Source organism: Bacteroidota bacterium (assembly GCA_016715425.1).
GTDB lineage: Bacteria > Bacteroidota > Bacteroidia > Chitinophagales > BACL12 > JADKAC01.
Genome location: JADKAC010000003.1, coordinates 57,672 through 173,014 on the forward strand (window position 1 = coordinate 57,672; position 115,343 = coordinate 173,014).

94 protein-coding genes and 3 pseudogenes (2 of these 97 cut by a window edge) are annotated in these 115,343 nt (G+C 34.9%); 40 read left to right on the top strand and 57 right to left on the bottom strand.

The window, feature by feature from the left end:
• The 8 genes from IPN31_04840 to IPN31_04875 all read left to right on the top strand — a co-directional run.
• Positions 1-197: the 3' end of a tetratricopeptide repeat protein gene (locus tag IPN31_04840; GenBank protein ID MBK8681229.1), read on the top strand. It extends 601 nt beyond the left edge of the window; 197 of the gene's 798 nt are visible here — the last part of the coding sequence; the start codon falls outside the window, past its left edge; its stop codon occupies positions 195-197.
• A 194-nt stretch (positions 198-391) separates the two neighbouring features.
• A complete protein-coding gene (locus IPN31_04845; protein MBK8681230.1) occupies positions 392-1,945 on the top strand; it encodes an Rne/Rng family ribonuclease in 1,554 nt (517 codons plus the stop codon).
• 92 nt (positions 1,946-2,037) lie between these two features.
• A complete protein-coding gene (locus tag IPN31_04850) occupies positions 2,038-2,583 on the top strand; it encodes a Crp/Fnr family transcriptional regulator (GenBank protein MBK8681231.1) in 546 nt (181 codons plus the stop codon).
• 63 nt (positions 2,584-2,646) lie between these two features.
• Positions 2,647-2,934 carry a rhodanese-like domain-containing protein gene (locus IPN31_04855; GenBank protein MBK8681232.1) on the top strand — a complete coding sequence of 96 codons (288 nt, stop codon included), beginning with the start codon at positions 2,647-2,649 and terminating at the stop codon, positions 2,932-2,934.
• The gene (locus tag IPN31_04860) at positions 2,934-3,245 is read left to right on the top strand and encodes a rhodanese-like domain-containing protein (GenBank protein ID MBK8681233.1); all 312 of its coding nucleotides are present in this window, start codon (positions 2,934-2,936) and stop codon (positions 3,243-3,245) included. The genes IPN31_04855 and IPN31_04860 overlap by 1 nt, the downstream gene beginning before the upstream one ends.
• Before the next feature lie 17 nt (positions 3,246-3,262).
• The gene (locus tag IPN31_04865; GenBank protein ID MBK8681234.1) at positions 3,263-3,718 is read left to right on the top strand and encodes a rhodanese-like domain-containing protein; all 456 of its coding nucleotides are present in this window, start codon (positions 3,263-3,265) and stop codon (positions 3,716-3,718) included.
• A 2-nt stretch (positions 3,719-3,720) separates the two neighbouring features.
• Positions 3,721-4,587 (top strand): sterol desaturase family protein, encoded by an 867-nt coding sequence (locus IPN31_04870; protein ID MBK8681235.1) that lies wholly within the window; start codon positions 3,721-3,723, stop codon positions 4,585-4,587.
• Positions 4,588-4,589: 2 nt separating this feature from the next.
• Positions 4,590-4,814 (top strand): hypothetical protein, encoded by a 225-nt coding sequence (locus IPN31_04875; protein MBK8681236.1) that lies wholly within the window; start codon positions 4,590-4,592, stop codon positions 4,812-4,814.
• Here the strand turns inward: IPN31_04875 and IPN31_04880 are convergent.
• From IPN31_04880 to IPN31_04890, 3 genes are all read right to left on the bottom strand, one after another.
• Positions 4,803-5,519: a VIT1/CCC1 transporter family protein gene (locus tag IPN31_04880; protein ID MBK8681237.1), complete on the bottom strand. Its 717-nt coding sequence runs from the start codon at positions 5,517-5,519 to the stop codon at positions 4,803-4,805. The genes IPN31_04875 and IPN31_04880 overlap by 12 nt on opposite strands.
• Before the next feature lie 115 nt (positions 5,520-5,634).
• A complete protein-coding gene (locus IPN31_04885) occupies positions 5,635-6,552 on the bottom strand; it encodes an outer membrane beta-barrel protein (protein ID MBK8681238.1) in 918 nt (305 codons plus the stop codon).
• An 88-nt stretch (positions 6,553-6,640) separates the two neighbouring features.
• Positions 6,641-7,540 carry an outer membrane beta-barrel protein gene (locus IPN31_04890; protein ID MBK8681239.1) on the bottom strand — a complete coding sequence of 300 codons (900 nt, stop codon included), beginning with the start codon at positions 7,538-7,540 and terminating at the stop codon, positions 6,641-6,643.
• 212 nt (positions 7,541-7,752) lie between these two features.
• Here IPN31_04890 and IPN31_04895 point away from each other — a divergent pair, with 212 nt between their 5' ends.
• From IPN31_04895 to IPN31_04920, 6 genes are all read left to right on the top strand, one after another.
• Positions 7,753-8,454 carry an NINE protein gene (locus IPN31_04895; GenBank protein MBK8681240.1) on the top strand — a complete coding sequence of 234 codons (702 nt, stop codon included), beginning with the start codon at positions 7,753-7,755 and terminating at the stop codon, positions 8,452-8,454.
• 46 nt (positions 8,455-8,500) lie between these two features.
• Positions 8,501-9,130: a recombination protein RecR gene (gene recR / locus IPN31_04900; protein MBK8681241.1), complete on the top strand. Its 630-nt coding sequence runs from the start codon at positions 8,501-8,503 to the stop codon at positions 9,128-9,130.
• On the top strand, positions 9,130-11,094 hold the full coding sequence (locus tag IPN31_04905; GenBank protein ID MBK8681242.1) for a glycosyltransferase: 1,965 nt from the start codon (positions 9,130-9,132) through the stop codon (positions 11,092-11,094). Before recR ends, IPN31_04905 begins: the two co-directional genes overlap by 1 nt.
• Positions 11,095-11,163: 69 nt before the next feature.
• Positions 11,164-12,948 carry an aspartate--tRNA ligase gene (aspS, locus tag IPN31_04910; GenBank protein MBK8681243.1) on the top strand — a complete coding sequence of 595 codons (1,785 nt, stop codon included), beginning with the start codon at positions 11,164-11,166 and terminating at the stop codon, positions 12,946-12,948.
• A gap of 206 nt (positions 12,949-13,154) precedes the next feature.
• Positions 13,155-16,610 (top strand): PKD domain-containing protein, encoded by a 3,456-nt coding sequence (locus tag IPN31_04915; GenBank protein MBK8681244.1) that lies wholly within the window; start codon positions 13,155-13,157, stop codon positions 16,608-16,610.
• Positions 16,607-17,614, top strand: coding sequence for a PorP/SprF family type IX secretion system membrane protein (locus IPN31_04920; GenBank protein MBK8681245.1), 1,008 nt, complete (start codon positions 16,607-16,609; stop codon positions 17,612-17,614). The genes IPN31_04915 and IPN31_04920 overlap by 4 nt, the downstream gene beginning before the upstream one ends.
• A 1-nt stretch (position 17,615) precedes the next feature.
• Here the strand turns inward: IPN31_04920 and IPN31_04925 are convergent, their stop codons facing one another.
• Both IPN31_04925 and IPN31_04930 read right to left on the bottom strand, forming a co-directional pair.
• A complete protein-coding gene (locus IPN31_04925; GenBank protein ID MBK8681246.1) occupies positions 17,616-19,385 on the bottom strand; it encodes a PAS domain S-box protein in 1,770 nt (589 codons plus the stop codon).
• Between the two features lie 207 nt (positions 19,386-19,592).
• The gene (locus IPN31_04930) at positions 19,593-20,492 is read right to left on the bottom strand and encodes a DMT family transporter (GenBank protein ID MBK8681247.1); all 900 of its coding nucleotides are present in this window, start codon (positions 20,490-20,492) and stop codon (positions 19,593-19,595) included.
• A gap of 178 nt (positions 20,493-20,670) precedes the next feature.
• Between IPN31_04930 and IPN31_04935 the strand changes: the two genes are divergently transcribed.
• Positions 20,671-22,605: a T9SS type A sorting domain-containing protein gene (locus IPN31_04935; protein MBK8681248.1), complete on the top strand. Its 1,935-nt coding sequence runs from the start codon at positions 20,671-20,673 to the stop codon at positions 22,603-22,605.
• 52 nt (positions 22,606-22,657) lie between these two features.
• On the opposite strand, the gene radC is transcribed toward IPN31_04935, so the two are convergent.
• The 3 genes from radC to hutH all read right to left on the bottom strand — a co-directional run bounded on the left by radC (position 22,658) and on the right by hutH (position 25,246).
• Positions 22,658-23,362, bottom strand: a complete 705-nt coding sequence (gene radC, locus IPN31_04940) for a DNA repair protein RadC (protein ID MBK8681249.1) — start codon at positions 23,360-23,362, stop codon at positions 22,658-22,660.
• 66 nt (positions 23,363-23,428) lie between these two features.
• Complete coding sequence (locus IPN31_04945; protein MBK8681250.1) at positions 23,429-23,680, bottom strand: 30S ribosomal protein S20; 252 nt, start codon at positions 23,678-23,680, stop codon at positions 23,429-23,431.
• An 81-nt stretch (positions 23,681-23,761) separates the two neighbouring features.
• Positions 23,762-25,246 (bottom strand): histidine ammonia-lyase, encoded by a 1,485-nt coding sequence (hutH, locus tag IPN31_04950; protein MBK8681251.1) that lies wholly within the window; start codon positions 25,244-25,246, stop codon positions 23,762-23,764.
• Between the two features lie 89 nt (positions 25,247-25,335).
• On the opposite strand from hutH, the gene IPN31_04955 reads away from it, so the two are divergent.
• Together IPN31_04955 and IPN31_04960 are read left to right on the top strand one after the other, a co-directional pair.
• Complete coding sequence (locus IPN31_04955) at positions 25,336-26,232, top strand: ATP-binding cassette domain-containing protein (protein ID MBK8681252.1); 897 nt, start codon at positions 25,336-25,338, stop codon at positions 26,230-26,232.
• Complete coding sequence (locus tag IPN31_04960; GenBank protein MBK8681253.1) at positions 26,225-27,535, top strand: ABC transporter permease; 1,311 nt, start codon at positions 26,225-26,227, stop codon at positions 27,533-27,535. The genes IPN31_04955 and IPN31_04960 overlap by 8 nt, the downstream gene beginning before the upstream one ends.
• A gap of 213 nt (positions 27,536-27,748) precedes the next feature.
• Here IPN31_04960 and IPN31_04965 read toward each other — a convergent pair whose 3' ends face one another.
• The 8 genes from IPN31_04965 to purH form a co-directional block, all read right to left on the bottom strand.
• Positions 27,749-28,738: a PD40 domain-containing protein gene (locus IPN31_04965; GenBank protein MBK8681254.1), complete on the bottom strand. Its 990-nt coding sequence runs from the start codon at positions 28,736-28,738 to the stop codon at positions 27,749-27,751.
• Between the two features lie 104 nt (positions 28,739-28,842).
• The gene (locus tag IPN31_04970) at positions 28,843-29,832 is read right to left on the bottom strand and encodes a PD40 domain-containing protein (protein ID MBK8681255.1); all 990 of its coding nucleotides are present in this window, start codon (positions 29,830-29,832) and stop codon (positions 28,843-28,845) included.
• A 372-nt stretch (positions 29,833-30,204) separates the two neighbouring features.
• A complete protein-coding gene (gene rodA, locus IPN31_04975) occupies positions 30,205-31,632 on the bottom strand; it encodes a rod shape-determining protein RodA (GenBank protein MBK8681256.1) in 1,428 nt (475 codons plus the stop codon).
• Positions 31,629-33,515, bottom strand: coding sequence for a penicillin-binding protein 2 (gene mrdA, locus IPN31_04980; GenBank protein ID MBK8681257.1), 1,887 nt, complete (start codon positions 33,513-33,515; stop codon positions 31,629-31,631). Before mrdA ends, rodA begins: the two co-directional genes overlap by 4 nt.
• Complete coding sequence (locus tag IPN31_04985) at positions 33,512-34,039, bottom strand: rod shape-determining protein MreD (GenBank protein MBK8681258.1); 528 nt, start codon at positions 34,037-34,039, stop codon at positions 33,512-33,514. Before IPN31_04985 ends, mrdA begins: the two co-directional genes overlap by 4 nt.
• A complete protein-coding gene (mreC, locus tag IPN31_04990; GenBank protein ID MBK8681259.1) occupies positions 34,026-34,862 on the bottom strand; it encodes a rod shape-determining protein MreC in 837 nt (278 codons plus the stop codon). Before mreC ends, IPN31_04985 begins: the two co-directional genes overlap by 14 nt.
• A gap of 16 nt (positions 34,863-34,878) precedes the next feature.
• Positions 34,879-35,904: a rod shape-determining protein gene (locus IPN31_04995; GenBank protein ID MBK8681260.1), complete on the bottom strand. Its 1,026-nt coding sequence runs from the start codon at positions 35,902-35,904 to the stop codon at positions 34,879-34,881.
• Positions 35,905-35,950: 46 nt separating this feature from the next.
• Positions 35,951-37,489: a bifunctional phosphoribosylaminoimidazolecarboxamide formyltransferase/IMP cyclohydrolase gene (gene purH / locus IPN31_05000; protein MBK8681261.1), complete on the bottom strand. Its 1,539-nt coding sequence runs from the start codon at positions 37,487-37,489 to the stop codon at positions 35,951-35,953.
• A 225-nt stretch (positions 37,490-37,714) separates the two neighbouring features.
• Between purH and IPN31_05005 the strand changes: the two genes are divergently transcribed.
• The 5 genes and pseudogenes from IPN31_05005 (at position 37,715) to IPN31_05025 (ending at position 40,968) form a co-directional block, all read left to right on the top strand.
• Complete coding sequence (locus IPN31_05005) at positions 37,715-38,275, top strand: molybdenum cofactor guanylyltransferase (GenBank protein MBK8681262.1); 561 nt, start codon at positions 37,715-37,717, stop codon at positions 38,273-38,275.
• Positions 38,272-38,505: a MoaD/ThiS family protein gene (locus IPN31_05010; GenBank protein ID MBK8681263.1), complete on the top strand. Its 234-nt coding sequence runs from the start codon at positions 38,272-38,274 to the stop codon at positions 38,503-38,505. Before IPN31_05005 ends, IPN31_05010 begins: the two co-directional genes overlap by 4 nt.
• A gap of 4 nt (positions 38,506-38,509) precedes the next feature.
• Positions 38,510-39,610, top strand: a complete 1,101-nt coding sequence (locus IPN31_05015) for a HesA/MoeB/ThiF family protein (protein ID MBK8681264.1) — start codon at positions 38,510-38,512, stop codon at positions 39,608-39,610.
• Complete coding sequence (locus IPN31_05020; protein MBK8681265.1) at positions 39,610-40,053, top strand: molybdenum cofactor biosynthesis protein MoaE; 444 nt, start codon at positions 39,610-39,612, stop codon at positions 40,051-40,053. The genes IPN31_05015 and IPN31_05020 overlap by 1 nt, the downstream gene beginning before the upstream one ends.
• 4 nt (positions 40,054-40,057) lie before the next feature.
• Positions 40,058-40,968, top strand: a pseudogene (locus IPN31_05025) (bifunctional molybdenum cofactor biosynthesis protein MoaC/MoaB).
• A gap of 371 nt (positions 40,969-41,339) precedes the next feature.
• On the opposite strand, the gene IPN31_05030 reads toward IPN31_05025, so the two are convergent.
• Positions 41,340-41,885 (bottom strand): hypothetical protein, encoded by a 546-nt coding sequence (locus tag IPN31_05030; GenBank protein MBK8681266.1) that lies wholly within the window; start codon positions 41,883-41,885, stop codon positions 41,340-41,342.
• 139 nt (positions 41,886-42,024) lie between these two features.
• On the opposite strand from IPN31_05030, the gene IPN31_05035 reads away from it, so the two are divergent.
• The 3 genes from IPN31_05035 (at position 42,025) to IPN31_05045 (ending at position 45,645) form a co-directional block, all read left to right on the top strand.
• Complete coding sequence (locus IPN31_05035) at positions 42,025-43,701, top strand: formate--tetrahydrofolate ligase (protein MBK8681267.1); 1,677 nt, start codon at positions 42,025-42,027, stop codon at positions 43,699-43,701.
• A 373-nt stretch (positions 43,702-44,074) separates the two neighbouring features.
• The gene (locus tag IPN31_05040) at positions 44,075-44,461 is read left to right on the top strand and encodes an SPOR domain-containing protein (GenBank protein MBK8681268.1); all 387 of its coding nucleotides are present in this window, start codon (positions 44,075-44,077) and stop codon (positions 44,459-44,461) included.
• Positions 44,458-45,645, top strand: coding sequence for an amidohydrolase (locus tag IPN31_05045; GenBank protein ID MBK8681269.1), 1,188 nt, complete (start codon positions 44,458-44,460; stop codon positions 45,643-45,645). Before IPN31_05040 ends, IPN31_05045 begins: the two co-directional genes overlap by 4 nt.
• Before the next feature lie 369 nt (positions 45,646-46,014).
• Here IPN31_05045 and IPN31_05050 read toward each other — a convergent pair whose 3' ends face one another.
• From IPN31_05050 to IPN31_05075, 6 genes are all read right to left on the bottom strand, one after another.
• On the bottom strand, positions 46,015-46,917 hold the full coding sequence (locus IPN31_05050) for an IS4 family transposase (GenBank protein ID MBK8681270.1): 903 nt from the start codon (positions 46,915-46,917) through the stop codon (positions 46,015-46,017).
• A gap of 112 nt (positions 46,918-47,029) precedes the next feature.
• Positions 47,030-47,248 carry a DUF4372 domain-containing protein gene (locus IPN31_05055; GenBank protein MBK8681271.1) on the bottom strand — a complete coding sequence of 73 codons (219 nt, stop codon included), beginning with the start codon at positions 47,246-47,248 and terminating at the stop codon, positions 47,030-47,032.
• 137 nt (positions 47,249-47,385) lie between these two features.
• Complete coding sequence (locus tag IPN31_05060; protein ID MBK8681272.1) at positions 47,386-47,610, bottom strand: T9SS type A sorting domain-containing protein; 225 nt, start codon at positions 47,608-47,610, stop codon at positions 47,386-47,388.
• The gene (locus IPN31_05065) at positions 47,556-48,380 is read right to left on the bottom strand and encodes a hypothetical protein (GenBank protein MBK8681273.1); all 825 of its coding nucleotides are present in this window, start codon (positions 48,378-48,380) and stop codon (positions 47,556-47,558) included. The genes IPN31_05060 and IPN31_05065 overlap by 55 nt, the downstream gene beginning before the upstream one ends.
• 175 nt (positions 48,381-48,555) lie before the next feature.
• Positions 48,556-48,855: a hypothetical protein gene (locus IPN31_05070; protein MBK8681274.1), complete on the bottom strand. Its 300-nt coding sequence runs from the start codon at positions 48,853-48,855 to the stop codon at positions 48,556-48,558.
• Positions 48,856-49,998: 1,143 nt separating this feature from the next.
• Entirely contained in the window at positions 49,999-50,364 is a 366-nt protein-coding gene (locus IPN31_05075; protein MBK8681275.1) for a hypothetical protein, read from the bottom strand.
• 245 nt (positions 50,365-50,609) lie between these two features.
• Between IPN31_05075 and IPN31_05080 the strand changes: the two genes are divergently transcribed.
• Positions 50,610-51,317 carry a response regulator transcription factor gene (locus IPN31_05080; protein ID MBK8681276.1) on the top strand — a complete coding sequence of 236 codons (708 nt, stop codon included), beginning with the start codon at positions 50,610-50,612 and terminating at the stop codon, positions 51,315-51,317.
• 4 nt (positions 51,318-51,321) lie between these two features.
• On the opposite strand, the gene IPN31_05085 is transcribed toward IPN31_05080, so the two are convergent.
• The 8 genes from IPN31_05085 to IPN31_05120 all read right to left on the bottom strand — a co-directional run bounded on the left by IPN31_05085 (position 51,322) and on the right by IPN31_05120 (position 57,657).
• Entirely contained in the window at positions 51,322-52,089 is a 768-nt protein-coding gene (locus IPN31_05085) for an ABC transporter permease subunit (GenBank protein MBK8681277.1), read from the bottom strand.
• Positions 52,086-52,790: an ABC transporter ATP-binding protein gene (locus IPN31_05090; GenBank protein MBK8681278.1), complete on the bottom strand. Its 705-nt coding sequence runs from the start codon at positions 52,788-52,790 to the stop codon at positions 52,086-52,088. Before IPN31_05090 ends, IPN31_05085 begins: the two co-directional genes overlap by 4 nt.
• A complete protein-coding gene (locus IPN31_05095; protein MBK8681279.1) occupies positions 52,787-53,077 on the bottom strand; it encodes a hypothetical protein in 291 nt (96 codons plus the stop codon). Before IPN31_05095 ends, IPN31_05090 begins: the two co-directional genes overlap by 4 nt.
• Positions 53,038-54,027 carry a right-handed parallel beta-helix repeat-containing protein gene (locus tag IPN31_05100; GenBank protein MBK8681280.1) on the bottom strand — a complete coding sequence of 330 codons (990 nt, stop codon included), beginning with the start codon at positions 54,025-54,027 and terminating at the stop codon, positions 53,038-53,040. Before IPN31_05100 ends, IPN31_05095 begins: the two co-directional genes overlap by 40 nt.
• A gap of 18 nt (positions 54,028-54,045) precedes the next feature.
• Complete coding sequence (locus IPN31_05105; GenBank protein ID MBK8681281.1) at positions 54,046-54,492, bottom strand: nitrous oxide reductase accessory protein NosL; 447 nt, start codon at positions 54,490-54,492, stop codon at positions 54,046-54,048.
• Positions 54,493-54,494: 2 nt separating this feature from the next.
• Complete coding sequence (locus tag IPN31_05110; protein MBK8681282.1) at positions 54,495-55,115, bottom strand: hypothetical protein; 621 nt, start codon at positions 55,113-55,115, stop codon at positions 54,495-54,497.
• 35 nt (positions 55,116-55,150) lie between these two features.
• On the bottom strand, positions 55,151-57,088 hold the full coding sequence (nosZ, locus tag IPN31_05115) for a Sec-dependent nitrous-oxide reductase (protein ID MBK8681283.1): 1,938 nt from the start codon (positions 57,086-57,088) through the stop codon (positions 55,151-55,153).
• Between the two features lie 80 nt (positions 57,089-57,168).
• Complete coding sequence (locus IPN31_05120) at positions 57,169-57,657, bottom strand: c-type cytochrome (GenBank protein MBK8681284.1); 489 nt, start codon at positions 57,655-57,657, stop codon at positions 57,169-57,171.
• Positions 57,658-57,833: 176 nt separating this feature from the next.
• Between IPN31_05120 and IPN31_05125 the strand changes: the two genes are divergently transcribed.
• Positions 57,834-58,586 carry a DUF1295 domain-containing protein gene (locus IPN31_05125; GenBank protein ID MBK8681285.1) on the top strand — a complete coding sequence of 251 codons (753 nt, stop codon included), beginning with the start codon at positions 57,834-57,836 and terminating at the stop codon, positions 58,584-58,586.
• A gap of 48 nt (positions 58,587-58,634) precedes the next feature.
• Complete coding sequence (locus tag IPN31_05130; protein MBK8681286.1) at positions 58,635-59,585, top strand: NAD-dependent epimerase/dehydratase family protein; 951 nt, start codon at positions 58,635-58,637, stop codon at positions 59,583-59,585.
• Here the strand turns inward: IPN31_05130 and IPN31_05135 are convergent.
• Positions 59,560-60,512, bottom strand: a pseudogene (locus IPN31_05135) (calcium/sodium antiporter). The gene IPN31_05130 and the pseudogene IPN31_05135 sit on opposite strands and share 26 nt — an antisense overlap.
• 792 nt (positions 60,513-61,304) lie before the next feature.
• The gene (uvrB, locus tag IPN31_05140; GenBank protein ID MBK8681287.1) at positions 61,305-63,338 is read right to left on the bottom strand and encodes an excinuclease ABC subunit UvrB; all 2,034 of its coding nucleotides are present in this window, start codon (positions 63,336-63,338) and stop codon (positions 61,305-61,307) included.
• Between the two features lie 89 nt (positions 63,339-63,427).
• Between uvrB and IPN31_05145 the strand changes: the two genes are divergently transcribed.
• Positions 63,428-63,919, top strand: a complete 492-nt coding sequence (locus tag IPN31_05145; protein MBK8681288.1) for a DUF5606 domain-containing protein — start codon at positions 63,428-63,430, stop codon at positions 63,917-63,919.
• Between the two features lie 3 nt (positions 63,920-63,922).
• Here IPN31_05145 and IPN31_05150 read toward each other — a convergent pair whose 3' ends face one another.
• From IPN31_05150 to IPN31_05175, 6 genes are all read right to left on the bottom strand, one after another.
• Complete coding sequence (locus tag IPN31_05150) at positions 63,923-64,750, bottom strand: T9SS type A sorting domain-containing protein (protein MBK8681289.1); 828 nt, start codon at positions 64,748-64,750, stop codon at positions 63,923-63,925.
• Between the two features lie 86 nt (positions 64,751-64,836).
• A complete protein-coding gene (gene bcp, locus IPN31_05155; GenBank protein ID MBK8681290.1) occupies positions 64,837-65,304 on the bottom strand; it encodes a thioredoxin-dependent thiol peroxidase in 468 nt (155 codons plus the stop codon).
• 16 nt (positions 65,305-65,320) lie between these two features.
• Complete coding sequence (locus IPN31_05160) at positions 65,321-66,028, bottom strand: TIGR00730 family Rossman fold protein (protein ID MBK8681291.1); 708 nt, start codon at positions 66,026-66,028, stop codon at positions 65,321-65,323.
• A complete protein-coding gene (locus IPN31_05165) occupies positions 66,006-67,484 on the bottom strand; it encodes a sodium:solute symporter (GenBank protein ID MBK8681292.1) in 1,479 nt (492 codons plus the stop codon). Before IPN31_05165 ends, IPN31_05160 begins: the two co-directional genes overlap by 23 nt.
• An 83-nt stretch (positions 67,485-67,567) precedes the next feature.
• The gene (locus IPN31_05170) at positions 67,568-69,214 is read right to left on the bottom strand and encodes an NAD+ synthase (protein ID MBK8681293.1); all 1,647 of its coding nucleotides are present in this window, start codon (positions 69,212-69,214) and stop codon (positions 67,568-67,570) included.
• A gap of 62 nt (positions 69,215-69,276) precedes the next feature.
• Positions 69,277-69,939, bottom strand: a complete 663-nt coding sequence (locus IPN31_05175) for a PorT family protein (protein MBK8681294.1) — start codon at positions 69,937-69,939, stop codon at positions 69,277-69,279.
• A 24-nt stretch (positions 69,940-69,963) separates the two neighbouring features.
• On the opposite strand from IPN31_05175, the gene IPN31_05180 reads away from it, so the two are divergent.
• Positions 69,964-71,019, top strand: coding sequence for a hypothetical protein (locus IPN31_05180; GenBank protein ID MBK8681295.1), 1,056 nt, complete (start codon positions 69,964-69,966; stop codon positions 71,017-71,019).
• 482 nt (positions 71,020-71,501) lie between these two features.
• Here IPN31_05180 and apaG read toward each other — a convergent pair whose 3' ends face one another.
• The 6 genes from apaG to IPN31_05210 form a co-directional block, all read right to left on the bottom strand.
• Positions 71,502-71,888: a Co2+/Mg2+ efflux protein ApaG gene (apaG, locus tag IPN31_05185; protein ID MBK8681296.1), complete on the bottom strand. Its 387-nt coding sequence runs from the start codon at positions 71,886-71,888 to the stop codon at positions 71,502-71,504.
• Positions 71,889-71,924: 36 nt separating this feature from the next.
• Positions 71,925-72,497, bottom strand: coding sequence for a guanylate kinase (gene gmk, locus IPN31_05190; protein ID MBK8681297.1), 573 nt, complete (start codon positions 72,495-72,497; stop codon positions 71,925-71,927).
• On the bottom strand, positions 72,494-73,369 hold the full coding sequence (locus tag IPN31_05195) for a YicC family protein (GenBank protein MBK8681298.1): 876 nt from the start codon (positions 73,367-73,369) through the stop codon (positions 72,494-72,496). The genes gmk and IPN31_05195 overlap by 4 nt, the downstream gene beginning before the upstream one ends.
• 2 nt (positions 73,370-73,371) lie before the next feature.
• Positions 73,372-74,313 carry a DMT family transporter gene (locus IPN31_05200; protein ID MBK8681299.1) on the bottom strand — a complete coding sequence of 314 codons (942 nt, stop codon included), beginning with the start codon at positions 74,311-74,313 and terminating at the stop codon, positions 73,372-73,374.
• Complete coding sequence (locus IPN31_05205; GenBank protein MBK8681300.1) at positions 74,294-75,733, bottom strand: hypothetical protein; 1,440 nt, start codon at positions 75,731-75,733, stop codon at positions 74,294-74,296. Before IPN31_05205 ends, IPN31_05200 begins: the two co-directional genes overlap by 20 nt.
• 278 nt (positions 75,734-76,011) lie before the next feature.
• Complete coding sequence (locus IPN31_05210; GenBank protein MBK8681301.1) at positions 76,012-79,455, bottom strand: PD40 domain-containing protein; 3,444 nt, start codon at positions 79,453-79,455, stop codon at positions 76,012-76,014.
• A 79-nt stretch (positions 79,456-79,534) separates the two neighbouring features.
• Between IPN31_05210 and IPN31_05215 the strand changes: the two genes are divergently transcribed.
• Entirely contained in the window at positions 79,535-80,188 is a 654-nt protein-coding gene (locus IPN31_05215; protein ID MBK8681302.1) for an MBL fold metallo-hydrolase, read from the top strand.
• A gap of 221 nt (positions 80,189-80,409) precedes the next feature.
• On the opposite strand, the gene alr is transcribed toward IPN31_05215, so the two are convergent.
• Positions 80,410-81,555, bottom strand: a complete 1,146-nt coding sequence (gene alr / locus IPN31_05220) for an alanine racemase (protein ID MBK8681303.1) — start codon at positions 81,553-81,555, stop codon at positions 80,410-80,412.
• Positions 81,556-81,571: 16 nt separating this feature from the next.
• Complete coding sequence (locus IPN31_05225; protein MBK8681304.1) at positions 81,572-82,888, bottom strand: hypothetical protein; 1,317 nt, start codon at positions 82,886-82,888, stop codon at positions 81,572-81,574.
• Positions 82,889-83,061: 173 nt separating this feature from the next.
• Between IPN31_05225 and secA the strand changes: the two genes are divergently transcribed.
• Both secA and deoC read left to right on the top strand, forming a co-directional pair.
• Positions 83,062-86,370 (top strand): preprotein translocase subunit SecA, encoded by a 3,309-nt coding sequence (gene secA / locus IPN31_05230; GenBank protein MBK8681305.1) that lies wholly within the window; start codon positions 83,062-83,064, stop codon positions 86,368-86,370.
• Positions 86,363-87,034, top strand: a complete 672-nt coding sequence (gene deoC / locus IPN31_05235; GenBank protein ID MBK8681306.1) for a deoxyribose-phosphate aldolase — start codon at positions 86,363-86,365, stop codon at positions 87,032-87,034. The genes secA and deoC overlap by 8 nt, the downstream gene beginning before the upstream one ends.
• Before the next feature lie 173 nt (positions 87,035-87,207).
• On the opposite strand, the gene uvrA is transcribed toward deoC, so the two are convergent.
• The 7 genes from uvrA to IPN31_05270 all read right to left on the bottom strand — a co-directional run bounded on the left by uvrA (position 87,208) and on the right by IPN31_05270 (position 98,547).
• The gene (gene uvrA / locus IPN31_05240) at positions 87,208-90,048 is read right to left on the bottom strand and encodes an excinuclease ABC subunit UvrA (GenBank protein ID MBK8681307.1); all 2,841 of its coding nucleotides are present in this window, start codon (positions 90,046-90,048) and stop codon (positions 87,208-87,210) included.
• 120 nt (positions 90,049-90,168) lie between these two features.
• Entirely contained in the window at positions 90,169-93,132 is a 2,964-nt protein-coding gene (locus IPN31_05245) for a DNA polymerase III subunit alpha (GenBank protein ID MBK8681308.1), read from the bottom strand.
• Positions 93,133-93,456: 324 nt separating this feature from the next.
• Positions 93,457-94,641 (bottom strand): DNA polymerase IV, encoded by a 1,185-nt coding sequence (gene dinB / locus IPN31_05250; GenBank protein MBK8681309.1) that lies wholly within the window; start codon positions 94,639-94,641, stop codon positions 93,457-93,459.
• Positions 94,642-95,198: 557 nt separating this feature from the next.
• Positions 95,199-95,594, bottom strand: coding sequence for an endonuclease domain-containing protein (locus IPN31_05255; GenBank protein MBK8681310.1), 396 nt, complete (start codon positions 95,592-95,594; stop codon positions 95,199-95,201).
• 290 nt (positions 95,595-95,884) lie between these two features.
• Positions 95,885-96,613 (bottom strand): phage Gp37/Gp68 family protein, encoded by a 729-nt coding sequence (locus tag IPN31_05260; GenBank protein MBK8681311.1) that lies wholly within the window; start codon positions 96,611-96,613, stop codon positions 95,885-95,887.
• A gap of 2 nt (positions 96,614-96,615) precedes the next feature.
• Positions 96,616-97,740, bottom strand: a complete 1,125-nt coding sequence (gene tcmP, locus IPN31_05265) for a three-Cys-motif partner protein TcmP (protein ID MBK8681312.1) — start codon at positions 97,738-97,740, stop codon at positions 96,616-96,618.
• Positions 97,741-97,767: 27 nt separating this feature from the next.
• Positions 97,768-98,547, bottom strand: coding sequence for a LexA family transcriptional regulator (locus tag IPN31_05270; GenBank protein MBK8681313.1), 780 nt, complete (start codon positions 98,545-98,547; stop codon positions 97,768-97,770).
• A gap of 71 nt (positions 98,548-98,618) precedes the next feature.
• Here IPN31_05270 and IPN31_05275 point away from each other — a divergent pair, with 71 nt between their 5' ends.
• Positions 98,619-99,695, top strand: a complete 1,077-nt coding sequence (locus IPN31_05275) for a PA0069 family radical SAM protein (protein MBK8681314.1) — start codon at positions 98,619-98,621, stop codon at positions 99,693-99,695.
• Here the strand turns inward: IPN31_05275 and IPN31_05280 are convergent.
• Both IPN31_05280 and metH read right to left on the bottom strand, forming a co-directional pair.
• The gene (locus tag IPN31_05280; GenBank protein MBK8681315.1) at positions 99,689-102,409 is read right to left on the bottom strand and encodes a sulfatase-like hydrolase/transferase; all 2,721 of its coding nucleotides are present in this window, start codon (positions 102,407-102,409) and stop codon (positions 99,689-99,691) included. The genes IPN31_05275 and IPN31_05280 overlap by 7 nt on opposite strands.
• 138 nt (positions 102,410-102,547) lie before the next feature.
• Positions 102,548-106,216, bottom strand: a complete 3,669-nt coding sequence (gene metH, locus IPN31_05285; protein MBK8681316.1) for a methionine synthase — start codon at positions 106,214-106,216, stop codon at positions 102,548-102,550.
• A 486-nt stretch (positions 106,217-106,702) separates the two neighbouring features.
• Between metH and IPN31_05290 the strand changes: the two genes are divergently transcribed.
• The 4 genes from IPN31_05290 to IPN31_05305 all read left to right on the top strand — a co-directional run bounded on the left by IPN31_05290 (position 106,703) and on the right by IPN31_05305 (position 113,249).
• Positions 106,703-108,631: a T9SS type A sorting domain-containing protein gene (locus IPN31_05290; GenBank protein MBK8681317.1), complete on the top strand. Its 1,929-nt coding sequence runs from the start codon at positions 106,703-106,705 to the stop codon at positions 108,629-108,631.
• Positions 108,632-109,067: 436 nt separating this feature from the next.
• Positions 109,068-110,981: a T9SS type A sorting domain-containing protein gene (locus IPN31_05295; protein MBK8681318.1), complete on the top strand. Its 1,914-nt coding sequence runs from the start codon at positions 109,068-109,070 to the stop codon at positions 110,979-110,981.
• 89 nt (positions 110,982-111,070) lie between these two features.
• Positions 111,071-112,090 carry a phenylalanine--tRNA ligase subunit alpha gene (gene pheS / locus IPN31_05300; GenBank protein MBK8681319.1) on the top strand — a complete coding sequence of 340 codons (1,020 nt, stop codon included), beginning with the start codon at positions 111,071-111,073 and terminating at the stop codon, positions 112,088-112,090.
• A 136-nt stretch (positions 112,091-112,226) separates the two neighbouring features.
• Positions 112,227-113,249, top strand: a complete 1,023-nt coding sequence (locus tag IPN31_05305; GenBank protein ID MBK8681320.1) for an SPASM domain-containing protein — start codon at positions 112,227-112,229, stop codon at positions 113,247-113,249.
• Here the strand turns inward: IPN31_05305 and IPN31_05310 are convergent, their stop codons facing one another.
• On the bottom strand, positions 113,250-113,765 hold the full coding sequence (locus tag IPN31_05310; GenBank protein MBK8681321.1) for a T9SS type A sorting domain-containing protein: 516 nt from the start codon (positions 113,763-113,765) through the stop codon (positions 113,250-113,252).
• Between the two features lie 236 nt (positions 113,766-114,001).
• Here IPN31_05310 and IPN31_05315 point away from each other — a divergent pair, with 236 nt between their 5' ends.
• Together IPN31_05315 and IPN31_05320 are read left to right on the top strand one after the other, a co-directional pair.
• A complete protein-coding gene (locus IPN31_05315; protein MBK8681322.1) occupies positions 114,002-114,325 on the top strand; it encodes a hypothetical protein in 324 nt (107 codons plus the stop codon).
• 136 nt (positions 114,326-114,461) lie between these two features.
• A pseudogene (locus tag IPN31_05320) lies at positions 114,462-115,343 on the top strand (SPASM domain-containing protein); it runs 141 nt beyond the window's last position.

Genomic DNA, 115,343 nt, shown 5'->3' on the forward strand with positions numbered 1-115,343 from the left:
CAATTGAAAGATTTAATGCTGTTTTACAGAAAGATTCTCTACATTTGCAGTCCCGTTATTTTTTGGCTGAAGGATACCTCGGATTAAGTGATACAACTGCAGCTATAGACCAACTGGAAAAGATCATTGAAATAGAAAAGGATTCTACGGTGCAGAACCGAATCCAACTCTATATAAATTACTTAAAGAAACTTTAAAAATATTATACAATGCCTTGCGGTAAAAAACGTAAAAGACACAAAATCGCTACTCATAAGCGTAAGAAAAGGCTGAGGAAAAATCGCCATAAGAAAAAGAACAGATAAGCGATTACATTTCCTCTTCTCCAACCCTTTATATTCAGCCTTCTTTTTTACTATCCGGTTAATAAACCGGTAAACATGGGTTCATTTTGGAAAGAGAATTAATTATTAATGCAACATCAGCAGGTGAAGAAATTGCCCTGCTTGAGAACAAACAACTGGTCGAGATTCATCGTGACCGGGACAATACACGTTTTAATGTCGGTGATATGTATTTGGGTAGGGTTAAAAAAATTAACCCCGGACTAAATGCAGTATTTGTGGATGTGGGTTACGAGCGTGACGCATTTTTGCATTACACAGATTTAAATCCGCATTTCCGATCTATTGTAAAATTCACACAAGCTGCAGTGAATGGTTCCAATGTCAAAATGGAAAATTTTGAAAAAGAACCACTCATCATAAAAACCGGAAAGGTGAATAATGTTCTGAGCAAGAACATGCAGATTCTGGTGCAGGTAATAAAAGAACCTATTCAAACAAAAGGTCCAAGACTCAGTTGCGAATTATCACTTCCCGGAAGATACCTGGTACTTACACCATTTAATGAAGTGGTGGGCGTATCCAGAAAAATTGAATCTATTGATGAAAGAAAACGCCTTCAAAAACTTATTGAAAGCATTCGTCCAAAAAATTTTGGAGTAATTGTTCGCACCGTTGCCGCCGGAGTAAGTGTTCAAAAATTACATGAGGATTTACTTAATCAATTAAAAAACTGGGAAAAATTAACTGAGCAACTGAGGGTGGGCAATGCTCCAAAACTTGTATTCAGCGAAACCAGCAAAACAAATACTTTATTAAGAGATATTTTGAATGAATCTTTTAATGAAGTAATAGTAAACGATGCGGAAATTGCACAGGAAATAAAAAATTATATTAAAAGAATTGCGCAAGGTCGTGAAAAGATAGTTACTGTGCATACGGGGAATAAACCTGTATTTGATGCTTATGGTGTAACACGACAAATCAAATCCTTATTTGGTCGCACCGTAAATATGGAAAGTGGCGCTTATCTAATAATAGAACATACAGAAGCATTGCATGTAATTGATGTGAACAGCGGCAATAAGACGGCAGTGAAAGGTGATCAGGAACAAAATGCATTCAGTGTAAATATGGAAGCTGCAAAAGAAATTGCAAGGCAATTGCGGCTTCGAGATATCGGTGGCATTATCGTGATTGACTTTATTGATATGCGTAATCCAGAGAACAAGAAGAATGTTTATAATGAATTAAAAACGGCAATGGAAAACGACCGGGCCAAACATACCATTTTGCCAATCAGCAAATTTGGTGTGGGACAGATTACCCGGCAGCGTGTAAGGCCTGAGTTAAGTATTGCCACTCAGGAAGTTTGCCCAACTTGTAATGGTACCGGAAAAATTGAAGCAAGTATTTTATTGTTAGATGAAATTGAAAGAAAAATAAAATATCTGATAGTTACTCAAAATCAAAAATCATTTAAGCTTGTATTACATCCCTATCTGGAAGCATATATTAAAAAAGGAAATTTATTTAATTCCATTCAATGGAAATGGTACCGTTTGTATAAGCGATGGATTAAGATAATTGCAAGTGATGATTATCAGCTTGTTGAATATCGTTTTTACGATATCAACGATGAAGAAATTGTTTCAAACTAATGGATTATCCTTTTTCAGATCTAGCGGAAAAAAGCTTGAAAGTACTTCAAGACACAAAGCTTATAGAAGAACTAAAAAGTTTTTCTCAAGTGATGCATATGCCACCCGACGCAGTTGTTTTACAGCAACAGGATTTTGTTAGATTTCTTCCTTTTCTGCTTCAGGGGTCCATTAAAGTTATGGGTAATGATGATAACGGAAACGAAATATTATTGTATTACCTACACCCCGGCGAAACCTGCATCATGTCCGTACTTGGATCATTAAATAATGAGCGGAGTAAAGTAAAAGCCTTAGTAGAAGAAGAGGCTGAAATTCTTTTTATTCCTGTAGAAAAATCTAAATACTTAGTCAGTCAATATCCTGCTTGGTCTGAATTTATTTTCAGGTTATATCACAAACGCTTTGAAGAATTATTGCGAGTAGTAAATAGCATTGCTTTCAAAAAAATTGATGAGCGATTGGAAGAATTTCTAAAAAATAAATCTGCAATCACAAGCTCCAAAGAAATCATAGTTACACATCAGCAAATCGCCGATGAATTAGGGACGGCAAGAGAAGTGGTTTCCCGCTTACTTAAACAAATGGAGAAAGAAAAAAAGCTTATGCTCGGTAGAAATAAAATTACACTTCTGTAAAAGTGTAACATTCATCACTGAACATTCTCTATCACAAGAATACTTTTGTGTCAAAATAATGATATGAGTTTAGAAGAATTACTGAAACAGGATGCAACAATAGTTGATGTGCGAACTCCTGTAGAATTTAATACAGCCCATGCGAATGGAAGTATAAATATTCCACTGGGTGAAATAATGATGCACCTGAAAGAGCTTAAAGAAATGCAAAAGCCAATTGTATTAATTTGTGCCAGTGGCAATCGCAGTGGGCAAGCAGCAATTTACCTCACACAAAATGGATTAACCGAAGTGTATAATGGAGGTTCATGGTTAGATATTAATTACATTCATTCTTTAAACGTAAAATAATGTTAGAAGGACTATTAAAATTGATTGGTTATAAACCGATGGATTATAAAAAATTAATGTCAGAAGGTGCCATCATAGTAGATGTGCGCACAAAACAAGAATTTAATTCAGGACATATTAAAGGATCCATAAATATTCCATTAGATGTTTTGGGAAATAATTTAAAGAAGTTGGATAAAAACAAATCGGTAATCACTTGTTGTGCATCTGGTATGCGCAGTGCTTCTGCAAAAGGTATATTGAATTCTAAAGGCTACACTGCATTTAATGGTGGTGGATGGAACGGTTTGGAACGTAAACTTGTAAAATAATCTAACTATATATCAATATGCATTTAACTATAATTTATTTGAAAAGAACATTTGCTATAATTCTGTTTACAGGAATCATTTCATTGCAATACGCATGTTCTCAAAGTGAGCAAACTACAAAGGAAACAACGGTAAGTGTGCAACAGGAAGAAACCATTGCAGAAAATTTAAATACAGAACAGTTTTATGAAATGATGCAATCCCAATCCGGACAAATTGTGGATGTAAGAACTCCTGAAGAATTTGCAACAGGACATGTTCCGGAGGCTGTGAATATTGACCTTCGCAATCCTGATTTCAAAAAGAATCTGGAACAATTGGATCCTGATAAAACAGTATTTGTGTATTGCGCTTCCGGCAACAGAAGTTCGCAGGCAATGAATGTGATGAAGCAAGATGGTTTTAAAATAATTTATAACCATAAAGGATATTTTAATGATTGGGTTAAAAAAGGATATCCAGTTACAAAATAATTATGAAAGAATATTACAACATATTCATACAATCTTTTACAGATTATTTTCATTATCTATCAAATGAATTATTATATCCATCATGGCATAATTATTTTTATTGGTTATTGGGTTTGTCTTTGTTTATCTGGTTATTAGAAATAACTATTCCCTGGCGCAAACATCAACATATCATCCGCAAAGATTTTTGGTTAGATGGGTTTTATATGTTCTTTAATTTCTTCCTGTTTTCACTCATCGGATTTAATGCAATCTCCAATGTGTTTGTAAATCTGTTTGATGATTTTATTGGTCTCTTCGGTTTACATAATATAGTGGCATTTGAAATTGGTCATTGGCCAAAATGGGTGCAGTTATTAACCCTCTTTATTCTAGCTGATTTTATTCAATGGAATATTCATCGCATGTTGCATTATGTGCCGTGGATGTGGGAGTTTCATAAAGTACATCACAGTGTGGAACAAATGGGTTTTGCAGCTCACTTGCGTTTTCATTGGATGGAAAATATTATTTATAAAACCATTCAATACATTCCACTTGCAATGATTGGATTTGGTTTGAAAGATTTTTTTATTGTGCATATCATTGCCCTTTCCATCGGACATATAAATCATTCGAATTTAAATATATCTTACGGGCCATTTAAGTATCTTTTAAATAATCCGAAAATGCATATCTGGCATCATGCAAAGGAACTGCCTCAGCTTCCTTACGGCGCTAATTACGGTATTAGTTTAAGTATCTGGGATTATATTTTTAAAACAGATTATATACCTAATGATGGAAGAGATATAGAACTGGGTTTTGAATCCATGGAAAATTTTCCCAAATCTTTTTTAGATCAATCCAAACACGGTTTTAAAAAATAACAATGAAATTTACTAACAATATTGTATCCATAATAATTGTGTGTTTAGTATTAGGCCTTGCACCCTTTTATCCTGAACCACATTTATGGGGTAAAATAAAATGGATAGCTGGTGGTGCCGTTGGTATGACAACAATGGATTGGATAGATGTGCTTTGGCATGGGTGGCCATTTATACTTTTATTCCGCTGGATATTTTTAAGAATTAAAAGAAAATCACTTGCCTAAGATTTGTTCTAAAAATGCCCCTACGAAGTAAGCGAGTATAGCTGCAATAATTCCTAGTAATAATGTTTGCGTCACACTTTTAATTTTACTGGTTTGTGTTACCATAGATTTTAAATATCCGATACCTATAAATGCAAAAAATGTAAGTACAGATGCGATTGTAAATAAATTGATTTCTACATCTAAAAAAAAGTCAACTACAAAAATTAACAACGGAATTATTCCTACAGAAAAGAAAGAAATAAATGTAGCCAACCCTATCTTGAATGGTGATTTGGAATCGGGAATCATTTCTAATTCTTCCTTCATCATAGTATCCACCCATCGATCTTTATCTTCTGTAATTTTTTTTACTACATCTTCTAACAATTGACCTTCAAATCCTTTGTTACGATATATTTCTCTTATCTCTTCCACTTCAGTATGTGGAATATTTTCTATCTCCCAATATTCATTGCGTTCATGTTTATGATATAATTCTTTAGAAGATTTGGCAGAAAGAAAAGCACCAACACTCATTGAAAATCCATCGGCAAATAGATTTGCAAATCCTAAAATGATAACTATATTTCCACTTAGACCGGCGCCTGCAGCACCTGCTACAACTGCAAAAGTGGTGATACTGCCATCAATACCTCCATACACAAATTCAGGAAGATATTTATTCAGATTTTTATTTTCCGGTATATCAAATTTATTTTCCAATACATAGTTGTTTTATCCTTGATGGGCTAAGATAATATAAGAAGAAATATGAAAAGATGATAAATATTTTTTCAATTATTCATCTATTTCCTAAAAGTAAAAGATGTATTAAAAACTATTTAGTAGAGTGATATCTCTTTTCACGTTTGCGGGTTTGCTTCGGTTGGAAACATCCAAGACCCGGTTTATCTAGAGAAAGGAATCCATCATCAGTTCCTGCGATAAAATTTCTGCTGAGAGTAAGACCGAAGAACATATACCAATCAGTTCGGGTAGGATCACCTCTGAAATCATTTTCATCAAAATCCATAGGTTCTGTTTTCAGAAATTCGCCGGAGCGATTAGAAAGATTATACGCAGTAATACCGTTTTCTTCAATCATAACATTTCTGCTCACATAGGTACGACTCACATCATCTAAGTAATCAGTAAATGTAAATCTTGCCCCATATTCTAAACCCAGATTCCATCTCTCAGAGAAAGCCCATTTTACACCTGCACCAAAAGGAATTGCAAAAGCATAGAGGTCATATTTTTCTCTGTAGTCAAATGAGTTGATACCCTGACCTTCTGTTCCTAAGGGTTGTAGTTCATACCATTCTCCTTTATAAAAAGCTCTTGGGTTAAAATGAAAACCACCAACACCTGCATATAAATAAGGTGAAAAAGGTCTGCGTAATTCTTTAGGATATAAACCGGGGAAATTGTATTCAAATGATAAACCCACTTCTGTTACAGAAGAAGTAAAACTTAAGTTACGCAACTTTTGATCTGAGCGGTTTGAATTTGCATCTGCACCGGAAACTTCACCGTGATATAAATTCAGCTTAATACCTGCATTCATATTCATATTCCATTTAACGAAACCACCAAAAGCCGGATGTGACTCACTCATCACCACATAGTCTCTAGTAAGATCGCCGTAATAGTTGGAAACTCCACCAAAAACTCCTACTTCAATCCATTGTATTGGAGCTTGAGCCTGCGATAAAGTGCCGATGGAAATTAAAATAGCAAGTAAACTTGTGCGCATACCGATAGTTTGTTAATTACAAATATAAGAGATTAGCTTAAAATGAAAAATCTTCCTCGAAACGTTTGGCTTTAAATTGACAAACGTATTATTTCATCATTTTCTTATCCCACAAACCGCTTTTCTGTTTTTTAGATGGTTCTCCGGGACAATCCACTTGCCTTGATGCAGAGTTTTTACCTACTCCAATAAGATTGTATGATATAGTAAAGCCAGTAAAAATATAATAATCAGTAACTGACGAGCTGCCTCTTTTTTGATCATTTCCAAAATCTGCATTAGCTGATCCCAAATATTCCCCAGTTCTATTGGACAGTGCATAAGCCAATTCGCCATTTTCATTGGTAAGAATATCGGCATCCACATAAGTCTTACTTAAATCATCGAGATAGTCAGTAAATGTTTTTCTAAAAGTAACTTCAAAAGCAAGATTCCAATTGTAGGAGAGATTATATTTTACCCCAACACCAAACGGAATGGAAATCTGATTTAATGCATAAGGTTCTCTATCAGGAAATGCGGAAGTGCCCTGCCCTTCTGTCCCTAATGGTTGCAAATCATATACGCTGCCCATATATTCTGCGGTTGGATTGAAATGAAACCAATTTATACCCAAACTAATAAATGGTGAAAAGCGCATATCGCCGGGAATGTAGCCCGGAAAATAAAATTCACCTACTACTCCTGCTTCTATAATATTCGATTCGAAACTGAGATTGCGTCTTTTAAATCCCTCTTCGTCAGAGTTTGAATCATGACCGGAAATAGTACCAAACTTTGATTGTACTGATAGACTAAAATATCGGTTAAAGTGAACTCCTGCATATATTCCTGCTGCCGGATGAAATTCATTCCAATAAATCAATTGATGACTGAGATCTCCATTATAAAAAGATGCTCCACCAAACAGACCTAATTCAACATACTGCGCATTTGCATTATAGAGAGTGGAAAATCCAAGAAAAATGATAAGGGCAATTTTGCGCATAAAAACTATTTTAGGAAATAAAACGCCTGAATAAAATAAATGGTATTTCAGGTAATTCAAAGATACAGTAACATCTTGTGCTAGAATATGTTTATTCTGATTTGAAAAAATGTAGTAAAAGTGTATTGTAGAATTATGTGTTGTTGCAGTTAATTAGTAACGATGTATTGCAAATACAGAAATGTATTTTTGCAAATACAGATTATATAGTAATGAAGTCAAAAACAATTACAGCAATCATTTCATTTTTAGCAGGTACCACCGGTGCACACAGATTTTATTTAGGGCAAAATCGTTTGGGTTGGTATTTTCTTTTATTTTTTTTCGTGCTATTTCCTGCGGCAATCTGGTATAGCAAAATGTATCATGTTGCTAATCATTACATGTTAAATACAATTTGGATTGCATTAATTTGTATCACACACATAGTTGAAGCAATTCGTTTTGGTATAATGCGTAATGAAAAATTTGATGCGCAAAATAAATCTACCGGAGCTACTTTACCACTTACAGTTTCATCAATCATTTTTGCAATAGCTGCAATTTATGGATTTAGTTATTTAACAAAAACCACAGGAACAATAAATATTGAAACTGCAAATACAGTTTACAAAATCAGCTCCGTAGAATTATCTACTGCTTATAATACAGATGAAAAATCATACATGGAAAAGTATCACGGAAGAGTGTTGGAAGTTTCGGGCAGAGTGCAATCTTTTGGTGAAGATTTCGAGAAAGGAACTTATCTTACATTACAACCTGCAGATGGAAGCCCGGCAGATGTAAATTGCTATTTAAATAATGAATACATGAAAAATCTTTCTGAAATTGCTACTGGTGATAGTATAATAATTAAAGGAGTATGCAACAGAAGATTTTTGGATAATTGCAAAATAATTACTGTTGTTAAATAACAGTTACATCAATTTATAATCAATAGAATTAACAAGAAAGAACAGAATGGAATTATCATCTAAACTCATGCAGGAAGCCGTAGATGCATTTTCTAGAATGCCGGGTATTGGAAAAAAAACTGCCTTACGTTTAGTATTATTTTTAATGCAACAGGAAGAAAGAGAAGTAAAAAAAATTACGGATGCTATTATCGCATTAAAAGAAGGTATTCGGTTTTGCGAGAGATGTAATAACATTGCCGATAATAAATTATGCAGTATATGCAGCAATCCTTCCCGTGATCATAGTGCTGTTTGTGTAGTAGGTAATTTGCGTGATTTAATTGCAATAGAAAGCACACATCAATACAAAGGTGAATATCATATTTTAGGTGGCGTAATTTCTCCTGTGGAAGGAATTGGCCCTGAAAACTTGCAGATAGAAACATTAATACAAAAATCAAATTCAGGTGATGTCAATGAAATAATTATGGCATTAAATCCAACCATAGAAGGTGATACGACTATTTATTATATTTCAAAAAAAATACGTGAGATAAATCCTGAAATGCGCATTACCACTATGGCAAGAGGAATTGCTTTTGGTGGTGAATTGGAATATACGGATGAAGTTACTATTGCACGTTCGCTTGCCACTCGTATTCCTTACGATAGTTATCAGAGTAAAAACGACTGATGGATTTAAGTATCATAATCGTCAATTACAATGTAAAATATTTCCTGGAACAGGCAATTGCATCTGCATTGCGTGCTATTCAAAATTTACAAGTGGAAATAATTGTAGTGGATAATAATTCAACAGATGGCAGTGTTGAATTTATCCATCAAAAATTCCCTGAAATACAATTGATAGCCAATAAAAATAATGTCGGTTTTTCAACTGCAAATAACCAAGGTATTCATGCTTCTAAAGGTCGCTATGTATTGTTATTAAATCCGGATACCGTTGTACCGGAAGATACTTTTCAAAAATGCATTCACTTTATGGATCAACATCCGGAGGCAGGTGCATTAGGTGTAAAAATGTTAGATGGTACAGGCACTTATTTACCTGAATCAAAACGTGGATTTCCCAATCCTGAAGTGGCATTTTACAAAGCATTCGGGCTCGCCGCACTATTTCCAAAATCCAAAGTGTTCGGAAAATATCATTTAGGTTATCTTGATAAAAACACTATTGATGAAGTGGATGTATTAGCTGGTGCATTTATGTTAATCCGCAAAGAAACTTTAGATAAAACAGGTTTGCTGGATGAAACATTTTTTATGTATGGAGAAGATATTGACCTGTCCTATAGAATTGTAAAAGCAGGATACAAAAATTATTATTTTCCAGATGCACCCATTATTCATTACAAAGGGGAAAGCACAAAAAAAGGCAGTCTGAATTATGTGCGCATGTTTTATAATGCCATGAAAATATTTGCACGTAAACATTTCTCCGGAAGCAATGCAGGCGCTTTTATTTTTCTGATTAATGTGGCTATTTATTTTCGTGCTGCAATAGCTTTGGTGGTTCGATTCACAAGAAAAATTGCAATACCATTATTAGACGTGATAATTATCTTCATCGGCATGTTGCTGATAAAAGAATATTGGGAATATTATGTGCGATATATTGATGGTGGAAAATATCCTCCCGGATATGTTTATATAAATATTCCAATTTATATTTTTTGTTGGATAATCGCCTTATACTTTAGCGGCGCTTACGACAAATCCACAAATACAATTAAAATAATCAGAGGCGTATTTTGGGGAACCATACTTATTTCTGCCATCTATGGATTCTTTCCAGAGCACTTACGTTTTTCAAGAGGAATGATATTAGCCGGCGTTGCATGGACCACATTTATATTAATCAGTGAAAGATATTTATTGCATTTTATTAAAAATAAAAATCTGCGGTTTGGTGAAGACACCGAAAAAAACATTATCATTTTTGGAGAAGTGGAAGAGGCTCACAGAATAGAGATATTATTACAGAAACTTCATTTGAAAAAACATATTATCGGAATCATTACAAAACAAAAAACCAATGGAGAAAATATTCTGGGCAGCGAATCGCAGCTTCCACAACTCGTCTCCATTTTTCAATGTAATGAATTAATATTTTGTGCAAAAGATATTTCGTACAAAGAAATTTTACATCACATGATTACGCTTGGCAATACGCTGAATTATAAAATTATTGGCAACGGTAACGAAAGTTTTGTAGGCAGCAATTCTAAAAATGCCGCTGGAGAACTCTATAGTTTGGAAGATGAATTTGCTATTGCCCGACCTGAAAATAAACGCAGCAAAAGATTATTTAATATACTTTTCTCATTCCTTCTATTAGCAACATTTCCTCTGCAATTTATATTTGTAAGAAATAAATTAGGTTTAATAAAAAATATATTCTTTGTACTTTTTAATAACAAAACATGGGTTGGTTATGCAATACAGGATGCACAAATAAAAAAATTACCGCATTTAAAAACAGCAGTGATTTCTGTGTTAGGAAAATATCAATCGGGAGCTATTGATGAAAAGACAATTCATCGCATTAATGCATTGTATGCTACCAATTACAAATTAGGTTTTGATATTGATGTAATTATTAATTCTTATAAAGATTTAGGAAACACTCTTCATTAAACCTTTCCATTTCATTTATTCGCATTGAATTCTTTTAAACCTTCTATTTTTACATTTCAATTTTAGTGCATGAAAAGCAAAACATTTTACAGAACAAATAATTGTGGTGAATTAAGATCTGAAAATATCGGATCAACAGTAACACTTGTCGGATGGGTAAATCGGGGTAGAGATTTAGGAGGATTAACCTTTATTGATTTGCGTGACCGCTATGGAATTACTCAATTGGTTTTCAATATGGATACCAATGCAGAATTATGTGCTGTTGCAAGAAAATTAGGTCGTGAATACGTTATTCAAATTACAGGTGTAGTTGCGGAGCGCAGCAATAAAAATAACAATATTCCCACAGGTAATATTGAAATTTTGGTAAATACATTAGAAGTTTTAAATGCAAGTGAACTCCCTCCATTCACTATGGAAGATGAAACAGATGGCGGCGAAGAATTGCGTATGAAATATCGTTATCTGGATTTAAGACGACCACAAATGCAACGCAGAATTATGTTGCGGGCAAAGATGGTAAAAGCAGTACGTGAATATTTGGACAACAATGATTTTATAGAAATTGAAACACCGAATTTAATTAAATCCACTCCGGAAGGCGCAAGAGATTTTATTGTGCCCAGTCGTTTGCAGCCGGGTTTATTTTATGCGTTACCACAATCACCACAAATAATAAAACAATTATTGATGGTGGCGGGAATGGATAGATATTATCAGATTGCAAGATGTTTTCGTGATGAAGATTTACGTGGCGACAGACAACCTGAATTTTCACAAATAGATTGTGAAATGAGTTTTGTTACTCAGGAAGATATTTGGGAAATGTTTGAAGGCATGACGAAACATGTATTTCAAAAAACAAAAAATATTACACTGCCGGATTTTATGCGTTTGCCATATTTAGATGCAATAAAATTTTATGGAACAGATAAACCGGATTTAAGATTTGATTGTAAAATCACCGAGCTAAATACTGTTGCAGGAAATTCTGAATTTATGGTATTTAATAAAGTACTTGATAATAAAGGTTTAATTGCATGCATCAATGCAAAAGGATGTAGTGAATATTCCCGCAAACAAATTGATGAACTCACCGAATTTGTGAAAGCACCGCATCGTGGTGCTGGAGGTTTAATTTATATCCGCTTTGGAAAAGATGGCACTATCAAATCATCCGTAGATAAATTTTTTAATCAAGAGCAATTAAAAGAAATTGGCAAAACATGTAATGCAGAAAATGGAGATTTGATTTTAATAGTTGCCGATAAAATAAAAACTACCAGAAAAGTATTGGGTGAATTGCGATTAGAAATTGCCAAACGTGAAAGCTGGATTGATAAAAATGCATGGAGTGTTTTTTGGGTAGTGGATATGCCATTGTTTGAGCCGGATGAAAATACAGGTGAACCTATTTTTGCACATCATCCATTTTGTGCAATGCATCCCGATGATGTGCAATTTCTGGATAGCGATCCATTGCGTATTCGTGCACAATCGTATGATATGGTGATGAATGGCAATGAAATATTAAGCGGCAGTATTCGTATTCACAATAAAGAATTGCAGGAAAAAATATTTACCATTTTAGGTTTTTCAGATGAAGAAAAAGAAAAGCGTTTTGGGTTTATGGTTAATGCGTTTAAATATGGTGCGCCTCCACATGGTGGTTGTGCTTTTGGTTTAGACCGTTGGGTGATGTTAATGGCAGGTGGTGAAACTATCCGTGATGTAATTCCATTTCCAAAAAATAATGCTGGCAGAGATTTGATGATGGATGCACCTGGTGAAGTAGATTCTACTCAACTGATTATGGTAGGTATTCAATTAAGTGAGAAAGAAGAAAAATAATTATCTCACAATAAATATTTCAACGCTAATTAATTTTTAAATAATGCCTGATTATCACATTCGTGTAAAAGGCATATGTTTTTTGAAAGGGTTGCCTTTAAAAACAGTAATTTTATTAGTTCGAACAATCGGCGTTACAATTGAAAGTGCTAAACAAATTATATTTTTTCTTCCTACTGATTTTTTTACAAATTAGTTATAGCGTATTGGCCGATTCCAATGACTCCACTTCCCGCATCCGATTTACTGAAAACAAAAATCAATGGCAATCACAAATTTTATTTCGTGCGGATGTGCCGATGGGATACATGTATTTAGAAAAAACAGGTTTTACTTTCGATCTTGCTAATCCGGAGGACATGGCAAATGTGTATTATCTAAAAGACAATGCAATTAAAATTGATCCAGAAGATGTGATTGTGAGCAAACATGCGTACAAAATTATTTTTCAGAATGCAAACAATCCTGAAGTTACCAGTGAAGGAAAATCGAATGATTATTCTAATTATTTTATAGGTAATGATAAATCGAAATGGTCCTCCAAAGTATTTGCTTATAACAAAGTAAAATATGGTGGATTGTATGATGGCATTGATGCAGTAATTTATCCATCAGAATATTATGTAAAATATGATTTTATAATTGCTCCCGGTGCACATGCAAATCAGATTCAATTGCAATATGAAGGTGTAAATAATCTTCGCATAGAAAATGGAAATCTTGTTTACGATATCAGTTTCACACAGCAAATAGAAACCAAACCTGTAGCATGGCAAATTATTGAAGGTGAAAAAATTTATATACCTTGTAATTATCAAATCACAAACAATATCGTTTCATTTATTTTTCCCGAAGGCTATAATTCTGAATACACACTTACTATTGATCCGGAATTAATTTTTGGTTCTTACACAAGTTCTACTACAGACAACTGGGGTTACACCGCTACTTATGATCTTGAAGGAAATTTATATGGTGGTGGAATTGCAATTGGTACAGGCTATCCAACTACAGTTGGTGCGTATGATATCACCTTTGCAGGTGGCCCGGGATTTTATGGTTGTGATGCAGGAATTACAAAATTTTCTTCTGATGGTTCTTCATTATTATGGAGTACTTATCTGGGTGGAACAGGAAATGATTTACCCCATAGTTTAATAGTAAATAGCATTGGAGAATTATTGATTTACGGCTCCACAGGGTCTTCAAATTTCCCTTCCACTACCGGTGCATTTGATGAAGATTATAACGGAGGTTCTGCAGTAACAGTAACCACTGTTTTAGAATTTACGGGTGTAGATATTTTTATTGCAAAGCTCAGTGCAGATGGATCATCTTTAAATGCATCTACATTTATTGGAGGCAGTAATAATGATGGATTTAATGTGGCAACAGCAACCTATTATAATTATGGTGATCATGCAAGAGGTGAAGTAATCGTAGATGCAGATGATAATGTATATATCGCATCGTCAACTAATTCAGATGATTTCCCTGTAACAGCCGGTTCATTCGACGATGATTACGGAGGCACTCAAGATGCAATTGTTTTGAAAATGAACAGTGATCTTTCTTCAATCATTTGGGCTACTTATTTAGGTGGCACTTCTGCAGATGGAGGTTATTCTTTAAAGTTGCAATCCGATGGTAATATAGTGGTAACCGGTGGAACAGCAAGCAGTAATTTTCCTGTTACCGATGGTGCATGGGATGAAACTTTTGGTGGTATAGTCGATGCATTTGTTGCTATCCTAAATCCTACAGGCTCCTCTTTAATTGCATCCACTTTTGCAGGAACAAGTCAATATGATCAGAGTTATTTTATTGAAACAGATATTGATGATCATATTTATATCACAGGTCAAACTCGTGGTGATTGGGAAGTTAGTGATGATGTCTATTTTAATTCAGGAGGATCTCAATTTATTACCAAACTTTCCAGCGATCTTTCTTCAGTTATTTTTTCTACAAGATTTGGCTCCGGAACTACAGCAGTAAATATTTCTCCCTCTGCTTTTTTGGTGGATGTATGTGAAAATATTTATGTTTCGGGATGGGGTGGTTCAGTAAATAATGGGTTCAATTTCGCTACTGGTACCACTACCGGAATGGCAATTACTCCCGATGCATTAGACGCCTCTACCGATGGCAGTGATTTTTATTTTATTGTGTTAGAAAAAAATGCTTTGAATTTATTGTATGCTACTTTTTTTGGTGGTCCTTTAAGTCATGAACATGTGGATGGTGGAACAAGCAGATTTGATAAATCAGGAACCATCTATCAGGCGGTTTGTGCAGGTTGTGGAGGCAATGATGATTTTCCTACTACACCCGGTGCATGGAGTGAATATAATGGCAGTTCAAATTGTAATCTCGGTGTAGGAAAACTAGAATTTAATCTTGCCGGTGTTTATGCAGATTCAGAAGCCGATCCGGATATAGTTGGCTGCGCACCTTTTACTATTCATTTTGAAAATCTGAGTTCTGATGCCGAAGAATATATCTGGAATTTTGGTGATGGTAGTGCAGAGTCAAATGCATTCGAACCTATTTATACTTTTACAGAAGCAGGAACATATACAGTTTCATTAGTTGTAATTGATAGTCAGACTTGCAATATCGCCGACACTGCGTATCTATCTGTTATAATTTATCAAGATAGTATTCATGCAAGTTTTGATACAGAGCAAATTTTTAGTTGTGATAGTTTGATTGCAAATTTTACTAATACAAGTGAAGTAATTGATGGCACTTCTTATCAATGGATTTTTGGTGATGGCAGCAGTTCTTTTGGTTTCGAATCTTCACATACTTATAATACTCCCGGAACTTATGTAGTGCAATTAATTCTTACCAATCCTGCCAGTTGTAATTATAAAGACACTGCTGTTTTTGTAATTACTTATTCATTAGAAGCGAATGAAGGTTTTGAAGTAGATGCTTCCGGATGCCTTCCTCTAGAAGCAGTTTTTACAAGTAACTTTTCAAGTGCAGATTCTTACTATTGGGATTTTGGCAATGGTGTTACTGCTACCGGCTCCACTGTAATTTATACATTCGATGATATAGGTATTTATAATGTTACACTCACCATTGTTTGGTGTGGAATTGCGGATATAGAAACTATTCCATTAGTGGTTGAAGGATTTCCGGTAGCGATGTTTAATAGCGATCCTGTTATTGGATTATTAGGTGCTAATTATACATTTATAAATCAAAGCACAGGTGCTGTAGAATACGATTGGTATTTCAGTGATGGCGGATATTCTGCAGAAGTAAATCCGATGTATAGCTTTGGTGCACTCGGCAGTTTTGAAGTGTGTTTACAAGCTACCAATGCAAGCGGATGTGAGGATTATTATTGTCGGCAAATTCAAATTGAAGCTTCAGGCGCTGCTGATTTGCCAACCGCATTTTCGCCAAATGGCGATGGTAGTAATGATATACTTTTTGTACGTGGTTTCGGTATAAAAGAAATGGTATTAAAAGTATTTAATCGCTGGGGCGAATTAGTATTTGAAACTATAGATCAAGATCAGGGATGGGATGGAACCTTCCGTGGTAAGCCACAAGAGAATGAAGTGTATGTGTATTTATTGCAAGTGAAATTTGATGATGGTAAATCATTGGAAAAACAAGGGAATATTACTTTGCTGCGATGAAGGGATTTTTATACATATCCTTGTTATTCTTGTTGCATGCAAATAGTTATGGACAAGATTTACATTTCTCTCAATTCTTTGCATCCCCATTAATTGTTAACCCGGCGAATACAGGAAATTTTTCCGGCGTTTGGCGTATCGGATTAAATTATCGGGATCAATGGGGAAGTGTTACTACTCCATATCGCACTTATGATTTATATACTGATGGAGCAATACAACCAAAGGGTGCAAAAAATAAATTAGGTATTGGATTATACGTGGCTAATGATGTAGCCGGTGATGGTGAACTTACAACCACAAAAGCAATGGGTTCTGCTGCATATCAAATGTCGTTAAGTGAAGATCATACTTATAATTTATCAGTAGGTATCAGTGGTGGAATTGTACAGAAGAGAATTGATTTTACAAAACTGCTTTTCGATAGTCAATGGAATGGATATAATTTCGACAGCAATTTATCTAACCAGGAAAATGGTGCAGTAGATAATTTAAATTATTTAGATTTTAGTATTGGAGGAATGTTTAGTGCAACACCTTTTGCAGGTGAAAAATATTATGTGGGATTAGCAGCGCATCATATTAATAAACCGGAAGAATCTTTTTATGGTGATGCAAATATTATTGGTATCAGAACAACAGCAACTGTAGGTGCATTTTTTCCAATAAATAATCGCATCAATATAAATCCGCAATTGTATTTCAGTACACAAAAAAATGCAAGAGATATAATTTTAGGAGCAAATGCATCATTTCCTCTTGGCAGTTCGGAACGTAATCAAGATAAAACTTTCTTTGCTGGAATTTGGTATCGTTATTTGGATGCAGCATGGTGTGTAATGGGATTATCCGTTTCCAATTTTACTTTTTCTGCCAGTTATGATTTTAATTTATCCGGCTTAACACCAGCTTCAAATGCATTTGGCGGATTAGAACTTGCATTGGTATATACACTTTCCAAAAGCAACAAACGGGATCCACTTAATTGCCCGGCATATGAGTAAATTATGCCGCCGGACCAATTAAATTTTTAGCAATTGTAAAAATAAATTTTGTTCCCTTATCTGCTTTTGATTCTACCCAAACATCGCCACCATGACGTTCAATTATTTTCTTACACATAGCCAATCCAATTCCGGTACCGGTGTATTCATCCATACTATGCAATCTTTGAAAAATGATAAATATGCGTTGGTGAAATTCCGGAGATATTCCAATACCATTATCCTCAATTGATATTTCCCATTTACCCGATACTTCTTTTACATTGATAATAATTTCCGGAGATTTCTTTCCTCTGAATTTAATTGCGTTATCAATAAAATTTTGAAATATTTGAATCAGTTGAATTTTATTTCCCTGAATTACTGGTAGATTTTCTGCGAGAATAATTGCATCATTTTCATTTATCTTATTATTCAATGCTTGATTCACCGCTTCGAAAACTTCATTTAAATCTACCTCTTCATAACCGGTGCTTTGTCTGTTTACTCTTGAATATGCAAGTAAGTCACGAATCAGATTTTGCATCCTGCGTGTTCCATCCGTGATGTATCCCATAAACTGACGACCATCATCATCTAAAATATTGCTGTATTTTCTTTCCAGAATTTGAATAAAGCTAGTTATCGTGCGCAGCGGTTCCTGTAAATCATGTGAAGCTACATATGCAAAATGCTCAAGCTCCTGATTAATCCGAAGAAGCTCTTCATTCTTTTCTTCCAACTTAAATTCGGCATGTTTACGTTTATCAATACTCTCCATAAATACCACTGCATTTGTTTCTTTTTTAGTAATATTAATAAGAGATATCATCAGTTTAACCCACATCGCATCTCCGCCTTTTTTTATCAAACGAGTTTCAATTTCAACAGCCTGCAATTCATTAGAAAATATTCTAAGTAATTGCTTTCTTACTTTTTTTATTTCGTCAGGATGAACAATTTCTAAAATATCCATCTTTTTCAATGACTCCAATTCATAATTCAATTTTGCAGCAATAACAGGATTAATTTCCAGCAATTCATAGTGATCATTTATAATGGATATACCAACCGGTGAACTTTTGAATAAAGAATTAAAGCGGTTCTCCGTATGTTTTATTTTTTCTGCTGCAGCTTTTTGAGAATCAATATTTGTAATTAAGGATATTCGTGCTTCCTGGTTTTTATAAATAATATCTTTTGCAATTAATTCAACTGCAACTATATCCCCATCCTTGGTAATAATTTCTGATTCGTAAGGTAAATCATATTTACACGTAATCATTTTGTCTGTATAATCCCGCCATTTTTCAGCTACCAAATCCATACAGTCTTTTCCAATCAATTCGCTTTCATTGTATCCCGATAATTCTTCAAATGCTTTATTTACAGTTTCAATTTTTCCATCAATGCAAACAGAAATCGCCTGTAAATTATGATCAGATAAAAAATGAGATTTTATTTCATTTTGTTGTATTTGTTCTCTTTGTTCCTTTTGTAAACTTACATCCCGGCCGATGCCATAAACCAATTGCTTAATTGGATCGGCAATAAAATTCCATGCATACCATTTGTAGTTTCCATCTTTACCAACTTTCCGATCTTCGTAATCAATTTCCAAATTCTTACCTTCTATAATTGTTTTATATAATTCAAATGCTTTTTCACCATCAAGAGGATGAATAGTTTGCATGGTTCTTTCTTTCATCAACTCTTCAATTGAATAACCTAATGAAACAGTCCATGCATTGTTTATCATTAAAACATTCTCTTCAAAATCAAGAAGTATCATCAGGTCAGGTGATAGGCTAAAAAAGTGCTTTGCTTCCGCCGAAAACAAGTCCACGGGCTCTATGTTTTTAGATTGTTTGAGCATGTTATTTCAATGTAGGGTTAATATTAATGACTGCTTAGATTATATTTTCCAGATAGTCACTAAGTTGTCAAATATACTTGTTTTGATTCGATTAAAATGATTTAAGTTGTCTAGAAAAATCACTTAAAAGCTTTCTTCGAGAGATTTATTTGTCAAACCATGTAACCAGGCATTCACAAAAACTATAATTAGAATAATAATAGCCCCTATATAAAATCCCATATTCAATTGTTTATGTTCTTCAAAAAATAACATTGCCAACAATATTCCATATATCGGCTCCATGTTTATTGTCATATTGGAGGTGAAAGCACTGAGATGGCGCAAACTGCGCAGCGAAAGTGTAAACGGAATAGCAGTGCATCCAATAGAGAGTATTAATAAATATACAATATCTAAATCCGATGGAATCCAATTACTACCGGGAAATAAGTGCAAATAAAAAGGCATCATAATGGTCAGAAAAATAAACCCTGTAGTCAACTCAAGAAATGTTATAGACAAGGGCTCGTGTTGTGTCACCAATTTACGGTTAATGACAGAAAATAAAGATGCAAATAAAGCGGATAATACGCCGAGTACAAGACCGGTAACATAATGACCATTAAAATAAAAAATGAGATACATAGCAGGAATAATTGCCAGCCCCATTAAAACTTCTTTTTTATTAATTCGTGTTTTAAAAAAAAGCGGTTCTATAAATGCAGTAAATAAAGAGATTGTTGCAAGACAAGTAAGCGCAACAGAAACATTTGCATACTTAATTGCACCATAAAAAGTAATCCAGTGAAATGATACTATTACACCTACACCTGCAACTTTTGTAAGGTCTTTAAATTTAAAATGTATTAAGCCTCGCCATAAATCGGGTAACACTAATAAGCTTACTGCAGTGATTCCCATTCTATACCAAACCAAAATGGTTTCCTGTAATGAAATTAGATTACCAAGTATTGCAGTAAATCCCCAAATAAAAACACATAAATGCAGAATATAATATGCTTTGCGTTGGGCAGGTGTCATGCCATGCAAATGTAAATTTTTATGTGAATGATTATTTAATAAAAAAAATAAAAGTCATAAAAATTTCACATACGCATTCAAACGGAATTTTAGAAGTTAAAATAGCAATGCCTGATAATACTTTAATAATAAAAAATATTATTTACTGTACCTTTAAGGCCTAAAATATTTTATCAAAATGAAAAAATTAATACTCTTTTGTATTGCTGCTACACTTACAATGTATGTATCAGCACAAACCGTTTTTAGCGAAGATTTCGAAGGTGGTTCTTTCCCTGCAGATTGGATGCAAATATCAAATGCTACTGATGGTGGTTGGAAAGTAGGCACTGCAGCTGCTTTGTCTAGCTCATCTTTCCCTATTGCCGAACACACTAAAATCATAGCAACAAATGATGATGCATGTAATTGCGATAAATCTGATGATTTCTTTTATTCGCCTTCTATTGATGTTTCAAGCTTAGCAAATCCATTTTTAAAATTTGCAGTGTATTATTATGAACTTGGTTATGATGGTGCAATTGAAAATTTAACTGTAGAGGTTTCTACAAATGGAGGTACAAGCTGGACTGTAATATCCGATTTAGGATATGAAGTTGATGGTTGGAGAACTGAATTTATTGACCTGTCTGCTTATGTAGGTGAAACTGATTTAATGGTGGGCTTCCGCTATAATGATGATGAAGGCTGGGTTTATGGTGCTGCAATTGATGATGTGGAAGTTTTTGAAGCAGACCTTACAACAGTTTCTGTTTCTTTATCAAGTGGATATTTGGGCTCTAATATTGAAGCCGTTCCGCAAATATTTAATGGTTATACAAAATATCTTGTTGGAAAATCAATGATTATTAATGGTCAAATTGCAAATCTTGCAATGGCTCCTATCACCTCTTTCGATTTAACTTATACCAATGGTACTGATTCATACACTCAATCGTATACAGGTGTTACAATTGGAGCAGGTTCTACCTACAATTATATTATTGACGCACCTTTAACAATCATTGAAGGATTAAATAGTGTAACGATTACTTTAGAAAATATAAATGGTGGAGGAACTGCTGATGATCCTGCGGACAATTCAAAATCAACATCTGTTACAGGTGTTACAGCAAAGCCCGGTCGTTTAGTTGTGGCTGAAGAAGCAACAGGAAGCTGGTGCGGATGGTGTGTGAGAGGTAATGTATTAATGGAATATATGACAACTAATTATGCTGACAACTTCTTTGGAATTGCGGTACATAACGGAGATCCGATGGCTGTAAACACTTATGATAGCGGTCTTGCTGCTAGTGCTTTCCCAAATGCAAAAATGGATCGTCAAGCATGGATTGATCCTTTGCAATTTGAAACTGCTTATATAGATAGAATCAGCCTTGAACCTGAAGTATTAATTAGCCAGGAAGTTTCTTATGATGAAGCCACCCGTACTGCAACAGTAACAAGTTTATTAAACTTTCAGGAACAAATGGATGGTGATTATCGCATTGCCGTAGTGTATACTGAAGATGAAGTTGTAGGAACTGGTAGTTCTTGGAATCAATCAAACTATTATTCAGGTGGTGGTTCAGGCCCAATGGGTGGATATGAATTATTAGGTGCAAGTGTACCTGCTACTTCAATTCCATATATGCATGTAGCTCGTGCAATTGTTGGTGGATTTAATGGTGAAGCAGGCAGTGTACCTGAAGTTAATGCTGCAGGTTCTTACCATTCTTATACTTCTACTTATGAAGTTCCTGCTGATTACAATTGGGATAATATGCATGTGGTAACATTGCTTGTAAAATATTCTACAAAGAAAATTGTGAATGCAGCGAATACATCAACCTTTACTGGAACAAATGATATATCAAATATCGCTTCAGTAAATCTTTATCCGAATCCTGCAGATAATTATTCTCTGATTCGTGTAAATCTTTCTCAGCCACAAGAATTAACCATCACTGTAACTGATATCAGTGGTAAAATAGTGGCAAGTAATAATTACGGAATGCAAACAGGTGATAATGTATATTCATTAAATACAGAAACATTAGGTAGCGGAATCTATTTTGTAAATATTCAAACTAATGAAGAAATGATCAGCAAAAAACTGGTTATTACAAAATAATATTCGTTTTAAAATATTATAAAAAGCAGGCTTAAAGTAAGCCTGCTTTTTTTTATAACATTCCTTCATCAGCAAAACTGAAATATCCCTTTTCTCCAATAATGATATGGTCCAACAACACAATATCCATCAACTTGGCAGCTTCTTTTAATTTGCGGGTAAGTGCGATATCATTATCGCTTGGCTTTAAATTTCCTGATGGATGATTATGACAAACTGCAATTGAAGTACATGTTTTATTTATCACCGCTTCTTTTAATACTCCTTTTATATCCACCACTGTTCCTGCAACACCACCGGAACTGATTTTATGTTTACCCACCGGTGTATTGGATTTATTTAAATAAGCAACCCAAAATTCCTCATGCGCAAGATCGCTGATAATGGGATTAAAGAAATTATATAAATCACGGCTGCTGGTAATTTTTTGCTTGATACTTACTTCGGATAATTGTCGGCGTCTGCCTAATTCTAATGCAGCAATTATGGTTATAGCTTTTGCTTCGCCAACACCCAGAAATTTTTTAAGATCCTTCACTTCCAACTTCGCAAGCGCATTTAAATCATTATCATATTCACTGAGAATTTCCTGCGCTAACTCTACCGCTGTTTTCTTTCTATTGCCACTGCTTAATAAAATAGCTAACAATTCTGCATTGGTAAGTTCTCGACGACCTTTATGCAATAATTTTTCCCGTGGCCTGTCTTCTTCGGCAAGCTGCTTTATGGTGTGTTTGTTTGGAATATAATCGCTCATAAGTATGAATAAAAAAAGCCCCACAAAAATTTGTGAGGCTTAAATTATAAATTTTCCTAAAGCTTATTACTGCTTGTTTATTCTTTTCATCAGTTTTGATTTCATATTGGCTGCTTTATTTCTGTGAATTACATTCTTTTTAGCCAATTTATCAATCATTGAAATCACTTCCGGCAATTTCTTTTCTGCTTCTGCTTTGTCTTCAACTGCTTTGATATCACGAATTGCATTACGTGTTGTTTTACCTACATAACGGTTTTCCAATCTTCTTTTTGCAGACTGACGGATAGATTTCTTCTGTGCTTTATGATGTGCCATATTATTACCTTATTTAAAAGTAGAGGGCAAAGGTAGAAAATCAGCTTAATAATAAAAAGTATTACGTAGAATTACTTTCATTTATAAGCTTTGGAAATAAGCTAATGCTTGTTTCATATCCTCATGCATGTACCTGTCGAGTTGAGCAAAAGGGACAACTTTCCGCAGGCCGTCCACTAATTCCTCTACCAAAACCCCTGATTTTGCAGGACGTCTAAACTCCAAAGCCTGCGCTGCAGTCAATAATTCAATGGCCAAAACCTTTTCTACATTGCGAACCACCCGAAAACATTTAGTCGCTGCATTTGCACCCATACTCACATGATCTTCTTGTTCATTACACGATGCTATTGAATCTACAGAAGCCGGAGTGCAGAGTTGTTTATTCTGAGATACTATACTTGCCGCTGTGTATTGAGGCATCATTAATCCTGAATTTAATCCCGGTTCGGGGGAAAGAAACTCGGGCAAGCCACGACTACCGGAAAGCAATCTGTAAGTTCTTCTTTCAGAAATATTTGCCAGTTCACTTAAAGCAATTGCCAGAAAATCCAGCGTTAATGCAAGAGGTTCTCCATGAAAATTTCCTCCACTTAAAATCAAATCTTCTTCAGGAAAAATATTTGGATTATCGGTTACACCATTAATCTCCCGACTTACTATTTCATTGCAATATGCTAAAGCATCTCGCACAGCTCCATGCACTTGCGGAATACAACGGAATGAATACGGATCCTGCACTTGGTCTTTTGGCTGCATGAAAAGACAACTGCTTTCCATTATTCCCAAAATATTTTCAGCCACTTTTATTTGTCCTGTTTGTTTCCGCAACTTATGAATTTGTGGCAAAAATGGATCGTGACGACAAGCCCATGCATCTAAAGAAACACATGCTATTAAATCCGCAAGACGTTCAATACGCTTTGCAAGAATTAAACATTGCACCGCATACGCACTCATAAATTGAGTACCGTTTAATAATGCTAAACCTTCTTTGGATTGTAATTGTAATGGTTGCCAATCTATTTGTTTTAGCATTTCAGAAGATTCCATAACTTCTCCTTTATAAATTACTTTTCCCATTCCTATTAATGGTAGGCTCATGTGTGATAATGGACATAAATCTCCGGAAGCACCGAGTGATCCTTGTTCATAAATTACCGGAAGTATATCTGCATTATACATATCCATTAATCGCTGAATAGTTTGCAAACTAATTCCTGAATACCCATAACTCAATGATTGAATTTTTAATAATAGAATTATTCTGATAATATCTTCTGGAATCATTTCACCAAAACCACATGCATGTGAAATAATAAGATTGTGTTGCAAATGCCCGATCTCATCATGCGATATTTTTACTTTACACAAAGAACCAAATCCGGTATTCACTCCATAAACTGGCGTATCCTGATTATTCATTTTATCATCAAGATATTTTCTGCATCGCTCAATTTTTTCTATTGAAATTTTGCTCAGGGTAAGCTTTTGTTTTCTCAATAATATTTTATGAATATCTGCAATTTCAATGGGTGCATCCGAGATAGTATGATAAGATTCCATAGTATTTTTTTCGGTTCAAATTTAACAGAATCAATTCAACCACCTATCCTGCATTTTGCTTTCATTATTTTTACGACGTGGAGCCAATCATGCAATTTAAAGAAGTACGCAAAGCATTTAGTGATGTACATGCATTAAAAGGTGTTTCCTTTGATGTACCTGCTGCTTCCATTTTTGGCTTGCTTGGGCCTAATGGTGCAGGCAAAACAACTTTGATTCGCATTATCACAAAAATTTTTGCTGCCGATAGCGGTACTATTTATTTTAATGGAGTTTCAATTAAGGAACAGCAATATGCTGCCATCGGATATATGCCCGAAGAAAAAGGTTTGTATAAAAAAATGCGGGTGGGCGAACATCTTATTTATCTCGCAAGACTAAAAGGTATGCGAGCCGATGATGCAAAAAAGCGAATCTATTATTGGTTTGAAAAATTAGAAGTGCCAGATTGGTGGAATAAAAAAATTGAAGACCTTTCAAAAGGTATGCAACAGAAAGTACAATTTATTGCAACGGTTTTACATGAACCGAAATTGCTGATATTGGATGAACCGTTTTCCGGATTAGATCCTGTAAATACTGAAATGATTAAAAATGAAATTTATCATTTGAATCAACAAGGTGTTACTATTTTATTTTCTACGCATCGCATGGAGCAGGTAGAAGAAATTTGCAACGACATTGTATTAATCAATAAAGGCAATGTGGTGATTGAAGGTGCAGTAAAAGATATTAAAAATACCTTCCGAAAAAATTTATTTGAAATCACTTTAAATACAGAATCTGCAATTGAGGATACTGCATTATTTCATGTTGTAAAAAATGATTTGAATACATGTCGCATTCAAGTAAATGCAGATGTAAGCAACAATATGGTTTTGCAATATTTTATAGATAATGGTTTGCAGATTTCTACTTTTAAAGAGATACTGCCTTCACTGCATGAAGTATTTATTTCACTTGTAAAATCAAATGAAGTTGCGTAAGATTTTTTTTATTATATCCAGAGAATATATCACTCGTGTGCGCAAACGTTCATTCATTTTATTTACGTTGCTCGGTCCATTATTTTTTATTGGTATTATGTTGATGCCTATTTTATTTTCATCACTGGGTGGCGACAGTAAAAAAATTTTAGTGAAAGATGACAGCGGATATTTTGATGTGTTGCCCGATTCCGCAGGTGTATATTTTAAGTTTGGTTATAATGATATTCCATTAGAAGATTTAAAACTTTCGTATCCGCATCTTGAGGGTGGCTTTGATGCATTGTTATACATTCCTCCTGTTTCCGCAGAAAAACCCATTGGTATTAAATTATACAGCAACGATCAGATGAGTATGATGACGAGGATGTATATTGAAACAGTAATTGCCAATAAATTAGAAAGTGTAAATCTGCAAACTCGCAATTTATCGAAACAAGATATTATGCAATTGCGACCAACAGTTGTGATTGATGATACGGTGTTGAATAAAGACAATGCGGAGAAACAAGGTGATGCAATTATGGCAACTGCCATTGCGTATATTTTGGGATTTCTTACCTATATAATTTTATTGGTTTACGGCAGTATGGTATTGCGTGGCGTGATGGAAGAAAAATCTAATCGTATTGTGGAAGTAATGATATCATCAGTAAAACCATTTCAGCTAATGATTGGAAAAATAATTGGAATCGGTGCAGTTGGTCTTACTCAATTTTCTATCTGGGGAATAGTGATTTTTATTTTACAATTTGTAGTTCAGATTATTTTCGCCGGGCAATTTTCTGAACTTACACAACAAAGTATAGCAACCGATCCCAATGGAGAAATTGATACTATGCAATTGATGAATGCATTGCAAAGTTTACAAAGTATGAACCTCGGATATTTGCTTGGGATTTTTGTTATTTATTTTCTTGGCGGATATTTTTTATACTCTTCATTATTTGCAGCTATAGGTTCACTCGCCAGTGATGATGATGGCGATATACAGATGTATTCATTTCCACTAACACTACTTATTATTTTTTCCATATTTATTGCAATGGCAGTAATTCAACAACCAAAATCTTCACTCGCATTTTGGGCATCCATTATTCCATTTAGTTCGCCGGTTGTGATGCCGGCATTACTTCCATTTGGCGTACCCGTTTGGCATTTATTACTTTCTATTATTTGTTTAATTGGCGGATTTATTTTCACTACATGGATAGCATCCCGCATCTATCGCACAGGTATTTTAATGTATGGCAAAAAACCGAAGTTGAAAGAAGTTTTTAGATGGATGTTTTATCGAGGATGAATTTGATGTGCAAATGTGCAAATGTGTTTGATGTTCAAATGAAATGATTAGCCGATGAGATGATTAGCAGAATGTGCAAATGTGCAAATGCGCAAATGTGATTGATGTGCAAATGAAATGATTAGCCGATGAGATGATTAGCCGATGAGCAGATGAAATGCAGATATGCGAATTAAATGATTAGCCGATTAGCGACTGAAAAATTGATTAAATTTAAAATACAATTTCTCTTATTTCATTCCCATTACCGTCAAGTAAAAACAATTTATATGAAATTAGCAAATTTTTTGAATCAAAGTAAGTATAATAAGTTTTTCGAGTTAAGATATATTGACCATCTTCTGAAATATTTGCCGCACTAAATCCCTGCGAATCGCAAGTAGATGAAATTACTTTTGTAACGCCAGTCTCAATATTTGTTTTACGCAGTTCTTTGGTGGTTGCCCACAAAATATGTTTTGAGTCTGGAAAAAAATCAATAGAATGCACTTGCTCATTTGGATTTGTATTTCCATTATATTTTATAAGATTTGTGAATAGCCATGTTTCGGTATTAATAATATCAATATCAGTATAAATCCCATTGAAATTACCACATGCAATATATTTATTATCTGGTGACCAAGCAGGTATTCGTATCTTATAACCCCCACCAATTGAAAACAAATTATTTCCGTTTTTATCAGCTATTAAGGTTTTGTAAGTTCCTGTTGGAAAATCTCGCTTATAAACAAATTTTTCACCATCAGGCGACCATGCATATTCAAAATTTAAACCTTCAGAAGTTAGTTGAGTTAAACTATCTCCATTAGTTTTAATTTTCCATAACTGGTAATCTGACCAGGTAAAAAGTAACCATTCAGTAGAGGAAATTTCTGGCAGTGAAAATATCCCCGGGTTTTCCATAATTGTAAAATATTCACCTGTAGATAAATTATATTTTACAAGATTAGAATTATAAGAAGATAAATATCCACCATAATAGCTAATAATTTCAGTATTGCTTCCTGGAATAAAGTTGGCCATCGATATTCCTGAATCTGCACCAATAAACACTTGACCATCTCCAAAACTTGTGTTATCGTAATCTAACATTTCAATTAAATTACTTAATGATGGGCATTCGCTTAACTCAGGAAGGATCTCAGGATCCGTATGGCAGCTAATAAGTGTTACAATACAAAAGAAAAATAATGTTCTCATAATTAAATAAATGTTATTCGCAATTTTATTTGCAGATTTTTCTTCGAGTAACTTTATGAGGATATGAACCTTGAATATAAAATCTAATGTACTAATTATTCACATCAATAAGGCAAACTTATAACATTGCCATCCGGGTATATTTGAATTACAGATATATCCTCAAAAGTATTATACCACAAATCGGGGTTTTGTTTTACGTCTTTTTTGACAGCAATGATGGTCGAATTATCCGCCATCAGAGTAAAGGATAAATATCTATTAGTACTACATGCTTCTTGAATAACTTCTGTTTCCATGGTGATTATATTTGTTCTATAAATACCACCATACAAACCTGCTGAAAGTAATATTATATTTGAATCATTATACCAATCAATAAAATCAGAAGGGTAACATATACCATCAAGTGCCTTTGATATTTCAACAGTTTCATTTTTATCAAAGTCATAATAAAATAATCCTTCCACTCCCTGCCCACAGCTTTCAGAGGCTCTGAAAAATATTATTTTTTTACCATCAGGCGACCAGGATATAACACGATCACCCATTATAAGAGGTGGTTTTTCAATATAGTTACCATCATCATCCATTATTATCCATTCAGTACCATCATCACTCCATCTTTCATAAAGAATTTGGGAGCCATCAGAAGACCATACCGGCCAAAAATTACGATCAGTAAATGTGAGGCGGGTTAAGCTATCACCGTTTGATTTACATTTATAAATATGATTGTATGAAGCGAATACAATCCAATCAGTTACGCCCCAGTCCATTTGATTGGATACATAGGCTTCAAGCACTAATTCACTTTGAAATGTTTCGATATTGTATTTATAAATTCCTTCAACAGGATAACCCATTTTACCATAAAAAATTAATTCCTTACTATTATTCGGATTACTCCTTATATAGCCAAAGTTTTTTTCACCTTCTGGAATTGTTATGGTCTCAATATCAAATAAATGACCATCAGGATAATAAAATGGGGCACAATCAACAAAAATTGGCTCATCTACTTTACAAGTAGATAAAGTCAAAACCATGCTTATAAGGAAAATATATTTATAGTTTAATAACTGTGGTTCCATAAGAATTGTCTTTTTGTATTCCCACAAAGCTACTCTAACACATCTCTGTGGGAACCATCAAAAAATCATTTTTTACAGCGCCCTCACATTACCAATTACAGTCTTTTCTCAGTGCAACTCCGTGTCTTTCTCCGTTAACTCTGTGTAATTTTTTAACCACACAGAGTTCCCTACGAAGATTCGAGAATATATTAAGCTTTGTTTTGCGGGTAACTCCTGTGATTACTCTTCTATCATATCATCACAGAATTCAACACAATGTCATCACAGAGTTACCCGAAGGGAATCTCTGTGAATTGAAATTCTTCATTCTTAATTTCTAATTCTTCATTCCTAATTCTTAATTCCTAATTCCTAATTTGAAAAATAATCTCACCTCAAAATTAACAACCTATCGGCATCTAATCGCAGCATGATAAATACTAAAATAGAAAATGCTAATACGGAGGAACCGCCATAAGAAATAAATGGTAATGGTATGCCGATTACGGGTACTAAACCGATCGTCATTCCGACGTTAATCATTATTTGAAAAAAGAAAATTGCTGCAACAGAATAACAATACACTCTTGAAAATGGCGAGCGTTGTCGTTCGGCAATATGAATAATCCGCAATAGAAAAAATAAATAAGCAAGCAGAAAAATACTGGTTCCCAGAAAACCAAATTCTTCTCCTATAGTGCAGAAAATAAAATCGGTACTTTGCTCGGGTACATGTTTTAATTGTGTGAGTGTTCCCTGCAAATATCCTTTGCCTGTTAAGCCTCCTGAACCGATGGTCATTTTACTTTGAATTACATTATAATTTGCATCGGGATCGTCACTTAATCCAACCAGTGTTAATACCCTTTGACTTTGATGTGGTTCCAATGCTTTGTTCATTATAAAATCAGTTCCGAAGGCAACAAAACCGGCAAGAAAAAAATAAACAAATACCGGCAACCAAATTCCGGAGTAATTTATATTGCGCAGAATTAATGCAGCAGAAATTAATAATGCACCTACTGCAATTCCCCCAAACAATAAAAATTCAGGATTAAAAAAAGTATAAAAGAATACACCAATAGCAAGTGAAATAAAAATTGAAAATAGAATTGTACGATTGGGAAATTTTCTTGCAAGTTTTGTTACTACACCAAATACATACATGATAAGTCCACCGGTTAAAATGTAAAGTATTATAGAATGATCTACCAACAGCGACATTAAAAAACATACACCAAACATAATTGCAATTACTACTTCACTCACTTTAAAACCTTCACGATATAATACCACAGCAAACGCAAGATATACCAATGCCGAACCCATATCTTGTTGCGCAATAATTAATAACATCGGCAATGCACAAATACCGGTTGCAATAATTTTTTGTTTTGAAGTACGCACCGCAGTGGATAGTGAACTGATATATTTTGCAAGCATTAAAGCAGTTGCTGTTTTTGCAAATTCCGCCGGTTGAAATTGTATGGAACCTATAGCAAGCCATGAACGTGCACCTTTAATTTCTTTAGCAACAATAAATGTTACAATCAATAGCAGTATGATAAAAATGTAAAGTGGTACAGAAAATTTTGTAAAGAAATTACTATCAAATGCAAGCAAACTAAAACCGACAAATAAGGAAATAAACATCCACACCATTTGTCTGCCATGTGTTTGTGTTAAATCAAAAAAATGACTGGTGTCTTTATCGTAATCCACTGCAAAAACAGTAAGCGAACCGATTACCAATAACCCCAAATAAATAAATAATGCAGGGCGATCTATATTTTGCAGTAATGTAGGTTTATCTCTCATGGTATGTCGGGATTTACACCTTCGGGAGTTTTAATTACAGCAGCTATCGGTGTTTTTATTTCATGAATTAAATCTGCATTTATCAATCGGTCTTCAAGATATTTTCTTTTCGGATTAATTTCTCTTTTCAGATAATATTCCATTAATAAACTTGCAATAGGTGCTGCCCATGTAGCACCGAAACCACTATTTTCTACTAACACTGCAATTGCAATTTTTGGATTATTGCGTGGAGCAAATCCTGAAAACTGCGAGTGATCTTTTCCATGTGGATTTTCTGCTGTTCCTGTTTTACCACACACTTCAATACTATCAATTTGCGCCACTCTTGCAGTACCCGCTTTCACCACCATACTTAATCCTTCCGTTACCAAATCAAAATATTGTTTGTCAACCATTGTTTGATGCACAAGATGTAATGCATTTAAAATAGAATCTTCACCATCGGCATATTTTAAAACATGCGGCGCATACCAATAACCACCATTTGCAATTGCCGCCATCATATTTGCATTTTGCAATGGCGTAACAATCATTTGATCCTGACCAATACCAAGTGTAATAAAGTTGGAAGAACGCCAGCGATTTTTACCATAAATTTTATCATAATCTTCAGGGTCAGGAATGTTTCCGGATTTTTCTCCCGGAAGATCCACACCTGTTTTTACACCAATACCAAAACTGGCGAGATACACATTCAACTTCACTAATCCTTCGGCAGTAGTTGCATTATTATCATCAATAAAATGCTTTAATACATAGCAATAATATGCATTGCAAGAATGCTGAATACTCATAATCACATTTGCGGGAAAAGGATGATTATGACAACCAACAGTATGTCCCGCCATGCGATAACCACCACCACAACCATAACCCTGATCGGGAGTTAATGTACCTTCTTGTAAAGCAACCAAAGCCATTAATGGTTTATACTGCGAACCAGGAGGATAGTATCCGGTTAATGCACGATTATTTAAAGGGCGCATCGGATCAAATACAAGTGATGCATAATTTTTTGTGCGCTTACTTCCCACCAACATATTCGGATCGTAAGAAGGGCTGCTCACCATTGCAAGAATTTCTCCGGTGGATGGTTCTATTGCGACAATAGCACCTCTTTTATTTTGCATCAGCAATTCAGCGTATTGTTGCAATTCAATATCCAAAGTAAGTGTAAGTGTTTTCCCGGCAACAACAGGTAAATCATTTTCGCCCTGACCTAAACTTCCTACTATTCTATTATATGCATCCACCACCATGTTTTTATATCCACGCTGGCCACGCAATAATTCTTCGTAATATTTTTCTACACCGCTTTTACCAATATAATCTCCCGGTTTATAATATCCGTTCGATCTTTTTATATCATTGCTATCCACTTCCGTAACATAACCCAACACATGCGCCGCTGTGGGATACGGATATTTGCGCACAGTTCTTATCTCCGGAAAAAATCCTTTAAACTCATATAAGAATTCTTCTATCTTACCAAAGTCTTCTGCGGATATTTGAGAAATAAAAACAGAAGCATGTAATGAAGAATATTTTTTCGCATCTTGAAGTTTTGTTATAAATGCTTCTTTATCAATTTGCATCAATTCGCAAAAACGCATTGTATCCATTTGCTTCACCTGATAGGGAATCACCATCAAATTATAAATGGGTTCGTTAAAAACTATCAGCTTACCAGTACGATCATACATTGGTCCACGGTCGGGATATACAGTAACTTTTCTATACGCTCTGTCTTTTGCAAGCTCTGCATAATCTTTATTTATTACCTGCAGATATAACAGTCGGATGATATAAATCATAAATACAGAAATAATAAGTATCTGTATTACAATTCTTCTATTCTTCCAACTATCTATACCTGTCATTTTTTACCAAACGCTTTTCGGGGAGTGAATAAAAATGCAAACACTAAAATTAAAACGGTGCTGAATAAAGAACTTAATCCAATATTGAATAAAGTAAATCGCAATTGACGCAATGAAAATATTTCAATAAAAAAATATGCAGTATGATGAATCAATACCATAATAATTGTATAAATAAAAAACCATGTTGCTCCCAATTTATATATGGAAGGGTTTTCAATATTTTCATATCCGGTAACCGGTGTAAGCGCTTTTAAAACTAATGGTCGCACAAAAGCAAGAAACACACAAGCTGCCATTTGCATTCCAGGTGTGTTGTTAAACATATCAATTATTAATCCTAATGCCATGGCTAAAATCATTGCCAACCATTGTGGTGTTGCAAAAGGTAATGTGAGAATAAACATGATAAACACATAAGGATGTACAAACAAACCCACATTCAGATTATTAAGTACCAATACCTGAAAGGCAATTAATAATACAAGACCTAATATGCGTGCTATCCAATTAATTACTATCATGTGTTGCCTGCGTTTCTAATTGTTGTCTTTCATTTTTTCTTAAAAAATTTACTACATACACATATTTTAATGTACTGAAATTTGTACTTAACTGCACATCCAAAGTATAAAATACACTACCCGCTTCTCTGCCAAATGTTTTTAAAATTCCCACAAGATGATCGGGTGGATACACCATTGAAAATTCTGTGGTAACAATACTATCACCTTCATATAACATTCCCGGTTCAGAAACATCCACAACACTTGCCATTTTCGGATTACCATATACCCATTGCAATCTACCTTGTGCATTATTGCGTTTCACTGCAACACGAGTACTATAATCTCCATGCAGAACAGATAATACCACACTGTAATTTTCTGAAACACTTTTTACAATGCCGACCACACCGTTGGAAGTAATTACACCCATATCTTTTTTAATACCATCTTTCGCACCTTTATTTAAGGTGATATAATTATTGGGTTCAGTAAAACTATTATTGATTACTAAAGCAGGTATATAGGAGTAAAGCAATTCTCCTGTGCTATCATTCACAGAAATTATTTGTGTGGAATCCTGTATTGTTTTTAAATCCAATTGTTCCCGCAACGAAATATTCTCCAACATCAAACTATCATTCACCTGTTTCAGATAAAAATAATTAGTAAGATTTCCATACGTATTTAACACATCTCCTGAAACAGAATTTGCAGTATTAATAAAATAAGTATTGTGGTATAAATTGTTGCTGAAAATCAGCCAGAAACTCGAGACTTCAAGAATGATAAATAATATCAGTACATGATTGCGAAAAAGAAATTGTAAAAAATTACGCATTCAATCCCCTTATATTTTAACCGATGAATAATGCCTGATAATGCTCTCTGTTTTTCAGTGCAATTCCAGTTCCTCTTACTACAGCTCTTAATGGATCGTCGGCTACATGCACTGCAAGTTTTGTGCGTTGACTAATCCGTTTATCCAAACCTCTCAGCAATGCACCGCCACCTGTAAGATGAATACCTTCTCTTTGAATATCACTCGATAATTCCGGAGGAGTTGTTTCCAAAGCTTTTAAAATTGCTTCCTCTACTTTGCTGATTGATTTATCTAATGCATGACTGATTTCAGAATAAGTAACCACCAATTGTTTTGGAATACCTGTCATTAAATCACGACCTGAAACCTGATAATCATCCGGAATTTCTTCCAGATCAATAATTGCAGAACCCACATTTATTTTAATTGCTTCAGCCGTGCGCTCTCCAATTAATAAATTATGTTGACGACGCATATAGTCCACAATGTCGGCTGTAAATTCATCACCCGCCACACGAATACTTTGATCACACACAATTCCTGAAAGAGCAACAACTGCAATCTCCGTTGTACCACCACCAATATCAATAATCATGTGGCCAACAGGTTCCTGCACATCTAAACCAATTCCCAAAGCCGCAGCCATAGGTTCCTGAATCAGATATACTTCTTTTGCTCCGGCTTGTTCGGCGGAATCTTTTACTGCACGTTTTTCTACTTCAGTAATTCCGGAGGGAATACAAATTACCATTACCAAAGAAGGTTTGAATAATCTGTTTTTGGGAAATATCATACTTATCATTCCACGCATCATCGTTTCTGCTGCCTGGAAATCTGCAATCACACCATCTTTTAGTGGACGAACCGTTTTAATATTATCATGGGTTTTCTCATGCATCTGCATAGCCCGCTTACCAACGGCAATTACTTTATCTGTTTTTCTATCAATCGCAACAATAGATGGTTCATCCACCATCACTTTTTCGTGTGCAATGATCAGTGTGTTAGCTGTTCCGAGATCTATCGCTATCTCTTGCGTAAGGAAATTAAATATACCCATGTACCTATTAGTTTTAGCCTGCTGTGTGCAGGTTGAAAGTTACGTTTTAATGTTTAAAATGTCTTATGCCTGTTAGTACCATTGTCATTTGCTGTGCATTGCAATAATCAATGGAATCTTTATCCTTCACACTTCCGCCCGGTTGAATCACTGCAGTAATACCTGCTTTAAAGGCAATGTCAACACAATCGGGGAAAGGAAAAAATGCTTCGCTCGCCATCACTGCTCCTGTTGTTTCAAAACCAAATGCATTTGCTTTTGCAATTGCCTGTTTCAATGCATCCACTCTACTGGTTTGCCCCACTCCCATTGCAATTAATTGTCTGTTCTTCACTAAAGCAATACCATTACTTTTAATATGCTTCACTGCAATTTCTGCAAACAACAAATCATTTAATTCTTCTTTGTTGGGAGTTCTATCTGTCACCACTGTTATGCCTTGAGTGTTCACCAATTTTTTATTTCTATCCTGTACCAAAACTCCATTCAACAAACTTTTAAGTTGTTGTAACGGAAATTCGAATTGTTTTTGTTTAAGGAGGATGCGATTTTTTTTTGCGGTAAGAATTTTAATTGCTTCTTGAGAAAAAGAGGGTGCAATTAATACTTCAATAAATAAATCATGAATAGCATTTGCTGTTTCAATATCAATCTCTCTGTTGGCAATTAACACACCTCCAAACGCAGACACCGGATCTGCTGCCAACGCCTTATGATATGCCTCATTCAAGGTTTCTCCTGTTGCCAGTCCACAAGCATTTGTATGTTTTAAAATTGCAAAACACGGGTTACCCTCCACCACTTTATGCATATCTTCCATCAGATAAACCGCACTTTCTACATCCACCAAATTATTAAAAGAAATTTCTTTGCCATTCAGCTTTTCAAATACTGTATTAAAATCTCCAAAAAATGTAGCAGACTGGTGTGGATTCTCACCATAGCGCAATGGCATTGCATCACCGAAGGAAGAGAAGATTCCCGCATTTCTATTTCCTGTTAGATAGGATGCAATTGCATTATCATAAGCCGTAGTAATTTGAAATGCTTTACCCGCAAAATTTTTTCTCTGTTCAATACTGCTTTCCCCTTTTTGATTTTCTAAAATTTCAACTAAAGAAGCATAATCATTTTTTGATGCGATGATTAACACATCTCTGAAATTTTTTGCTGCAGCCCGAATAAGAGAAACGCCACCAATATCTATTTTCTCAATTATCTCACTTTCGTTAGTTGATTGCTTCAGTGTTTCTTCAAACGGAGAGAGATCTACAATCACCAAATCAAAAGCAGGAATTGCATATTGTTCCATTTGCGCCACATCACTTTCTTCATTTCGCCTGCCTAAAATACCGCCAAACACTTTGGGGTGCAGGGTTTTCACTCTTCCTCCCAAAATAGAAGGATAGCCGGTAAGATCCTCTACAGCATTTACTTTAACACCCAGATTCTGAATAAATGTGGCTGTGCCGCCGGTAGAATAAATCTGTACACCCAAAGAATTTAATAACTGAATAATTACATCGAGATGATCTTTGTAATACACAGAAATTAATGCTGATTTTATTGTAACAGGAAATTGCATGTGCAGAAATAAAAATGAGTTGCAAAGTTAGTAGATACATATGGTATTAATTTATCGCATTCACTATTTCTTTTACTTTTTATGAAATGATTTTCTGAGGGAGTATTCTAATCATTCGTGATTACATTTGTAATACTCGGATTTTAAATTTCAGATATCCGGAAAGCAGATATTTTTTCCAAGTATATTATGTTTTAAAATTTTTATAATGCAACAATGAATTCGATGAATGCCATAATAATTGCCGGTGGGCACAGCAGCAGAATGGGACGTGATAAAGGTCTGTTGGATTACAATGGTAAACCCATGATTCAATATGTAATAGATGCCGTTTCACCATTGGCAGACCGGGTGCTGCTGATTACCCAAAACCCGATGTACAAACGATTTGGACTGGAAACTTTTGCGGATTTAATTCCCGATCTCGGTCCTGCCGGTGGCATTTATACCGCCTTGCATATCAGCGAAGCAGCAAGTAATATGATTCTGAGTTGCGATATTCCGCTTATAACTACAAGTACTTTGCAATATATAAAAGACAAACACAATAGTTATGATATTTCACTTGCTGCATTGCATAACAAGCCGGAACCTTTAATCGGCATTTATGAAAAGCGTTGTTTTGAAAAATGGAATTCACTTATTGCACAAAAAAATTCAGCAGTGCATGAAATGATAAAACAATTTAATACACAATTAATAGAGATGGAATTAATGGAGGGATTTAATCCAAAGGAATTTACAAATGTCAATACTCAGTTAGAGTTAGAAAATTTAAAATTATGAAAATTCACGTGCTCACATTTGGTGTGATTAACGAAATTATTTCAGATAATAATTTTGAAGTAGAATCTGCATGCACTGTTTTGCAATTGCGCAATTATTTAAATACACATCATACCGCATTAATGGAATTGCCTTATTTAATTGCAGTAAATAATGCAATTGCTCCGGAACAATTAATATTAGATGCAGAAGATGAAATTGCATTATTACCACCATTTTCAGGAGGATAATTTTATGAATAATAATAATGCAATCCGATATGCAAGGCAATTACAATTACCACAAATTGGTGAAGCCGGCCAGCAATTACTTGCTGATGCAAAAGTGTTAGTGATTGGTGCCGGCGGACTCGGCTGTCCTGCTCTTTCTTATCTTGCTGCTGCCGGTGTGGGCACTCTTGCTGTTGTTGATTTTGATACATTGGAATTATCCAATCTGCATCGTCAACCGATGTATGATACTATGGATGTGGGTAGATTAAAATCAAAAGCAATTGCAGATAAACTGATGTTATTAAATCCGGAAATTCAAATATTTCCTTACACAGATCGTATCACACAATTAAATGCATTGGATATTTTTTCATCGTATGATATCATTGTGGATTGTACAGATAATTTCAGCACTCGATATATAATTAATGATGCATGTGTATTATTGAATAAACCGTTTGTGTATGCAAGTGTATTTCAATATGAAGGACAAGTTGCAGTATTTAATTACAATGGTGGCCCAACCTATCGTTGTTTGTTTCCGCAACCCCCTGTGTATGGTTCTGTTCCGGATTGCAATACAAGTGGAATACTGGGAACAATTACCGGAGTTATCGGCACATTGCAAGCAACCGAAGTAATTAAAATGATTTGTATGCCGAAATATGTAATGCAAAATAAACTGCTTACATGGAATGCACTCACACAATCAATTTTCAATTTAAAAATTCAACGCAGTGCTGATGCATTGAAACATGTACCTATAGATAAAAATGCATTTGCACTATTTGATTATCCTGCTTTTTGTGGCGAACCGGAAATACAAAAAATTACTGCTGAAGAATTTATAACAATGACTCATCAACATTTTTCTATTGTGGATGTGCGGGATGCAAATGAATTACCACAAGCTACTTTTGAATGTGTCTGCATTCCATTTTCCACTATGGAAGCCGGCTTTGAAGAAATTAAATTACAACAACAGGCAATTGTGTTTTGCAACAGTGGATCACGCAGTATCCGAGCAATTCCATTATTACAAAAACATTTTCCAAACACAGAATTTATTAATTTACAAGGGGGAATTCAAGCCTTACAAATTTTCCTGCAAACAAATACATAATGCAAACTCATAAGAAGAAAACAGTTTTTATGGAAGGTGCAATTACTCCAACTTTTATTGCAGAGTCCATTGCAAAACACAGTACAAAAACAGATATAGGCGCACACAGTATTTTTCTTGGTCAGGTGCGCAATGATATTATAGAAGATAAGGAAGTGATGGCGATAGAATATTCTGCATACACTGCGATGGCAGAAAATGTTTTTCATACAATTCGTGAAGATGCTTTTGCAAAATACGATCTTACATGTATGCATATTTATCATAGTCTGGGAAAAGTGAATGCAGGTGAAATAAGTTTATATGTGTTTACTTCATCCGCACATCGTCGGGATGCGATTGATGCATGTAATGCAATTGTAGAACGCATTAAAAAAGAAGCACCGGTTTGGGGAAAAGAAATAATGAATGACACAACACATCAATGGAAAAAGAATACATAACAACATGAATAATATCACACAAAAAATATATACACATCGCAGTGCAATTGCATCTGCAATTGTGGAAGTAAGTATTGAAGAAACAATTCAACTTATAAATAATAACAGCGTACCCAAAGGCAATATTTTTGAAATGAGTAAAGCCGCTGCATTGCTTGCAATTAAAAACACGAGTAACGTAATTCCCGACTGTCATCCTCTGCCTGTTGAGTTTGCTTCTGTCAGTTCACAATTAATCGGACTTGAAATTCATATTCAGGTAGAAGTACAAACGATTTATAAAACAGGTGTGGAAGTAGAAGCAATGCATGGTGCTGCAATTGCTGCACTTACTATGTATGATATGTTGAAACCCGTTGACAAACAAGTATCAATAAAAAATATACACTTAGCAGAAAAATCTGGTGGCAAATCGCAATACAAGGATATACTTTCTACCGATATAAATGCAGCAGTAATTGTTTGTTCTGATTCAGTAGCTGCCGGTAAAAAAGAAGACAGAGCAGGTAAAGCAGTGATGAAGAAATTAGAATCTTTACCTGTGCAAATTTCTGTCTATGAAATTATACCGGATGAACCGGAAATAATAAAACAAAAAATAACAGATTTGCTTGCACAAAACATTCAACTCATACTTATTTCCGGGGAACAGGATTATCAAAAAGAGATATTACACCTGAAGTAATTCAACCGATGTTGGAAAGAGAAATTCCGGGCATAATGGAAGCGGCAAGAAGTTATGGACAACAACGCATGCCGTATGCAATGTTAAGTCGTGGAGTTGCAGGAATGATTGGCGATAGTGTAGTCATTACGTTACCCGGTTCCACTCGTGGTACTGAAGAAACTATGGATGCATTATTTCCTTATGTGCTACATATTTTTAAAGTAGCCAAAGGTGTGAGGCATGATTAATTCCTCCGTTAGATAAACTGCTATGTCTCTCGGATTACTGTGTTTTAATCTCGCCTTATTTTGTTTTGACCCTCACCTTACTCTCCCCTGCCTTCGGCAGGCAAGCTTAAAAAGTTTACCTGCCGAAGGCAGGGAGAGCGATAATCTGTATTTCTTTTGATGTTTGTATTTAAACTGATATTTATTTTTCTAATCATAAGAACAATGCATTTGATTGAACCACTGAATAAGCGACTTTCCTTTTCCTTTTCCCCTCCCTTAAAAGTTTACCTGCCGAAGGAAGGGGGAGGGAAATACATGTCAAATACAAGTTAAAAGATGTATCCAAAATAAAATTAATCAAATAAAAAAATCTATAAATTTTAATCCATTCAACTCCGATTATGTTTTATTCTCAACTCACTTGTTGCTTTTTTCAAATCACCTTCAGCATGAATCGCATTCCAGAATTGCGGAAATTCTTTTTCAATTTTTTCAAGATGTATTATCATCTTATGTGTTTTATTTTTTAAGAACATTTCAATATTGGTATTCACAGTATCCACATAAAAACTACAAATTTCTTTTTTGTCTTTTTTGGTTTGAAATAAAGTAGGAGAATATAAAATACTTTCACTAAATGCTTTTACAATACTTCCTTTATTTTTCCATCGGCTGTTAAAACTATTAATCGTTGCTTCCCGATTACGAATCAAATGCACATAAAAAGCACTGTTGCCATATTTATTTTCAAGAGCTCCTAAAAACCACGATAACCTGTTATCTGCTTCAATATGATTTTCAGGAAATGCAAACCGTGCATCTCCTGTTTTTTTAATTCTTGTTTCATGTCCGCTTGAAAAGTTTGTAATACACTTACATGCTTTAATGAATGTGGAAGAACCACTTCTTCCAGTACAGAGGATAAATACTTGCATCGTTCGGGTTTAGATTAATTGTTGTAAAAGAAAAAAATAAATTGTTCTTGCCAAAATTTCCATTGATATAATTATTTGACAATCATTAATTCTCACAAAAAATTTGAATCATTACATTTGTCGCCCACAAACCATTACAATGAGCTCCTTTCCATCAGACATAGAAATAGCGCAGAGTGCTGCCATTCAGCCAATCGCTACCATAGCAGCTAAACTTGGAATCAATAGTGATGACCTGGATTTTTACGGTAAATACAAAGCAAAACTTCCGCTTTCATTTATTGATGAAGAAAAAATAAAAAAATCAAAACTGATATTAGTTACTGCAATTAATCCAACTCCTGCAGGCGAAGGAAAAACTACAGTGTGTATTGGATTAAATGAAGGATTAAATAAAATTGGAAAAAAAGCAGTAGTTGTTTTGCGTGAGCCATCACTTGGTCCGGTGTTCGGAATGAAAGGTGGTGCAGCCGGTGGAGGATATACTCAGGTAATTCCAATGGAAGATATCAATCTGCATTTTACCGGAGATTTTGCAGCCATTGAAAAAGCAAATAATTTATTAAGTGCGCTTATAGATAATAATTTAAATAACAAAGTAAATCTTGGAATAGACCCACGCACTATTAAATGGAAACGAGTAATGGATATGAACGACCGTGCATTGCGACATATCGTTATTGGTTTGGGTGGCACAGCAAACGGAGTTCCGAGAGAGGATGGATTTAATATTACACCAGCTTCAGAAGTGATGGCGATTTTATGTATGTCAACCAGTTTTGCTGATTTGAAAAAACGTTTGGGTGATATTTATATCGGACAGACTTATGATAAAAAACCGGTGTTTGCCCGTGACCTGAAAGCAGGTGGTGCAATGGCGCTATTATTAAAAGATGCTATCAAACCAAATCTTGTACAAACGCTGGAAGGTAATCCTGCAATTCTGCATGGCGGTCCGTTTGCAAATATTGCACAGGGAACCAATACAATTCTCGCCACAAAAATGGGTTTGAGTCTTTGCGATTATGTAGTTACTGAAGCAGGTTTTGGTGCAGATTTAGGCGCAGAAAAATTTATGGATATCAAATGTGGTTATGGTGGATTTGGTCCGGATGCCATTGTAATTATTGCAACTATTCGTGCATTGCGTCATCATGGTGGTGCAAAAAAAGCAGAGTATAATATTGCGAGTTTAGAGCGTGTACAAAATGGATTTGAAAATCTGGAAAAGCATATTGAAAATTGTAAAAAATTTGGATTGAAACCTGTTGTTGCAATTAATAGTTTTCCTACAGATTCTGATGAAGAAGTAAAGTTTGTAATTGAACGTTGTGCGGAACTCGGTGTGAAAGCTGTCGTGAGTGATGGCTTTGCAAAAGGTGGAGAAGGCACTGTTGAATTTGCAAAAGCAGTGGTGGAATTAATTGAAGGTGGTGGAAATCATTTTAAAAAATTATACGACTGGTCATTACCTGTTGAAGAAAAAATAAACATTATTGCAAAAGAAATTTATGGTGCAGATGGAGTGGAATATTCATCCACAGCAAAATCACAATTGAAGATGATTAAAGAGTTGGGATTTGATGGCTTACCTGTATGTATGGCAAAAACACAAAAGTCATTAAGTGATAATGAAAAGCTTATCGGCCGACCAAGAAATTTTACAATAACAGTTCGTGAATTTGAATTTGCCGCAGGAGCAGGTTTTGTAATTCCAATTCTCGGCGATATGATGCGCATGCCGGGATTGCCAATTATACCCGCCTCCGAAGGAATGGATATTGATGACAATGGAAAAATTACGGGACTGCAGTAGTGAATGGTGAGTAGTGAGTGGTGAGTGGTGAGTGGTGAGTGATGAATGGTGTATGGTGAATAGTGAATGGTGAGTGGTCAGTGATGAGAAATCAGGGATGTGTGATAAGTAATGAGTTTTTTCATTATTGAATGTTTTTTCGCTAATAGCTAAAAGCAAAAGCCAAGGCAAAAGCAAAGGCTAAGGCGATGGCTTGTTTTGAGTAATATTAAAACTTGAAACCCGAAACTCGAAACCTGAAACTTTTTTCGCCAACTGCCAATTGCAAAAGGCCAATAGCCTTTTCGTTTTTTTCATTGTCAACTGTCAATTGTCAACTGTCAATTTAAAAACCGATACTCAATACTTGATACTCTTTAATTAATTTAGCATTATGCGTTACGCAATTATAATTTTCATTCTATGCAGTTGTAGTTTACTGATGGCACAAACAGGAACTATACTTATTCATGATAATGCCGGTGCAAATGCATTGGTGGAAAAACATATCCTGTTCAATAAAACACATAACCAACTTCCGGGTTGGCGTGTACAAATAATTTCTACTCCACAATTAAGTGAAGCAAAAAGAGAGAAAGGAAAATTGCTGCAACAGTTTGATGATATGCATGCTACCATAATTTTTGAAGCACCGAATTATAAAGTGCGTGTTGGTGATTATAGAAATCGCTTTGATGCGAATCGTGATTTGCAGGATTTAATTCTCTATTATCCCAATGCATTTATTTGTAAAGATCTGGTGGATGTAAAACAATTATGAGCAATTTAAAAATTCAAATTCAGCAATTAGCCGAATCTTATTTTGAAGAAATACGCAGCATTCGCCGACACCTGCATACACATCCTGAATTAAGTTTTGAAGAATATAATACCGCTGCTTTTATTGCAGAAAAACTCACGGAGTTTGGAATTCCTTTTACTCCAAAAATTGCGAAGACAGGTATTGTTGGAATTATATCGGGAAAAGAAAAAGGAAAAACAATTGCCCTCCGTGCAGATATGGATGCATTGCCAATTACAGAAGCAAATGATATTGATTATAAATCGCAAAATGCGGGTGTAATGCATGCCTGCGGACATGATGTGCATACTGCTTGTTTATTGGGTGCAGCAAAAATTTTAAACACTTTAAAAGATAGTTTCAGCGGAACAATAAAATTAATTTTTCAACCTTCGGAAGAACGTTTACCCGGTGGTGCAAATGAAATGATTAAAGAAGGAGTGTTGCAAAATCCAGAAGTTGATTTTATGTTTGGTCAACATGTGTTCACTCCTTATAAAGTAGGAACACTTGCCTTCTGTCCGTGGAAAATGATGGCATCTACTGATGAATTATATATTACCATAACAGGTAAAGGAGGACATGCAGCGTACCCACATCAGTTAATTGATCCGGTAGTTATTTCAGCACAAATTATTACAGCATTACAACAGTTAGTAAGTCGCTCAACATCACCCACAGAACCCTCAGTTGTCAGTATTGGAAAAGTAATTGCCAACGGCGCAACGAATGTAATTCCCAACGAAGTTTATATGGAAGGAACATTGCGTGCAATGCAAGAAGATGTACGAACCATGTTGCAGGAAAAAATTAAAACAACAATACATGGAATTGCAAATGCGATGGGTGCAAATGCTGAAGTGGAAATTAGAATTGGTTATCCATCATTATTTAATAATATAGATTTAACAGAACTAACAATTACAAATGCAAAGGAATATTTAGGAGAAGAAAATGTATTTATCGCTGAGCCGAGAATGGGTGCAGAAGACTTTGCTTTTTATTCACAGAAAATTGCTTCTTGTTTTTATCGCTTAGGTACAGGCAATCCTGAAAAAGGAATTATAAGTAATATTCATACATCCACATTTAATATTGATGAAGATGCCTTAAAAATCGGGATGGGTTTTATGGCGTTTAATGCTTTGAAGAATATTGGGTAGTGAGTATTAAATTGACAATGGACAATTGACAGTTGACAATGAAAAAAACTTAAAGGCTATTGGCTTTTTGCTATTGGCAGTTGGCGAAAAAAAAAAATCAAGATTCGGGTTTCAGGTTAAAAAAAAATCTATTTCAAGTCAGATAACTATTTTTTCAATTTATATCACAACAAGCCATCGCCTTAGCCTTTGCTTTTGCCTTTGCTTTTGCCTTTGCATTTGCCTTTTTAATTTGCACATTAATCACATTCTCACATTAATCACATTATCCTCATCAGCTAATCGGCTAATCACTGGTGTCCGGTAAAATAAATAATTTGGAAATCTCTCCTTATTCCTGTGGATTTGAGTGGGCTAAAATGGATTTTTTTAAGGTGAAGCCCCCGGAAAAAATAAACGCAGTTGTAGTGACGGTGGATTATATTTATTCAATATTTTTTCGGGATGAATTAAAAACTCTTTTACATTAAAATAACTCATAAGGTGTTGTCTTATCATTCCTGAAATAGAGGAATATGCCCAGGGGTTTAATTTCTTTTTATTCACTGCAATTTGTATTATACGTATTAATAGATCGCAAATTAATGCTGCCCATATTTGAATCATAATTGCATTGGGATTATCTCCCAGAAAGTATGTAAGAGGATAACGTTGTTTGATCCGTTTAAATAACATTTCTATTTGCCATCTTCCTTTATACAGGTCTGCTATTTCTTCCGGAGGGCTTGTAAAATCATTTGAAATAAACTCAAAACTGCGATTCATTTCTTGATCATAGTACTCCACAATACGGGCTTCAATGAGAGGTATTTTACTTCTGTTGCTTTCCCTTCCAAGTATTACATATCGATCCTTTCGGACACCTGTATCGTAGGATTCTTCACTAACAGGTAAATCCACAAGATTTTTGATACTTGCATCTCGCTTTAATCTACTCACCCACCTAATGCCACAATTGCCCCATTCAATAAATTGTGTATAGTTGATATATGCTTTATCAAATAATACTGTCGAATCATTTGGCACCTTGAGTTGACGCAAAAAAATGAGATCATGTTCCTTCGCCTCGGAGATAAATACAAATGCCGGAAGATCATGTTGGGCATTCATTAACACGTGTGCTTTAACACCTCCTTTTTTCTTTCCATTGGCTTTAGAAGTCCCAGCTCCACGCATTACTGAAGTAAACAAACTAATCGTGGTGGAATCAATAATAAAAATGTCTTCCTCTCGATTTAATTTAGTCCGGCTGTCCGGTAAAACGAAATACATATTATATAAACTGTGATACAAATCAGCAAAAATTGAGCCGGTCGTCTTCTATTCGCATCCGATAAAGTACTTCTTCGTGGAAAATAATTTAAGCCTAAGTGATTGAGTTTATTCAGACCAAATGCCTGAATACCCGTAGTAACTTCTCGCAAATTGCCAGCATTAAAAAACAAGAATACAACATAGTGACCAGATGGTCATAAGACATGAAATGCTTGCAATATCGATTTGCATTATGCTTCTTACTTATTTTCTCAATAAGAGAACGAGGGATAAGTGAAAGCAATTGATTGAATACCGGCTGTCCGGTAAAAAAGGTAGTTTTACTCATAGGTTTAGTTTTTTTGTCTTAAAATCAAAACTAAAACTTTGGGAGTTCTTCGGAACTCCTTTTTTTTATTTATTCAATATTTTTTCCGGACACCACTGATCGGCTAATTAACTAATCTGCTAATTAATTACCCAATACTATTTAAATAATTTCTCCGAATACTTCACCCAACCATCTTCACTTATTTGAATAACATAAACACCCGGCGGCAGCATAGAAATATCCACTTTCGTATTTGTTGTATTTATTTTTTTATGCAATACAACTCTGCCATCTGCACTGTATATTTTTATAATATCATTTGATTTTATATCTCCTGAAATAATGATGTATTCATTTGCGGGGTTGGGATAAATTTGAATTGCATTTTTTCATTATCCTCATCATAAATTGCAGTGCTACTTGTATCGCATTCACTGCCGATTAAAACCCCTAAAGAATAATCGCAGATGTTCGGTAAAGAGTAGGTAGCTCTGTTACCTCCTAACCAAACAGTTAATGTATCAAAATCGCAAGCGAGACCACATTCGTTAGGTTCGTTAATTACACTTAAATATAAATTTTGATATACTTCATAATAATAACCCAGCCCTGAATAAGCCATAGGCATATATATTTTCCCATCCGGTGCCATTTGAAAGCTGCCAATACTTTTACCCCAGCTTCCGCCACCTCCTTCATTATCATATATTAAAATTTTGGTTTCTTCTATAGGTATATCTGTTATACAAAATTGCCAGATAAATCCTTGATTATTTTCTCCAATAGTTCCTACATAAAGTTTTTTATTATCTTTTGAAATTTCGCAGCCGTATAAAGGAGAATCAGAAATATTGGAAACAATTCTATAATTTGAAATCAAACCACTACATCTATCAAAATCATAAATATCTAAATTTGTGAATCTTGTATTAATTAATAAACTTCCGTCCCAGGAAAATTTCATTTGACCAACAGTACCAAAAGGAACGGTATAAGGTGAAGCATCCTGAACCAATATTGGATCTTCAATTCCATCTGATGTAATCAGATAAGAAATAAACATCATATTATCACCAATTTCAACATAATCATCACCCGCATAAAATACAAGCCAATAATCTCTACCATTACCATGTTTTATTACCTGCATTTTTTCTGTATATTGATATATTGAAGTATCTAAAACTATATTTTTTCAATTATATCTCCATAACCCTCATCCATATTCATATCTACAATAGAATACTTTATCCCAATATTTGCTCTGTATATTATATAGTATAAGTTAGTTGACAAAGGTTTAGGAATAATGGTAACTCCTTGGGTTATACTGCTGCCAAAATCCAAAACCACAAATCCAATGTCGATATCATCTCCGTTTGGCATGATTTCATTGAATCTATTCCAAACCTTTTGTCCATTGTATAAAACAATAAATTACCGGCACTATCAGATATAGAAGAACAAGCCTCTGCAGACCATATGGAAGAAGAAAAATATTCAGGGACAGATGAACTAAAATTTAACCCGGCACTATCTCCAAACACCCAATTGTAATTTTCCTTTTGTGAAAAAGCATGATGGTACATTAGTACCACCATGCTGATAATTAAAACTTGTCTCATATATTTTTATTAGTATTTTAAGATAAGTAGTTTATCATTAAATATGATTTGAGAATTACCCGTTAGATTACCGATAATTCCGGAAGTGGTTGGGGATGGGCCATAAGACATAGTGCAAGTTTCAAAACTAAAATCGCAAGATTGAGCTTGCATCTTAAATGGGTGAAAAAGTAAGAGAGTTATTAAAATTAATAAGGAAGGAAGGAAGGAAGGAAGGAAGGATAACTATTATTATCCACATTTCCTAATAAATAAGTAAATTTTTTTATCATAATTGTTTGTTTAAAGTGTTATAAAAAAATGAATAGAACGGAGTAAATATTTGCTGCAAAAGCTTTTGAAAAGAGTTGCTTTTAAATGAAGTGAAGAAAGAATATTTCAATAGTTTCATGATGATTGAAATTTTTGGTAATCCAAATCTAAACTATTTTTTTGAACAAAGGTGTAACAGATAAGTAATAATGTAGAACTGTTCCGATAGCTATCGGAATGTAGAATTGTAGAATTGTAGAATCGTGTAACTGTTCCGATAGTTATAATTAATCTGCTTTTGAATTAACATGTCACCCTTTCAGGGCTTGGTGTTTTGGGGGATTATTTCTATTATAATAATATCACCCCTTCGGGGTTTCTTTTGTAAATGATAAAACTTTGACCATTGACTATGACTATTGACAAAAAAATTTGGTTTCGGGTTTCAGGTTTGGGGTTTCGAGTTTCAGGCTATTAAAAAAACTTAAACCATTGACTTTTGACCTTGACTAAAAATGTTTCATGTTTTATTTTTCGAGTTCCATGTTTCAGGTTTCGGGTTTCAAGTTTCATGTTCCGGGTTTCGGGTTTCGGGTTTTGAGTTTAAAAAAAATGTTTTATGTCTGATAATTAATTTTCAATTTATATCACAACAAGCCATCGCCATTAGCCTTTGCCTTCGCATTTTCCTTTTTTAATTTGCACATCAATCACCCCGATGGCTATCGTGGGCACATTTGCACATTATTATTATTGTCTGAATTAGGATTAATCGGATTAAAAGATTTATAGGATTTTTTTAATTCGCACATTTGAACATTCTCACCCCGATATCGTGGGCACATTTTTTTTCATTAGCTAATCGGCTAATTAACTCATTGGCTAATTAACTCATTGGCTAATTAAAAACGGCGGTTGGTACATCAGTACTTCCTGAAGGATATATGCATAGGCGCCGAGAAATAAATACAAGTAACTGCGGACAAAAACTTTTAGAGGTTTTCTTGGAAAATAAATATTAAGCTTCTCTAACAAGTAAGCATAAAATGTAAAGTCCTTGTCTTCTTCAATATTATGTCCGGCATTCATTAAACAGCGATTGAACAGCACAAACTGCATTAATACAATTCCATACGCAATCCACATCAGCCACCAGTCAACTAAAAACGGACCTACCCAAGATAGGATAGTAACAAACAGATGCACATAAAACATTGTGTTGTACTGTGTTGGAATAGGTTGATGTTTATTCTCCATATTGCTAAAATTAATTATTCGATTTTGAATAAATAATAATTTCAATAAAAATGATTTTTATCACCTGCAAAAAAATGATGTAATACTTAACATTTTATTTGAAAACCCAATCATTAAATTAACAGAAGTTAAGTTGAAATTTAAGCTCTATTTACATTTGAAAAGATCAACACAAATATTTTTGTACTGTTAATTAAAATCTAAGCTTTTAACCAATTCATTTACCTGATAAATAATCAATCACTTTGGAACCTAACATTAGCCACATTCAAATATTATATGTTGAAGATGATGAAACACTTGCCTTTGTAACTATAGATAATCTGAGCAGAAAAGGCTATAACATCACGCATTGCAGAGATGGATTGGAAGCTATTAAAACTTTCCAATCCAATAAATTCGACTTATGTATTCTGGACATAATGTTACCCCAAATTGATGGCTATGCCGTTGCTCAAATTATTCGCAATACCAATCAAAATATTCCCATCATATTTTTATCTGCCAAATCTACTATTGAAGATAAACTGATGGCATTGCGCAATGGCGGTGATGATTTTCTGCACAAGCCTTTTAGCATGAATGAACTGATAATGCGCATTCAGGTTTTTTTACGTCGCAGTGGTGAAAAGAAAAAACTTTCAGAACCGACGAGCGAAGAACTGAGCATAGGAGATTATAAATTCAATCCGGTATTAAGACAAATATCTTTTAATCAAAAAACAGAAACTCTCAGCAATGGTGAATCTAAATTGCTGTATTTACTTGCTACCAATATTAATAACATTGTTTACAAGGAAGATATTCGTGCGCAAAATGAAATCAATGGAAGATTTTCTGCAAAGAGTTTAAATACCAATATTTCAAAACTCAGAAAAGCGCTTGAGGCGAATCCAAAAATTACAATTGAAAATGTTCGGGAAATTGGATTTCGTTTGCGTGTTGCAGAATAATATTTTATAAATCCTTTTTGATAAAAGTACGTGTTGCAAAAACCACAGGGATAATTACCCAAAGCATTAAAATAATTGCAGATAATATCATACCTGTATCGCTTCCAAAAAACTTGCGATACAATGCACCTGTATAACCCATTAATGCCGATAAATCCAATTTAAGCAATACTAAAATTCTTGCAAGATCAACAGGATTTAATGCGGTTAAAATTAAAATAGGTTGTTCCAATGGATAATCAGAAAAACTAAATACAATCCATAACAACAAGCCATCGTAAATCAACGCAAAGAAAAACCATAATAAAATTGACATACCAATTCCTCTGGATTTATCTCTTGCAATTACAGAAGTCAACACCGCAAAGCTGATGAAAACTAAAGTGAGTAATACGGCAGATAATACTAACATAATACCTGCTTCGGAAGGATAATACATCAACACCGGAATACCGATTCCAATAATTACAGCAGTACACATTGAAATAGATAAACTCAGAAACTGACTTATAATAATTGTTTTGCGCTTAATCGGCTGAGCCAATAACAACTCAGTAAATTCAGAGGAATTATACTGATGTATTGTAGAAAAAATAATACTCACCATCGGCAAAACAATCAGTACAATATTTAATAAACTCATTACACCTTTCACCGGATTTTCATCCAGATTAAAAAAGCTGACAGATACTAAAAACAAAAACACGGTGTAGGAAATTACTACCCGGTTACGAAAAATATCGTGGAGATTATATTTAATTATATTGATCATGGATGTCGCATTATTTCAGCTACTGCTTTATTCAAAGATTGTTCACCTGTTTCCAATTGTAATTCGGCAACAGTTTTATAAAATTTAATTTTTCCTTCCACTATAAATAAAATGTCTGTAGTAATTTCTTCCAGATCACTTAGTATATGCGAAGTAATCAGAATTAATTTACCGGCAGCTTTTTCTTTTAATATTTTGAGTTTTAAAATCTCTGCGGAAAGCGGATCTAAACCTGCGGTGGGTTCATCTAATATAAGCACCTGCGGATTAAACATAAATGCAAGACATGCACTTACTTTTTGTCGTGTACCACCAGATAGAGTGCGCATATATTTCATACGAATATCATGCATCTTAAAAGCATCATACAATTCATTATCAATTTCACCTTTATGTTGACGAATGTTTTGCAGCATTTCAAATACCTGACCTACCCGCATATTTTCAGGATAGCGACCTATCTGCGGCATATAACCTATTTCACTTCTATAATTAAAATCATGTGAAATATTTTTACCACCAAATAAAATTGTTCCGCTGTCGGGAATTACCATACCGAGCAAACATTTTATCATGGTTGTTTTCCCGGATGCATTTGGACCAATTAAAGAAACTGCCCTTCCCATTGTTAAATGCAAATTGATATCATCCAGCACATGCAGTTTACCAAATGATTTATGTAAGTGTTGAATTTCAATCATAACTGTACAGGTTTCATATAGGGAGTTTTGTCCACTAAATTTTCAGGAGTTAATCCGGGTAATATTTTTTCTGCTTTATCAATTAAGTATTGTGCAAAGCTGCGATATAACATGATAGCTTCCGGAATTTTATCTACAATAATTGCAAATAAACTTACCGGATGATAGGGCACATCACCCATTGCATCTCTATCCAAATCATAGCCTTCATATTTATCCCAGTAATTACCATTGAATGTATTTAATACTAAAGTACCATTGGTAGAAACATCAAATGAATTACTAATAAAATTATTTTTTCAAAGGCAACATCAGTACAATTGGCAGTAATCACCAAACCCCAGCCATTTTCTAAAATAGAATTTTGTTTTGCAAGAACCCGGTTGCTGCCTTCCATGTGAATGGCAACTGCATTATCATAAAATGTATTGCCTTCTATTTCGCTGTCGGTAATATCTTTTAATAATAAACCAAAGGATGAACTGCCTCTGTTTTTTTGAAATGTATTGTTGTGCATCTGCACTCCTTTGGAATACATTACCGCAACGCCTGCTCCATTTTCTGTAAACACATTTTTCAGATAAGCATCATCATTTGAAAACATAAAATGCAATCCGTAGCGGATATTTTTAAAACAATTATTTCCTGAAATTATACTGTTAGAAACAAATTCCAGGTAGATACCATCCCGAGTACCGGTAATCGTATTATTCTCAATTGTAATTGCATCACACTTCCATAAATGCACTCCGTTGCCGCTGGTATTTTCAGATTTGGGAATGCTTTTAATGGTATTATTTTTCACAATACTGCTATCTGATTTAGCAAGATAAATGCAGAAATAATTATCTGTTATTTTATTATTCAGCACTTGAATATGTTTTACTTGCGATAAACGAATTGCGGCATTTTCGTGCAAGTCAGAAGGTTTGGAATGTTGAATTACCCATCCATCAATTGTTACGGAATCGGATTCAATAATAAATCCTTCCCCTTTATAATCTATTTCTAATACAGGGTAATTTTTACCGATTATTACTAATGGTTTTTTAATTACCACATTAAATTCTTTATAAATACCCCCATCAATAATAAGAGTATCATAAGGTGAAGCAGCATCAATTTTTTGCTGTAAGATTCCAGATGTTTTTTCAGCGCTGGAATTATCGGATACTGTTTGGGCAGGTAATACGCATACCAAAACAATAATCATAAAGAAGATTGAAGAATATTTCATAGCAGGTGAATGCGGATATTAAATTCCCGTCTTATTTGTAACCTGATCCCAACTCATTAGTTCGCCACCTTTTTGTTGCAATACCACATGTAATGCAGTATCCGATTGGAAGGTTGCAATGTTGCCTGACATTGGAGATTTAAATTCAGGATTAAATAAAAATGAAGCAGTGTTATATTCAACAAATTCACCTGAATGAAAATCGGAAATATAGATGTGTCCAATATTATCTGAGCCTGAGAAATTTTCGTCTTTGTATTTCAAAAGACAAAACAGATCATCAAACTTATAAGTCTTGCCTTTGTTCGTTTGCAGTTCGCAACTAAACTTGGTATCCACAATGGTCATCTTACAAAATGCACATGGGTCTTCGCCGTATTCGATAGCCACGGGACCTGACTTAGTACAACTTTGCAGAAGCATTACAATTACAAAAAGGGAAGCGGTTGTCTTTAAAAAATTCATGATTAAGCCTTCTTTTTCTTTGGAAAATAAAAATATTCCAGCCCTACCATTACAAATAAAATTGCGGTGCTAATCATCAATGATACGCCACCAATATCAGGTTGGCTCCATGCATCAAAGTTCAGCAAACGCTTATGACCAAATAACGGCGGCTGGTAGGTCATGCCCGGAATTTTTATCGCTGCATTAGGGTCAAGATTATGCCCATAATCATAACACCATTGATAAAAATCGTATAGACCTAATGAACCAATAATCACAATGGCAATTGCCCAGGTGAGCATCATCCATCTGCGATTAATAATAAATGCCAGAATTCCTAAACCGACCATTGCATACAAAATGATATACATATAACCGAACTCAGGAAACATTTCTTCCTTAATATGTTGCATACCGATATAGTGGTTCAATCCATTAATTACATCCACATCACCGGTAAGTCTGTCTTTCCAAATTTGCAAGTACAATCCTTCCGGATATTGAGGCGCAAATAAATCAATACGCCAAATTGGGAAGAACAAGGTGGGAAGCATTCCTAAAGCACATACTAAAAGAACTATCCTTGTTACCCTGTTTAATTTTTCATTATTTCTTTGGTTTAAATGAGTTCCTGCGCTCATGGCAGGAACTCATTCTACATTCTAAAATCAAAGCATTATTTCTTTTCGTCGCTGGCGTTCAAAGAGAACGTTAACGGCACATTGCTACCTGCCGGAGATACACGAATGTATCCTTGCATTTCCTGGTGCAATGCAGAACAGAAGTCAGTACAATAGAAAGGGAATACTCCTACTTTTTGAGGCACCCATTTCAATGTTAAAGTTTCTCCCGGCATAATTAATAATTCGCTATTATTCATTCCAATTACAGCAAATCCGTGAGGTACATCCCAGTCTTGTTCAAGATTGGTAACATGGAAATAAACCACATCGCCCAATTTTACACCTTCAATATTATCAGGAGAGAAGTGTGAACGGATAGAAGTCATTTTTATATGTACTTCATTTCCATCTCTGGTAACTCCACTTTGTTTTTCGCCTTTAGCCGCATACGGATGTGTGTTCTCTTCTATTTTATAAATTTTCACTTGCTTATCCTTAATTAGGTCAGCTTTTAATGCTTGCGCATAATGCGGCTCACCGATAGTTGGAAAGTCAAGTAACAATTCCATTTTATCTCCATCAATTGAATACAATTGTGCAGACTGAGTTAACTCCGGCCCTGTTGGCAGATATCTGTCTTTAGTAATTTTATTTAATGCAACCACATACTTACCGTAAGGTTGTTTAGAATCACCACCCGGAACCATTAAGTGACCGATTGAATAATAAGTAGGAACACGGTCAACCACAGTTTGAGTAGCTACTTCCCATTTGGTTATTTCAGAAGAAACAAACATAGAAGTGTAAGCATAACCTTTGTCGTCAAACTCAGTATGTAATGGTCCTAATCCGCAATCTTTCACTTCACCAGCAAGTACTGATTCATATTTAAGAATAGGAATTCCACCAAATTCACCATCTGTTGCATTCGCAGCAATTGCATCCTGAATTTTTGAGAACCCATACACTGGAATCATAGCAGCAAGTTTACCACCAGCAGAAATATATTGTCCTGTTGGATCCACATCCACACCATGAGGTGATTTAGGACATGGCATATAATAAATCAGTCCTTTTAAATCTTCTGTAGTAAGCGTTGTTATTTCTTTAAATTGTTCTGAAACTGCATAGTGAGTTACATCATCCATATAATTATGGTATGTATTAATAGCGGTTTTTTTGCCTTTACCATTCTTCACTAATTCTTCTACTTTTTTCCAGTTGATAGCAAGAATAAAATCTTTGTCTTTCTGGCTGGCATTTACTTCTTTTAAAGTATGTGCCTGTTCACTGTTGTAACAAGTAAAGAACATCCATCCTGATGAAGGACCTTTACCGTGATGCGCAAGATCATAATCAAATGCAGGAACTTCTATTTGGAAAGCAGGACTCATTTTACTTTGAGTAGTGGAGGCACCATCTAAAGCAATAAATGTAATTACACCTTTAAAGTTTTCTTTATAAGAATTAATAGGCACATCTACATTTGTTCCATAAGGCATGGAGAAACGAGTAGCACTTACTAAATATTCAGTATTCTCAGTAATAAACGGAGAAGCATGGTTACCACCTGTATTAGGAATTTCAATTATTTCCTGAGTAGAAAATGTGGTTAAATCAATACGAGCTATCCTTGGTGTATTATTACCATTAATAAACAAGTAACGTCCATCAATAATACCATCTGTTTGGGAAAGCTGCGGGTGATGGGAATCATCCCATGGTTGAAATCCCCAAGAGGAGTTAAGCATTCCTTTTGACTCTTCGCTGTAACCATATCCTTTTTCAGGATCCACGCTGAAAACAGGAATCACTCGGAGCAAACGTCCTGAAGGCAATCCATATACACCCACCTGACCGCTGAATCCACCGGAGGCAAACATATATAATTCATCATACTGCCCGGGAGGTACATATACACGCTGTGCTGCATTTCCGGTTACCGCAGATTTTGCCCCTTTGGGCTTGCATCCTGTTGTAGATGCGAACATCACCGCTATAACAGCAATCCATGCTGCCACAGCAATACTTCTATAATTTTTCAATGTTAAAATTTATACTGGTTTAGTTATTATTTCTCGCCGTCGTTACTACGCATATATTCTAATACGTCTCTTGCATCGCCAATAGATACATTTTGATTTGGCATACGAGTTAAACACAATTGCAATAGTTTCTGTGCTTCCGGATCTTTTTCCAGCATCACATCCACATTTGTAATCATATTCATAATCCATTCAGGCTTACGCAGTTTTGTAAGACCTGCCCAACCCGGACCAACTAATCTTGTTGAGTCAAGGCGATGACATGCGGAACATTTCATATCATAAATTTCCATTCCACGTTTGATACGTGATTCGTCTAATGGATTTGTAAGTGTTACTGATTTCACTTCTCCAAATCCTCTTCCATCAGCAATCATTTGCTCTTCTTCTGTCATACCTCCCTTCTTATTTGCTGCTTTTTCAAGGCTGGCATTGTCTTCAGCTTTTGGTCCGCAACTCCAGATCAATCCGGCGAGTAGCGTGAATAAAATAAACGGTTGTAATCTCCTTTTCATAATAGAACTTTTTGGTTATAATCTTTGAGTGCGAAACTATCCATCATGCACCTGCTCGTTTATGATATAAGTCACTATTTTGGTTGAGTTTTATTTTAAAGGAAAAATTTTAAGTACCCTATTTCCTTTAAATTCCTAAATAAGAATTTAAATAACTATACTCGCAGCTAAAATGTATGGATACGTATCAAAGATACTGGATTGCTTTATATTTTTGGGTATTGCTTGCTGTTATCATACTTCCTTTGCTGATAAAAGTGCGTGCTCCTTATGGTCGTCATATACGCAGTGGCTGGGGTAAAATGATTGATAATCACTTAGGTTGGTTTTGGATGGAAGTACCTGCCTTGTTAGTGTTTCCACTGTTTGTATTTTATGGTCCTGCTGAAAAAAACTGGATAAGTTGGTTACTCGTTTTCCTATGGATGTTGCATTATATAAACCGCACTTTAATATTCCCTTTTCGATTGCGCACAGGCAAGAAAAAAATGCCGCTTATTATTTTAATAATGGGTGTTGTATTTAATGTTATCAATGGATTTTTCAATGGATATTATCTGGGATTTATAAATCAACCGCAAGCAGATGTTATTCAATGGCATACTGTGTTGGGAATTGTATTGTTTGCCGGCGGCATGGCAATCAATATCATTACTGATAATAAACTTATCCATCTGCGCAAAAATGGAAATGGCTATACAATCCCCGAAGGTTGGTTGTTTCAATACATCAGTTGCCCGAATCATTTAGGAGAAATTATTGAGTGGATTGGTTTTGCACTAATCGCATGGAATTTTCCTGCATTCAGTTTTGCATTGTGGTCTTTTACCAATTTATTACCACGCACATTAAATCATCATGCATGGTATAAAGAAACGTTTCCCGATTATCCCAAAGAACGCAAAGCAGTTATTCCTTTAATTTTATAAAATGAAAATAGGCATTACAGGTGCCAGCGGACATGTTGGTGCAAACCTTTGCAGAGCATTATTGCAAAAGGATATCAGTTGCGGATTTCCGTGCATATCATTTCAAAAAGTATTGAAACATTAGCTGTAGAAAAAGTCACAACTGATATTACAAATTATAATCAGGTAGAAATTTTTGTAAACGGATGTGATATCATTATTCATCTTGCAGCAAAAATTTCCATTGATGGCGATCCGAAAGGAATTGTTTCTGCTATTAATTTACAGGGAACACAAAATGTAATAGCAGCCTGTGAAAAATTTAAAATAAAAAAGCTCATTCATTTCAGCAGCATTCATGCATTTAATCCTTATCCTTTAATGGAAACATTAGATGAAAGCCGGGCTTATATTTCTGAAAAAGCAACTCCTTATGATTTGTCGAAAGTGATGGCAGAAAAAGAAATCTTACAAGCAAGAGAGCGAGGATTAAATGCAGTGATAATTTCACCCACTTCTATATTCGGTCCGCATGATTATTATCCTTCTTTATTGGGTAAGGCTATGTTGGATATTTATCATCGTCGTATTCCGGCACTAACACCCGGCGGTTATGATTTTGTGTTTGTGGAAGATTTGGTGAAAGGCGTAATTGCAGTTATGGAAAATGATTGTCTGGCAGAAAAATATATTTTCAACGGCAATTATATAACGATTAAAAATGTAGCGGAAACAATTGCACAGGTATGTAATAAAAAATTATTCTACCGCATTATTCCATTTGAAATAATACAGATTGCCTTACCTATAATTCAAATGCATTCTTACCTTACCAATAAGCCCGCATTATTCACCAAAGAATCTATGAATACATTGCGAATAAGTCCGCAGAAAATAAGTAGTGCTTTAGCTCAAAAAGAATTGGGTTATACCATTACCTCCTATCCGGAAGCAATTGCAAAAACATTTGATTGGTATGCTGCGGAAGGAATGCTCACCGATAAAAAATCAGATAGGTAACATAGGCAATATAGAGCAGGATAAAAATAATTCCGTGTGAGCGTACAATGCGATGATGCTTTTCTACAGACACAAGGAAAAATAAAATCACTGTTGCTGCAATACAAACGATGACATCCAAATTCACACCCGGCCCAACAGGTATTGGTTTGATTACAGAACTCAATCCAAGAATAAAGAAAATATTGAAAATATTACTACCTACCACATTCCCCACGGCGATATCACTTTTCTTTTTCATAGCAGCTACTACGGATGTTGCAAGTTCAGGAACCGAAGTGCCGGCAGCAACGATAGTTAATCCAATAACACGCTGCGACATACCAAGTGACTCGGCAATTCCGGTAGCACCATCCACCATAAATTTAGCACCTATAATTAGTCCGCAAAAACCGGTTAACAGCAGCACTAAAGTTTTCCATACCGGCAATATATTATAGCTTTCTATTTCATCGGGTGATGTACTTTTCGCAATGATAAATGTGTAGTACATAAAAATAATAAAGAAGGCAATAAGTATTAATCCATCGGTACGGTCTATTTCAGAAATACTATCATGATTTATTAAAATATCATTCACGCAAACAAACACAATGATTGCGGCAAGTAAACTAAGAGGTATCTCTTTAAATACAGTATTGCTATGAACGGTTAAAGGAAATATAATAGAGGCAACTCCCAATATCAACAGAATATTAAAAATATTACTACCTATAATATTACCGATTGCCATCTCTGAATTGCCACTTATGGATGCAAAAATATTTACTGCTAACTCCGGACTGGAAGTACCAAATGCCACCACTGTTAAACCGATAACCAAATCATTTACCTTCCATTTTTTGCGAGAGAAGATGCACCGTCCACCAACCAGTTAGAACCAAAAACTACAATAGCTAAACCGATTATTAAATACACGTAATCCATAAAGTATGCTTGAATAATTTCACCGCAAATGTAGTGAATAGGGAATGTGATTAATGTGGTTAATGTGCGAATTGATTAGCGGATGAGATGATTAGCCGATGGAATGATTAGCAGATTGGATGATTAGCAGATTAGCTGATGAAAAAAAATGTGCAAATGTGCAAATGTGTAAATGTGCGAATTGATTAGCCGATGGGATGATTGCAGATTAGCCATTAAAAAAAGGGCAGAAAAGGCGAAGGGGGAGAAAGAAAAAAAAAGGAGGGGGGAGGGGAGATGGGATGATTAGCAGATTAGCCTATTAAAAAAAATGTGCAAATGTGCAAATGTGAAAATGTGAAAATGTGCGAATTGATTAGCAGATGGGATGATTAACAGATTAGCCGATGAGGTTAATGTGCAAATGTGTAAATGTGCACGCCGATAGTTATCGTGGGAGCAGATGAGATGATTAGCAGATGAGTTGATTAGCAGATTAGCTAATAGGAATGTGCAAATTTGAGAATATGATTAATGTGAGAATGTGTTGAATGTGCAAATGGAATGCTTTGCAAATAAACCCGAAGGGTTGTCATTATTGTAACTAACTACACGAACAAAAAAAAACTAAACCCCGAAGGGGTGACATTATAAATTGACAATGGACGATTGACAGTTGACAATAAAAAAAACTTAGACCATTAACTTTTGACTTTGACAAAAAAAAATTCGGGTTCCGAGTTTCAATTGCTAAACGCTAATAGCCTTTTAAAAATCAGACGAACGATAATTTTTAAACCCGAAACTAGTAACTTATAAACTCCCAAACTTTTCTTCAAACAATTTTTCCAATCCATACATCTCATCACGATATCTTGCTGCCATTAAAAACTCCATGTCTTTAGCTGCCGCAATCATTTTCTTTTTGGTATCGGCAATTGCTTTTTGTAATTGTGGTTTGGTCATATAACTCAACACCGGATCAGCAACCAGGGATGCATTTTCAGGTTCTACATACGCTATTTGTTCGTCGCCTTTTATTCTTAAAACAGATGCTTGTTTAAATATTTCTTCTGTGGATTTAATTACGGTTTGCGGAGTGATGCCATGCTTCTGATTGTATTCAATTTGTTTTGCTCTGCGTCTGTTTGTTTCATCAATAGTGCGCTGCATACTTCCTGTAATTTTATCCGCATACATAATAACTTTTCCATTCACATTTCTTGCAGCTCGTCCTGATGTTTGTGTTAATGATCTTGTATTGCGCAAAAATCCTTCTTTATCTGCATCCATTATTGCCACCAAGCTTACTTCAGGTAAATCCAATCCTTCACGCAATAAGTTTACACCCACCACTACATCTAATTTTCCAAGACGCAAATCACGCAAAATTTCAACACGTTCCAAAGTATCTACTTCACTGTGAATGTATCTGCAACTCACCTGCATTTTTAATAAATATTTACTTAACTCTTCTGCCATACGTTTAGTAAGCGTGGTAACTAAAACACGTTCATTCGCTTTAATACGTTCATCAATTTCTTCTAATAAATCATCAATCTGATTTAATGTTGGTCGCACTTCAATTGGCGGATCTAATAAACCTGTAGGCCGCACTACTTGCTCTACAATTACACCACCTGATTGTTTTAATTCAAAATCACCGGGCGTTGCACTTACATAAATTGCCTGACCAATCACACCCATAAATTCATCAAAATTTAAAGGTCTGTTATCCATTGCAGAAGGCAGTCGAAATCCGTATTCCACCAAATTTGTTTTGCGTGAACGATCACCACCATACATAGCACCAACCTGCGGAACACTCACATGACTTTCATCTATCACCAATAAAAAATCATCCGGAAAAAAATCGAGTAAGCAAAAAGGTCGTGAACCGGGTTTGCGTCTGTCGAAGAAACGAGAATAATTTTCAATGCCATTACAGTAACCTAATTCCTTAATCATTTCGATATCAAAATTCACACGATCTTTTAATCGTTTTGCTTCAATATATTTTCCACTGCGTTCGAAGTATGCCACTTGCTCATCCAATTCTTCATGAATCTCATGCAGTATTTGCGGAAAAATTTCTTTAGGTGCAATATATAGATTGGCAGGAAAAATGGCGATATGTTCTGCTGTTTCAATACGCTTATTTGTATCCGGATTTATCACTTCCATTTCTTCCACTTCATCACCAAAAAAAGTAATGCGATATGTATAATCTGCATACGCAGGATATACCTCTACTACATCGCCATTTACACGAAAAGTACCACGACGAAAATCTGCAACAGTGCGGGCATATAAAGAAGAAACCAGTGCATGTAAAAACACATTGCGACTAATGATATCTCCCTTGGTTAAGCGGATAATACTTTCTTTAAACTCAGCCGGATTACCGATTCCATAAATACAAGAAACTGTAGCAACCACAATCACATCTCTTCTTCCACTTTGTAAACTGGATGAAGTTTTTAATCGCAATTTTTCTACTTCTTCATTTATAGATAAATCTTTTTCGATGTATGTATCCGTATGTGCAATGTATGCTTCGGGTTGATAATAATCGTAGTAACTCACAAAATACTCCACCGCATTATCCGGAAAAAATTGTTTGAATTCACCATACAATTGCGCCACCAAAGTTTTGTTATGACTAAGCACTAAAGTTGGTCGTTGAATCTGTTGAATAACATTTGCAATCGTAAATGTTTTACCACTACCTGTAACACCTAATAATACTTGCGCATGTTCACCCTCCTTCACTCCTTCTACCAATTGACGAATTGCATCAGGTTGATCTCCTGTCGGAACATATTGCGATGTAAGTTTAAAATCCATAGAAACAAAACTACAACTTTGACAAAAGGAAAATAGTTTAATACATTGTTGCAAAAAATAACTTTTAAATTTGCAAAAAAATACAGAGTATGAGAATTAAAGATATTGTATCCATCGGCGGCATGGCAGGTTTATATAAAATTGATGGACAAAAACCAAGCGGATTAATAGTTACCTCATTAACAGAAGGCTGGACAAAATTTGTTTCTAATCGTCAGCACATGTTTTCTCCATTAGAAAATATTTCCATTTATACAGATACAGATAATGTTGAACTTGCGGATGTATTGCTGGAAGTAAATAATAAAAAAGAAACAAATCCACCGGCAGATACAAAAGCAGATAATGCTGTGATACGGGAATGGTTTACGCAAATAGTACCTAACCACGATCAGGAAAAAGTGTATATCAGCGATATTAAAAAATTGATTAAATGGTTTGATATTCTTGATGAGCACGGTGTAATTGCAGGCGAGATTGCAGCACGAAAAGAAGAAGCAGAAAATTCAGAATCAGTTGATGAAAACAATAAAGAAGAAAGTGTTGAAGAATCAACAGAAGAAGAAAAGTCTGATAAGTAACAGTTAGAGTTTTACAAATTTTCCTGTAAAGATTTTATTTCCATCACTACATTGCAATACATAAATTCCGGCAGGTAAATTACTTACCTCCGCAGTTGCAATATTTTCATTTGTTATATACTGTTCCATTACTTTATTTCCTTGCAGATTAAAAACAGATAATGTAATCGCATGGCTGAATGCAGTTAATTGTAATTGCAAAACATCCTGCACCGGATTATTTAAAATCACTATTGTATTCACCACAAATTGCTCAACAGATAATGGAATATTGGTGGAATCTTCCAACACAGTTATAGCATCAATATAAATAGAATCTCCTGTTGCTTCATCATCATTATTTGCAGCATTCACTGCTACATAAAAAGTTACATCCCCTTCAGATGCTACCGGAGTCCATTCGAATGACCATGATTTAGAATCCACACCACTATTTCCAGGAAGGGTATGTGTAATATATTTTTTAAAGCCTACAAACTTAGTTTGCAATTCATCCGTGCGAATCATCTCTCCCATTTTATCACCTTCCAGATTTTGTGGTGATGCCTGAAAACCAAATCGCACGCCACCCGGATTATTTACGGTAACAGTAATTGTATAAGTTTCTGAAGAGAGATAACCGGATTCGGGAATATTAGAAACAACTAATCCATCCATTGGTTTTGCAGTGCCCACATGACAATCCGTTTGCGCACAAGTGGCGTTATCGCCAGGTGAACCTGTGCTTCCTGAGGGCGCACCATCCGGTTTACCTTCAATTTTAAAACCACTGATAATTAAAATTGTAAAACCAAGTATTGCAATACATGAATAAATAAATTTGTTGGACATTTTTTTTTGAGTTTGAATATGCATCGAAAAGGTGCAACAATTTTTATTGGTATAAAAATAATTGAGGGAATCTTACAAAGTGTTTACTATTTATTTTTCTCCCATTCTAAAATCTGTGCAGCGGCTTCTTTCGATTTTACTTTATGAATGATATGTGCAATCTTACCTTCTTCATCAATTATAAAAGTGAGCCGATGAATACTTTGAATTGTTTTTCCCATAAATAATTTATCGCCAAACACACCATATTTATTTGCGATTTTTAAATCAGGATCATTGATTAGTCGGAAAGGTAAATCATGTTTTTCTGCAAATTTTTTTTTGTTCTTTACAGTGCCTTTTGAAATACCAATGAGAATATATCCTGCTTTTTTTAATTGGGAAAAATTATCACGCAGATTACACACTTCAACTGTACAAGTTGGTGTAAGATCTCCCGGGTAAAAAAATAAAACTACTTTTTTACCAAGCGTACTTTTTAAATCAAATTTATTTTCATCCTGATCCAATCCACTAAATGCAGGTGCTTTCTTTCCTACTTTTAAATGTGTGATAGATTCCCGTTTCATCTTAAAAATTTGGTCGCAATTGCGAGGTTGTATAAAACTGTGTTATATGAGTTACGGCTTCTTCAATATCATCGGTTATAAAAAATAAATCCATGTCTTCAGGACTAATATTCGCTTCGTTATTCAACATCATTTTTTCAATCCATTCCAACAATCCATTCCAATATTCTTTTCCTATCAATACCACCGGCACTCGTTCGATTTTATGTGTTTGAATTAACGTAAGTGCTTCAAACAATTCATCCAACGTACCAAAACCACCGGGCATAAAAACAAATGCCTGCGCATATTTCACCAACATTACTTTCCTTACAAAAAAATAATTGAAATTGAAGAGTTTATCCTGATCAATATATGCATTATGCGATTGTTCAAAAGGCAATTCAATATTTAATCCCACTGATTTACCGTCTTCACTTTGCGCACCTTTATTACTTGCTTCCATAATTCCCGGACCGCCGCCAGTTATTATACCAAACCCTTCCTGCACTAATCTTCCGGCAAGTTTTTCTGCCGTCTTATAATACGGATTATCAGGATTTGTACGAGCAGAACCATATATAGAAATACACGGACCAATTTTATCCATGCGATCAAATCCTTCAACAAATTCAGCCATAATTTTAAACATGCGCCAAGAAGATTGTGCACTGAATTCTGTCCAGTCCTTTGCTTTGTATATTTTTTTACGTCTGTATTTTTCGCTCATGATAAGTAGATTTATTTATTGAAAGTAAATACAATAAAACAAATGTGATGATGCCGTTCATCAACAACAGTTCATAACCAAATTTATAACCATTCAACCATTCTACAGAATGTGCATTCAGGAAATAACTAAGCACCGGTGGAAGCAAACAAGCGAATGGAACCCAGCGATCTCTTACATTGCGTTTGGTGAGAATACCAAATGCAAATAATCCCAACAGCGGACCATAAGTATATCCTGCAACTGTAAATACTGCATTGATAACTGTATCATTATTGATGCGCTGAAAAACAATAATTACCGCCAACAATAAAATGGCAAATGCAATATGAATAATATGTCGGGTTGTTCTATTAGATTTCGATTCATGTTCTGCTTCAGTACTCTTACCGAGTATATCAATATAAAAAGAAGTAGTGAGTGTGGTAAGCACTGAATCAGCACTTGAAAATGTTGCGGCTGTAATTCCCAATACAAACACTATTGCTGCAAACATACCGAGATGTTCTAATGCTAATAATGGAAATAATTGATCAGTGTGTTCGGGTATTGCTATCTGTTGTGCTTTTGCATATTCAAATAATAATGCACCAAGAGCAACAAAAAATAAATTCACAAATACCAATACCACACTAAACCATCTGATGTTTTTTTGTGCTTCGGGTAATGTGCGGATACTTAAATTTTTCTGCATCATGTTTTGATCTAAACCCGTCATAACAATTGCTATTAATGCACCGCTGAAAAATTGTTTAAAGAAGAAATTCTTTTCGTGCCAGTCCCAGAAAAAGATGCGGGCATATTCACTGTTGCGTACCGTAGTAACTATTCCTGTGAAATTTAAATCCATTGCATTTGAAATGGCAACGATAGAAAAAATTACACCTAACAATAAAAACGAAGACTGCATAGTATCTGTCCACACCAATGTTTTAATTCCTCCTTTATAAGTGTAAAGTAAAATGAGTATGATGATAATGGTAACAGTAACTGCAAATGAAACACCCCATGCATCGAAAATAAATAATTGCAAAACCATTGCGGAAATATATAAACGAAATGCAGCACCAATTAATCGTGAAAGAATAAAATAAAACGATCCTGTTTTCTGTGATGCTAAACCTAATCGTTCACCGAGATAAGTATAAATAGAAGTAAGATTCATGCGGTAATACAAAGGCAATAATACTTGTGCAATTACTACATAACCCAACACATATCCAAACACAATTTGCATGTAGGAAAACTGTGTTGCCTCCACCGCACCGGGAACAGAAACAAATGTAACCCCGGAAAGTGAATCACCAATTAATCCAAAAGCAACGGCATACCACGGTGATACACGATTGCCAATAAAGTATGCGGTTTGATCTGCTTTGCGGGAGGTGTACCAGGAAATGGTAAACAGAAATAAAAAATAAACAATGATGATGATTAAAATAACTGTTGCCGACATGTGCTATAATGAATGCGAAAAATAGAATAATTATTTTCTTTGAAATAATTGGTTTTACACATTCACTTGCAGATGCAGATATTTCAAGACAAATATTTTCCTTCTATCGGCATGCGTCTGCCCATACCAAATGCTTTTGGAGAAACTCGTAATACAGGTGCAAACTGATAGCGTTTCCATTCGCTGCTGTTCACCATTTTTAAAGTGCGTTTTACAATGCTTGCATCAAAACCCATTGCAATAATATCATCCGGGCTTTTACTTTTTTCTATGTATTGAAATAAAATATTATCCAACACTTCATAGGGTGGCAATGTATCCTGATCTGTTTGATCGTGCTTTAATTCTGCACTCGGTGCTTTATGAATAATGTTGAAAGGAATAATTTCTTTAGTGCGATTAATATAGTTTGCAATTGCATACACTTCTGTTTTATATACATCTGCCAACACTGCAAGTCCGCCACACAAGTCACCATATAATGTTCCGTAACCCACCGCAGCTTCACTTTTATTTGTTGTGTTTAATAAAATATAACCATGCTTATTACTTAACGCCATCAGTATCATTCCACGAATTCTTGCTTGTAAATTTTCTTCTGTTACATCAAAGGGTTTTCCTAAAAAGGATGGAGTAAGTTCTTTTAAAAATGTATCGTACATGTTTTGAATAGGAATTATTTCATACGCTATTTTTAAATTCTTGGCTAATTGCAACGCATCATCCACACTGTGTTTTGATGAATAGGGTGAAGGCATTAATACTCCCTTTACATTTTCATTCCCCAATGCTTCGGCAGCAATAACTGCAACCAAGGCAGAATCCATTCCGCCGGATAAACCAAAAATTGCTTTATTGAAATTCAGCTTTTCAAAGTAATTCCGCACACCAGTAACCAATGCTTCATAGATCATTGGAATTTTTTCTTTCGTTTGCAAATTTTCTTTTAAATCAATTCCACTTGCAATTACTTTTTCCAAATCAAATACCTGCATCGCCTCTTTAAAAAAAATCATTTCCGAAAACACTTTTCCCTGCACATTCATAACCACACTTCCTCCATCAAATATTAAATCCGTTTGAGCTCCACTATGATTTACATAAAACAACGGCACTTTATATCGCTGCACATTTTCCCGCAACACATCTAATCTTCCCTGCGCATGTAAATAATCAAATGGTGATGCAGAAATATTTATCATTACATCCGGTTTCTCATGCGTTAATATATCCATCGGACAACTGCGATACATCGGATTTTCATTTCCTACATTCCACAAATCTTCACATATGGTAAGCGCAATTTTTTTCCCTTGAAATGTTATACAATGAAATTCTGTATTTGGCTCAAAATGACGATACTCATCAAAAATATCATACGTTGGCAACAGTGCTTTATGAATTACATCCTGCACTTTATTTTGATATATAAAAAAAGCAGAATTAAATAAATCTTTTCCTTCAATTTGTGGATTTCGTGAAGGACTGCCAACGATAACCGCAATATTTTCCGTTAATGATTTTATCTGTTCAATCACTGCATAACACTTATCAATAAAATCATCAAAGTCTAAAAAATCTCTTGGCGGATAACCACAAACTGCCAGTTCAGGAAATACAATGATGTCTGCTCCTTGCTGTTCTGCTGTTGTAATATTTTCAGCAATTTTCGAAAAATTAAAATCGAAATTACCGATATGTGTATTGATTTGTGCTAATGCTATTTTCATAAAAAAAAACCGTACAATTATAATATTGTACGGTTCAAAGTTAAATTGAAAGCAATGATTAATTAAAATAAAACACCAAGGCGTACACCAAATTGCTTTAACTGAATATTTTCACTTGTCATACTATTCTCAAATACATTTACAAAACCATTCTGAAAAAATACACCTGCTGTCAACACCGTAGTTTCAGTCATTGAATATTCTGCACCAAGTCCAAGAGTAAGACTGAGGTTAAACAAATTCCATTTATCTCCTGTCAGAGTTTCATCTTTTAAATTATAATCAGTATATAAATCATTCCCATTGGCATCCTCCTGATCCAAACGAGCTTTAATATTAATACCTGGTGTTAGTCCAAATTGACCATAATAGCGCATATAATTTACTTCATTGGTACGTAGCTTAATTGCAAGAGGAATTTCAATATAGCCACTTCGAATTGTTGAGTAAATTACATTTAACGAATCTTCCTTTTTTAGAAACCCCCCTGCTGAATTAATAATTAAACCTGATGAAAACACATAGTTATCACCCGGGCCTAAATTTCCTTCAAACAATAATCCATATTGAAATCCTATTTTTACGCCATCACTTTTAAGGTCATCACCACTAATGCCAAACCATGAAATAAGCGGTGAAGCAGTAAGTCCAAAACGGAAATTTTGTGCAGTAACAGAATACCCTGTGAGTAAACTGATAAAAAGTATTACAACAATTTTTTTCATAGTATATAGTTTTACCGGATTATTATGTCAAATTATAGCCACAAACTTAAAGTATTTTTATCTATTGCCGCAAGTGCAATTTGCATTTTAATATATTCTTCATGTGGCAATAAAAACAAAATAAAAACACCTGATGTTTCGAATATTCCTGTTGATGTTCATTTCATTCGTTTTGATCAGTCTTTAATGCAGGCTAATGGTAGAAATTATGTTGAAGTAATAGATTCTCTAAAAGAATTATATCCTGAATTTTTTACCTTATATACCAATAATGTATTAAATATTCCTTTGAAAGACAGCAGTTATAATATTTATGACACGTTGTACAGTTATATGATTTCTGATAAATACATGTTGCGCTTATATGATAGTGTGCAGCATATATATTCAAATATGAGTGATGTGGAAGCGGATGTGGCTAAAGCATTTCAATATTATAAATATTATTTCCCCGACAGTACATTACCACAGGTGTTTACATATATCGCTCCCTTTGTTTATCAGGTAGTATTGGGTGATGATGTGATTGGTGTGGAACTCAATATGTTTCTGGGTAAAAACTTTTCTTATTACAGTTCCTTCGCTGCCAACTTACCCAAGTATTTATTATATCGTTTCAGAAAAGAAAATATTCCTGTAAGTATTATGCTTATGCTTGCCGATGGTAGTGTTACTTCTTTAGGTGCTAATGCTTCTTTATTAGATGATATGTTGTATGAAGGAAAGCAGATGTATTATCTGGATTTAGTATTACCAAAAGTTGCCGACAGTGTAAAAATTGGTTTCAATAAATCACAAATAGAATGGTGCGAAAACAATGAAGCAGATATATGGAAATTTTTTGCAGGTGAAGAATTATTATTTTCAAAACGCATGCAGGATAAACAACAATATATTGGGGAAGCACCCACCACGAAAGGTATGCCGGAGGAATCACCGGGACGTGTTGCAATTTGGATGGGCTGGCAAATCATTAGAAAATATATGCACAACAATCCGAATATAACTATTCAACAATTATTTGCCGATACAGCGAGTTATGAAATTTTGCGGAAGAGCAATTATAGCCCGGGAAATTGAATGGTGAATGGTGAATGGTGAATGGTGAAAAATAATTTGCAATAAGCAATAAGCAATAAGCAAAAGGCAATTATAAATTATAAATGGTGAATGAAAGATCAGTGATGGTTTTTTTTAAACATGAAACTCGAAACCCGAAACTTTTTAGTCAATGTCAAAAGTCAATGTCCTCAGCTTTTTCATTGTCAACTGTCAATTGTCAATTTAAAAGGTGAATGGTGAAAAATAATTTGCAATAAGCAATAAGCAATAAGCAAAAGGCAATTATAAATTATAAATGGTGAATGAAAGATCAGTGATGTTTTTTTTTAAACATGAAACTCGAAACCCGAAACTTTTTAGTCAATGTCAAAAGTCAATGTCCTCAGCTTTTTCATTGTCAACTGTCAATTGTCAATTTAAAAGGTCAATGGTCTAAGTCTATAGTTAAAGTTTTTTGCCAACAGCCAAAAGCTAAGCGCCAATAGCTAAAAAGATACTCTTCAATTAAGTAAAAAATCTGCGGCGAGATGGAAAACAGGAATGCGCACTTCAAATAAAGAATTATCCGACTGACCTTCCATTAAATAAGTACCGTGCATTTTTCCCATTGGTGATTTTAAATTACAACCGGAAACATATTGATGCATACCACCGGGTAAAATTTCTGGTTGCTCACCAACAACTCCTTCACCTTCTACTTCACGATGTTCATGTATGGCATCGTAAATAAACCAATGTCGTGAAATAAGTTTTACAGCTTGAGTGCCTTTATTCTCGATAGTAATGCGATACGCAAACATATGTTCTCTATTCAGCGAGTTAGAATAACCCGCCTGATAAAAAGTTTCAACACTCACTTTTACGCCATTTGTAATATCGGTAACCATTATGTTTGTAAATATAGTACTTGTGTTGTAATAAACTTAGGAAGCCAAAAAATTTGACACAATTTCTAATGCGTGTTGTTTTGCTTTTTGCAAATCATCATTAATAACTACTTCATCAAACTTATACATATGTTGCATTTCCATTTCTGCACGTTGTAAACGAATAGCCAGATTTTCCGGAGTTTCTGTGTTGCGGAGAGTTAAACGCTCACGCAAAATTTCAAGTGATGGCGGTGCAATAAAAACGGATAAAGTTTTTTCAGGAAATTGTGCTTGCAATCGTATTGCGCCAAGTACGTCTATATCAAACACCACATGTTTTCCTTCATTCCATAAACGTAATGCTTCACTGCGCAATGTGCCGTAACGTCTGCCGGGATACACTTCTTCCCATTCTAAAAAATCATTTTGTTGAATATGCAAATCGAATTCTTCCGCCGACATAAAATAATAATCCACACCTTCTTTTTCATTTTCTCTGGCAGCTCTTGTTGTTGCAGAAACAGAAAATTTTAGTTGCGGTAATTGTTCCAGCAAATATTTTCCTATCGTGGTTTTTCCTGCACCGGATGGCGCTGTAATTATTACAAGTTTACCTTGCTTGCTCACAACACATTATTGAGTTGTTCTTTAATTTTTTCCAATTCATCTTTCATGCGCACCACACATTTTTGCATTTCAGCATGATAGGCTTTACTTCCAATTGTATTTATTTCTCTTCCCATTTCCTGAGTAATAAAACCTAATTTTTTTCCTTTCTCCGTAACTGCTTCCTTTAACACTTCTTCAAAATAATCACAATGCGAACGCAGTCGGGTTATCTCTTCAGTAATATCCATTTTCTCCAGATAATAAATTACCTCTTGCTCAAATCTATTTATATCTACTTGTTCCGCAGCTTGAGAAGATCGCAAATCTGTCATCAAACTATTTTTAAATGTAACCACACGTTCCGGATCCAACACTTCTATTTCAGCTAATATTTCACAGATAAGTTTATTGCGTTTATGCAGATCCACTTTTAATTGTTCACCTTCTGTTGTACGAAAATTTTGCACTGCATTACAAGCATCTTCCACTAATTTTTCAATTTGCTTCCATTGTTTTTCGGTTAGTTCTTCCTTGGTACTAGTAATCACATTCGGCAAGCGGAATATCAATTCAAAAATTTTGGTTTCATCTGCATTCAGCTCGCTTGCTAACTGCTTTAATTGCTTATAGTAATCTTTAATAATTACGGAATTTAATTCGCCATTTTTCTGATCATCAAATTGCTCGTATGCGATAATGCAATCAATTTTCCCTCGTACAATTTCACGGCTAATAATATTGCGAATATCCATTTCATGTTCTCTTAAAATAGTGGGCAATCGCAGATTCATATCAAACACTTTACTATTAAGTGCCCGCAATTCAATCACTGTATTTTTGCCATTCAGTTCAAACGTTACACGGCCGTAACCGGTCATTGATAAAATCATACTTAGTTGTTTATTTTTCTTGTTACTGTAGTTTTTTTCAGAAAGGTTTTACCAATTTCAAAACTCACTATGGCAACACCCGTGAAGATACATAATGATGCAATTACTTTAGGTAACGTCAATATATCAGTGCCTAATATTACGGCTACCACAGTTGCAATTACCGGTTGCATATAAATATAAATACTCACCAATGTAGGTGTTCCATATTTTAATCCAAGCACATTAAATACATAGGCTAACAAGGTAGCACCAAACACCACATATAACCATGCAGAAAAAATAGGTGTATCCAAATGCATCCAATCCACACTTAAAAATTCTCTTATACCAAATGGAAACACAATAAACCAACCATAAAAAAATATCCAGAGTGCAATTGTAAAAGGTGAATATTTTTGCATCAATGGTTTGGCAATTACCAGAAATATTGCATAGACAGCAGCATTGCCCACTATTAAAAGATCGCCGGAAACAGTGGATGTGGATTGCGTTTCATTTGTACCTCCCTGTACCAATAAATACACACCAAACCCACCGATAATAATCCCAATAATTTTTCGCCAGGTAACAGTTTCTTTCAATACAAACCAACTGGCAACCATTACCAAAATCGGTGTGGTAATCATAAGTAATGAAGCATGAATTTCACTGGTAAGACTCAATCCTTTTATAAACATTAATTGATTGGCTGCTACACCAAATAATCCACATAGAAAAAGCAGGAGATGATCTTTGCGATCCACTTTTTCACGAATAAAAATTTTATGAAAAATAAAGAAAAGCACTAAGGGAATTGTAACTCTGGTCAACACCAATCCAAAAGCAGGAATTACTTGCAATGCTACTTTGGCAATCACATAATTCAATCCATATAAAATATTGGCGGCAAGGATGTAGGTATGAGCTAATGGGGTGTTTGAACTATGCTTGTTCCACGGCATTGTAAGTAAAATATTTTTTAATTTGAAACAGGATAGTAATTATTATTGCAGAAGAAATCAATTGAATAAAATAATAATAATCCTTCATCCAAGGGCCAAAACTAATAAAAAACCTATCGGCTTTCTCTTGCCAATTTTCCGCAGTTAAACCTGTATTAATTGGTAACCAGATTTTGGAAAAAATTAATCCTATTGAGAAGAAAAGTATAATCCCTTGCTTTCTATTTTTCATAGTCTCAACTACTGGCATTATCCAAAATAATAAAAATTGTATCGCCATTGTTAAAAATCTGGATTCAGAATTTACAGCCAGAACTAAGTGCAAGAGGATTATAACTACAAACGCCAAATCCATTTCTTTAAGCTTCAATGATAAGTTTTTCCAAAACACAATTATAAAAAGCGCTATTGGACCGTAGTAACTGATATGGCCAATCAGAAATACTCCGGGCTTTTGTACTCCTCTTAAAAAGCTTAAATATGTATTGGATATTGCATTCATACTGTACAAATCCAAATCAGCAAATCTGTTTTTCCATGCCCACATCAATATTCCAAAGCCAATTGTAATTGCTAAAAATTGCAAGATAGATTTTATGTCGAAAGAAAAATTTTCAATTGCTGTAACTACAGGCAATTTCAAAATAAAAAATACATAAAGCAGCAGTATAGGTATAGATAAAAAAAGCCACTCCATTTCAATTGCGTTACTTGTATTTGGATGCATTTGCTTTAAAATAAATAATCCTGTTATCAAACAAACAATAGTAACTGCAATAATTCCTACACGATAGGCGACAGCAATAAATCTTGCAAATCGTTCTGTAAAATAATGTTTACCGCCAAGACAAGTAGCTACTAAAAGTAATCCGCAATATGCAGAAATTGGCCAGGTGAAAATGCCGGTGAAAATTGCCAAACATAACAGCCATATTTTACGGGTAAGCGCCGCATATACCATAACCCCACCAATTAATAAAGCAAGGGAATCTGTAAGTACCGGAATGAAATAAGTAAATTTTAGTACTGCAGTATTCATTATAAAAAGTGTACAAATAAAATAGAATGTGTAATCTGAATAATTTTTTATTCTTACAATTTGAAACAATAGAATTAATAATCCCGATATTGAAAGATAATTTAATAGAGTGAATCCTTTAATAATATTTTCATTGGAAATATCTGCATGCAAGAGTTGTAATCCACACCAAATTAATATAGAAGGTAAAGTGCGAAATGTATAATAGGAATCTAACTCTCGATTAAGAAGTATATCAGGAAACCCTTTGATAATTTTTCCATACACTGCACCATCAAATCCAAGTCCATCAAAAGAAAGCACATGTTCCAAAAAGAAAATAGCAACGATGCTCCATAAGGTCCATAAGAGCAGAATTAAAAATAAAGGCTTTCGATTCATGAAAGCAAAAGTAAGGAGTGGGTGGTGAATGGTGAGTTGTGAGTTGAGAGGAATCAGTGATGAATAATCAGTAGTGAATGTTTTTTGTCAATGGTCTTAGTATAAAGTCAAAGTTTTTTGGCCAAAAGCTAACTGCTAATAGCATCATTAAAAAACTTGCTCTCTTTGCGAAAAAACTTTGCGGGCTTTGCGGTAAAAAAAGTGAGTGGTGAGTAAAAAAATATATGATGAAATGTTTTTTTCGCCAACAGCAAATAGCTAACGGCCAATAGCTTTTTTTAAAAATCCAAACTCAAAGAAAAATACCAATAGCCTTTTGTCAGACCATTGATTTCAATTCCACGGGCACGATCCAAACGCAGAAAATATCCGAAGATGGTTGTGCGCAATCCCCAACCGAAACCGGCAACTACAGGATCACGGAAGAAATTTACATCTACATCTAAAGGTGGCTGACCAAAGTTTACACTATTGTATGGATTCTCTTGATTGAAAGGTGATTTACCTTCCCATGCTGTACCTGCATCAAAAAATCCTACTACCTGAAAGTTGCGGACAATCTGTGCTTTAATAGGTTTATTAATCAGATAACTGAAAACAGGAAAACGCAATTCACTATTAAATACTGCAAATGCATTTCCATTGCGAATATTTTGTTCGTAGCCTCGCACCGGTGTTCCCACCGTTTGAAATGCATAATTCTGTTCGTAATTTATTTGTGTGTTTTCATTAAATACAGGCGCTATCCAACTATCGACACCACCCAGATAATAAATCATTTTTTGGGTGCCGAATGAAAGTCCGCCAGCAATACGATTTGCCCAAATAAATGAACGATGAATTTTTTGATAATGACGGAAATCCACACCAATTACACCGAGATAACCATCATTAAAACTCACATCAATTCCCTGATCCGTATTCACAGAAAATTGTTTGTGAATTTCAAACCAAAATTTATAACGTGTACCATTTAAAATATTTGTCATTACCGGAAATGTATTATCAAATACATATTCCAATTTAAATGTTAGCCAATCCTCTTTATAATTCGGTTGATTCAAACTAAACGTATCGCCGGCAAGAAAAATAACTTTATCTGCACGATAGGAAACACTTCCCCGAATACTACGTGAAATATCAATTGGATACTTCAGACTTCCTTCTACAATATTTGTTTTATTTCTTGAATCAACAACAGGAAACCACACTGGTTGAAATGTATATTGTTCACGCTGATAATGATAATAATATGTAAGTCGTTTATCCCAGCGATGTTTTAAATCTTCATACTGCACAAAATATTCTCCTCCATCAAAAGTTGTTGGAAAACGAAAGCCACCGGTGAAGCGATAGTCTTCAAACAAATCGCTGATACTCATTGCCAGCAATCCACTTAACACTGGGTTTTCAAAAGTGCCGCCGGTGGTTGTAAAGTTTTGATATTTATTAATGAATAAGCCATTATCCAATTGTGTCAACACATACTCACTAGAAAATTTCAAACGATATCCCTGAATACGAGTTTGCTTAAATGCATTTTCTGTAATCAGATTATTCTTATCTTCTTCCACAGATTTATCGAGAGTAATTACTTCGCTTTCTTCCACTACTTTTTTTGCCGGTGGTGCAAAATCACTTTGGAATAACATACCAGTATTGAAAATATTTCCTGTTACTTGCGATTGCTTACTTGTAGTATCTGTATTTATATATTCAGTAACATTTGGCAATACAATTTCTGTTTGTTTGCTATTTTTTTTCTTATTTTTTTCATCAATAAAATTCCGATAACTGGTATTGAACAATTGCTCTTCTGTGGTGGCGCCAATTGCTTTCGGAACAGGTGCTATATAAAATCGAGTAGCACCATTGCTTCGAAACACTTCCAGAATTTTACCTGTGCGCATGCTTGCGTCATGCTCTAAAATATTTGTGGTATAATTAGAAATTGCAAATGTGTAAGCGGTGTCTTTATACATTTTAAAATAACCTATAGAATCAAAATCCGGTTGGGTATAAATTTCACTGATATCAAATTTCGGATTTACGATTGTAGAATCTTTAAAATACACTACTGTATTTGTGTGCGTATAAACTGTATCTAAATATCCTGCAAAGCGATTCACTATTCCATTCTGATCGCTGAGGTATGCAAAATGAGTTTTATCAATTTGTATAGGAGCAGATTCAGTTACATTATGTGTTTCAGTAATCTTTATCAGCACATCCGATTTTGTATTGTATTTATAAAAAAATAAATCCATATTCCCCACAGGTAAAATTGTATCAATGGTAGATGTCTGTGTTATTTTTTTACTGTCTCTGTTGGATGCAAATAAAATTCCTTCGTAGCCATTATCTGTTTTAATAAATCGTGGATTTGCATCATCATAATAATCGTTTGTGATTTGTTCGAGTCTAGCATTATTTAAATAATATACATAGATATCTGATTGACCTTTATTAATAGCGCTTAATACAATTGTTCTATTATCTTTTCCAAAAGATGCATCTGTAATTCTTTGAAACCTTGTAATTTCTTTTTCCTCTTTTTTCTTCTCATCTATGTTATAAGTCATCACAAAAGTGCGGGCACGTTTTTCATAAATCACTCCAACCACTTTTCCATCCGGACTCCATATTACCAAAGGATAATTTAAATCGGTAGCCATGATATGTGTTTTTAATCCACCCTTCTTTATTTTTTTTGCTTTCTTATCATCCACAGGTTGTACATACACTTTAAACTTGCCGAAATCATCAGTTACATAAGCAATATTTTTTCCATCGGGACTTATGCGTGCATTATGATAGGTAAGATTCTTTTTTGATTTTCGCTCTATCATTCTAGTTTCTTGAGGAACCTCTTTTCCTTTTGCTTCCTGTGCATATCGGACGCTGTAATAGGCATACCAATCAGCAATAGTTTGATTAACTGATGTGCCTAACACAAATAAAAATCCATTCTCTAAACTGCGGTTGATTCGAATCAGATATAATAAGTTTGGAATATTTGCTTCACCATATTTCTCGGCGATATAATACCAGAATGAATGTCCTGCAAACCGTGCATCATCGCCGGTGAGTTTACTAAATTTTTCAAATTTTCCGGACGTAATTCCTTCACGCAATTCATTATCTAATTCAGTACTCCATTCTTCACCGATATATGAAGCTAAACCATCAACAAACCAATCAGGTAAATTTAATAGCACTGCATTTTGAACAATCTCCTGTAAACTCCCTCCGAAAATCATGCTGCTTATCAGCATCTTTCCTAAGCCTTCACGAATTTGTGTACGCAGATGTTGATGGTCGCCATCAAAGTATAAGAATAATTTATTGCCGATAATTTTTGTATGACCACCAATATTATAAGTGATCTCGTTGCCTATTGCGAAATTGCTTTGATTAAAATCCGACATGGTATTATAAATCATCAGCTCAGGTTTCACATTCAGTTTATAATCCAACAGATCCTGAATTTCATCCAAATCATTCTCTGCCATTTGCGCCACAAAGCGACCGATGTTTTGTCCGCCCTGATTGAAATAAATTTTAAAATGATCGCTTTCATAAAACTGCCAAAGGAATTCTTTGTATTGCACACGATTTTGACCAAACTGCACCTGAGTGCCTTGGGCATGCGCATTTCCCACATAGAATACACTACTTATGAGAATTAAATAGACTGTTGTAAATACTTGTGATTTGCTCATTTTACTCACGTACCAAAATACGTAGATTTGCCCTAAAGTTCCGATTCTTCCACAAAAATTACAATGTAACGAAATTACCATGAGCCGTATTGCCAGTTTTACTTTCAATCCATTTGCCGAAAACACGTATATTATTTATGATGATACACTGCAATGTGTAATTATTGATCCGGGTTGTTATACGCCTGAAGAGAAAAAAGAATTAGTCGCATTTATCGAAAAAAATAAATTGAAACCGCAGTATGTGTTAAACACACATTGCCATATAGATCATGTGTTGGGCAATTATTTTTTATGTGATAAATATAACATTCCATTAGTGATGCATAAGGAGGAAGTGCCTGTGTTAAAAGCTGTGGAAACCTACGCTGACACTATGGGAATTGTGTATGAGAAATCTCCCGACCCTGAGCAGTTTTTAGATGGAGGTGATACCTTTTCTTTCGGAAATACAACATTCGAAATTTTATATACGCCCGGTCATTCACCTGCCAGTATTTGTTTTTATAATAAGCGGGAAGGATATATAATAAGTGGTGATGTGTTGTTTTTGGATAGCATTGGTCGCTATGATTTACCCGGCGGAAATCTGAATACTTTAATGCAATCAATAAATACACAATTGATGACTTTGGACGATATAGTAACCGTATATCCAGGTCACGGACCTGAGACAACTGTTGGTCGGGAGCGAAAGTTTAATCCGTTTTTGAGGGAGGGTATTGGGTATTGAGGAATTGTCTGAATTAGGATTTAAGGATTTTAGGATTTGTGTGATTTTAAAATAGTGTTGGGTATTGAATGATGAATGGTGAATGGTGAATAATGGCATTAACCCGAAACCTGAAACATAGAACTTGAAACATTTTGTACGTAGCCAATTGCAAATAGCAAACAGCCAATAGCCTTTTAATCAACGATACCTTTTTTTCATTGTCAACTGTCAATTGCCAGCTATTCCTGCAAATAAATCCTCTTCACACGCTGTGAGATTCCGGTGAGTACTTCATAAGGAATTGTCTGCATCCATTCCGAAAATTGTTGTAATGAAATATGCTCACCAAAAATTTCTGCTACATCGCCTTCTGCAATATTTTTTGCTCCAGTTATATCCACCATTATCATATCCATACACACTCGACCAACCACAGAATACAGATTGTTATTTATCCAAACTTTTGCAACACCATTTCCTAAACTTCTTCTAAAACCATCTGCATACCCAATATTTAATGTAGCGATGCGCATATTTTTTTCGGCAATAACACTTCTGCCATAACCAATACTTTCACCTGCATTAATATTTTTTATTTGTGTTACTGTAGTTTCTATACTGGAAGTAAATAATAGTTTTTCAGAAACATGTTTTGCAGGATCATCACCATATAAACCAATTCCTAATCGCACCATATCCATTTGTGCTTCCGGAAATTTACTGATACCGGGCGAATTTAAAATGTGGCGCATGGGAGCATAACCCATTTGTTTTTCCAACACATCACATGCAGATTTAAATACAGTAATTTGTTGCAGAGTAAATGCATCTTGTTGCATTTCATCTGCCGCCGCCAAATGCGAAAACACAGAAGTAATATGTAATTGTTTTTGTTGTAAAATATTTTTAACCAACTGCGGAATATCATCGGGCATAAATCCCAAACGATGCATACCGGTATCCAATTTTATATGAATGGAAATTGGTGAATCATTATAATTTTCATTTTTTAAAAAGGCGACAAACAATTGCAGAATACGAAAATTATATATCTCCGGTTCTAATTTATATTGCAGCATTTGTGCAAATGTTTCCGGTTCAGGATTCATCACCATAATGGGAAGATGCACTCCATTGCGACGCAACTCCACACCTTCGTCCGCATACGCAACCGCCAGATAATCCACACGATTAAAGGCTAATAAATTTGCTATTTCAGCAGTACCACTTCCATAAGAAAATGCTTTCACCATCACCATCATTTTCACTCCCGGCTGCAACATACTGCGATACACTTGTAAGTTATGTGCAATATGATGCATGTGAATTTTCATTACAGTTCCATGAGTGCGTTGTGTTAAAACATTACTTATTCGCTCCAACATAAAACGACGTGCGCCTTTAATTAATACTACATGATTTGCAATGGATTTCGGGTTTAAAATTTTGAAGCGCTTCTTCAGTACTTTTAAAAAATTCTGTATTACTTATCTCTGCAAATAATTGTTTGTGTTGAACTAAATCCTCTCCTATTCCGGTAAAATATTTTACATCGTGTTGTTGTAATAATTGCGCTACATGTGTATATAATTTTTCTTCATCTTCACCACTGCCATCCATATCACTTAGAATTACATGTTTCTGTTGTGCGCCATTTCCCGATTGTTGATTTAAATAATGCAATGCAATTTCAAGCGATGCGATATCTGCACTATACACATCATTTATCAAAGTGGAATTATGTAATCCTTTTTTTAATTCAAGTCGCATACTTACCGATGGTAAAATTTTCATCATCGGAATGAGTGCTTCAATATCAGCATTAAAAACCGAAGCTGCAATAAATGCATGCACTGCATTTTCTAATGAAGCTGCATCAGTAAACGGAATTGAAATGTTGTATTTATGTATTGCAGAATGTAATTCAAAATGTGTTTCACCTTTTTCTGTTGTTATATTTTTCAATTGCCAATCGCTATCATCAGAATGTTTACTCCATGTGATTTTTTTTGCAGATAACAATTGCATTTGATTATCTATCGCTGTAAAATCTTTGCAATACAAAACAGTTTCAGCATGCGTAAACAATTTTAATTTCTCCGCAATTTTTTCTTCTGTGTTTTTAAATCCTGCATTATGCGCTGAACCGATATTTGTAAAAATGCCAAACGTGGGTTGAATCACTTTTTCTAACTGTTGCATTTCATCGGGTTGAGAAATACCGGCTTCAAAAATGCCAAGCGTATGTGTAGAATTTATTTGCGCTACAGATAATGGAACGCCAATTTGCGAGTTATAACTTTTCGGACTTCTGCAAATATTAAAAGTGTTGCGCAATAAAAAATGCAGCCATTCCTTCACTACAGTTTTTCCATTACTACCTGTAATTCCAATTATAGGAATCTGCATTTGCTGCCGATGATAGGCCGCTAATTTTTGTAAAGACTGAATACTATTTTCAACTAAAATAAAATTGGAATCTGTAAAACCATATTCTATAAATCGTTCAACCACAAAATTTCTTACACCTTTTGCATGTGCATGACTTATGTATTTATGACCATCGTGTTGAGCACCTACAATTGCAAAAAATACACTCTTGTGGCCATCGGTAATATTCCTTGAATCTGTCAATAGCTGATCCACAATATCATTCGGTCTGACAAGCTGTCCATTACCTTTCAATATTTTTTCTATTGCTGTTATAGTATATTCCATGCACCTGTAAAAGTACGGTATTGCCCGAAACCCTTTGACTGTAAAGGGTGATTCCATTGTGTTTTTGATATGCTATTGCAATAGATTCCTGCCTGCACTTTTCTTATCTTTGCCCATCTGCTCAAGGAATGATTTTTGTCCAAATGCAGTTTTTTCAAAGACTTACTCGACTTATGAATTTTCTCTCTAAATCCATTTCAAAACTTTTTGGTGGTAATAAACACGAAAAAGATATAAAACTTATTGAACCTCTTGTAGGAGAAATAAATGCGTTTTATGAAAAATTGCAACCACTCACGAACGATCAGTTGCGGAATAAAACAAATGAATTTAAAGCTACAATAGCAGCATTTTTAAAACCTATTGATGATAAAGTAGAATCCATGCGTAGTCAGGCAGATGCTATGGATATGGATAGTGCGGAAGAAAAAGATGATTTGTATAAGCAAGTAGATGAATTGATAAAAGAGCGTGATAAAGAATTAGAAAAAGTATTGTTGCAAATTTTACCCGAAGCATTTGCGGTGGTAAAAGAAACAGCACATCGCTTTTCAGAAAATAAAGAACTTGTTTCCAATGCCACACAATTAGATCGTGATTTAACCATTCATAAAGATTTTATTCGCATTGAAGGCGACAAAGCAATTTACAGTAATACATGGGATGCAGCAGGTGGAACAATTGTTTGGAACATGGTACATTATGATGTGCAGTTAATTGGTGGCGTTGTTTTGCATCAGGGGAAAATTGCGGAGATGGCAACAGGTGAAGGAAAAACTTTGGTGGCTACTTTACCGGCTTATTTAAATGCATTGCCCGGATTGGGGGTACATATTGTAACTGTAAATAATTATCTGGCTTTACGTGACTCTGAATGGAATGCACCACTCTTTAATTTTTTGGGAATTACTATTGATTGTATAGATAAACATCAACCCAATTCAGAAGAACGACGCAAAGCTTATTTAAATGATATTACTTACGGAACAAACAATGAATTTGGCTTTGATTATTTACGTGATAACATGGTGCGCACTTCAATAGAAAAAGTGCAACGCAAACATCATTATGCAATGGTGGATGAAGTGGATTCCGTTTTAGTGGATGATGCGAGAACTCCATTAATTATTTCTGGTCCGGTTCCAAAAGGCGATATACAGGAATTCGGGAATTTAAAACCACGCATTATAAAAATTTATGAAGCACAACGCAAAATAGCCAACGTGTTTTTAACCGATGCTAAACGATTATATGCAGATGGAAAAACAAAAGAAGCAGGTCTTGCATTGTTGAGGGCATATCGTGCATTGCCAAAAAATACTGCACTCATTAAATTTTTAAGTGAGCAAGGTGCCCGACAATTATTGTTGGATACTGAAGGTGTATATATGGCAGAGAATAATAAGCGCATGCCTGAAATTGATAAGGATTTATTTTTTGTAATTGACGAACGACATAACAGTGTTGACTTAACAGACAAAGGCATAGAACTAATTACAGAATCGGGAGAAGATCCACACTTCTTTATTATTCCGGATGTGGGTGCAATGGTTGCGGATATCGAACGCAGTGAAAAAACGAAAGAAGAAAAAGTTGCAGAAAAAGATGTGTTGATGCAAGACTTCTCAATTAAAAGTGAGCGCATACATTCATTACAACAATTATTAAAAGCATATACTTTATTTGAAAAAGATGTGGAGTATGTGGTGATGGATGGTAAGGTAAAAATTGTGGATGAACAAACAGGTCGTATTCTGGAAGGCCGTCGTTATTCCGATGGATTGCATCAGGCAATTGAATCAAAAGAAAATGTGAAAGTAGAAGCAGCAACACAAACGTATGCAACTATCACTTTGCAAAATTATTTCCGCATGTATCACAAGCTTGCGGGTATGACAGGAACAGCAGAAACAGAAGCTGGTGAGTTGTGGGAGATTTATAAATTAGATGTAACTGTAATTCCAACAAATAGAGCTATAACAAGAAAAGATTTAGAAGATTACGTTTACAAAACTCGTAAGGAAAAATTCAATGCAGTAATCGCTCGTATTGATGAATTAGTGAAAGCAGGTCGTCCGGTTTTAGTGGGAACAACATCGGTGGAAATTTCAGAATTGCTAAGTCGTATGTTGCAGATGAAAGGTGTAAAACATAATGTGCTGAATGCAAAACAACATCAACGTGAAGCAGAGATTGTTGCAGAAGCAGGTAAAACAAGTAGTGTTACAATTGCAACAAATATGGCCGGTCGTGGTACGGATATTAAATTGGGTGAAGGTGTGAAAGAGGCAGGTGGATTGGCAATTATAGGAACAGAGCGACATGATTCACGTCGTGTGGACAGACAGTTGCGAGGTCGTGCCGGTCGTCAGGGTGATCCGGGTTCTTCTGAATTTTATGTATCGCTTGAAGATAATCTGATGCGCTTGTTTGGCTCTGATCGTATTTCAAAAATTATGGATACGATGGGTTATAAAGAAGGTGAAGTAATTCAACACGGCATGATTACAAAATCTATAGAACGTGCGCAGAAAAAAGTAGAAGAAAATAATTTTGGTGTGCGTAAACGTTTGTTGGAATATGATGATGTAATGAATAGTCAGCGTGAATTAATTTATCGCAAACGCAACCATGCTTTACAAGGTGAGAGATTGGCAGTGGATATTAATAATACACTGATGGATTTATGTGAGGAAGTGGTGGCTGCTTATTATCCCGATAAAGATTATGAAGGATTTACTTTGGATGTTATTCGCTACTTCAGCACTGAGCCGGAAATTAGTGCAAAGGATTTTGCAAATGATAAGCAAAATGTGGTTGCAGAAAAATTGTATCAAAGTATAAAAGCATTTTATAAACGCAAACAAAAAGCACAGATAGATAAAGTATTTCCGCTGATAAAAGATTTATATCAAACTCGTGGAGAAACTTTAGATAATGTAATTGTTCCTTATACAGATTCTCGCAAGGGAGTGAATGTTACTGTGAATTTGAAAAAAGCGTATGAGACTGAAGGTTGGGAATTAGCAAAAGCAATTGAACGCAGTATCACATTAATTATAATTGATGAACATTGGAAAGAACATTTGCGCAGTATGGATGATTTGAAACAAGCAGTGCAAGGGGCAGTGTATGAACAAAAAGATCCATTGTTGATTTATAAGTTTGAAGCATTTGAAATGTTTAAGAAAATGTTAAGTGAAGTAAATCATGAAATAGCCAATTTTATTTTCAAAGGAAATATTCCAATCCGTTCTTCAGAAGAAGTGAAACAAGCACAAGCACAACGCACTAACTTAAGTCACATGAAAGAGAGCCGTGAAGATGCAGTAAGTCGTGGACCGGGAGCAGTACGGACAAGTGGTGGTGAACAACAAAAACCGTTGGAACCTGTGCGAGTTGAAAAGAAAGTGGGTCGCAACGATGCATGCCCATGTGGAAGTGGTAAAAAATATAAAAACTGTCACGGAAAAGATGAATAGTACTGACGAAATATTTTTACTGCGCAATGCAATAGAACATACATTGTTGAAGCCGGATATTGTAATTGATCAAATTGAAAAGTTGTGTAAAGAAGCTGCGGAATTTGGTTTTGGGGCAGTATGTATTCCTCCTTATTTTTTAGATGATACAAAAGAATTGTTGGGCGAAACAAAAATTCAGATTGCAACCGTTATCGGATTTCCATTTGGATATAATTCTATCATGTCGAAATTTGAAGAGGCCGAAGATGCATTATCCAGAGGAGCAGATCATTTAGATATTGTATTAAATATTGCAGCAATAAAAAATGCAGATTATGATACGGTGAACAATGAAATGGAAATGTTTACCAAGTTAGTACATAGCGAAAACAAGATTATAAAATGCATTGCCGAAACGGGATTGCTGAATGAAATAGAAATTGATTTAGTTTGTAAACTCGCCAATGATTATGGTATTGATTATCTCAAAACATCAACAGGAATAAATGCCCCCGGAGCTGATTTAGAAACAGTGCGAATGATGCGGAAGGTATTGGATAAAAAAATAAAAATAAAAGCATCCGGTGGCATACGCACAAAAGAACAAGCAATCGCATTTTTAGCTTCCGGTGCAGATAGAATAGGCACAAGTAATGGTGTGGCGATAATGCAAGAAATTTGATTTGCTGTATTTAAAACTAGCCGTAAAGAACGCTAAGAGAAAAAAACGCAAAGTGCGCAAAGCAATTTAAAAAAGAATTGGCGGGACATCAACCTTGGAGAGAACCTTCCATCGGCTAATTGGCTAATCAGCTAATCAACTCATCAGCTAATTATCATTCGCACATTTTCACATTAAATCAATTCGTCTTTCAAATAAAATCCGGTATAACTTTCTTTGATAGTTGCAAGTTCTTCGGGTGTGCCTTCGGCAATTATATATCCGCCACCATTGCCACCTTCGGGACCAAGATCAATGATATGATCGGCAAGTTTTATTACATCCAGATTATGTTCTATAATTAAAACCGTATTGCCTTTATCCACCAAACTATTTACAACTTCCATCAACACTCGTATATCTTCAAAATGCAAACCCGTTGTTGGTTCATCTAAAATATATACGGTATTGCCTGTATCCTTTCTGCTTAATTCTTCTGCAAGTTTTACCCGCTGTGCTTCTCCACCTGAAAGTGTTGTGGAAGATTGTCCGAGATGAATATATCCCAATCCAACATCCTGCAATGTTTTTACTTTACGATAAATTTTCGGATGATTTTCAAAAAATTCTACTGACTGATCAACAGTTAAATTGAGAACGTCGGCAATATTTTTTCCTTTGAAATAAATCTCCAACGTCTCACGATTATATCTTTTACCTCTGCACTTTTCACACTCCACATTTACATCCGGCAGAAAATTCATTTCAATAGTTTTCATACCATTCCCATCACACACATCACATCTTCCTGCCTTCACATTAAATGAAAATCTACCTGCTGCATAACCACGAATTTTTGCCTCCGGAACTAATGCAAATAAATTTCTTATTTCGGTAAACACATCAATATATGTTACAGGATTGGAACGTGGTGTACGACCAATTGGGGCCTGATCTATTTCAATCACTTTATCTACATGTTGCAATCCTGAAATGCGAGTATAACGCAATGGTTTTTTATTCGATTTATAAAAATGATTTTGCATAATAGGAAACAACGTACTATTTATCACACTGGATTTTCCACTACCCGAAACTCCTGTTATACAAACTAATTTACCTAATGGAATATTGATTGTAACATCTTTTAAATTATGTCCTCTTGCCCCTTGCAAACTAATATGATTTCCATTGCCCTTTCTTCTGTGTTCAGGAACAGGAATTGTTTTTTCATTGCGTAAATATTTTGCAGTTAAAGAATTTTGTGCTTTAAAAACAACAGGCTCTCCGGCGGCAACAATTTTACCACCATGCACTCCTGCACCCGGACCGATATCAATAATATAATCTGCATGTTCCATCATTTCTTTATCATGCTCTACAACAAGAACTGTATTTCCTGTATCACGCAAATCATACAAAGCTTGTATCAATCTTTGATTATCCCGTTGATGCAAACCAATAGAAGGTTCATCTAAAATATAAGTGATGCCCACAAGCTGAGAACCTATTTGTGTTGCCAATCGAATACGTTGTGATTCTCCTCCGGATAAAGTACGTGATGCACGATCAAGTGTAAGATATTCCAATCCTACATTTTTAATAAATCCGATGCGTGCACGAATTTCTTTTAAAATATCTTTTGCAATAATTTGTTGTTTTGCATTCATGTGTTCTTCCACATGTTCAAACCAATCTAATGCTTCATTAATATCCAACTGTACAATTTCACTGATATTTTTTTCTGCAATTTTAAAATACAGCGACTCATTTTTTAATCTTGTTCCATTGCAACTATCACATGTTGTTTTCTCCATAAATTCTTCTGCCCAACGCCGCATATTTTCAGAAATAGAATCATTGAAACAACGCTTAATTAAATGTGTCAATCCGCCATGTTCCAAAGTGTACCAGCGATCAATATTTGCCATGCTCACTTCTTCTTCATCAATGGCATCTCTGCCTTTTGCATTGCCATATAAAATTTCATTCAATGCATTTTTCGGAATGTTTTTTATAGCCGTTGATAATGAAAATTTATACTTTCTTGCAATGGATTGTACTTGCTGAAATAATGTATTATCTCTGTAATCACCCAAGGGAACAATACCACCCGAATTAAGTGTAACATCTTCATCGGGAATCATCAGTTTATAATTGGTTTCATACACTACACCAAGCCCTTTGCATTTCGGACAAGCACCATAAGGCGAGTTAAATGAAAATGTATTTGGCGATGGTTCTTCATAAGAAATTCCGGAAGTAAGACACATCAATTTTTTACTGTAATTGATAATAGTTTCTTTATCATTTTCCTTTACCATTATCAAATCTTTTCCCGCACGCAATGCCTGAGTTACACTTTGATTGATGCGTTGAATATCATCCGCATCAGTTTTAAATCTGTCAATTACTATTTCAATATCATGCACTTTATATCTATCCACCTGCATCTTCGGAACCAGATCTTTTATCTCTCCATCAATACGCACTTTTAAATATCCCTGCTTGCGAATCTGCTCAAATAATTCACGGTAATGTCCTTTGCGGCCACGAACCACAGGTGCTAATAACACAATGCGTTTGCCTTTAAATTTTTTAATAATATTTTCTACAATTTGCTCTTCAGTAAAACGCACCATTTTATCACCGGTGGTAAAACTATATGCATCGCTTGCCCGTGCAAAAAGCAATCGCATGAAATCATAAATTTCTGTTACTGTTCCAACTGTAGATCTCGGATTTTTATTAGTTGTTTTTTGTTCGATAGAAATTACCGGACTCAGGCCTGTGATATTATCTACGTCAGGTCGTTCCATGTTGCCGATAAATTGTTGCGCATAGGAAGAAAAACTTTCCATATATCTGCGTTGCCCTTCCGAATAAATAGTATCGAATGCAAGCGAACTTTTTCCACTGCCACTTACGCCTGTAATTACCACCAAACTATTGCGTGGAATTTTAATATCAATATTTTTCAGATTGTGTACTCGGGCGCCGGTTACTTCTAGGTAAGGAATTTCATGTTCGGCAATTTCAGACGGGATATGTTTTTTATTTATCTTATTCACGTGTTCTCTCAACTAAACTTGATTAAAAAATTGCTGCAAAGTTACCGCTTTAAAAAGTGATTTACTTGATACGGCTGAATGTTTCTATATATATTGCGGTGTTTTTACAGTGAGTGCTTGCATCCATTCCACTTCAACAGAATATACACCGAAATCATCCACTACTTTTCCTTTAATGTGGTAACAACATTTTCCCTGAAAGCGATATTTTTTTGCCACCGGTGGAAAATGTATGGTATCTAACCAATGCCCATGTATGTCAACGAAGGTGCCGAAATACATTACATCACCTTTTATGGTAGCAGTGTATTTGCGGGTAACGTAATAAGCCACTATTTCTACTTTTTTGCCAATATGTTTTTCAAGATCGACAGCATTCACTAAGTTGTGATTTAATATTTCCTGATTGGCAATAAGTGCAAATGGTGATGTGAGTGGAAATCCTAAAATCTGAATTTCGTCCCAGGCATTTTGCAAAGTATCTTCAAACAATTCCGGGAATTGAAATACTTCACTTTTTTCCGGAGGAAATAATTCTTTTGCGGGAGAAGTTTTTTTTGTTTTGTTTAATCGCATATAAGCTTCGATTAATAACGTATGTTTTGGGATTTCTGTAAAACGAAATGCATTTATCTGAATTAAAATTTCTAATTGCTCCAATGAAATTTCTACCCGCAATAAAAAATCATCCAGACTTTTAAAACTTCCATTTAATAAGCGTTCATGTAAAATATTTTCAATCACTTTACTTTCAAAATTTTGCATGTGTTGAAAGCCGAGATAAATTGTATCACTATAAATTACAGTTTCATTATAACTTAAATTCACACACGGTGCTTCTATTTTTGCTCCCTGCATTTTTGCTTCATGCACATATAATTCCGTGCTATAAAATCCGCCGAAATTATTTATTACGCCCACCATAAATTCATGCGGATAATATGTTTTTAAATATAAACTTTGATAACTCTCAACAGCATAAGATGCACTATGTCCTTTTGCAAATGAATAACCCGCAAAACTTTCTATCTGATGCCATACATCTTTCATTAATTCTTCTGTATAACCCTGACTTCTACAGTTCTCAAAATACTTTTCACGAATGCGTTGAAACTCTTCTTTCGATCTATATTTTCCACTCATACCACGACGCAACACATCTGCTTCGCTCAATGTAAGTTTTGCAAAATGATGCGCTACTTTAATCACATCTTCCTGATATACCATCACACCATAAGTATCGGGCATAATATTTCCCATTACCTGATGAATATCTTTTCTGCTTTCCGGAAAACGATGCCGCTGAATAAATGTGCGCATCATTCCCGAACGGGCAACACCCGGACGAATGATAGAACTTGCAGCAACTAAGTTTAAATAATCGCTTGTTTTCAACTTGCATAATAGAGTGCGCATTGCAGGTGACTCAATATAAAAACAACCGATAGCATCACCAACGGATAATCGTTTATTTAATAGTGGATCTTTTTTAAATGTTTCTGTTTGTGAAATATCAATTGCTATATTTTTATTTTCTTTTACTAATTGAATGGTGTCTTTAATATGTCCTAAACCCCGCTGACTTAAAATATCAAATTTGTATAATCCAATATCTTCTGCCACATACATATCAAATTGTACTGTTGGAAATCCTTTAGGTGGTAGGTACGTTGGTGAATAATAATAAATGGGTTTTTCTGAAATTAATATACCGCTGGAATGTATGCTGAGCATGTTGGGAAAACGATAAATAAATTCACCGTAATTATAAATACTCTGCGCAATGCGATCCGGAATTTTTGCAGCATTAAAATTTTCTTCACCATAGAGTTTTATCAATGCATCAATTTCATTTTTCGGTAAGCCAAACGTTTTTGCTACTTCACGAATAAAAGATTTTTCTTTAAACTCCGAATACGTACCTAACAATGCTGTATGTTCATGTGTGTATTTATTGAAAATATATTCGGTTACATCATTGCGATCTTTCCATGAAAAATCAATATCAAAATCAGGGGGCGTTTCCCGAAATAAATTAATAAACCGTTCGAAATATAAATCGAGTTCAATCGGATCCACATCCGTAATGCGCAGACAATATGCAATTAAACTATTGGCGCCGCTTCCACGACCAATGCAGAAGTAACCCTGTCGTCGTGCATATTCCACCAGATCCCAATTGATAAGAAAATAACAGACAAATCCTTTTTTAATAACAATATCCAATTCTTTATTTACCCGATCCAGCAGTGTTTTATTTACTTTGCCATAACGCTTGCGCACTCCTTCAAAAGTTAATTGCAACAGCAGGTCCATATCTTCTTTTTCATTGCCGGTAAAATGCAGTTTGTTTTTATTGACACCAAATTCAAAATCGAATTGACAATCAGCTAAAATATTTTCTGCATTCTTTAATAAAAATTCAAAGCCTTCAAATTGTTTTTTTAGTTGATCATAATTATAAAAAATTTCTGTGGGTGAAGCAAGCGTGATTGCATCCAATTTTGTGATGATAGTATTGTGATTAATCGCCTGTAAAATGCGATGTGCATTGTGATCTTTTTTTCCACCAAAACTCACCGGATTTAGTGCTATTAACTTTTTTGTATAGCGTTTGTATTTTGAAAATTTCAACCGATTTAATTGTTCAGGTCGCACACCGATAAAATCATTTTCTTCCAGCACATAATTTTTATCCGCATTAAAAGGATAAATAAAATATGTATTGTCAATGTGCGGAGCAATTTCGGGCAATGCTTTTTTTGCAAGCAGATGTTCTGATAAAAAACGATTGAGTGCAGCAAGACCTTCATGATTTTTTGCAATGCCGATATACAATTGCTGATCATCATTTCTGAAATCAATTCCGGGCACCACATGTATATTTTTATTGCGGGCATGTTTCAATAATTCAAACCAACCGGAAGTATTATTAATGTCAGTAAGTGCAAATGATTTTATACCACACTCCTCAGCTTGTGCAAGCAATCGCTGAATGGATAATGTTCCGTATCGCAGACTATAATATGAATGGGTGTTGAGGTACATTTTTTTTTGGCTGTTGGCTATTGGCCGTTAGCTTTTGGCAGTTGGCTGTTGGCGAAAAACATTGACCATAGACTTTTTAAATTGACAATTGACAGTTGACAATTGACAATGAAAAAAGAGTTTCGGATTTCGGGTTTCAAGTTCCAAGTTTCAAGTTTCGGGCTTCAAGTTTCGTGTTTCCACTTTAAGGTTTTTCGATTCAACAGTTCAACAGTTCTACAATTCTCCAGTTCTACAATTCGACAGTTACACAATTATCACATTCGCACATCGGCTAATCGGCTAATCATCACATCAGCTAATCTCAATACCCGATACCCAATACTATTTCTTCACTCCATTAAAAGGATTAAACTCTCTGAAATGATATCCCAAACTACCGGCACGCATCACAGCATCTCGTCCATGTTTATTCCGCATTTTATCCATTGCCTGATATAATCGAATTAAGTGTTCAGAATCTTCCAAAAGATTTATCTGATAACCACCGCTTACCAATCCGCTGAAGCGCACACCAATCAATCTTACTAATGTGCGGCGGGTATAGAGTTTTTCAAACAATTCTTTCACTCGTGCTATCAGCGAATGATCAGTGGAAGTGTAGGGAATGCGACTTTGTGTGGTATGTGTTTCAAAATCGGAGTAGCGCAACTTTACTGTTATCACCGAAGTGAGTTTCCCTTCTTTGCGCAATTGGTAAGCAAGTTTTTCTGTCATAGCCACTAATATGTTGCGCAAGCGATTTACATCAATTGTATCCTGATCAAAAGTTTCTTCGGTAGAAATTGATTTGCGGCGGCTGTGTACTTCCACCGGTGTGTTGTCAATACCATTTGCTTTGCGCCAAATCGTACTGCCATTTTCACCCAGAATATTTTCCATTACTTTCATCGGCATCTCCTGAACCGTTTTAATAGTAACTATTCCCATGCGTCGTAATGTGTCGGCAGTTTTATCTCCCACCATCGGAATTTTTTTTACAGACAGCGGCGCAAGAAATGTTTTTTCGCAACCGTAATCTATTTTCATTTGGTTATTCGGTTTTGCCTGACCGGTAGCAATTTTCGAAACGGTTTTATTTTCTGATAATCCAAGAGAAATCGGCAGCCCGGATTCTTTAATAATTTTTTGTCGCAATTCAGTAGCATACATGTAGCAACCGAAGAAGCGATCCATGCCGCTGAGGTCGATATAAAATTCATCAATAGAAGATTTTTCATACGCCGGAACACTCTCTTCAATAATGTCGGTTATCAGGTCCGAGTAATGGGTGTAATGCTCATAATCACCACGAACCACAATAGCCTCAGGACATAAATTTTTTGCCATCTTCATCGGCATAGCGCTGTGGATACCAAAGCGGCGGGCTTCATAACTACACGATGCTACCACACCTCGGCCGCTGCTGCCACCCACAAGCACAGGTTTGCCGAGAAGCCGACTGTCTTTCAGTCGCTCAACAGACACGAAGAAAGTGTCGAGATCCATATGTACTACGGTGCGGGTCATAACTCACCCCCAGCCCCTCTCTTGGGAAGAGAGGGGAAAGGGTTTCGTTTTTTTTAATGTGAATTTTTCTGTTTCATATTTTTAAATCGTGTGGGTTTTCAACTCACCCCCGGCCCCTCTCTTTGGAAGAGAGGGGGGAAATGGGATTTTATTTTTAATGGTTTTTATTCTGTTTCATGTTTTATATCGTGTGGGTTTTCAACTCACCCCCGGCCCCTCTCTTTGGAAGAGAGGGGGGAATGGCGTTTGGTTTTTAATGTGAATCTTCTGTTTCATAGTTTATGTTGTGTGTGCTTTCAACTCACCCCCAACCCCTCTCTTTGGAAGAGAGGGGGGAAATGTGATTTGTTTTTTTTAATGTGAATTTTTTGGTTTCATCTATAATCTTGTGTGTGTTTTCAACTCACCCCCGGCCCCTCTCTTGGGAAGAGAGGGGGAATGGTTTCGTTTTTTTTAAATGTGAGTTTTTCTGTTTCATAGTTAATGTTGTGTGTGTTTTCAACTCACCCCCGACCCCTCTCTTTGGAAGAGAGGGGGGAAATGTGATTTGTTTTCTTTTATAAGTCTCTTTTATCTTTTTCTTTTTTATAGGAAGGGAGATTAGAGAGATACATTTTTAATTTTTCAAGTGTTGCTGACATACTTTTTATCTCTTCATTTTTTATCCTTAGAACTTGCAATCCCATTTCCTGCATTATTGTATCCCGGTTATTATCATACTCTATTTGCTGTAAATGAATACCTCCGTCTATCTCAATCACCAATTTTTTTTCTTCACAATAAAAGTCAGCTATAAAGTATCGGCTTTTTCCAATTTCGCCGGGATAGTAAACAGGATGCTGTCTGACGAATTTTAAACCCAAACAATTTCTGTTGCGGAGATTACCCCACATCAATGATTCTTCTGAAGTCATATTTTTCCGCAGGTGTCGTGCAAATTCTTTCGAGTTCATTTTGGTCTGTTTATTCAACCCCTCTCTCCCCAGAGCGGCAGCGGTGAATTATTTATTTAGAATTATTTGGCTGTGTTATTCGGGAGTTTTTTTATCACCCCTCTCTCCCAAAAGGGGCAGCGGTGAATTAATTATTTAGTTGTGTTATAAAAAAATAGCAACAAAAATTATTTTGGGTTATTTTCTAATCACCCCTCTCTTCCCAAGAGAGGGGCCGGGGGTGAGTTACTCCCGCTCCATCACATCCAGCCGTTGCTTCAACATCTGCACCTGCATGGTGCGAACTCACATCAAGCTCTTAACAACAAAGTATTACGTTCCGGCATTTCATCGTAAGTCTTCCCATTCAGAAGTCTTCCGGTTTTCTTTTTATTTGTGCCACCCCATTGCTTAAAAAAGAATTTTACTTTCTGCTGTTCACATTGCTCTTTGATTTCTAATACCCATTCAATATCCATAGGTCTTGCTTTGCGTCCGCTTTCACCGCCTACAATAACCCAATTGATTTTATCCAGATTCAAATTTGGCAAAGCACCAATCAATGGTTCACAGGATAAGAATTTTATGTTAGCGTTTGTTACTTTTAGAAAATCAATACGACTTATTACTTTCTCATTTTCAACCGACACACCCATCCATATATTTTCTGACCAATGCAGTTTATCGTGCAATTCAGCTAACCTTTCCGCTCGTTTGGTAAGTACCTGAAATGTATGCTGAGGATTTTTATTCATTACATCAAATACTTTTTGAATAAACTCCAGAGGAACATTTTTATGAAATAAGTCACTCATTGAATTTACAAATACAATCTTAGGTTTATTCCATGTAAAAGGAATTGTAAGTGCATCAGGATGCAATCGCAATTTAAATCCATCCGAGTATTTCTCGAGACCCATTGCCTGCAATCTTTTAGCCATTACTTCGGCATAACAATATTTACATCCGTCAGAAACCTTACTACATCCCGTAGTTGGATTCCAGGTCATTTCTGTCCATTCAATTGATGATTGAGCCATGATTAGATAAATTTAATAGTTGCGGTATAAGTAGTTTTTGAAGTAGATGTGCCATTTTTGTCAAGCAGAATAATTTCATTATTTCTAAACAATTCTTTAAATGCTTCTTTATAATTTTCTTTAATATAATTTGTTCCATAATTGTATTCTAAGTAAATGTCTTCGATTTTTTTGCCGTTAAGTTTTATTTTATTATTTCTTATAAAATTGATAAGATTAACAAGAGAATAATTGTTTAATTCAGGGAATAATGTGGGATTAAATAATAAATTTGCTCCGAAAAGGGGAACTCCATCATCTTGATAATCACTATATTTTTGCATAATTTCTTTAGCTCGAGTTATGGCAATATTTACTTTGGAAATGAAATAAAGGTAATGACTTGATTGCTCCCTATTTGGAAAGTTTATTCTAAATTTTAGAATCTTATAATTTCTATCTACAAAAATATTTTCAAATCTTTCTAATATAAATAATTCCCTTTTAGTTGGATTTTTTTCTCTCTCATAGAATTCTCTAATCCTATTAAGATCAGACTCAAATATTTCATACATATTTTTTTCAACTAATCTATTTTCTACTGCCGCACGAATTCTATTTATATTAAAAAGTATAAATAAATCTGACCCCCAGCTTTGTATAGTTTTAAGCAACATTTTTTTTGTATAACCATATCCTAAAGGGTCAATAAAAGTCAATGAGGGAACTCCTCTTTTTAAAATGTTATCTAAAAGAATCTCATCAGCTTCTTGTTGAAAAATTATTGGTTTGTGTGTTAAGTCGGCATAAAAATCAAGAGTTGTTATATTTTGTTTTAGCTTTTCAATCACATTCATATCTTGATCATTAAAAAATGTTTTTACACTCTTATCATAATCAATAAAAGAGCTTCCTTTGCTTTTATAAATACTATTTAAAATCTTTAATGGTGTTGAAGCATTCCCATCGTCATATTTGCCTGATCCGGCAAATAAATCAATGTAGGCTAACTCATTAATTGTTTTATAAGATTGCCCTCTTAACATAATTGCAGCCCAAGCTTTAAAGTATTCATCGAGAATTTCTGATTTAATTTCGGATGTCTCTCTTTGTGTTTTAAAAAAATCCTTAGGTGATATCCCAGCCATATTTATACTTTTATTCGGTTAATAAAATTAAATATCTCTTTCCATCACATCCAGCCTTTGCTTCAACATCTGCACCTGCATGCTGAGGTCGCCGATGAGTTTGTCGAGGTCGTTCTTTTTTACAGGCATATAGGTGGAGAGTTTACTTTTTACATACCATATTTCTTTCACCTCATCTATATCCACTTCTATCGGCGGGTAGGCTTCGTTGTCGCTCAGCAATATCAATTTGTGGTCGGTGTCTGCATGATTAATTACCCGCTTCACCAGCACCTGATCGGCAGTAACTATTACATGAATAAATCCCTGCCGCACATCACGGAAATGATTATCGCAAAAACGCCCGATTACACTATCGCCATTGTGCAGTGTGTCGGCCATACTATCGCCCTCAATCTGAAAGCAGCGGAAAGTGCCGTTGCGGTAATCTGTTCCAGGCAGTTTGAAAGCGGGCAACTCTTTATAATATTCCGGTTCTAAAAATCGGGTGGGATAACCGGCTGCGGCTTTGGTATCCACCATTACAATATTATCATCTCCGGCTTCATCCACCGTAACCACCACCGGACGATATGCTTCCGGCCAGGTAGCAATTACAGGTTTAGATAAGTCTGTATTCAGAAAATCATCCAGCGATATGTCAAATATTTTGACAATAGCCAACAATGTTTTATGTCCGGGGTTTGCTGTTGCCGATTCGTAATTGGCGATGGCGGTACGCCCTACTTTCAGCATATCAGCAAGCTCTTGCTGGTTCATGCGCCGTTTGCTGCGCAGGTGTTTTAGGTTGGAAGCAAAGTAACTCATAGATAAAATTTTTAATGACTTATTGATTATGTCAATTAATATGACTTTATTTGTCAAAAATAATGACATTTATGATAAATGCAATAGCTAATGAAAAAAAAATTAAAGGAAGAGGCGCTCAATTCAATCCTGCCAACAAATTTTTAAAGCAGCATATCGGTCAGGAGCATATAGAAGGATTGGATGAGGAATTGGAAACAGGCAGACGAACACAATTTTTTACCGAGCATCCAAAAACGATTTTGAATGAAGTGAAAAGTCCGGATGTGGGGATGATATGGTCTTTAAATCCCTATCAGGGTTGTGAGCATGGATGTGTGTATTGTTATGCCCGTAACAGTCATCAGTATTGGGGTTATAGTGCAGGATTGGATTTTGAAAGTCGCATCATTGTAAAACCCACTGCGCCTGCATTATTAGAGAAAGTATTTTTAAGTAAAACATGGCGACCACAACCAATTTCACTTTCCGGAAATACAGATTGCTATCAACCCATTGAAAAGAAAATGCAGATAACAAGAAGCATATTACAAGTGTGTGCGAAATATAGAAATCCTGTAGGCATCATTACCAAAAATCAATTGGTGGAAAGAGATCTTGATATATTAAAAGACTTAGCATCAGAAAATTTAGTGCGTGTAATTTTTAGTGTTACAGGCACAGATGAAAAAATTCGTTTGCAAACAGAACCTCGCACTGCCACCTATAAACAGCGATTAGATACAATGGCTCAATTATCAAAAGCAGGTATTCCGGTTGGGGTAATGGTAGCTCCGATTATTCCGGGATTAACAGATCACATGATACCCGATGTATTGCGATTGGCAGCAGAAAACGGAGCCACATTTGCCGGCATGACGATGGTGAGATTGAATGGTGCAGTTGCAGAAATTTTTACTGATTGGGTATTGAAAACTTATCCCGATAAAGCACAAAAAATATTAAACGGTATTCGTGCAGTACATGAAGGAAATTTAAATGATAGCCGTTGGGGAAAACGGATGAAAGGCGACGGAGTAATTGCCGACGCCATTCATCAGTTATATAGAATTTCGAAAGAGAAATATTTCCCGTTGAGAGATACTTTTCAATTTAATGTAAATGCATTTTGCAAAGCAGGTCAATTGCAATTGCCTTTTAATTATTGATTTTTAATTATTGTAAATACATTCAAATCAGATTGCTCAATAATTTTTAATAAATACATTGAACTTGCATAATTACTCATGGGAATTTCTATAAAATATTCTTCAGGCTGCATTTGAAAAGTATTTAGCAACTGACCACCCATTGTATATAATTGTATGTCCGCTTGTTGATTTGCTGAAGTACGTTTTACAAACAATGTATTATTTACAGGATTTGGATACACATTAAATAGTGAATTAGAAATGTTTTCATTATTTATTTCAGACTCATCATTCGTAATGCTATACCGCAATATTTCATCACAACCCGTAGCATAATTCAATTTAAAAATAAATACAGAGTCCGTTCCTGAAACACTGGTTAAATTGGCAGTATATTTTCCCGGAGTTGTTGCAATAGAACCATCAGGAAGTAAATAATGCGAGCCTTCACAAAATACATCGGTAACATATTTAATATACACTGTTTTTTGTTTTTGCAAAGTACAACTGTTACCATAATTCACTGTTTGCAAAATTGGAAATGTACCTTGACCGGAATAAGTATGCGTTAAAGGATTATATATTTCACTTGCAGTGCCATCACCCAAATCCCATGCAATAGTATTATAATCTCCCGAAACAGAAACATCATTAATTGTAAGTGTTTGACCGTTTAAATCAGGTGTAAAATCTAATGCAGGAATATTTGACGGATTAATAAAAACTTCATAAGTTTTTAAGGCTACGATATCGCCGGTAATCTTATCTGTAACTTTTAAATAAAATCTCAATGTACTATTGGAAGTATAATAATCCAAAGGAATTGACGACATATTAAATGTAAACTTTGTCGAGTTTTTTATCAAAACAGTGGCTGAATTTGTCCAGATAAAATTATAATTCGCCATTAGTGCGGATGATAAAGTTGCACCTGTAGTTGAATATAATTTCGCTTTCATTTTTAATTTACCTGAATGCGGTGCAAAGCATGGCAATGCACCTTGTAAATTAATATCCACCTTCATACTTTCTTTTAAATAATTTGGATTGCCGGGTAAAAAAGAAGATAGATATTCAATGATAGGGGCATTGTTTGGATCACTTGCAAGATTGTTCCATTCATTCGGGTCCACTTCTCTGTTCACACCTACATAATACAGTTCTTCATCATAATTCGTACTGCTTGCATCGCAAGGCGTTAATTCACCTGCATCATTATTATTGTGATAACGAATGTATTGATATCCATCTTGCTGCACTGAATAGTGTGGGAAGCAGGATCCATTTCCGGAATTTCTTCTATATGAACTTATTGCAGGTTTATTAAAAAATGCATTGGGATTTATAATAAGATTTTTAAATGAAATACCATCTACATAATTACTTCCATCAGGGAAATTCGGTAAAGACACACCTGCTATATCGCAAATAGTTGGCATTATATCAATAAGAGAGACAGTTGCATCTACAATACCGTTTTCAATCACTCCGGGACCTGAAAAAATTAATGGTACCCTCACATCCGTATCCCATAACGCCCATTTTGTATAATGCCTTTTTTCGCCAAGACTATACCCATGATCGCTTACTAAAATGATAATTGTATTATTATATATTTCCGGATATTGTTGAAGTGTATCCAATAATCTTCCAATTTGTACATCTAAAAATTTTGTAGCAGCAAGATAGCCCATCACATATTTTGCCCGTTCATTTTCTAACAGCATTTCAAAATTTTCTTCAGGACTTACAGATGCATCTAATACCGGCAATGTGGGTAATGAATTCAGATAGGCATTAAAAAACATTTCCTGATCTCCTGTTGTAGCCATAATTTGAGCAATACCATTTTCTGGTAAAGCATAAAAATCTGCCCACATTGTTTCAGGTTGTGGTGGCATTACAACACCATTGTATCCACTATCCATTGTAGATGAATTGTATGCTATTTTATCATCAAGTGCATTTACATAATAGGGTAAAAAATATTTTTCAGGTATTAATCGTGGTGTATGTGGTTTGTGAATTCCAAATGCCAGAAAAAATGATTTATCGCAAATATCTGCGCTCCCCATTCCCACGTCATTAATAAATTGCACTGCTGTATCTGTAATCTGTACATCTTGTAAATAACGTTCAAGACTATCCGGAATCATTCCCCAATCATAATCTGCATATTGCAAATACGATTCACTAATTGCCGTAAACTCCTCTGATTCAATTAAAGACGACATGCGATTCCAGGATTTAGTTTTTTCGCACATGGGCGTTGGACTTTTATCATAATCATTACCTGATTCCGAATGAAATACTTTTCCAATAGAATAAGTAAAATATTCACTTGAACTTTTTAAAACTTCAGGAAGAGTATATACAATTTCATTAGCATTAGCTTCATTAAAATTACTGCGGAATGCACCATGAAAATCATTATTATTATACACCTTAGTATATAAACAATCTTTGCCGGAAAGCATACTTGTGCGGCTCGGGCCACATCCTGGTGAGCTGCAATAAGCATTTGTAAATGCTACTCCACTTTCAACAATTCTATTAATATTTGGAGTTTCCACCTGAGGATGTCCTTCCAAATAATTTGTATAATCATTCAGATCATCAATATAGATCATTATAATATTTGGATGTGTTGGCATCTGACTAAAACCATTATGATTAAAAATTATAACGAATGTAAAAGTGCAGACAATGGAGAGAAGAGTAAAAAACTTCATTAAGTATAACTTTAATTATTAAAAAATTGAAAATCAAAAATAGTTTATATTTTGATACAGAAATCATTTCAAAAAAATTCTAAATTAATTATGATGGTTATAATTCCACTTTTGAAATTATTTTAAATATCAAATCTGTTAGAATCGGGAAAGCAATTTACGCATGATTTCTATATCCTTGTTTTTTCTGGAAGCATAATCTGCTATTTGATCATCAGCAATTTTTCCAACACCAAAATATTTGGATTCGGGATGTGCAAAATACCAACCGCTAACACTCGAAGCCGGATACATTGCCATGCTATCGGTAAGTTGTATTCCGGTTGTATTTGTTACATCCAACAAAGCAAACAAGGTTTCTTTTTCGGTATGCTCAGGACATGCAGGATAACCAGGTGCAGGGCGAATACCTGAATATTTTTCTGCAATCAGTTCTTCAGAATTTAATGATTCATTTTTTGAATATCCCCAAATTTCTGTGCGCACTTTTTTATGCATCAGCTCGGCAAATGCTTCAGCCAATCTATCCGCTAAAGATTTAAGCATTATGCTGCTGTAATCATCATGCTCGGATGCAAATTCTTGTAACTTTTTTTCAATTCCAATTCCGGAGGTTACTGCAAATGCGCCGATATAATCTGTCGGCTTATTTGCATTGTTTTCTTTCGGTTTAATAAAATCAGTTAGACAAAGATTTGGTTGACCTTTTGCTTTTTTTAATTGCTGGCGCAAGTGATGTAATGTTTTTATAATTTCATTCCCTTCTACATCAAAAACTATAATATCATCCTCAATAGCAGCACATGGAAAAATTCCGATAACTGCATTTGCAGAAATCCATTGTTCAGAAATAATTTGATTTAAAATTGCTTGTGCCTCATCGAATAATTTTTTTGCTTCATGTCCTACTAATTCATCTTCTAATATCTCCGGATATTTTCCATGCAATTCCCAGGTTTTAAAAAAGGGTGTCCAGTCAATGTATTCTGCAATTTCCCGAAGGCTATAATTTTCAAACTCTTTTGTTCCAATAAACTCCGGCGCTGGTACATTATAATTTTTCCAATCAATCTGATATTTATTTTTTCTTGCATCGGCAATAGAAATTAATTCTTTTGAAGTTTGACGTTGTAAATGTGCTTTTAATAATTGGTCATACTCATTTCGAATTTCATCAAAGAATAATTGTTTGTTTTCACCCAACACTTTATTGGCAATATTCACACTGCGTGATGCATCAATTACATGAATAACTGCTTGCTGATATTTGGGTGCAATTTTCACCGCAGTATGAATGCGGGAAGTTGTAGCGCCACCAATTAATAACGGTGTTTGCATTTCACGTCGTTGCATTTCTTCAGCTACATAAATCATTTCATCTAAGGATGGAGTTATCAATCCACTGATTCCAATAATGTCTGCATTAATTTCCTGCGCAGTATCCAGAATTTTTTCAGAAGAAACCATCACACCCAAATCAACAATATTATAATTATTACAAGCTAACACCACACCCACAATATTTTTTCCGATATCATGCACATCTCCTTTCACGGTTGCCATTAAAATGGTTGGTTTAGATGACACACTTTTATCATTTGCATCTTTATCCAAAGCCATAAGTGGTTCTAAATATGCAACTGCTTTTTTCATCACTCTTGCACTCTTCACCACTTGTGGTAAAAACATTTTTCCTGAGCCAAATAAATCACCAACTATATTCATTGCTTTCATTAAAGGCCCCTCAATTATCTCCAAAGGTTTTGCGTAATGTTGAACTGCTTCTTCCAAATCTATTTCTATAAATTCTGTAATTCCTTTTACCAATGCATGGCTTAATCTTTCCTCTAAATTTTCATTGCGCCATACATCTGTATTTTCTTTTACACTGCGTTGAGGTGATTTTAATTCTTGAGCAAAAGTTACAAGATGTTCTGTGGCATTTTCATTTCTGTTAAACAACACATCTTCAATTTTTTCCAGAACATCTTTCGGAATATCCTCATAAATTTCAATCATACCTGCATTCACAATTCCCATATCCATTCCTGCTTTTATTGCATGAAATAAAAATGCAGAATGCATAGCTTCCCGTATTCTGTTATTTCCCTGAAATGAAAATGAAATATTGCTAACACCGCCGCTAACTAATGCACCGGGTAAATGATTTTTAATCCATTCTGTTGCACGGATATAATCCAAGGCATAGCCATTATGTTCTTCGATGCCAGTTGCAACAGTTAGAATATTCGGATCAAAAATGATATCAGTAGAATTAAAATTTAATTTATCAATTAACAAATTATAAGCTCTTTCGCAAATTAAAATACGTTTTTCAAAATCTGTTGCCTGACCATTTTCATCAAACGCCATTACAATAACTGCGGCACCTAATTTTTTTGCAAGTGCTGCATGTTGTAAAAACATTTCTTCACCTTCTTTTAATGAAATAGAATTTACAATTGATTTTCCCTGCAAGCATTTTAAACCGGAAACAATTACTTCCCATTTGCTGGAATCTACCATCACCGGAATTTTTGCAATATCAGGTTCGCACATAATTCTATTCAGAAAATCTATCATCATTTTTTCTGAATCAATCATACCTTCATCCATGTTCACATCCAGAATTTGTGCACCATTATCTACCTGTTGTTTTGCAACACTTACGGCTTCATCTAACTTATCTTCAACAATTAATTTTTTAAATTTTTTTGAGCCGGTGATATTCGTTCGCTCACCCACATTTACAAAATTGCTTCCTTCAAAAATGGTGAATGCTTCAAGCCCACTGAACCTTGGAAGCTGTGGTAAAACAGGTGGTTTTCTCGGAGGATATTTTGCAGCTATTTCCGCTAAATATTTTATATGTTCAGGAGTAGTTCCACAACATCCTCCAATAATATTTACCCAATTATTTTTTAAATATGCTTCTACATCATTGCCATTGGTCTCCGGTGATTCGGTATATTCACCAAACTCATTTGGCAAACCTGCATTTGGATAAGCACTTACAAATAAATCTGTTTTATGCGCAATGGTTTGAATATGTGGCGTCAATTGTTTTGCACCCAATGCGCAATTAAAACCGACACTTAATAATGGTGCATGAGAAACAGAAATTAAAAATGCTTCCGGTGTTTGTCCGCTTAAAGTTCTTCCACTTGCATCTGTTATAGTTCCCGAAATCATAAGGGGTAATTCCTTTCCTGTTTCTTCAAACAATTGCATACAAGCATAAATCGCTGCCTTTGCATTGAGTGTATCAAATACAGTTTCGATTAATAGAATATCAACACCGCCATCCATCAAACCTTTAGCTTGCTCATAATAAGTGTCAGCCATTTCATCGAAAGTAGTAGCACGATATGCAGGATTATTTACATCGGGAGAAATGGATAATGTTTTATTTGTGGGTCCTAATGCACCCGCAACAAAGCGGGGTTTATCCGGTGTAAGTATGTTATAATTATCAGCTGCTTCACGGGCAAGTTTTGCAGCACTTACATTTAGAGTATATACAAAGGATTCAAGACCATAATCTGCCTGCGAAATACGATTGGCATTAAATGTATTTGTTTCAATGATATCGGCACCAGCTTCTAAGTATGAAATATGAATCTCTTTAATAATAGCAGGTTGAGTTAAGCAAAGAATATCATTATTCCCTTTCAAATCTTTTGAATGATTAGCAAACTTTTCACCTCTAAAATCAGATTCATCGAGTTGATGTTGTTGTATCATCGTACCCATAGCTCCATCGAGTATGAGAATTTTTTCAGACAGTAATTTTCTAATATCTTTCATTGGCAAGCCGACAAATATAATGGAGCTACTATAGAATAGCTATTCGGTTATGAAAATGTAAAATATTTTTAAATAAAATTTATTTTTTTAACCAATTTTATTTTGAAGAAGGCTTATCCTGCCAATACAAATAATGATACACTCTAAAAATTATCATATAGATTATGAAGCCTGATTTTTTATTAAATAATTATCATTTTGATAAGTGTTCACCATTGCTAATTTATGGTGACAGATTCACTTATCCAATTCATAATAAGTTTGATTTAAAAGTCCTACTCTCAGTGCAAACTCTTTGTGCATGTGGGTTTGTAAATAATAATCTAGTGACAAACCGCTCCAACCACTTGCTTGCAAGAATGAAAAAATAAGTCTCTCTTTGTTTCATGAAATCAGAGAGATGCAACTCGCATTCCAGCCCATGCATCTCACATTCATTTCCAACCGTTCTTAAATTCTTTACTAACCATTAATTAAAAATGTAAAATGCTAAAAAATTTTCTACTATTATTAGTGATGCTGATGACCTTCGGTATTGCCTTTAGCCAGGAAGCACATCGCAATTGCGGCACAATGACTATGGATGCTGAGTTGAAACTCAACGATCCAAATTATCTACTTAACCGACAGCAAATCGAAGAATTTACTGCCAAGTTTGTTTCAGAAGATGCAGGAGCAACCAGAACAGTTATAACTATTCCGGTAGTTGTGCATGTGGTTTATAATATTACTGCTGAAAATATTTCTGATGCAGCAATTAATTCTCAAATTCAAATTTTGAACGAAGACTTTAGAAGAATGAATGCAGATGCAGGATCTACACCGGGTTACTTTTCAGGTATAGCTGCTGATGTTGAAATCGAATTCTGTCTTGCCACTATTGACCCAAGTGGAAATCCAACAACAGGTATTACAAGAACTTCCACAACTAAAACATCTTTTAGCACTACCGGTAATCCGGTTAAATATTCTACCTATGGTCATGCTGCTTGGGATAGAAATAGCTATTTAAACTTATGGGTGTGTGATTTAAGCAGCGGACTTTTAGGGTACGCTCAATTCCCTGGTGGATCTGCAGCAACTGATGGTGTTGTAATTGACTATAAATATTTTGGTGGTTCTGCTTATGCAACATCTCCATATAACTTAGGTCGTTCAGGTACACATGAAGTAGGTCACTGGTTAAATCTCTATCATATTTGGGGTGATGATGGCACCTCATGCGCAGGAACTGATAATGTTGCTGATACTCCAAATCAAGCTAATGAAAATTATGGCTGCCCTTCCGGATCTCTGGTTTCATGTTCCAATGGTCCTAATGGTGATATGTATCAGAACTATATGGATTACACCGATGATGCTTGTATGAATTTATTTACTGCAGGACAGAAAACCCGTATGCAAGCATTGTTTGCTCCGGGCGGTTCCAGAGAAAGTTTATTGTCTTCTGCTGGCTGTGGCGGAGGTGGAACACCTTCTTGCTCAGTTCCTTCAGGTACTTCTACAACAGCAATAACAGAATCATCTGCATCTCTTAACTGGGGTTCAGTATCAGGTGCAGTTGCCTATAATGCTCGTGGTCGTAAAGTGGGTGATGCAACTTGGACAGAAGGTTCTACTGCAGGATTAACTATAAGCTTCACCGGATTATTAGCAGGTACTGATTATGAATGGCAAGTTCAAACTGATTGTGGTGGCGGTTCTGTTAGTGCTTACACTACTTCTATTTATTTTACAACAACAGGTGGAGTTGGTGGATGTGTGGATTTAGGAGAGCCTAATAATACAATTTCTACACCTTATACTCTTTCTAGCGGAACAACATACAATGCATTAATTGCAAGTGGTTCTGATCTTGATTATTATAAGTTTACTACTACTTCACCGAATTCAAAAATCAAGGTTACCTTATCATCACTGCCTGCAGATTATGATGTAAGATTATATGATAATAAAAAGAATCAAAAAGGTATTTCTGAAAACAGTGGTACATCTAATGAAACCATAATTTGGAATACCAGTGCATCTGGAATTCGCTATGTATATGTTTATGGTTATAGCGGTGCTTATAATGCTACTGATTGTTATGATCTGAAAATAGAAGTAAGCAGTTCAAGCTGGAGAACAGATGGCTCTGAAATATTTGCTCAGGAAGAATGGGATAATGCTATCGTAAATATTTTCCCAAATCCTGCTTCTGATAAAATAAGTGTAGATTATTATTCAGTACAGGAAACAGGTGTTACAATGAAAGTGTATGACCTGTTAGGAAATCTTGTAAATACAATTACAGCAGATGTTGTGGAAGGTGAAAATTTAATTGGTGTAGATGTGCGCAATTTATCTGCAGGCATTTACATCGTTGAAATCAGCAATGGTAAATCCAACTACACAGATAAATTTATAGTAGAATAATTTTATTCAAATGCATTAAAAAAAAGCGGTCAGTGATGATCGCTTTTTTTTTGCTTTCCATTGTTTGCATATCAAATTATATCTCAAATAATTTTTGAGTATTTGAAAAGTGTTTTGAAAATAAATATCAATGTATTAGAATAAAATTCTAATTGCACTCTGATTTTTAATTCGTGACGTTAAAAAAAATTCTCTTAATGAATCCAATTCACACTTTAATTCCTTACCTCACCTAAAATAAATTTTATAATTGCAAATTGATAAAATCAATATGTGACAATTTTGAGCCATTTGCGTTTGGTTTATATAAAAAAAATAGGAACTTGCACTTGCGAAAAATATTTCGTTACTTATTTAATGTAATACAACATTAAAAAATTACATCCTCTACGGATGATTGGAATTGAAATTTTTTATTTAATTAAAACAAGAAAAAATGTTGAAAAAAAATTTACTCGCTATTGCATTATTGCTATGCATAAGTAGTGTATTCGGACAGGAAATGCGCAACTGCGGAACTATGGAAGTTGATGCAAGATTATTAACTGAAGATCCGGGCTATGCACTGAATCAGGCGCAGATTGAAGAATTTACGCAAACTTATAAATCCTCTGAAACGGGTGCAACACGAACGGTAATTACAATACCTGTAGTTGTGCATATTGTGTATAACAATGCATCAGAAAATATTTCTGATGCTGCTGTTTTATCTCAGATAGAAATACTAAATGAAGACTTCAGAAAATTAAATTCTGATGCGGGTAGTGTACCGGCATTATTTTCCGGAGTAGCTGCTGATGTGGAAATTGAATTCTGTCTTGCATCAGTTGATCCGGATGGTAATCCTACTACTGGAATTACAAGAACATCTACTTCAAAAACTTCTTTTAGTACAACTGATTTGATGAAATATAATACCTACGGTCATGCAGCCTGGGATAGAGATAGCTATCTCAATATGTGGTCATGCGATCTTAGCAGTGGCTTATTAGGATATGCGCAATTTCCAGGTGGCCCTGCCGCTACAGATGGAGTTGTTATAGATTACAACTATTTTGGTGGTCCTGCATATGCTGCATCTCCTTTTAATTTAGGAAGATCAGCAACACATGAAGTTGGTCACTGGCTAAACCTGCGACATATTTGGGGTGATGCATCTTGCGGTACTGATTACGTTTCAGATACTCCAACACATAATACTGCTAATTATGGTTGCCCAAATTATCCGCATTACAGTACTTGTTCAGGTTCTCCGGTAGAGATGACTATGAATTATATGGATTATACCGATGATGCTTGTATGTATATGTTTTCAGATGGTCAGAAAGATAGAATGCAAGCATTATTTGCACCCGGTGGATCAAGAGAAAGCCTATTATCTTCTGAAGGATGTGGCGGTGGAGTAGCACCTACTTGTGATGTTCCCGGAAGTACTTCTACAACAGGTATTACTGAAACAGAAGCAACACTTAACTGGGGTAGTGTAGCCGGGTCTGTAGGTTATAATGTAAGAGGACGTCAGGTTGGAACTGCAACCTGGACAGAAGGTTACACCACAGGAACTTCAATAAACTTTACAGGGTTAATTGCTGATACAGATTATGAATGGCAAGTACAAACAGATTGTGGTGGTGGTGATTTGAGTGCATATATTAGTTCTATATTATTTACTACTTCAGGTGGCGCAGCAACTTGTACAGATATTCAAGAACCAAACAGCAGCACAGGTACTGCAGGAACAATTTCCACAGGTGTTACTTACAATGCATTAATTGCAAATTCCTCTGATGTTGATTTTTATAAATTCACAACTACTTCTCCGAATACAAAAATTCGTGTAACGATGACTTCTTTACCTGCTGATTATGATATGCAATTATTAAATCAAAAAGGAAAGAAAAAAGGTACATCACAAAATGGTGGCACATCCGATGAATCTATTGTTTGGAATGTAAACAGTTCCGGAACCAGATATGTGTATGTGTATGGTTATGGTGGTGCTTATGACGTAGCCGATTGTTATGAATTAATAGTAGAAGTAAGTAACTCAAGCTGGAGAACAGATGGTTCTGAATTATTAGTAGAGCGAGTTTTGGATAATGCGATAGTAAACATTTTCCCTAATCCTGCCTCTAATACTATGCAGGTAAATTATTTCAGTGTTCAGGAAACAGAAATTACTTTGAATGTTTATGATCTGCTTGGCAATCAAGTTCAAACCTTACACTCGCAAGTAGTGCAAGGTGAAAATCTGATTAAAGTGGATGTCAATACAATGGCTGCCGGTTTATACATTGTTGAAATAAGCAATGGCAAATCAAGCTATACAGAGAAATTTATGGTGGAATAAATAGTGATTAATTATAATTCGAAAGGGCTACTGCTAAAAACGGTAGCCCTTTTTCTTTGTATTTTTGAACGGCACCTTGAGAAGATATTATGTTTGAAAATTTAGATGTATTAAAAACTGAAATTGAAAATTACCCGATTACGAGTATAGCTGACTTGGAACAATTTCGTATTCGTTTTCTGGGGACTAAAAATATTTTGAAGGATGTATTTTCTACAATTAAAGATATACCTGCCGATCAGAAAAAAAATTATGGTCAACAGGTAAATGCATTAAAAGAAATTGCAGAAAATAAATTTGAATCATTTAATACGCAGTTAAATTCAAAACAGAAAACAGATAAAATTTTTGTTGACCTCACTTTGCCTGCGGATATAAAAAATCCCGGTGCCCGTCATCCAATCACAATTGTAAGAGATGAATTAGTGGATATTTTTTCTCGCATTGGTTATGTTGTTATTGAAGGTCCGGAGATAGAAGATGACTGGCATAATTTCACCGCATTAAATACACCTGAAGATCATCCTGCAAGAGATATGCAAGATACATTTTATATTCAGACAAATCCGGATATTGTTTTGCGCACACATACTTCCAATGTGCAGATTCGTGTAATGGAAAATACGAAACCGCCATTCCGTGTAATTGCTCCGGGAAGATGTTATCGCAACGAAACAATTTCTGCAAGAGCGCATGTAGTCTTTCATCAATTAGAATTATTTTATGTGGATGAAGGAGTTTCATTTGCAGATTTAAAACAAACTCTTTCTTATTTAGCTAAAGAATTATTTGGTGAGAAAACAAGTATTCGTTTGCGTCCCAGTTATTTCCCCTTTACTGAACCAAGTGCAGAATTAGATGTGAGTTGTTTTGTTTGTAATCAGGCAGGATGTGCAATTTGTAAATATAGTGGTTGGGTAGAAATTGGTGGAGCGGGAATGATAGATCCGCAAGTGTTGGAAAATTGCGGAATAGATTCAGAAAAATATACGGGCTTTGCTTTTGGAATGGGAATAGAACGCATGGCAATATTGAAATTCCGTATCAACGACATTCGTTTATTTACTGAAAATGATTTGCGCTTTTTAAAACAATTTGAAGGAATTTAATTGATGTGTTGATTAGCTGATTAGCTAATTAGCCGATGGGTTTATAAACTAATTTGAAAAGTAAAGAATCTTTTAAAGTATTGAATGTTTAATTAGCTAATCAGCTAATTTGCTAATTCTTTTAATTAATAAAAATATGCCTTTTAATCTTACTGACTCAATAAACTATGCATCGAAAATGACTCCTCGTCGTTTGATGAACATGAGTAAAGTAATTGCATCCTATTACTATAGTAAGTTTACAAAAAAAACTGTGCAGTGGGGATTGCCAATTTCACTTTCTTTTGAGCCAACTACATCATGTAATTTGCGTTGTCCGGAATGTCCAAGTGGATTGCGTGCATTCACACGACCTACAGGAATGTTGGATAAAGATTTTTTCAAAGAAACAATGGATGAGTTGGGAAAAGATCTGACGTATTTGATTTTTTATTTTCAAGGTGAGCCTTATTTAAATCCAAGTTTTTTAGAGATGGTAAAATATGCATCTGCTAAAAAAATATATACAGCAACAAGCACCAATGCACATTACTTAACTGATGAAAATGCAAAGCGCACTATTGAAAGTGGATTGGACAGATTAATTATTTCCATCGATGGAACGACACAGGAAGTGTATCAGCAATATCGCAGAGGTGGTAAGTTGGAAAAAGTATTGGAAGGAACAAGAAATATTATTCGTTGGAAAAAAGAATTGAAATCGAAAACACCAAATATCATTTTTCAATTTCTTGTTGTAAAACCAAATGAACATCAGATAAAGGATGTATATAAACTTGCAGAGGAATTAGGTGTGGATGAAGTGCGATTGAAAACTGCACAGATTTACGATTATGAAAATGGCAGTGATTTACTCCCCACTATTGATAAATATGCACGCTATAAAAAGGGAAAAGATGGTAAGTATTCTATCAAAAATGAAATGACAAATCATTGCTGGAAATTATGGCATAGCTGTGTAATTACTTGGGATGGTGCTGTTGTTCCTTGTTGCTTTGATAAAGATGCCACGCATAAACTCGGTGATTTAAAACAAACATCCTTTAAAGAATTATGGAGAGGACCTGCATATCATAATTTCAGGAGTGCTGTTTTAAAAAGCAGAAGTGAAATTGATATCTGTAAAAATTGTACAGAAGGAACAAAGGTGTGGGCTTGATTAATTGAGATCTATTATTTTATAAAAATAATTTTTATCCCCTTGTTGAATTTTAATTAAATGAAGACCAACAGGCAAATCCATATATTTTTCATAGGATTGTTCTACAACATTTTCCTGAAAAATAATATTTCCATTTAATGCATAAACAGATAGTAAATAGGGTTGAAAATAATTAGCATTCATTTCAATTTTTAATACACTATTTTGATATGTCAAAAATAAATTTGATTGTTGATCTGTATTTTGAATATCTACATAACTCTCTTTACTGCCGGTTAAAATAGCTGTATTGATTTGTTCTTCATAACCATAATCTTTAATAGTTAAGGTTACATCTTCTTTATTCATCTGGCATCTAATCCATCCATAATTATATTCTCCATCTGCATTTTTAAGTTTAAAGCAAACATATCTTTCATCATCAAAATCCAACCAAAAACCATGATCCCAGATATATGTTGAGAAGATTTCTCTGTAAGCAATAATCTGATTATGATCCCCTTGAAAACTCATTAAAACATTCACCGGATAACCTGCTGGTTTTGCATAGATGAATTCCCGGGTAAAGGAAGTGGAATAAGCCCATCCAATTTGTAATTCTATTCCTCCAATCTCATTACCATTAATTACATTCGGTTCTATTTTTTTTTTGCGACAAATGATAAGTCTTTCATCAATTGGAATTATTTTATGTGGATGAAGGAGTTTAGCAGATTTAAAACAAACATCTTTCTTATTTAGTCAAAAGAATTATTTGGTGGCAAACAAGTATTCGTCTGCGTCCCAGTTATTTCCCTTTTACAGAACCAAGTGCCGAATTAGATGTGAGTTGCTTTGTGTGCAATCAGGCAGGATGTGCTATTTGTAAATACAGTGGTTGGGTTGAAATTGGAGGAGCAGGTATGATAGATCCACAAGTGTTGGAAAATTGCGGAATAGATTCAGAAAAATATACAGGCTTTGCTTTTGGAATGGGAATAGAACGCATGGCAATGTTGAAATTCCGCATCAACGATATTCGTTTATTTTCAGAAAATGATTTGCGATTTTTAAAACAATTTGAAGGAATATAATTGATGTGACAATTAGCAAATTAGCTAATTAGCCGATGGGTTTATAAACTAATTTGAAAAGTAAAGAATCTTTTGAAGTATTGATTGTTTAATTAGCTAATCAGCTAATTTGCTAATTCTTTTAATTAATAAAAATATGCCTTTTAATCTTACTGACTCAATAAACTATGCATCGAAAATGACTCCTCGTCGTTTGATGAACATGAGTAAAGTAATTGCATCCTATTACTATAGTAAGTTTACAAAAAAACTGTGCAGTGGGGATTGCCAATTTCACTTTCTTTTGAGCCAACTACATCATGTAATTTGCGTTGTCCGGAATGTCCCAAGTGGATTTGCGTGCATTCACACGACCTACAGGAATGTTGGATAAAGATTTTTTCAAAGAAACAATGGATGAGTTGGGAAAAGATCTGACGTATTTGATTTTTATTTTCAAGGTGAGCCTTATTTAAATCCAAGTTTTTTAGAGATGGTAAAATATGCATCTGCTAAAAAAATATATACAGCAACAAGCACCAATGCACATTACTTAACTGATGAAAATGCAAAGCGCACTATTGAAAGTGGATTGGACAGATTAATTATTTCCATCGATGGAACGACACAGGAAGTGTATCAGCAATATCGCAGAGGTGGTAAGTTGGAAAAAGTATTGGAAGGAACAAGAAATATTATTCGTGGAAAAAAAGAATTGAAATCGAAAACACCAAATATCATTTTTCAATTTCTTGTTGTAAAACCAAATGAACATCAGATAAAGGATGTATATAAACTTGCAGAGGAATTAGGTGTGGATGAAGTGCGATTGAAAACTGCACAGATTTACGATTATGAAAATGGCAGTGATTTACTGCCCACTATTGATAAATATGCTCGCTATAAAAAAGGAAAAGATGGAAAGTATGCCATTAAAAATGAGATGACAAATCATTGCTGGAAATTATGGCATAGCTGTGTAATTACATGGGATGGTGCTGTTGTTCCTTGTTGCTTTGATAAGGATGCAAAGCATAAA

What these genes read in the sequence shown, in the direction of transcription:
- deoC (MBK8681306.1), top strand. Translation starts at nt 86,363, where the DNA reads ATGAATAGTACTGACGAAATATTTTTACTGCGCAATGCAATAGAACAT.
- IPN31_04920 (MBK8681245.1), top strand. Translation starts at nt 16,607, where the DNA reads ATGAAGGGATTTTTATACATATCCTTGTTATTCTTGTTGCATGCAAAT.
- dinB (MBK8681309.1), bottom strand. Translation starts at nt 94,641, where the DNA reads ATGACCCGCACCGTAGTACATATGGATCTCGACACTTTCTTCGTGTCT.
- metH (MBK8681316.1), bottom strand. Translation starts at nt 106,216, where the DNA reads ATGAAAGATATTAGAAAATTACTGTCTGAAAAAATTCTCATACTCGAT.
- pheS (MBK8681319.1), top strand. Translation starts at nt 111,071, where the DNA reads ATGTTTGAAAATTTAGATGTATTAAAAACTGAAATTGAAAATTACCCG.
- IPN31_05260 (MBK8681311.1), bottom strand. Translation starts at nt 96,613, where the DNA reads ATGGCTCAATCATCAATTGAATGGACAGAAATGACCTGGAATCCAACT.
- IPN31_05215 (MBK8681302.1), top strand. Translation starts at nt 79,535, where the DNA reads ATGAGCCGTATTGCCAGTTTTACTTTCAATCCATTTGCCGAAAACACG.
- alr (MBK8681303.1), bottom strand. Translation starts at nt 81,555, where the DNA reads ATGTTGGAGCGAATAAGTAATGTTTTAACACAACGCACTCATGGAACT.
- IPN31_05210 (MBK8681301.1), bottom strand. Translation starts at nt 79,455, where the DNA reads ATGAGCAAATCACAAGTATTTACAACAGTCTATTTAATTCTCATAAGT.
- IPN31_05175 (MBK8681294.1), bottom strand. Translation starts at nt 69,939, where the DNA reads ATGAAAAAAATTGTTGTAATACTTTTTATCAGTTTACTCACAGGGTAT.
- IPN31_05090 (MBK8681278.1), bottom strand. Translation starts at nt 52,790, where the DNA reads ATGATTGAAATTCAACACTTACATAAATCATTTGGTAAACTGCATGTG.
- IPN31_05045 (MBK8681269.1), top strand. Translation starts at nt 44,458, where the DNA reads ATGAGCAATTTAAAAATTCAAATTCAGCAATTAGCCGAATCTTATTTT.
- IPN31_04955 (MBK8681252.1), top strand. Translation starts at nt 25,336, where the DNA reads ATGCAATTTAAAGAAGTACGCAAAGCATTTAGTGATGTACATGCATTA.
- nosZ (MBK8681283.1), bottom strand. Translation starts at nt 57,088, where the DNA reads ATGTTCGCATCTACAACAGGATGCAAGCCCAAAGGGGCAAAATCTGCG.
- uvrB (MBK8681287.1), bottom strand. Translation starts at nt 63,338, where the DNA reads ATGGATTTTAAACTTACATCGCAATATGTTCCGACAGGAGATCAACCT.
- IPN31_05105 (MBK8681281.1), bottom strand. Translation starts at nt 54,492, where the DNA reads ATGAATTTTTTAAAGACAACCGCTTCCCTTTTTGTAATTGTAATGCTT.
- mrdA (MBK8681257.1), bottom strand. Translation starts at nt 33,515, where the DNA reads ATGACAGGTATAGATAGTTGGAAGAATAGAAGAATTGTAATACAGATA.
- IPN31_04930 (MBK8681247.1), bottom strand. Translation starts at nt 20,492, where the DNA reads ATGACACCTGCCCAACGCAAAGCATATTATATTCTGCATTTATGTGTT.
- IPN31_05270 (MBK8681313.1), bottom strand. Translation starts at nt 98,547, where the DNA reads ATGAGTTACTTTGCTTCCAACCTAAAACACCTGCGCAGCAAACGGCGC.
- IPN31_05275 (MBK8681314.1), top strand. Translation starts at nt 98,619, where the DNA reads ATGATAAATGCAATAGCTAATGAAAAAAAAATTAAAGGAAGAGGCGCT.
- IPN31_05020 (MBK8681265.1), top strand. Translation starts at nt 39,610, where the DNA reads ATGCAAACTCATAAGAAGAAAACAGTTTTTATGGAAGGTGCAATTACT.
- apaG (MBK8681296.1), bottom strand. Translation starts at nt 71,888, where the DNA reads ATGGTTACCGATATTACAAATGGCGTAAAAGTGAGTGTTGAAACTTTT.
- IPN31_05305 (MBK8681320.1), top strand. Translation starts at nt 112,227, where the DNA reads ATGCCTTTTAATCTTACTGACTCAATAAACTATGCATCGAAAATGACT.
- IPN31_04850 (MBK8681231.1), top strand. Translation starts at nt 2,038, where the DNA reads ATGCATATGCCACCCGACGCAGTTGTTTTACAGCAACAGGATTTTGTT.
- IPN31_04995 (MBK8681260.1), bottom strand. Translation starts at nt 35,904, where the DNA reads ATGGGTATATTTAATTTCCTTACGCAAGAGATAGCGATAGATCTCGGA.
- IPN31_05120 (MBK8681284.1), bottom strand. Translation starts at nt 57,657, where the DNA reads ATGAAAAGGAGATTACAACCGTTTATTTTATTCACGCTACTCGCCGGA.
- IPN31_05055 (MBK8681271.1), bottom strand. Translation starts at nt 47,248, where the DNA reads ATGAGTAAAACTACCTTTTTTACCGGACAGCCGGTATTCAATCAATTG.
- IPN31_04860 (MBK8681233.1), top strand. Translation starts at nt 2,934, where the DNA reads ATGTTAGAAGGACTATTAAAATTGATTGGTTATAAACCGATGGATTAT.
- IPN31_04885 (MBK8681238.1), bottom strand. Translation starts at nt 6,552, where the DNA reads ATGCGCACAAGTTTACTTGCTATTTTAATTTCCATCGGCACTTTATCG.
- IPN31_05145 (MBK8681288.1), top strand. Translation starts at nt 63,428, where the DNA reads ATGAGAATTAAAGATATTGTATCCATCGGCGGCATGGCAGGTTTATAT.
- aspS (MBK8681243.1), top strand. Translation starts at nt 11,164, where the DNA reads ATGAAAAGCAAAACATTTTACAGAACAAATAATTGTGGTGAATTAAGA.
- IPN31_05100 (MBK8681280.1), bottom strand. Translation starts at nt 54,027, where the DNA reads ATGAAATATTCTTCAATCTTCTTTATGATTATTGTTTTGGTATGCGTA.
- recR (MBK8681241.1), top strand. Translation starts at nt 8,501, where the DNA reads ATGGAATTATCATCTAAACTCATGCAGGAAGCCGTAGATGCATTTTCT.
- IPN31_05070 (MBK8681274.1), bottom strand. Translation starts at nt 48,855, where the DNA reads ATGAGACAAGTTTTAATTATCAGCATGGTGGTACTAATGTACCATCAT.
- IPN31_05205 (MBK8681300.1), bottom strand. Translation starts at nt 75,733, where the DNA reads ATGAATCGAAAGCCTTTATTTTTAATTCTGCTCTTATGGACCTTATGG.
- IPN31_04855 (MBK8681232.1), top strand. Translation starts at nt 2,647, where the DNA reads ATGAGTTTAGAAGAATTACTGAAACAGGATGCAACAATAGTTGATGTG.
- IPN31_04865 (MBK8681234.1), top strand. Translation starts at nt 3,263, where the DNA reads ATGCATTTAACTATAATTTATTTGAAAAGAACATTTGCTATAATTCTG.
- IPN31_05085 (MBK8681277.1), bottom strand. Translation starts at nt 52,089, where the DNA reads ATGATCAATATAATTAAATATAATCTCCACGATATTTTTCGTAACCGG.
- IPN31_05310 (MBK8681321.1), bottom strand. Translation starts at nt 113,765, where the DNA reads ATGAGTTTTCAAGGGGATCATAATCAGATTATTGCTTACAGAGAAATC.
- IPN31_05290 (MBK8681317.1), top strand. Translation starts at nt 106,703, where the DNA reads ATGCTAAAAAATTTTCTACTATTATTAGTGATGCTGATGACCTTCGGT.
- IPN31_05010 (MBK8681263.1), top strand. Translation starts at nt 38,272, where the DNA reads ATGAAAATTCACGTGCTCACATTTGGTGTGATTAACGAAATTATTTCA.
- IPN31_05015 (MBK8681264.1), top strand. Translation starts at nt 38,510, where the DNA reads ATGAATAATAATAATGCAATCCGATATGCAAGGCAATTACAATTACCA.
- IPN31_04890 (MBK8681239.1), bottom strand. Translation starts at nt 7,540, where the DNA reads ATGCGCAAAATTGCCCTTATCATTTTTCTTGGATTTTCCACTCTCTAT.
- IPN31_05110 (MBK8681282.1), bottom strand. Translation starts at nt 55,115, where the DNA reads ATGAGCGCAGGAACTCATTTAAACCAAAGAAATAATGAAAAATTAAAC.
- IPN31_04895 (MBK8681240.1), top strand. Translation starts at nt 7,753, where the DNA reads ATGAAGTCAAAAACAATTACAGCAATCATTTCATTTTTAGCAGGTACC.
- IPN31_05295 (MBK8681318.1), top strand. Translation starts at nt 109,068, where the DNA reads ATGTTGAAAAAAAATTTACTCGCTATTGCATTATTGCTATGCATAAGT.
- IPN31_05030 (MBK8681266.1), bottom strand. Translation starts at nt 41,885, where the DNA reads ATGCAAGTATTTATCCTCTGTACTGGAAGAAGTGGTTCTTCCACATTC.
- IPN31_04925 (MBK8681246.1), bottom strand. Translation starts at nt 19,385, where the DNA reads ATGATACTTCTTGATTTTGAAGAGAATGTTTTAATGATAAACAATGCA.
- IPN31_05035 (MBK8681267.1), top strand. Translation starts at nt 42,025, where the DNA reads ATGAGCTCCTTTCCATCAGACATAGAAATAGCGCAGAGTGCTGCCATT.
- IPN31_05170 (MBK8681293.1), bottom strand. Translation starts at nt 69,214, where the DNA reads ATGAAAATAGCATTAGCACAAATCAATACACATATCGGTAATTTCGAT.
- hutH (MBK8681251.1), bottom strand. Translation starts at nt 25,246, where the DNA reads ATGGAATCTTATCATACTATCTCGGATGCACCCATTGAAATTGCAGAT.
- IPN31_04945 (MBK8681250.1), bottom strand. Translation starts at nt 23,680, where the DNA reads ATGGCACATCATAAAGCACAGAAGAAATCTATCCGTCAGTCTGCAAAA.
- IPN31_05050 (MBK8681270.1), bottom strand. Translation starts at nt 46,917, where the DNA reads ATGTATTTCGTTTTACCGGACAGCCGGACTAAATTAAATCGAGAGGAA.
- IPN31_05195 (MBK8681298.1), bottom strand. Translation starts at nt 73,369, where the DNA reads ATGATTTTATCAATGACCGGTTACGGCCGTGTAACGTTTGAACTGAAT.
- IPN31_05125 (MBK8681285.1), top strand. Translation starts at nt 57,834, where the DNA reads ATGGATACGTATCAAAGATACTGGATTGCTTTATATTTTTGGGTATTG.
- IPN31_05165 (MBK8681292.1), bottom strand. Translation starts at nt 67,484, where the DNA reads ATGTCGGCAACAGTTATTTTAATCATCATCATTGTTTATTTTTTATTT.
- IPN31_05005 (MBK8681262.1), top strand. Translation starts at nt 37,715, where the DNA reads ATGAATGCCATAATAATTGCCGGTGGGCACAGCAGCAGAATGGGACGT.
- IPN31_04970 (MBK8681255.1), bottom strand. Translation starts at nt 29,832, where the DNA reads ATGGAACCACAGTTATTAAACTATAAATATATTTTCCTTATAAGCATG.
- purH (MBK8681261.1), bottom strand. Translation starts at nt 37,489, where the DNA reads ATGCAATTTCCTGTTACAATAAAATCAGCATTAATTTCTGTGTATTAC.
- IPN31_05225 (MBK8681304.1), bottom strand. Translation starts at nt 82,888, where the DNA reads ATGGAATATACTATAACAGCAATAGAAAAAATATTGAAAGGTAATGGA.
- IPN31_04985 (MBK8681258.1), bottom strand. Translation starts at nt 34,039, where the DNA reads ATGATAGTAATTAATTGGATAGCACGCATATTAGGTCTTGTATTATTA.
- IPN31_05065 (MBK8681273.1), bottom strand. Translation starts at nt 48,380, where the DNA reads ATGCAGGTAATAAAACATGGTAATGGTAGAGATTATTGGCTTGTATTT.
- IPN31_05180 (MBK8681295.1), top strand. Translation starts at nt 69,964, where the DNA reads ATGTCAAATTATAGCCACAAACTTAAAGTATTTTTATCTATTGCCGCA.
- IPN31_05075 (MBK8681275.1), bottom strand. Translation starts at nt 50,364, where the DNA reads ATGGAGAATAAACATCAACCTATTCCAACACAGTACAACACAATGTTT.
- IPN31_04905 (MBK8681242.1), top strand. Translation starts at nt 9,130, where the DNA reads ATGGATTTAAGTATCATAATCGTCAATTACAATGTAAAATATTTCCTG.
- IPN31_04870 (MBK8681235.1), top strand. Translation starts at nt 3,721, where the DNA reads ATGAAAGAATATTACAACATATTCATACAATCTTTTACAGATTATTTT.
- IPN31_05245 (MBK8681308.1), bottom strand. Translation starts at nt 93,132, where the DNA reads ATGTACCTCAACACCCATTCATATTATAGTCTGCGATACGGAACATTA.
- IPN31_04875 (MBK8681236.1), top strand. Translation starts at nt 4,590, where the DNA reads ATGAAATTTACTAACAATATTGTATCCATAATAATTGTGTGTTTAGTA.
- IPN31_05255 (MBK8681310.1), bottom strand. Translation starts at nt 95,594, where the DNA reads ATGAACTCGAAAGAATTTGCACGACACCTGCGGAAAAATATGACTTCA.
- IPN31_05280 (MBK8681315.1), bottom strand. Translation starts at nt 102,409, where the DNA reads ATGAAGTTTTTTACTCTTCTCTCCATTGTCTGCACTTTTACATTCGTT.
- radC (MBK8681249.1), bottom strand. Translation starts at nt 23,362, where the DNA reads ATGAGCGATTATATTCCAAACAAACACACCATAAAGCAGCTTGCCGAA.
- rodA (MBK8681256.1), bottom strand. Translation starts at nt 31,632, where the DNA reads ATGAGAGATAAACCTACATTACTGCAAAATATAGATCGCCCTGCATTA.
- IPN31_05160 (MBK8681291.1), bottom strand. Translation starts at nt 66,028, where the DNA reads ATGAGCGAAAAATACAGACGTAAAAAAATATACAAAGCAAAGGACTGG.
- IPN31_05150 (MBK8681289.1), bottom strand. Translation starts at nt 64,750, where the DNA reads ATGTCCAACAAATTTATTTATTCATGTATTGCAATACTTGGTTTTACA.
- mreC (MBK8681259.1), bottom strand. Translation starts at nt 34,862, where the DNA reads ATGCGTAATTTTTTACAATTTCTTTTTCGCAATCATGTACTGATATTA.
- IPN31_04965 (MBK8681254.1), bottom strand. Translation starts at nt 28,738, where the DNA reads ATGAGAACATTATTTTTCTTTTGTATTGTAACACTTATTAGCTGCCAT.
- tcmP (MBK8681312.1), bottom strand. Translation starts at nt 97,740, where the DNA reads ATGGCTGGGATATCACCTAAGGATTTTTTTAAAACACAAAGAGAGACA.
- IPN31_04935 (MBK8681248.1), top strand. Translation starts at nt 20,671, where the DNA reads ATGAAAAAATTAATACTCTTTTGTATTGCTGCTACACTTACAATGTAT.
- IPN31_05040 (MBK8681268.1), top strand. Translation starts at nt 44,075, where the DNA reads ATGCGTTACGCAATTATAATTTTCATTCTATGCAGTTGTAGTTTACTG.
- IPN31_05200 (MBK8681299.1), bottom strand. Translation starts at nt 74,313, where the DNA reads ATGCCGTGGAACAAGCATAGTTCAAACACCCCATTAGCTCATACCTAC.
- secA (MBK8681305.1), top strand. Translation starts at nt 83,062, where the DNA reads ATGAATTTTCTCTCTAAATCCATTTCAAAACTTTTTGGTGGTAATAAA.